The sequence below is a fragment of the Pseudanabaena sp. lw0831 genome (assembly GCF_016584665.1).
GTDB lineage: Bacteria > Cyanobacteriota > Cyanobacteriia > Pseudanabaenales > Pseudanabaenaceae > Pseudanabaena.
Genome location: NZ_BBJB01000016.1, coordinates 1 through 115,343, shown reverse-complemented (window position 1 = coordinate 115,343; position 115,343 = coordinate 1). Strand labels below are relative to the sequence as shown.

Below are 115,343 nucleotides of genomic sequence, written 5' to 3'. Positions count from 1 at the left end.
GGTTGAGGGTATTTATGTACTTAGCAATATTAATAATGATATTGCGGCAAACCAGTTATTTAATATTCGGGAAATTAAGCGCGCTTTTCCCTTGATTAGCACAGGAATTATTGTTGCCGAGATAGTAGGTGGTTTTTCCTATCCATTTTTGGTAGCTTGGGGAGGCGGGGCGGCAAATATGACCCTTGCCACTTGCTTGATGCTAGGGATCGGTTCTTGCGTATTATTTTATCTGAGTACCCGCTATAAACAAGCTTTTCCTAACTCTGTATATAACAGTGAAGAAGATAGCGAAATTTCTACCCGTACTCTCAAAGGCAATATCCGCAAGTATGTCTGGCTCTTGTTTGGCTTCTTTATTGCTGCCCAAGTTTTATTTTTCATGATTGAGTTTCAGTATCAGTCCCAACTGGAAATTCATCTTAAAACTGAAGAAGCGATCGGCAGCTTTCTAGGGATTTTTGGCGGCATTATGGGAGTCTTCAAGCTTGCCCTTCAGCTTTTTGGCTCTAGTCGAATTATTGAACGAATTGGCGTATTTTTTGCGGTTCTGATGCCCCCGATAGGCATCATCATTACAGGCACGATCGCAGGGTTTGCGCCGTTTGGGGTGTTAACAGGCTTTGTGGTTCTGAAATTCTTTGATGAACTATTTCGTTTCACGATTGTAGCGGCGACTGCGCCGACACTTTTTCAGGCTGTGCCAGATTTGTTTCGCAGCCAGATCCAATCCTTTGTTAGAGGCATCGCCGATCCTTTAGCAACAGGTGGTGCAGGGGTTTTGATTTGGGTTGTTAGTGAAATTTTTAGGCGAAATAATATCAGTGCTGATATTTCCGCCCATTGGTTTGCGGGAGTCATTGTGATTGTCGCTATTGTTTGGGTGGTGGTTATTTGGTTGCTACGACGAGGCTATTTGGAGCTTTTGATCCAGAGTGTGGAGCGTGGGCAACTGAGCCTGTTAACTGTAGATACGCGCGAAGTACGTCGGGCGGTATCGGAGTCGATGACCAGAGCCGAAACTCAAACTGAGCAATCGGTCTGTATTGACCTGTTGACACAAATTGTGCCGCAAGCTGTGGGCGAGACCCTTGCGCCGATGCTTTCGCAGATGACACCAGATTTGCAAGCGCAAAGCATTGAAGCAATGCTAGAAAATCCTGAGCCTAGATATTTGGCTTATATTCGCGAGGTGATGCAATCACCTAATGCATCACCTCAGGTACAAGCTTTATGCTTACGCTACGTGTTGCTGGCTGATGAAAAAAATCGCGATATTGACGGATTACGGAAATATCTGGGACCAGAACAAAATCCAATTATTCGTGGTACTGCGGTGGCTTTGATGATGAGGCTAGGGGCTTCGTCACAGGTTGCAGAGGCAACTAATACTTTGCGGCATATGATCACCAGTTCATCACAACCTGAGCGAGTGCTGGGCTGTCGGGCATTAGCAGAGGCGGCTTTTATGCAGTCTTTACGTTTTTATGTGCCACAATTATTGCAAGATCCATCGATTGAGGTGCGCTGTGCATTGCTCAGAGCGATCGCGGCAACCCGCGCTAGTGAATATTTCCCTTCGATTATTCGTGGGTTACATTACAAAGCAACGCGCAAAGCTGCCCATGAGGCTCTCGTAGCTCTTGGAGATGATGCAATTCCATCATTGCTAGAGCTATCCTTTAGCGATCGCAGCCCTGACAATGTGCGGATACAGGCTTGGGATATTTTGGGGGAAATTGGCTCTCAAGCTTCAATTGCGGTACTTGCCAATAATTTAACTAAATCTTGGGGTAAACATCGACGACAAATCTTACGTACCCTGATTCGGATTCCTCAAGAGCAAGGCATTGAAGCGATCCTTGAACTAATGGGGCGAAGTGGTATTGAGAAAATGGTAATTCAAGAGTTAGGAGTGATGACTGAGGCTTGGGCAGGAGTAGTAGATATTTCTATTGATCAAGTTTCAAGTACAGAAGCTGGTCTATTGATCGATTCTTTGCAGAATGAAGCGATCAATAGCTTAGAGCGAATTTTTCTGATGATGAAATTACTTTATTCATCATCAGCAATTCAGGCGGCGGCTTTTAATATTCTGTCTGACTCTAAGAGCAGTCTTGCTCGTGGCATGGAAATTTTAGACAATACAGTTGACTTGAGTGTTAAGCAAATTATTTTGTCAGTGGTTGATAATCGCTCGATCGCGGACAAATTAAGTATCCTCGCCAACATTCATACTTATGAGCCTCTGTCACCATCTAGTCGATTACAACAACTTGTAGATTTGCGCTATTGCTTATCAGATTGGACTTTAGCTTGCTGCTTTCATGTGGGGCGTATAGAGCACTGGAGATTGCCTGCGGATGCGATGTTGAAATGTCTAGAACATCCCACAGGTTTCGTCAGGGAGGCAGTGATCTCTTATTTGCAAGTTGCTTCGCCGCGATCGCTGATCAAGGTTTTGCCGCATTTACTCAAGGATCGCGATTCTTTGGTACTTGCTCAAGCAAGGGCTATTTCCTATTACTTTCAAAATAATGGCAAAAACATCCTAAATCTAAGTGATAATTTGCATGACAGTCAAGATTTAGATACTGAAATAAGAGCCAGAATGGGCGGCAAACCAAATAGGGATGGGGAGTCTTAGGCGATGCTAACCAGTATTGATCGATTACTATTAGTGCGCGGAGTTCCGATTTTCAAGGAATTGCGCGATGACTTTTTGGTTCGCCTTGCTTCGATCATGAACGAGGTTTCCTATCCATCTGGCAAAATAATTTTTTCACAAGGTCAGGAAGGGCGATCGCTATATATTGTGGTTGCAGGTCGGGTACGGGTGCATTTGGGGGATAAAGATCTTGCCATTTTAGACAAAGGTAGTTGCTTTGGTGAAATGTCACTATTTGATGCGGAACCGAGATCGGCTTCGGTAACGGCTATTGCTGGTTGTGATTGTTTAGTGCTAACGCAGCAACAATTATATGAAGCGATCGATGAGACTCCTGATATTGCTGTAAATATTATTCGTTTGCTATCTCGTCGCATTCGGAGCCAAAACATAAAACTCAATGAGTTAGAAGCTTCTGTTACCATGCCAGCCAAGAATTAGTGGCGTGGATCTTTGCCCCATATCACTAATTCTTGATAGCTATCCATATGGGCGTGGATAGGGTTTTAACATTGGTGAAGCGCGATAGACTGGAAAAATTTGGACTGCTTGACCTCCTCTTTTAATAGGAATATCAGCAATTTTTTCTAAGGATTGAAAGTAACCTTTGTACTTATCGAGGGGTTGTGGATACCTCTCATCCTTCATAAATTGTTCTGACGTAATGTACAAAGAACTCTTGCCAACGAAATCTTCAGCTTTGCTCCAGTAGGCAAATCCGCGCAGATCTTCATCAAAACAAGTAATTTTTTTGCCCAATGGCTGAATCGCCATAGCGACTTGTCCTGCAACAAAGAAATTATTGCTAAACACAAAATCCGATTTTTGTAATTCGGCAGTCAATATTGGCGAATCTATAAAGGCTTGGCGCAACTGCTCTATATCAATCATTTGTGTGGAAGGATCATCCTTTGCTTCCCAAAAACCACCCGCGATCGCTGCGTCTCCACCTTTTTGAGCAATCCCTAGATGCACATGGAGCAAGCCAATTAGCATCAGTGACAAAATCACCACACCCGATCCCCAGAGCCAATTGCGAATAAATTTGGGTCGTTTTAATTGTACTTGGGCAGCTCTCTCACCGAGTAAAAGGGTCGCGCCAAAAAATCCTGGCATGTGCCATGATGGCAAAATTTGAATGAATCCACCCATAAATGTAAAACCAAAGAAAATGGGCATTGATACACAAAGAATGAGTAATTGCTTGTTGCGAAGACGATCTTCAGCGATCGCTAATTCATAATTCTGCTCATGGCTATTTTCATCTCTCTTACCTTGTCTTGCAGCAGCTTTAACTAATCCCCCCACCGTGCGAAAACTCGTCCACCATAAAGGAATCCCAAACGTGGGAAACAAATAGCCGAGCGCTAGTAGAATCGTTACCAACAATCGCTCTAGGTTATAGCCTTGGGATGGCACAGCTCGCGCACTCTGAAAGCGAAAAGAGGCAAATTCATGCTGAGCATTCCACAACAGCACAGGCGAAATGGCGATCGCAAATAGCGCGATCGCTGCTAACGTCCAGACTGAAAACAGGGCGCTTCGATGACGACTACTTAGCAAGCAAAATAGCACCAGTCCTCCACCTAAGAGTAAGCCATGATATTTACCTAAAAATGCTAGCCCAACGCATAAACCGATCATGGCAAGGCGATAGGTCGGTTGATATTTGTCAGTCTGATCGGATGGAAAAAATTCTTCGGCAGCAACCCACAAACAAGCCGCCCAGAAAAACATCAAGGCATTATCAGGCAGAGTGAGAATCCCAAAGGCAATCTGAAAAATAGGAATTGTCGTCAAAATCGCCAGAGTTAAAGTCGCTGTGCGATCGCCAAAAAGCTTTTTACTAGCTAGATAAGAGAAAATCAATGTCCCCGTATAAAGTAAAACGCCACCAATCCTAATCGTAAAAGGCGTAACTGCACCCGTTAGCCAGATCCCAATCCCCGCCGTAAGTGCCACTAATGGAGGATGATCGAAATAGCTTAAGTTGAGATTTTGGGTGTAGAGGTAATAGTAAGCTTCATCAAAGCCAATGTTGAGATAGATGGCACATACAGCCCTAAACAGGAAACCCCACAATAATATGGCGATCGCCCACTTATGAATTTTCACTCTAAATTCCTTTGTTTAATGTACAAATAGATTTTAAAACCCTACCGTTATATTTCCAGCTTGGCTAGAGATTGCTTTGTCTTATCCACGCTCTCACCCTCCTTGCCCAACTCGTCTCACCCATACTCGCCGCCTCCTTCAGCAAAACCTGCACCGCCGTCGCTGTCACCAATGGCAAGGCGATCGAAGTTTCGCGGGAAACATACACACCATCCACCAACACCCAAAACGTCATTACTTTAAAGTCATAACGCCATACCTCAGGCACACCCAGCGCCGCATAAATTCCCATCCGATCCAGCGAACTGCTTGTACTGTCCACCTCGATAGCCAAATCTGGCGGCGGATCGACTGACAAAGTTATCGTTTCTTTACCACGCACCGCCGCCTCATTTTGGATGTAATAGCACTCATCAGGTTCCAAACCCTTCCGTAAATCCTCTCGGCTCCAAGTACAAGACCCCAAACTAGCGATCTCAATCCCTAACTCCTCTGTGATAATTTCTACCAACCGCCCTAACCATTTTTTGTAACGCTCATGAGGTGGTAGCGGCATTCTAATCTCCAAAACTCCATTGTCATAGGTCAAACGTTTATTAGGCTGTGCTTCTAAATCCCGCACCAAGGATTGATAGGTTTCCCAATGGATACCCTTTAAAATTATCTGTTGCCTTGGGGGATTCATTAATGCGGTCATAACCTAACTCCCTTATCTCTACAGTTATTAACTAGTCTATTACCGAGTTGCAGTGCGATCACAAATTCTTGACAATCACGCCAGCAATTCTCATTATAAAAATCGGTTTTTTGAAAGCCCGCCTACAGCGGGCTTTCAAAAAACCGATTTTGGTGTTTCCAGCGCCAATGGCGCTGGAAACACCAAAATCGGTTTCATAACGAGAATTGCTGCAATCACGCATGGAAATAAGAGGTAAAGGATAATTCATGAATTTCCACTACTGAGATTTGCTATATAATTCAGCTTGATTACGTGAAATTTAGACGGAGTAGATCGAGATGCCGAGAGAACCCAGAAAGCCAAACGAATACATCGTGCATTTAAAACTAGAAGGTGGGCAGGAAGTTACTACAAAATTTACAACCATCGAAGAAGTCAAAACTTGGTACGCATCGCAATTTAAAGCCAAGGCAAGTGATGATGATCTGATGCCTATTCCTGTAAGAGCCGAACTAAATGAAATTTTGCTAGTCCGCCCTAAGCGAGTAATTGCTATTCATGTGGAGCCAATTTATTCCTCTAGTGTCGAGATGTTTGCCTAAAATCAAGAGGGGGCGCATTGCGCCCTTCTTAATTTTATGAGATCAAATTTCAATGCCCTCTTCGATACGTTTACATCAAGTTTCTGGGCGATCTCGTTTAGGTCTAGCTCTATCGTTACTTACGGTTTTGTTATGGGGATTTTTAGCGATCGCCCTCAAGATCGTCCTCCAAGAGCTAGATCCATTTACAGTTACTTGGTTTCGCTTTACTGTTTCAGGTGTTTTGCTGGGAGGATACCTAGCGCTACGCCAACAACTACCAACATGGCAACAATTGCAGAAAATTTCTGTGCCATTGTTTTTAGTAGCCGTTGGAGGACTGTCGCTCAACTATATTTTATTTTTAATCGGTGTAGGCAAGACCTCAGCCAATAATGCTCAAGTAATTACCCAAATCGCGCCTGTGATGATGGGAATGGCTTCATTGGTCGTATTTAAAGAGAAATATAACTATCGGCAATGGGGTGGTGTTGCAATTCTCGTTTGTGGACTGTTTCTGTTTTCCCATGACCAAGTGCGATCGCTAGTTACCAGCTTTGACACCTATATGTGGGGCAATATGCTTCTAGTCCTTGGAGCGATCGTTTGGGCTTTTTATGGGCTTGCCCAAAAGCAACTATTACTAAATCTACCTTCGACTTCCATATTGTTATGCTTATATCTCAGCGCCGCAACTCTATTTGCACCAATGGCTCATCCGAATAGACTCTTTACTCTATCTGGATTACCCTTAATTGCCCTGATCTTTTGCGCTTTTAATACTTTGATTGCTTACGGGGCATTTGCGGCGGCTCTTGAACATTGGGAAGCCTCGCGTGTCAGTGCAGTGATTACTCTTGCACCTCTCGTTACCTTAGCCGCCTCGGCGATCTTGCCAAGTTTTGTGCCGCAATTTTTAACGCCATCACCCCTAAGTTTGTTGGGCTATATGGGCGCGATCGCAGTAGTGATTGGCTCCATGATCATTTCTTTGGGAAGTTCTAGAAATTAAAGAGACGCAAAGCGTCTCTTTAATTTACTCTTTAATTTTAAAAGAGTTGATGAAGCGATCGACATCAGTATTCGAGAATTTGGTCGCAGGAGCTAACACAAACATTTGATAGAAACGACGATTGTCATTCAGGCAAATGCGACCTTTGAATAATGCATCAATAGCCTGTATTTTTCCAGTAGCTTCAAAATCACGACATGAAGCTTTACCAAGCTTGGATTCCTTTGAAGATGTGACCTTACCTTTCAAACCACCGACAATGCCTTTCATGGCTTCATTCAAGCGTGGCTCGATCTCGTCATCAGGAAATTTTTCTGGAAAGTCAGCATAACTAGCAAAATAGGCTGATTGATTAAACTCAGAAATCGCTACGTTCATCTTGACTGTAGCAATATCAGTTTTTCGCGCCTCAGATTTCTCCTGTGGCTTGTTTGGCATTAGCACCGTAAATTTTCCAGCCTCAGAACTGTATTCATACCAAGAGCTTGCATTCGTTGCTATTGGTTTGGTGGGACTTGCCGTTTCACTACTTGGTGTAGATGGGGTGCAAGCGCTTACAGTCAATAAAACTAAGCCAACAGCAAAAGAGGCTGATCTTTTCATACTTAAACCAATGTTTAACTTTAGTAATACTGATGAAAGCATATGCTGACTGATTGCACAACACTGCGATTTTAGTGTATGTACTCTTTAGGGAATTGGCACTAGAAATTTCAAGATCTATAGCTACTCACTTCCCAGCCAAGAATTGGTAGTGCGGGGCTTTGCCCCACACTACCAATTCTTGGCTTTGTAACGTCTATTTTTTGGGCAGGAAGGGAATATAAAAAAACTTTAAAAAAAGGTTGCGCGATCGCGGCACTTATACGCTATAGTTGTTAACGCTGAAGTCATTGACACAGCGAAACAGCTACATTCCTCAGTAGCTCAGTGGTAGAGCAATCGGCTGTTAACCGATCGGTCGCAGGTTCGAATCCCGCCTGGGGAGTTATTCAAAACAAGAAGGTATGCAATGCATACCTTCTTGTTTTATGAAATCGCGCTAAAATTGTGCAACAAGCTGTATGTATTTATGCCGCAGTCACAAGAAATCTTCAAAGAGCGCTATCAATTGCAAAGTCAGTTAGGGCTTAACTCTGGACGGCAAACTTGGCTGGCAAAAGATTTAGAAGCAAATGGTGAATTTGTTGTCGTCAAATTACTCACTTTTGGCGGTGACGTGCAGTGGGAAGACTTAAAGCTATTCGAGCGTGAGGCTCAAGTCCTGAAGCAGCTAAATCATCCCCGTATTCCTAAATATCGCGATTATTTTACGATCGATGACCGATCGCTTTGGTTTGGGCTAGTCCAAGAACATATCCAAGGAGCCTCCCTCAAGGAGTTATTAGTGCAAGGACAAAAATTTACCGAACTACAGGTCGAAGATATTGTCATTGATACTCTAGAGATTCTGATTTATTTACATGGATTGAATCCACCTGTACTACATCGCGATATCAAGCCAAGTAATTTGATCTGGAGCGATCGCCAAGAAATTTATTTGGTTGATTTTGGGGCAGTCCAAGACAAAGCATCTGCTGAAGGCAAAACTTTTACAGTCGTCGGAACCTATGGCTATGCGCCGATGGAGCAGTATGGGGGAAGATCGGTACCTGCTTCGGATTTATATGGTTTGGGGGCAACTGCTATCCATTTACTGACAGGGATTTCGCCTGCGGAGTTACCCCAAGATGATGATTTAAATATTCAATTTCGCGATCGCTCTGGCGCTAGTCCTCAACTTTTAGATTGGGTGCAAAAAATGACAGCTCCATCCGTCAAGCGGCGGTTTGCCTCAGCAAGAGAAGCGATCGATGCGCTGTATCAAGATCCAGAGCAAGTTACTAAACCCAAAGCTAGTAGCCGTCAAATTAAAATTCCTCAACCATTTAATAGCAGAGTTGAAATTTGGCGATTTCCAACAAAGTTAGTAGTCACCATTCCCAGCGCCCTATTTGGTGGAAAATTTGTTTCGGTGTTACTTGCATTATCAGCATTATTTGGAATGGTTCCACTTGCATTTGTTGTGGCAAAAGCAAATATTTTGACAGCAATCATGATAATTCTATTTGTAATTTATCTTGCTTATTTTCAAGTCATTAAAAGCTTCACAACAATATTTTTCTCGGTCGATCTGTCCGAGCGTACTTGCAGACTCAGTAAGAAAGCATTTGGATGGCAACATTATCTTCAAAAGTTTGCAATAAATCAGCTTGAGTACATCTACACAAGTATGTCAAATAAAACTAAAGGCTCAGTAGCTATTCAAATACAAAATAACAGGTTTATGCTTGGCGATAATAAACTAACCGAGTTAGAAACTGCATGGCTCGCCCAAGAAATTCAAGACTGGTTTCAAAATCATCAGTCAATTGATCCCTAAAAAGGCAAATGGCGATGCTTCACGCCACCATTCGCTTTTTTAGGGATCAATTGAGGTACGTGGCTTTGCCACACACCACTAACTATTAAATGGGAAGGGAATAAGTTGTTGATTGAATCCATTGAGTTGCTTTTTCGCTATCTAACGGATGCGAAATAAAGTAACCTTGTACTTCAATACTACTGCCACCTAACGTTTCAAAATAATCTAACTCTTGAGATGTTTCCACGCCCTCAATGACAATTCCCATGCCAAGATTGTTAGCTAAGCGCAAAATTGACTGCACAATTCTTTGACTTTTAATGTCAGTAGAGACTCTATTCGTGAAACTACGATCAATTTTTAAAACATCAATTGGTAAGGTTTGTAGGTAGCTAAAGGAAGAATAACCAGTACCAAAGTCATCGATATAAACTTGTACACCAATTCCTCGAAGTTGCTCCAATTTTTGCGAAGAAATTTCGATATTATCCATCAGCATTGTTTCGGTAATTTCCAACTTAATCAAACTAGGCAAAATTTGATATTCTGAAATTATTGATTGAATTCTTTCAACAAATTCGGGTTGGATTACTTGGATCGTAGAAACATTAATTGCTATGGTAATTGGTGGAATATTAGGGAATTCTTGTTGCCATTGATGTAACTGTCTACAAGCTGTTTCTAAAACCCAATAACCGATCTGAACAATCTCTCCAGTTTCTTCCGCGATCGCTAAAAATTCCATCGGAGAAATCAGCCCTTGTAATGGATGCATCCAACGTAGTAAAACTTCAAATCCTGATAAATCATGTTGATGTAATGAAACTATAGGCTGATAGACCAAATAAAATTCCTGACGTGCGATCGCTTGGCGCAAGTCAGACTCTAGTTGCCAACGAACCTTTGCGCCTTGATTCATGCTAGTTGTAAATAATGCTTGTTTACCCCTGCCAAGACTGCGTGAATGGTGCATCGCAAGATTGGCATCTCGTAAAATCTCGTTTGCACAAACATATTCAAGATCGCTAATAGCTATGCCAATACTAACAGAGGTAAGAATTTGATAATCATTAATAAGAAATGGCTCCCCAATACTTTCTAGGATTTGACCAGCTAATTGTGTGAGACAACTTTCTCTCTCAAGATTATCTGTGCCGATATTTTCAACTAAGAGTACAAATTCATCGCTATCAATTCTTGCCATAGTTATATTATTGTTGCGATATATAGCTATGCGCTTACTAATTTCCTGCAATAATTGATTACCAATTGCAGTTCCAAAACTATCATTAATTGATTTGAAGCGATCGCAATCGATAAATAAGACCGCAAAGTTACGCTCATTATCAGTTTGTAATTTTGTAAATGCTAGATCCAGAGACTCCATAAATGAGTCTCGATTGGGCAGATCTGTCAATGAGTCATGAAGCTGGTTATAAAGTAATCTGGCAATGATTTGATCTCGTTCGATTCTTATATCGTCAGACTTAACCAGTAATTTCATTTGATGAATTGAAATTGCTAATTGAATTCCTATCTTTTCAAGAAGTTCAATTTCCCAATTTCGCCAATCGCATGGAATATTATATTGATGTAATATTAATAGCCCCCATAATTTTTTACCGCTAGGAATAGCAATAGCGATCGCTGAATGGATGCCTAATGGCATGAGCGAACTAGAAATTAGAGGATCAGAATCAGCATCGGCAACATCATTAATAACCTGACTAATGGATGTTTGAAATTTTTCTAGCCATTGTAGATCGGTATAAATTGATGGCGCAGCCTGCCCTAGAAGCGAGTATCTAGAATCATTAACAACCTCGTATTGAATTGTTTGTATATCTTGATCTGCTAATTGATAAACAATTACTTGATCGCTTTGTAGTAACTGGTGAACCTCTAAAGCAACGTTACCTAGTAATTCATCAATATTAATTGATTGTCTAAGACGAGCAAAAATCAATGCTATCAAAGTATAGGTTTCATTTTCATTATCAAATTCTAAGCTTGGATTGGATCGATCAAGTCTTTTAATTCTTTGTTTGAGAATATTTATCTCTCTTTCTGCATTATCAAAGCAGATTGCTAGCGTTTCCCCAAAAGATTTTATGCTTTGTAAATCATCTTGTTGTTGTTTAGTTAATGCTTCTGATTCACTAATGCGATTTGCACAGTCAAACAATGCTAACAAAGTCTCAGAGAAAAGCTTTTTCACAATTATTTTTATAGTTCTTTAAGGATAATTGATAAAATTAAACCATATCTTTACTGAAAATAGATTAAAGAATAAAAACTAAAATCCAAAAAGACAAATCGCCCGCGTAGCGGGCGATTTGTCTTTTTGGATTCTTAAGCTTTCTTTTGCCTAGCTACTTAATTCAGCAAATTTATCAGTGAAAATATCTACTTCTATATTGGGATCATTGCGTAAGTTTAACGATCGCTTGACTCGACCTAGATATAGCGGCTTAGATACGCCTTCGCGAGGATGCACAACTGTGCGGGCATAAATAGTCAACTGCGATTCACCTTGGGCATTACGACCAGACGAAAATAGGTTACTACTAGCTTGTTTTAAAGTTGCTTCAAGTTGTTCAGGAGTAATTGTCGGAGCGACAGCGATCGTGGCATTTGGACCAAAGCGATCGTAAACAAGCTTAAATGGGACAGAGCCTTGAATGGATGAGCGCGTAATTGGCTCAAAGCTAAGGGAGAAAAGCCCAACAACCAAAACAACCGAAAATAGGGTTGCGCCCACCATTCGATAGCGCCAACTCCACTTAAATGTTACAGCTAATCCTGTAATTAAGGCACAGACCAATACAAATATGCCCATTGCTTGTGCGAGTTGACCAAATAAAGCAGGCGTTAGCGACATAAATTAATTTATTGTAAATTTTTAGATAACTACTCAATCCATTTTATAGCCCTTTGCTCTGCAAACCAAATAAAACCCATAAAGTACAAACGGTGCTTCTTGCAGTCTCTACTTTATGGGTTTTGTCTTTTCCTAATTTATTTGAGACAAACATATTTGTAAAAAATTGTAGAAAGTTAGGAGACTTTAAGCTACATCAGCTATATTTACCTTGTCTTTCAGAAAAGAGCTAGCATTTTAATGAACTCACGAAACAAGAATCATGGCAAGAAGGTGATGTTGCTATTGACGATCTTCATAGCGACATTATCAACAATATCGACACCCGCTTTGGCAGGAGAAGTTGCTCCTCATTGGCGCTACGGAGGAGCAGAAAATCCAACTCAATGGGGTAGCCTTAGCAAAGATTTTGCACTATGTGAGTCAGGTCGAGATCAATCTCCTATCAATATCAAAAATACTGTAGAAAGCACTCCTTCAAAAATCAGCTTTGACTATAAAGCTTCTCCCTTAGTGGTTATCAATAATGGTCACACAATTCAAGTGAACTATGCTGAAGGTAGCACTGTTACTATTGATGGAGAGAAGTATGCACTTATTCAGTTCCATTTTCATACTCCTAGTGAACATGAAATCAATGACAAGGCTGCTGCAATGGAACTACATTTAGTTCATCGCAATGAAACTGGTAAACTTGCCGTAGTGGGAGTTATGCTTACTAAAGGCAAGGCAAATCCTCTAATTGAAGAAGTCTGGAAAAATATTCCTGCTACTGGCAAAACCAATACTGTCAGTAATATCACGATCAATGCTGTGAAGCTCTTGCCGATTAGTAAAGCTTACTATAGTTACGCAGGTTCTTTAACTACTCCACCATGTAGCGAAGGCGTTAAATGGAATGTTTTTGTGGAGCCTATGACTATCTCTGAGGAGCAAATCGAAGCTTTTGAAAAGCTTTATCAAGTCGATGCTCGTCCAATTCAACCTATCAATGGTAGATCTGTGCAGTTGCATCGTTAAACTCATTAGTTCAAAAAGCAGAAGAAGTTGCCTATCGGGCAACTTCTTCTGCTTTTTGGGTTAGGATCGAGACTATTGACGCTTGATTATTTTTAAGACTCTAAATCAATGAACGCAAATCAATGGCAATGGCGAGACGGCGTACTAACTTGCGATTTACTTGCTGACTGGCAACATGGATTTTTTACACGATCGCACGCTCCCAAATTACCAATCGATCTGCATAATCATCTCGTAGAAACGGGAAAATCCTATCGAGCCAAACAAGTACATGGGAATCGCTTGATCCATGCTGATGAAATCGAAATTGCTCCAAACGCTAACTTACCTGAAGCTGATGGAGTCTGGGCAACACGCAACGGAAATAATCGGTCGGTGTGGGTTTGTACTGCTGACTGTGTGCCTGTTTTAATTGGCGATCGCAAGCTAGGTTCAGTGGCGGCTGTCCATGCAGGTTGGCGCGGCACTGCTGCGGGGATTGTGACTAAGGCGATCGCAACATTATGCGATCGAGGCAGTGAGTTACAAGATTTGCGAGTGGCGCTTGGGCCAGCAATTTCGGGAAGGGCTTATCAAGTGTCACAAGATGTTGCACAACAGGTAACAGCAACGATTAATCAAACAGTTGGGTTGCAGCCTGATGAGCATCCAGAACGAGTCAAACTCGATTTGCGTCAAGTCCAATTGCAACAGCTTCAAGAGTTAGGAATGTCAGTAGAAAATGTGGCGATCGCCCCCTACTGCACGCTACAACATGAGGAGATATTCTTTTCCTATCGACGTTATTTTCTGAACAACCCTAATCCACACCCCAGAGCGCCGCAAGTTCAATGGTCAGGCATTGCGATCGCTTAAATCATCAGTATCAGGATTTTTGGGTTTTCCATCTAAAAGCGCCTCAAGGTCAGCAAACTCATCAATCTCAGGATTAGGATTTGAGATATTTTCTGTAGTTTGCTCAATAGCAGCTTTGTTAGCTTTGTCTACATTCAGTTCTTCTATTCTGGCTAAAAACTTGTCAACGAGAAGTTCTTGAACCAAATATTCAGGATCTTGGGGTGCTTGCTCATTATTAGAGAGCACTTCAGCAATGTCAGCAGAAACTTGAGTTTCTACATCTGGGAGATTTTCAGTAAAAGCTTCCACACTTTCTTTAGCGATCGCGATCGCTTCAATAGTTGGATCAAAGACTATTGATGGATCAACTTGCTCAGGAATTTCCTCATCCGAAGATTCTGCATTTTTAGATTCTTCGTCTTTTTCTTCTAGGTATTCTCGTAGAATATTCTCAACATAGGCATTAAATGCAATAAGCTCATCTAATTCATCATCAAAATTTTGAGCTTTGATTTCTGACGCTTCTAAATCTTCCTCAATGGGTGTTGCGATCGCCTCAAGATCGAACTCTTTATCAAATTTTTGAATCATCTCTGGCTCTGAGATGGGATCTGGGAATCCCAAATCCGACTCAATATCTGACTCAATTTCGATTGTAGGATCAGCGATCGCCTCTGGTATCGCCTCTGGTTCTGTTGCTTTTGCAGACTCAGGCTCTATAATTTCTGGGCTTGAGACAACATCACGTTTTATAGATTTGCCAAATCCTTGTTTTTTTTGCGATCCTCCAGTTTTACGTGACTTTTTCAAAAAATCAAGACTCCTTCTATCATCACTTGTTAGAATTGTATTTGAAGTCTCCTCAACTTCATAATCTTCAATATTCTCAAGAGATTCTAATTCCTCATCTTCCTCTGTAAACTCCTCATCTTGAACAGTGATTGCAAGTTCTAAGTTAGCCTCATCTTGTTCAGTCTCTTCAAATTTTGCCTCTGGACTAGCATCTGGAATTTCTAAAAACGTCAATTCAGGCTCTTCAGGTGTCTCAAAAGCCTCTAGTTCATCACCTTCTTCAGCAATCACTTCATCCAGATTAGCCTCACCTTCAGTAGAATCTAAAGCTGCTCCAATATCAGACTTTTCATCTTCAACAAGCTCAAACGGATTTAATTCTTCATTTTCTTGGACAATTTCTTGATTTAAAGTTACCTCAATCCGAGGTTCTTCAATAAATTGCTCAATTTCAGGCTCAGAAATTGTCTCTATTAACGATTCTTCAGCAATGATTTCACTAATCTCTAGTTCTTCACCTTCATCAACAAACTGCTCATCTAAGCTAACATCAGCTACTTCTAAAACAGCCGCATTCTCAGATGTTGCAGATTCCTCAATCTCAGGTTCTGATGTAGGATCTGTAATATCCCCAAAAAGCTCAACCTCTATTTCCTCAACAATCTCAGCAGGTTCAAGTTCCACAGCCTGAGAAGTTTCGATATCTAAACTTGATTCGGTCTGGATTTCTTCGATAAACTGTCCAGCTTCAGTTTCAGAAATCATCTCTATTACTAATTCTTCAGCACCGATCGCACCGATCTCTAATTCTGCAACGTCTTCAACAAAATCATTGTCTAGACTAACATCTGCAACCTCTGTATCCGTCTCAGGTTCAAACTCTGGCTCTGAAGAAGTATCTATAATATCTAAATCCTCAAGTTTCGGAGCCGCAAAAAATTCAATAGGCTCTAATTCTTCGGTTTCTTGGAAAATTCCTTCATGTGGAATTGTTTCTATCTCAGGTTGTGAAATAGTGTCAGTAGAGTCCAAGGATTCTATATCTTCAGAATCTTCAACAAACTCAACAGGATCTGCAATCAACTCTTCTACCTTGTCTGCGATCGCCTCAGTCTCAAACAACGTATCTTCAACAAGAGCATTGATTTCTGGCACTGCCTCAGGCGCGACTTCAGCAATAAAATTACTAGGCTCTATTGCCTCAGCATCTGGAGCTTCTTTTGGTTCATTTATATCTAAAGGCTGCTCAGCAACTTCGCCTTGAGGCGCTTCATCTGATACTTGAGCGATCGCTGTATCTTCTTCAAAAAACTTTAATAGCTGAGGCGATGGCAAGCCAATACTTGTAAAGCTACTTTTAATTTTTTCAGGATTAAATGGCTTCAATCCGTTTAACTCTGACTCCGCAGTTAACTTAATACGCAAAGCTGAAACCCCAGCTTGCAGCAAAACATTACTTAATAAAAAGAAAATCTCAGCCCATAGGATACCAAACAATCGCAAACCAGCAGGAAATGGGGCGATCGCCTGAGCTAATGGTGCAGATATATAAATCTTGCAAAATATAGCACTCATGACTATGGCAACAGCAGTAGCAATCCAACCCGTCACATACCAACCATTACTATGTTGCTTAACGAGAGTCAAAATCTGACGCTCTCGATCGCTTAGGCTCTCACTTGGCTTCGAGACAATCCATAAACTAAATGGCGAGATCGGCTGTTGCCACTGTACCCAAGCCACCAATGAGATCGCAGGAAATCCCAATAGAAAAATCTCAAACCACTCAGGAAAGACTGGATCGCCCACCGCTAAGCCAGCCATACTCAGCGCCAATAACCAAGGCACACCTGCAAGTAAAGCGATATTTCCCCAGATAAAAGGATTATGACCCAGAGAGATATTGCTAGTTGGATTAGGGGGATGTGGTGATGTCATATGAGTCTTCAGGAATGATTGCGAGATCTTTAAAGGTCATGAGAGTCGCTCCTTGTAAGCGCAACTCGCATAACTAGGCTTTTTATCCTAAACCTGTGGTTAAGCGCGTCCAGAATCCTTCATATATTTGGAGGATTTCAGGATCGAGCTTGGTAATGCGATCGCTTTTGGCAGTAATTGCTTGCGATGGTTCCAAAGCCTTAATCGCTTTCAGATCGTCAGGAATCATCGATTTTGCCAATTTATTAGTTGTACCAAAACTATTCGCATCACTAATTTTAGCGGCAACTTCAGGTCGCATTACATAATTTATCCATGCATGAGCACCTTCAATGTTTGACGCACCTCTAGGTATTGCCATGGTATCAGTCCAAATCGATGTACCGTTATTGGGCAGCACATATTTGATATTCGGATCTTGCCTTGCCAAACTGATCGCATCACCTGAAAATGCCATGCAGATCATTAAATCCCCTGAAGCAAGAGGCTCACGCCATGCATCGGTGGTAAAGTTGGCGATCGCAGGTGTCAATTCCTGCAATTTTTGGAAAGCTTTCTCAATCTTTACAATTTCTTTGGTGTTGTAAGAATGCCCCAGAATATGTAAAGCCATTCCGATCACTTCACGCGGATCATTAACTAGGGTAATTCGCAGTTTTTCTTTGTTATCCCATAGGTAGCGCCAATCCAGTGGCTCTTCCCCAATAATTGACTTAACTGCCTCAACATTATAGGCAAACCCAGTTGTCCCCAAACTTACAGGAATACTGAATATAGCGCCGCGATCGTGAGGTAGATCTAAATAATTGGGCTCAATATTTTTGATATTGGGTAATAACTTTTTATTAAGCGGTGCTAACAGTTTTAAATCCCGCATCTGCGTCACCATATAGTCACTGGGATAAATGATGCTATAGCCCGATCTTCCGCCCGAAGCCTCTAGCTTTGCCAACATGACTTCATTAGAGTCATAGGTATCACCAACAACTTTAATTCCAGTTTCTTTCGTGAAATTATCTAAAACTTCTTGATTGTTAACGTAGGTAGCCCAACCATAAATATATAAAGTGCTTTTGTCTTGAGTAACTGGTCGCTCTACTTCATCTCCGCCAGCCTTCGTTTCTTGGGGACTCTTCTCAAAAATGCCACAAGCAGCGAGAGTTGATGCACTAGCGATCGCCGATGTGACATAGGCAGTTTGTCTAAGAAATTTGCGCCGAGAGATTTGCATAATAGAAAATTTAGGAGAATTTAGGTCGCAACTGTAGTTTTGGGAAGAGCCACACAATCTTCAGGCACCCATGAAACATAAACCTGACTATCAAAGGGAGGAGTCTTCTCGCCTTGGTGATTAGAACGTACTAGTATGACTCTGACAGGTGGAACATTTTCGCTAGCATGAATATCCACCACAAACTGGGAGTGATCGCCCAGATAAAGGACATTATTGAGAATACCGCGATAGGTATTGTAGGGCTGGTTCGGATATTCGGTAGAGAGCTTTATTTTTTCTGGACGCACACTGACTACGGCTTCAGGAATCGGCAGCCAATGTCTAGGCTTTGCAGCGACGATCGCTAAACCAGTGGATGATCGTAGCTCCACAAACGCACCATCTTGCTCAATCACCCGACATTCAAACAAGTTTGTTTCGCCCACAAAGTCTGCTACAAAGGCTGAAGACGGGCGATCGTAAACTTCTGATGGTGTGCCGATTTGCTCAATGCGTCCTTGATTCATCACCGCAATTCTTGAAGAAATCGCCAGAGCCTCACTTTGATCGTGGGTAACCATAATGAAGGAAATACCCAGCTCATACTGTAAGTTGGACAGTTCTACTTGCAGTTCTTTGCGGAGTTTAAAATCAAGCGCCGCTAATGGCTCATCTAGCAAAATTACTTTAGGGCGGTTAACAAGGGCGCGAGCGAGGGCAACCCGTTGCTGCTGACCACCAGATATTTGACTAGGATAGCGATCGCTCATGTGGTCAAGCCTTACTAGTTTTAGCGCATCCTTCGCCCGTTGCTGAATTTCTGGCTTAGCAACTCCTTTCACTGATAAGCCAAAGGCAACATTATCAAAAATGGTCATATGCCCGAAAAGAGCATAGCTTTGGAAAACTGTATTTACAGGTCGCTGATAGGCGGGTATATAGGTCATCGGTTTGCCTTGGATCAGCACTTCACCTGCTGATGGCTCCTCGAAACCTGCAACCAGACGTAGTAGAGTCGTTTTGCCACAACCCGATGGACCTAATATGCTAAAAAGCTCACCTCTCTGCACTTGCAGATCGACACCTTGGACAACGCTATTTGCCCCGAACATTTTAAATACTCGCTGTAGCTCTACATCGGGGACTGTCCCCGTAGAGGAGATGATCTCTTTAGCAGTGGTTGACTGTGCCATGTTGTGATGCTCAAACGTCTACTAATCTTTAAAAATCAGAATTTTAGCTTTTCTCTAACTGCGCCGCCGCCAAACTAAAATCAGAGTCATTAAGTCTCTCGCATTTTAGCGCGTTGGAGCTGATAAATTAGTTGTAATGTCAGCGCAATTATTACAGAAATTTGCCCAGCGAATGCCAAGATAATATCGGAAAGTTGGATGTTTGACACAACTAACCAAGGATATCCAAAAAATAGCCACAAACCAGCATAGCGATCGGGGCTAATCGATAGGCTCAGCATAATCAAAACTGGTAAAAAAATTAACGCAGAAATTATCCCTGTTACCCATGCTGAAGGGTTTCTTGTCTTCAGAAATAAAACTAGTTGGGAAATAAGGGCAATCAAAAGTATCGAGATTGTAAAGGACGCTAACACTACCATGGCTCTGCCTCGCATACTTGAATCACCCCAAGAGTTTACCCAGATCAAAATTGGCACTTGGGTAAATACAAGATTGAGGACGATCGCGATCGGGGCAGGGCTTTTGTCTGACCAAATCAGATCGCGTAAAATATAGCCAAATCCAGATGGATGATCTTCTATAGTCGATAATGCTCCAAATTTCACCCAGTCCAATAATGCTTGTCTTTGCGGGGTTAAAGCCGCGATCGCAGCTAAAAACAAGAATAAATTAGCAATGTAAATCAGCAGTAATAAAATTAATTGTATTTCTAAAGAGTTTGTAGATTTTGCAATGGTAAAACTCGACTGCATACAAAAGCCCAACATCAGAATCTGCAAATATGTAGTTACGACATAGCTTTGACCTTTACTGACTAAAGTGGCATTGGGATTATGAAAGCGCCTTTCTAAAATGCGCCAGATCGCTAAACTCAAAATCACCAAATTCGCAATTGTGAAAATATGTGAAGTCCAGACATTGGATGTAATTGATAAATACCACCATTCCGCTTGAATAGGATTGATCCGTCCGCCTACCAAGAATTTACCGTACGGACTCCATGTGGTGAAAATGTTCCACCACATGAAAGCAGGAGCAAACCAGATAAAGGTAACAAATGAAAATAACAAAGCGCCTGCGGATACCTGTCCGCCAAACTTGGCTTGCCAGCCACTCAGTAAAGCTAGCAATAGTGAGGCGCTAAATAATAGAAATGCAGTGCCGATCATCAATACATAAAAACTGCATAAAAATGCGATCGGCACACCTGCGCCGATCGCCGCCGTCAGGTGATAAGGGATCGATAGTCCAATACAGATGTAAACCAGCAATGGCACACCCATAATCTTTCCCATCAGAATATTGATACTCGAACGCGGACTAATGCGAATAAAGTTGAGAGTGCCTTTATAGTCTTCCAGCGAGAGATCCGCAACTAGGCTATACACACCTATCAAGAACAAAATAAATGGCTCAGCCCAAGTAATAAACCGAAACTGCTCTAACCACCAAACTTGCCAAGAGACCGTGCAGCCAAACCCGCGTATTTGGGCATAGCAATCTTCATTGGGTATGCGTTGACTGTAGAACAAAAGTAGCAGGATCTGGAATAGCAAAGATAAGCCGATCCCAACGATCAGATTTCGCAATTTTAGTTTGCCGCGAATCTCCCGCAATAGTTGCGGATTCCAGTTGCCAATGCGATCAAGCCAAGATATTGCTTCTGGGGAAATTGATGGAGAATGATTCATAAGTTATTTTATTGCGATCGCCAGTGGATACACCCAAACCCGTAAAGTTGTGCCCTGCAGGGGCACAACTTTACGGGTTTGGGTGATTTACAGATTTTCTGAACATCTCAATCAAAGGTTTAGTCAACCAGTGTGTTCCTATCTTCCATTGATGCTGAGAAGTTGGCATCCTTAGTAAATAGGCTAGCCGCCTCATCACATGGGCTGGCAGTCCATCAATACTGAACTTACCAAAAATCGAAGCAGTTGCTCCGTCAATCCCTAAGCTAATAAATTCGCCGAGGGGAATATAACTAAAGGGAACCAGTGTTTTTTGATTAAGGCTAGCCCAAACATTCCAAGCACAATACTGGGACTGCTGGAAGGCGACCTGAGCGGTAGCGGGGACAAGACTAGAATTAGAGTCAAAACAACTTGCTAAGTCACCGATCGCAAATACATCGGCATATCCCTTAACTTGTAAGGTTGTCTCCGTGGCGATCGCCCCTTGCCGACTATGTTCAACTGGGAGATTTTGGAGCATTTTAGAAAAGGTGCTACCCACTGTCCATAAAATGATGTCAACGGGTAAGGTATCACTTCCATCGGTGTAGTCAAGCGTAACTTCACCATCATTTACTTGTGAGACTCTGGTATTTAGATCAGTCCAGACCCCACGTTTTGAGAGGGCAAGTTCAGCGATTTTGCGATTTGCATCTGTAGAGTTGCTTAAAATTTTATCATTGCGATCGACTAGGCGGACTCGACCGCGATCCTTGAGGCGATCGGCAATTTTGCAGGCGAGTTCTACGCCGCTGCTGCCACCACCCGCGATACAGACTCGAATCTTGTCACGATTAGATGCTTCTAATAGTTCCAATTTGCTGTTAAGGCGATAGAAGTCATGCAGATTACGAAATGGAATTGCATATTCTAAAGCCCCATCGACAAGATTCATCGGCGTTTCACCACCGATCGCTAAAACAAGGCGATCGTATGCCAATGTTGTCCTTTGTCCAATATTTACTTCTACTTGTTTTGACTTAAAATCGATATTGGTGATTAGACCTTGGAGAAACTGAATACCAGTATCAGCGAGTAATTCGGCAAATGTTGGCGCAATCTCCCACTCTTGCATTTCTCCCGTGACTAGTTCGTAGAGAAATGGCGTAAATAAGAAGCGATCGCTTTTATCGATCAGGATTATTTCAGGCATGACCGCCCAAGGTAGACGCGAGAGATTGAGCGCAGTATACAAACCGCCAAAACCACCACCAAGGATACAAATTCGTGTCATGTGAAAATCCAATTCGTTTTTTCCATCTTATCGCAAAGGTTAGAAAACCAGAGCTAAAAACTGTACCGCCCGCTACGCGGGCGGTACAGTTTTTGTTTTTTTTATACTTAATTGTGCCTAGCTACTTATTAACTTTTGGTTAACCCTAGGTTATCTATTTCCCCTTGCAAACACACATATCACCATCCGATAATGGATATTCATTATTATTTATATTCTTGGGGGCTGCATGGTCAAATCAGTTTTGCTGGCTCAGCTATCAGCAGAGGAATCCCTGATGTGGCACAATGCCCTGTCATCACATCATCTAGAGGTATGGGCAGCTTCTGAAACCGAAGATTTACTTAAACTGCTCGATCAAAAACGGCAGTCGAAACAAAGCTTACCACAACTAATTATTTCCGATATCGGCATTCGATATGGTGGTGGCACTTCGTTACTTGCTACTGAGCTTTGCAAATGGTGTGCCGATCATGCGCCTGAGTTAAAAGTTTTATTGGTTAATCCTCGCCAAACTCAAATCAAGGAAGTGGAGAAGCGCTGGGCAATCCGTCGTGGTGCGATCGATTTATTACCAAAGATATCTCTAGAAAATTTAAATTCTGCTTTTAAGGTGGCTGCCCAAGCATTAGACATAGAGGTTAAACCAGAAGCATTAAACACTGCAATTAGCAATCTCAAGTTGCAGCAGTATCAACCAGACAAAGGCGCAGTTAAGGGCAAGAACATCAGGCAAACAGCTACTCAAGAGTTAGCCCGCAAGATGGCAATGATTCCTTTAATGGTGATGGCAAGTGAGCCTGTAAATGATACAAGCAATGATTTATCACCAAAAAGTACAAAGCGTCAATTAGCTCTAGACTCTACAATTTCTGAATTGAATTTGTCCAATACCAAAGTTGATTTATCCCAAACAGGAGAATTTACTCGACAGATTTTTAAAGATGATCCCTTGCTGCCTGCAATCATTGTTTTTGAGCAAGACAAATATGTGGGTATGTTGTCTCGTCGCAGGTTCTTAGAATGCCTGAGTCGCCCCTACGCTCTTGAGTTGTTTACCAAAAGACCATTGAGAGTTCTCTATGAGCAAGTTCCTGTAGAAACCTTAGAATTACATGGCAATACCTCGATTGTGATGGCATCTCAGTTAGCTCTGGGACGACCTAACGATGAAATTTATGAGCCTGTGATTGTTCGTCTAGAGGCAGATACTTACTCTGTGCTTGATGTTCACGATCTACTACTAGAGCAGTCTCACATTCATGAACTAGCCACCAAGCTACTGCGTGAGCAGACGCAAACGACTATGTTCCAAACTGAGAAAATGGCAAGTCTGGGGCAAATCGTGGCTGAGGTGTCTCACGATATTCGGAATCCTGTATCAGCGATTTATGGCAATACAGAATGTCTCTTAACTTACATCGAAGGGGTGATGAAGATTTTGAGAGCATATGAGAAAGAATATGGAACTTCCGCAACAACAATTAGTGAAACCCTTGAAGAAGTAGATTGGGATTTTGTGCGTTCTGACTTGCCGCAGGTTGTGAAGAGTATCCAATCGGGTGCAAGGTATCTGCGCCGACTGGTTGACACTTTGCAATCTCTATCACATATGGAAGATCATGCAAATCCAGAGGCGATTAGTTTGATTGACTGCGTAGAGAGTAGTTTAACGATTCTTAGTGGCAGAATTAGAAATGTCCAAATCGTCAAAAACTATATCGAACTGCCCAAAATCAATGGCTACAGCGATCGCCTCATCCAAGTGTTTATGAATCTGATCAGTAATTCTCTTGATGCATTGGTTGATTTAAAATCTCATCCTGATTTAATCAGGCAACGTGAAGATCTTATCCCCAAAGAAAATGCTCACTCTGAGCATAGTAATGTCAAAGTTGATACAGAAATCACATGGCAACCCTTGATGATGATCACGTCCACGATCGCTGAAATCGATAATCGTAAATGGATATCGGTTAAAGTTGCGGATAATGGGATGGGAATTCCCAAAGAAATCCAAAATCGTATTTTTGATAATTTCTTTACTACCAAAGGGCAAGGACATGGTACTGGTTTGGGCTTAGCAATTTGCCATCAAATCATTACTCAGCAGCATCAAGGTAAAATTGTGTTGCGATCGCCCTATCTAAATAACAATGGTGATGTCACGATTGGGACTGAATTTGAAGTGTTGCTACCAATAAATTACTTTTAGAAGTATTTTGAATTTTTCGTTAGGCATATAACTAACCCAGTAAGATTTTCTGATTCTCAAAATTGCAAAGCCATTTTGAGAATTGGTATTAGCCTGTTAAGCAAGCTGAGTGCTAAGCTATAGCTAAAGTCATGCCTGCTGTCATAAACCTATGTTTACTGAAGTTCAAATCGAGAACTACAAGTCCATCCAAAGTCTCAAGATCGGTTTGGGGCGGGTTAATGTGTTTATTGGTGAAAATGGCTGTGGTAAAAGCAATATTTTAGAAGCGATCGCATTAGCTGGCGCGGCGGCTGGTAACAAGTTAGACAATGAGTTTTTGGCTCCTAGAGGGATTAGAGTTACTGAGCCAGAATTTATGCGATCGGCTTTTGATAAGGAGAATATCACTAAAGAGATTAAAATAAACCTACAAAAAGGCGATAAATTTGGATTAAGCTTTGCAATACAAAATAGGAATAAAGATTATTCTCCTTGGGAATATATTTTGCGTGAAGTACCTGATCTTAATAAAGTTCAGGAAGATATTGATATCGTCAATCTAATTCCTGATAAAATTTCTCCTGATGAAATTTCATTTCGGGTAAATCAAATATTTAATATGTTATCTGCTCGGACAAAAGAAAGAATGAAATTCATAAAAGATTTTGTTATTTTCCTTCCTGAAAATTCCGCTTTACGTACTTTTAAAGAAGAAGGGCAAGTTCAACCATTGGGTACAAAGGGAGAAGGATTACTGAAGCTGTTAAGAGTTTTAAGTAATACTCCAGAAAGAATCAATGAGATTAAACAAAGACTTGAATTTATTGATTGGTTTGATGATTTCAAAATACATCAAGATTCAGATATAGAAAGAACTATTCAAATTAAAGATCGTTACTTAGATAAAGAGTTACCTTACTTTAATCAAATAAGTTCTAATGAAGGCTTTCTATTTTTGATGTTCTACTTTGCTCTATTTGTCAGTGACGATACACCTAATTTTTTTGCAATTGACAACATCGAAAATGCTCTAAATCCTAAACTATGTACAAGGCTAATCCAAGAATTAGTAGAACTAGCCAAAAAATATGATAAACAAGTTATATTTACCACTCATAATCCTGCAATTCTAGATGGACTAGATCTGACTGACGATGAGCAAAGACTTTTCACTATTTATCGAAATATTTATGGTCATACAAAAGCAGAACGTATATTTGCACCACAACCATTAGAAGATGAAGATCCTGTACCATTATCAGAAGCTTTTATGAATGGTTACATTGGGGGCTTACCAGATAATTTCTAATATGAGAAAACGTACTTTTGCAGGAATAGTTGAAGGGGCAAATGACAAGAGAGTTATTACTAATATCTTGGCTGGATATTTCAATAACCCAGATATCAAACCTACATGGCTTCAGCCTAGGGATTCTATACCTAATACAAAAGAACCTCCAGCAGGTTGGACAAGAGTTATTAAATATTGTCAGTCAAGACAATTTAAACAAGCTTTTCAAGAAAATGAATATGTCATTATTCATATAGATACTGATATATCTTCAGAGCCTAAACTTAATATTCCTCATTATGATGAAAATGGAGAATTACTAACACCTGAACAATTAATAGCAAAAGTAGTAAACAAATTTAGAGAGTTAATTGGGGAAGATTTCTATAACCAGTATGCAGACAAGATCATTTTTGCGATCGCAGTTCACTCCATAGAATGCTGGCTACTTCCTTTATGCATTCCAGATAAAAAAGAAGAAATTGATGATTGCCTCAATATCCTAAAGCGAGGGTTGCCAAATTTTAAGCCGAAAGATCATAGGTATTACCAAAGGATTTCTATGGAATATGCTAATCAAAATTCCTTATTAAAACTTTATCCAGAAAATCCTAGCTTGAAAATCTTTATAGAAGAACTTGCAAAGCGAAATATTGAAATCCCTGAAGAATCATGATTTAAAGATTGTTATTCAGTCAGTTCATTAACCACAGATCCTGCTTGTGAAAACAGCGAAGAAACTGCATCTACTAACTGTCCAATTGTGGCAATAACAATTTGTCCAAAATCTACTAGGCTTTGCCAAATATCCACCCCAACATAAACCTTTAAGTAAATTGCTACTAATACAAGTGATATAGTTGCGATCGCAAATTTACCGACCAACTTAGCCAAAAGTTCTAAAATTGCAGAAGTTGCCCAGATAGCTGCACCAAGTGCGATCGCCCCAAGGATTAAGCTAAGAGTTTGGTTTGTTTCCATATGAAAATAATCTCCTGTTTAGACAAGTATAGCGTTCTTGAATTTATCTTCGACATAGGCAAAAAAGCCGTATCTAAAGAAACATAGAAAATAAATAAACTGTTCTATTCCCATGTAAAAATTTGTATAGATATTGAATCTTTGTTCAGTATAAATAGAATTGCATTCCTGCTATGTCGATATAATTATGTCGCTGAAATTGGCAAGACATAATAAGTGTGAGGTAAAAATTATGCAAATTTTCTGGACAATCAATCAAATCCCAGAGTTACAAGATCTATAACCAGAACAGACAAAAGAGGCATGGCAATTTTGCTACAAAAAATATGCTTTCAAACATTGGCAAAGTTGGGTAAGTCTATTTGCGTTAGGAATTCTGGCTGCTTCGGGTTCAAAATTTGGAATAATTGGCGCAGCAATTGGTGGTGGTCTAGGAGGGGGGATTTTTGGTTTCACCGCCACAAATGTACTTCGCCCACATTTACAAGATTATGTAAGTACTCACTTTAAAAATACTAGCTCTTCAACAGACCAATCTTCTGATAATCCATCAAATCCCGATCAATCAAGTAATGATTTCTAGTTCGCTTTTCAGGCAGAAGTTTGTTTCCTCGCCGAAGGCGAGGAAACAAACCCACTAGTAATACCAAAACACAAAGTGGCGCAGCCATTTTGTGTTTTTAAAAACCTTACAGGGTTTGGTTTTTAATTCACAGAAGTGTTGTCACCCTTTTGTGAATTGGTATAACATCGCAAAGTTTCACCCAGAGAAAAAGAAGAAACCGCAATGCGCTTTCTTCTTTTTAATAATTACTAGCCGTTTTGCGGTGGTGAATTGCCGTTAAGCCATTAGATTGCAATAGCTTGCCATTCTCCACGATCGCATAGACAATCCAGTGATCGCCACATTCCATCCGTTGTGCAACACAACATTGCAAATATGCCAATCCATCTGGCAAAATTAGACCACCTTCTGTTTCTTCAATTTGTACATCTGTAAAACGATCTTCCCCAGGTGCAAATTTTTTCATAAAGTGTTTGCGAAGTTGTTTGCCTTGTTCAAGAATATTCAAAACAAAGCGATCGCCTTCAAATAAATAAGTCTCGATCGCACGATCCTTGGCAACTGCGATCGTTAAGCCTGGAGGATTAAACGAAGCTTGCGATACCCAAGATGCAAGCATCGCCGTTGAGATTTCACCATGTTTGACTGTTAGTACACATAGAGAACCAACAATTCGCCCTACAGCTTGCTCCACGGTACTTCCGGGATTGAGTGTTGTCCGAACTTTTTTGGCTTTCTTCAACGCTTGGGCAAAATCAGTTCCTGTCTCTTCACAAACTTGTAAAGTTGCTTCGGTAGGCGTGAACTTAATCCGAATCGGCTCAAAGGCAAGAGTATAGCCAGCATCCTTTAGCTTTCCAGAAATAAGATCTACAGCTTCGCCACTCCATCCATAGGAGCCAAATACACCTGCTTGATAGCTCTTAGTCGCCGTAGACAAAACTATGCCCAAAGCCGTTTGCACCTGTGTTGGTAAATGTCCACCCAAGGTTGGCGAACCAATTAAGAAACCAGACGATTTTTCGATCGCAATTTTGATCTCTTCTGGTTCGGCGGTTTCACAATTAATTAACTCGACAGAAACTCCTGCTTTAGTGATACCTCTTGCCAAAGCATTAGCGATCGTCGTCGTATTGCCATAAGCCGAAGCAAAGAGCAATGCTACAGAAATATTTTGCTGTTTCTGCGCTTCACTCCATTGACGATAGAGATTGACCAACTCATGCAACCCATAGCGCAACATCGGCCCATGTCCAGGAGCATAAAACACCGCAGGCAGATCGGTTAGCTTATCGAGGGCTGCCTCAACTTGGCGGACTTGGTTAGCCATTGTGCTATCGAAATAATAACGGCGATCGCCTAATAGATGACTCCAACCCTCGTCAAAGACCTGATCGCCACAGATATGTGCCCCAAAAAATTTATCTGTATATAAAATCTGTGTTTTCGAGTCGTATGTGCAAAGCTCGTCAGGATGACGAGGTGTAGAAGTGGGAATAAATTTGAGAATGTGACCTTTACCAAGATCGAGGGTTTCTTCACCACGTACAACTTGAATTTTGAGATTTTCCCCGAATGTTTCCTCTAGGCTTTGACGTAAAGCGATCGCCCCTGGATTAGTACAAATAAAGGTGATGCGACTATTAATTTTGAGCAAAGCCTTTAATGTCTCAATGCGGTTCTGGTTAACATGACCAAGAATCACATAGCTGATATCGCCAATGTTAATGCGCTTACGCAATTCATCTAAATAAATTGCTGTAAAAGTCTCTCCAGGAGGATCGATCAGCGCTAGCAAGGTTCCTTGAATTAAGAATGAATTTGCAGTTGTCCCTTTTTCGAGAGCATATTCAATTTCAAACCGCAAGCGATTCCAACTACGCGATCGCAGAGCAAAGGTTTCGTCAGCTATATAAATTGCTTGTACATCACGGGGCTTAGTGTTAGTCACGATCGCATTCTCTCAACTGTTACAAAAGGCTCATTCTTAATCATAGCGACCAAGCGATCACCGCTACTACATAATTTGATTCATGGTTCTTATCAGGCAAATGAGAAATATTGAACAATGTCAATCTTTGCAAAGCTTGATGAACAAATGTATTACCGATCAAATTTGGTGCTTTCACAATAGATATAATTAGGACATGTCAGGGGTCTCAAGGTATTTATACCAATGTATAAAGCTTTGATCTTAGGCATTAACCAATGAGTCAGTTGTTAGGTTCTTAATTAGTATTTCAGGCTTTACCCTTGACCCATCTTGATTCTTGAATTGATCTAATCACTAATGTGGTTAGGGAGTTAAATCATTATGACTAGCTCAACTTTTGCCTCAGAACTATCCAGAACTGTTCCCAAAGAACAAGCATTAATACTTTGGTTTGAAGAAGTGGGAATTGCTGATATTCCCCTTGTGGGTGGGAAAAATGCTTCTCTAGGGGAAATGATTCGCCAGCTTCAACCCAAGGGAGTAAGTGTTCCTAATGGATTTGCCATCACTGCCTATGCCTTCCGTTATTTCATTGAGAAGGCTGGCTTGGAAGCAAAATTGCGCGAACTATTTGCCGATCTTGATATTGAGGATATGAATAACCTGCGCGATCGCGGTCGTATGGCTCGTGCTTTGGTTCTCAGTACACCATTTCCTGAAGATCTGCAAATAGCGATCGCCATGTCCTACCAGAAACTATGCGACTGCGAATTGTCCTGTGGTAAAGAAGCTGATGTTGCCGTGCGTTCTAGTGCCACAGCCGAAGATTTACCCGATGCCAGTTTCGCTGGACAACAGGAAACCTATCTCAATGTCTATGGCGCTAACGAAGTTGTAGATGCTTGCCATCGCTGCTTTGCCTCGCTATTCACCGATCGCGCGATTTCCTATCGCACCATCAATGGCTTTGACCATTTCGATATTGCGCTCTCCGTCGGTGTGCAAAAAATGGTGCGTTCCGATCTCGCCTCTTCTGGGGTGATGTTCTCCATTGACACCGAAACAGGCTTTAAAAATGCAGCACTGATTACTGCCGCCTATGGCTTAGGTGAAAACGTGGTGCAGGGCGCTGTCAATCCCGATGAGTATTTTGTATTCAAACCCACACTCAAACAAGGTTTTCGCCCGATTCTCGAAAAGCGTCTCGGCACAAAGGAAATCAAGATGGTCTATGACATTGGCGGCGGTAAGCTAACCAAGAACATTCCTGTCCCAGTTTCCGAGCGCGTCAAGTTTGCAATTACCGACGATGAGATTCTCAAACTCGCAGAATGGGCTTGCATCATCGAAGATCACTATTCGGAAGTACGTGGTAAGTTGTCACCAATGGATATTGAATGGGCGAAGGATGGCAGAACTGGCGAATTATTTATCGTCCAAGCCCGCCCTGAAACGGTGCAATCGCAAAAATCTGGCAACATTCTCAAGAATTACAAACTGAATGGCTCTAGCAATATTCTGATTACTGGTCGTGCTGTCGGTGAGATGATTGGTCAAGGCAAGGCTAATGTGATTCTAGAAGTGCATCACATTGAAGATTTCCAAGCGGGGCAAGTGCTAGTTACGAACAAGACCGATCCTGACTGGGAACCAATCATGAAAAAGGCTAGTGCGATCGTCACCAACCAAGGTGGGCGTACCTGCCATGCGGCGATTATTGCGCGAGAAATGGGTATTCCTGCGATCGTTGGTTGCGGTAATGCCACAGGTGTGATCAAGACGGGGCAAGAAGTGACGATTTCCTGTGCCGAAGGCGAAGAAGGCAAGGTTTATGAAGGTCTAGTTCCCTTTGAAGTTGTCGAGACTTCTCTCGATAATTTGCCCAAGCTTTCCACCAAGATCCTGATGAATGTGGGCAATCCTGAAGAAGCTTTTGGTTTATCCTCGATTCCCTGCGATGGCGTGGGCTTGGCGAGAATGGAATTTATCATTGCCAATCACATCAAGGCGCATCCTCTAGCATTGATTAATTTTGACACCCTTGAAGACAAGGCTGCGAAATGGGAAATTTCGCAATTGACTGCAAGGTATGAGAACAAAGCTGATTTCTTTGTTGATAAACTTGCCCACGGCATTGGCACGATCGCAGCCGCTTTTTATCCCAAACCTGTCGTAGTGAGGATGTCTGACTTCAAGAGCAATGAATATGCTAATCTGCTCGGCGGTCGAGCCTTTGAACCTGTGGAAGAAAATCCGATGATCGGATGGCGCGGTGCATCGCGCTACTACGATCCGAAATATCGCGAAGCCTATGGCTTGGAATGCCAAGCCCTGAAGCGTGTCCGTGATGATATGGGCTTAACCAATGTGATTCCGATGATTCCTTTCTGTCGCACGCCTGAGGAAGGGCGCAAGGTGATTGCCGAGATGGCAAAGCATGGCTTGAAACGTGGAGAGAATGGTCTCGAAGTCTATGTGATGTGCGAAATCCCCAGTAATGTGATCTTGGCGGATGAGTTCTCGCAGGTATTCGATGGCTTCTCGATTGGCTCTAATGATCTCACGCAGTTGACGCTCGGCTTAGATCGGGACTCGTCTCTAGTCGCGCATATCTTCGATGAGCGTAACGAAGCTGTGAAATCAATGATTCGCACGATCATTCAAAGAGCTAAGGCAAACCATCGCAAGATCGGTATCTGTGGTCAAGCGCCCAGTGATTATCCTGAATTTGCGAAGTTCCTTGTCGAGCAAGGCATTGATTCAATCAGTCTCAACCCTGATTCTGTGCTGAAGACAATGCTAGCGATCGCATAATTATTGCTAAACCCCAAAAGATGAGAGGCGGCGCAAAGCGCCGCCTCTCATCTTTTGGGCAACAAAAAAGCCGTCACCAGTTGGTGACGGCTTTTTTGTTCCCAAAAATTACCAGCTAGATTTAACTACGCCTGGCAATAAGCCTTGGTGAGCCATTTCACGCAAAACGTTACGGCACAAGCCGAAATCTTTGTAATAGCCACGGGGTCTACCAGTTGCCCAGCAGCGATTGCGGTGGCGAGTAGGGTTGGCATTACGAGGAATTTGTTGGATTTCACGGTGGACAGCAACTTTTTGTTGTTGTGTCAGTTCAGGACTGGCAAACTTTTCTTTAAGTGCTTCGAGTTTAGCTGCATACTTTTCAGCTAATTTGGTGCGCTTTTTCTCGCGCTCGATCATGCTTTTCTTAGCCATTGCTGTTCTATCAGGTGATGTAGAGGTAAAAGTCTAAAAATTTAATACAATTCGCGACAGTTACCGATCATAACCTAAATAGCTAACTTATAGAGCATAATTTTTCATTTCATAATTTTTTTAGGCGATCGCCCCGACATGAGCAATTTTTTGAGATCGCGCGATCGTTCTACTTTATGCAACTTGTAAAATTGGAATTTCTTGAAACTTTTGGCGCTTGGGCAATGTTTCACCTTTTTCTAAGGCAGTTTCTACTAGCAGTTCAATCACTTCTTGAGCATTTTGGACTGCTTCTAAGGGACTTCCACAAAATAATTGACTTCAAAAATGTTGTGGTGGGCGAAAAGCCCGCCGCAACATTTTTGGGGTTTGTAATGTGGGCTATACCCCTTTGAATCCCGCTTCCATATCAATAGCGATCGCAGAATGAGTTTGGGTTCCCTTCGCTTTTTTATCCTGCATCCATGCGCCTACATCCCCAAGCATGATTCCTAGAAGAATGAATCCACCACCAATATATTGAGCGGCATTGGGAGACTGTCCAACAATAAAGTAGGAGCATAAGATTCCCGCAATTGCACTAAAAGCACTAGCTAAAGTAATATCGATAGAAGTAGATTTTTTTAAGCCGATTATCCAGCATAACTGCCCGCCAATAACAATTACAAAGCTATAAATCAGAATCCATTGCCATAAAAAAGGTGAAAAAACATCGGTAAAATGCTCAAAGCCAAATAGCGCGATTACGATTGTGCCAAAGACTAAAGTGCCAATTAACGTCCTAAAAACCCTAAAAAAGCCTAGAGGAATATTGACCAGATAAACATCACTAATTGTAGAAGCGATCGCCAAAATAATTGCACCAATGACAGTTAAAACCTCGCCACTGTAAAATACTAAGCTACTACCTGACTGAAGCAGAATAACTAAAGCAACGCCAATAACGGTCGCGATCGCGCCCGCGATATTCCAAGAATTTATTTTGGCTTTGAGAATTAAAAACGATAAAGCTAAAACTAGAACTGGCTCAATTCTGCTAACTAAAATCACATTGTTGATTGCAGTTCTGTCTAGGGCGGTAAAGATCAAGGCTGGAGCCAATGCACCACTTAGAATGGCAACAATGGTTAGGAAAAGCCAACCTTTTAATTTGATTTTCCTAATCTCTTTCAAGTTCCATTCTCGATGGTATAAGAAGATTAAGATGCCTAATTCGCAGATATTTCCAACAAATAGACTATTACAAAAGGAAATCGGATTTCTGCCATCAATCAGGTGTGCATCACCTAGATCGTGCAATTTCGTGGCAATCGCATTAGAAGCGCCAAATATGAGAGTGGCGATCGCGAGGAACCACCGACCAACGTTACGATTTTGAGAATTAGAAATTCCAGAAAATTCTTGAGTCATTGCATGTCTATATATTGGAATGGAGCAATGAAGGCTAATCTCTCCATTATATCTCTACTAAATTATTTAAACCAATGTTTTAAACCAATCTTTAAATAATTTTTTGCTGAGGATAGCCCTATTGAAATCCCCAAAACATCTAAGTAATCTTTTATTGTAAGTAAAGGTATCGATCAACTAAATTTGTTAGGGTGAGTTAAGATCTAGTAAAAGCATATAAATAATGAGCATCAATTTTGGGAGAGAGATTTGTGGCGATCGCACTAAGTCAGAAGAATATGAATGGCTAGTGACTAATGGCATCGGTGGCTATGCGTCTGGCACGATCTCAGGAATGCTGACCCGTCGCTATCATGGCTTGTTGGTAGGTGCACTCAAACCTCCATTAGAGCGATCGCTCTTGCTCTCAAAATTAGATGAAACTGTAAGATATAGGGATCGGCATTATCCTCTTCATACTAATCGTTGGGCAGATGGAACTGTTAAGCCATCTGGTTATCAAAATATTGAAAGTTTCGCATTAGAGGAAAGCATACCCAAGTGGAGCTTTGCTTGTGCTGATGCGCTACTGCAAAAAAGGATATGGATGCAGTATGGACAAAATACTACCTATATTCAATATGCTCTAGAGAGAGGTAGTTCTCCTATGATGCTCTCAATTAAAGCGTTAGTTAACTATCGTGACTACCATGGCAGTACCATCGGTGACAATTGGCAAATGCAGGTAGATCGCATGGAGAAAGGAGTTTGTATTAAGGCTTTCTCAACGGCAACTCCATTCTATTTGCTTAGCGATCGCGCTAATTTCGCCCTTGCTCACGATTGGTATAAGGGATTCGATCTAGCGATAGAAAGCGAACGCGGATTAAGCGATCGCGAAGATCATCTTCATGTTGTTACTTTTGATGTAAAACTAGAGGTGGGTGAGACTTTAACTATTATTGCGAGCACAGAGGCAGACGCTTCCTTAGATGGCAAATTTGCTTTGCAAATAGAACGCGATCGCGAGACGAAGCTTTTAGAGACTTGGCACTCTTTTTATTCCTTAAACTATCCCTTCAAAATCTCAACCCAGTCAGCGCCAGATTGGATCAAGCAGTTAGTGCTAGCCGCCGATCAGTTTATCGTGGATCGTCCAGAGCAAGATAATGGCAAAACGATTATCGCAGGATATCACTGGTTCTCTGACTGGGGAAGAGATACGATGATTAGTCTCACAGGATTAACATTGGCAACGGGGCGCCCTGAAATTGCGCGTTCTATTTTACTTACCTTTGCCCAATATCTCGATCGAGGAATGCTTCCTAATCGTTTTCCTGATGTCGGAGAAAATCCTGAATACAACACAGTCGATGCAACACTTTGGTACTTTGAAGCCATCCGTGCTTACCATGCGGCAACTGGTGACGATCACTTATTACATCATCTCTTTCCTGCTCTCGAAGAAGTTATCGATTGGCATTGCAAAGGTACTCGCTACAACATCCATCTCGATAGCGACGGCTTGCTCTATGCAGGTGAATCGGGAGTGCAACTCACTTGGATGGATGCCAAGATTGGTGACTGGGTAGTCACGCCTCGCATTGGCAAGCCCGTAGAAATTAATGCACTTTGGTATTGTGCCCTTGCGACGATGTCCGCGATCGCGCAAAAGATTGGCAAGCCCCATGATCACTATGAGAAACTCGCAGAGCGAGCCAGAATTGGATTTCAGCAGTTTTGGAATCCATCAACTGGCCATTGCTATGATGTTCTAAATTCAGACGGCAAAGCGTTTAACGATGATACTCTGCGCCCCAATCAAATCTTTGCCGTATCTCTGCCCATCTCGCCACTATTAACTGAAGTTCAACAAAAAAGTATTGTGGATGCATGTGGTCGATCGCTACTTACTTCCTACGGATTGCGATCGCTATCCCCTGAACATCCTGACTATTGCGGACATTACGGAGGTGACTCATATCAACGAGACAGTGTTTATCATCAAGGAACAGTATGGGGCTGGTTGCTTGGTGCATTTGTGCGGAGTCATCTGCGGGTCTATCAAAATCCCGAACAGGCTCACGCAATGCTCCAGCCAATGTCTCATCACCTGCAAGCTAGTGGTTTAGGCAGTCTGAGTGAAATCTTTGATGGTGATGCCCCCATGCGAGCGCGTGGCTGTATAGCTCAAGCTTGGACTGTTGCCGAGGTTCTACAAACTTGGATATTCATCGAGAACCTCAAAAGATGAGAGGAGGCGCTTCGCTCCTCCTCTCATCTTTTGGGCAAAGTGCCTGCTTAGCAGGCGCTTTGCCCTTTTTTGGGTTTAGTTTTTACAGAGTTTTATCGATCGCTAAAAGCGTATGTAACAAAACATTTGCGCCCTGAGCGCATTGCTCAGGTGAAGTATATTCATCCTGTGAATGACTAATACCATTGAGACTGGGTACAAAAATCATGCCCATATCCGTAAAACGTCCAATCTCTTGAGCGTCATGCCCTGCACGACTAGGTAAGTAGTCGTAACTAAGTTTGAGTTCTTGACAGACATTAGCGATCGCTTCCATTAGTTCGGGTTTGGCTGGAGTTGGCAGCACATGCAACTTCTGCTCAATGGTAAATTCTGTACCTGTACTTTGAGCGATCTCCTCACATTCTTTCTCAATCTGCGAGATTAAATATTGTAGGTTCTCTTCGGAGAGGTCGCGCAAATCGATGCTCATATCTACACGGGCTGGCACAACATTAGTTGCGTTAGGCGAAACTGTCATATGTCCTACAGTAGCTACTTGTTCACCCTTCGTTTCTACACCAAGGCGATTGATTGCTAATACCAGTTGAGAAGCTGCAACGAGGGCATCTTTTCGCATATGCATTGGCGTTGTCCCAGCATGATTAGGACGACCGACAATAGTCACCATAAAGCGATATTGGCCGACGATACCTGTAACCACGCCGATTTGTTTATCTAACGCTTCAAGTACGCCGCCCTGCTCGACATGAAGTTCGATAAACGCCGCAATTTCATGGCGATCGCGTTTGGCAGTATGGAGCTTATCCCAATCACCACCAACAATTTTTAAGCAATCTTGAATTGATGTGCCATCTTTACGTCGATATCGTTCGGGATCGGTGGGGGCATTGCCTGCGATCGCTTTACAGCCAATCACACTATTTTCTTCATCGGAAAAAACTATTACTTCAAAGGGATGACGCAGCCGTATCTGGCTTTCTTGAAATACCTTCGCCACTTCGATTCCCGCCAAAACGCCGAGACAGCCATCGAACTGTCCTCCGACTGGTACGGTATCAATATGCGATCCTGTCGCCAAAGCTGCTGTTCCTGATTCTGTTCCTGCATAAGTACCGATGATATTGCCTACCGCGTCACTCCGTACTGACATTCCTGCTTCTAGCATCCAAGTTTTGACCAATTTACGAGCCTGCATGTCTTCTTCAGAAAAAGCAAGCCTGCATACTCCACCGTTGGGCAGCTTGCCAATTGTGGCAAGTTCAGCAAGACTGCGCTCAAGGCGATCGGAATTGATCGCTAATTTGGGGAGTATCGCTATCATGGCTCAGATTATTCCTTAAAGATATGTTAAACGCTAGATTGTGAATACAATATACTGTATACACATATTTATGATTAATATGGTATCGTTATTTGATTTTCAGGCAAGCTAAATTCATGAATTTAGCTTGCCTGAAAATCAAGAAACAATTGGATTAAAATTCTTGTCAGTTAAACAATGACTGTTACGATCATACAAACTTTAAGAAAAACAGAATAAAATTCTCGTAATTTCATCTGACCTGACTTTATGGTCAAAATCGCAGAGAATTATTCATCCAGATTTTAGGAGATTTCTGATTGTTGCTCTCATCACCTCGTCCCATCCAGCGTTCGCAATCGTTACGTGAGCAAACCTATCAGGTTTTGCGCTCAGCTATTTTGTCAGGGGAATTTTTAGCTGGCTCACGTTTAGTAGAGACCCAAATTGCCGAGAAATTACAAGTTAGCCGCACACCAATCCGTGAGGCTCTACAGCAGCTACAACAAGAGCAGCTTGTTACAACCGATGAAAATGGCAATCTGCGGGTGGTCAGCTTCTCGACTGCTGATGCTAAACATCTCTATCGTTGTCGTCTGGTACTAGAGCAAGAATCAGTATTAGAAGCATGTAAAAATGCCACTGCTGAGCAGTTAGCAAAAATCGAGTTGGCAATTCAACAAGCAGAAAAAGCGATCGCCCAGCAGCCAAATCAACTGACAAGCTACCAGCTACTGCATATTGACTATCAATTTCATCGAGCGATCGCTGAATGTTCGGGCAATCATTGGTTAGCGTTGCTCCTCGATCAGCTATTCGATAAAATGGCATTATTGCGAATGCAGACAGTGCAGCAAAATCTCAAGGTTTTAGAGATCCGCTCAGAGCATCGCCAAATTTATGAAGCGATCGTGCAACGAGATTACGAAGCTGCTTTCAAAGCTCTTAGCAATCATTTAATGTCCAGCCAAGCTAGAGTTATCCGCGAAATAGAGCAATTGCAAAACCAACAGATTCAATAAGAGCTGCTGTGCTTTGCACAGCAGCTCTTTATAACGGTTTACAATATTTTTATAGTCAGCCAAGCCTAATAGCTATGACCCAAACCTTATCCTCAAGAACAATTCTTCCTGTTACAACCTTCGAGGCATTTATCGATTGGCTACCTGAAAATTCTGGAGTCCGTTACGAATTACATAATGGAAATATCACTGAAATGCCTCAACCAGTGGGAGATCACGAAGAATCTAAAGGGTTTTTGAACATTGAAATTTCCTTTGAAATCAAAAGTATTGGCTTGCCTTACAGTATTCCTAACCAAGCTATTGTTAGACCTGATGGCAAAGATTCGGGCTATTTGCCAGATATTTTGGTACTAAATCGCACCAATCTGGTTAACGAAAAGCGCTGGAAAAAAGAATCAATTCTTAGTGACGGTGCATCCATACCCCTAGCAATTGAGGTTGTCTCGACAAATTGGCGTGATGACTACTACTTAAAATTTGCTGATTATGAGGAAATGGGGATTCCTGAATACTGGATTGTTGATTATGCGGCTTTAGGTGGACGTAACTTTATAGGTAATCCTAAACTACCGACTATTTCTGTTTGTAATTTGGTAGATGGAGAATATCAGATTATTAAGTTTCGTGATGATGAACGTATTATTTCCCAAGCTTTCCCCGAATTAAAGCTCACTGCAAATCAGATTTTTCAAGCTGGAGTAGCGATTTGAAAAGCTGGAACCTAAATAAATTTGCCATTTAAGTAATTAGTACTAGAATCTTTTTATGCTTAAGTAAGTTTGAGATGATGTTCGTTACAAAATCAATGGATGGGGCAATGGACGAGTTAAGAGATGTGCTAGCGTTGGCAACCGATGAAGAGTTATCCCAAATTTCGGATATCCTCTTTCGGCGCAAGTTCAATCCCCTTGATTATTTTGCGACTCCGCCCGTTAAAGAATTACAAAGATGGGATCGCGATGAACTGATTGAGGCGGTCGCTAAGCGTTTCAAATTTCTAGCTGCTGATGGACTGACGGTTTTACGCCGCAAAACTGATAATGTCAGCTATCGAGAAGTCCTCCAAAGGGTATGTCAACATCTAAATATCAAATATTCTAAAAATCAAACCATTGAAGATATCGAATCAGAATTATTTCTGAATCTAATTAGCAATTCATGGAAAAAACTGTCACCGCAAGAACGTTCCAGCATTGATGATTCAATGCAAGCAGCGCTAACTGAGTCAGATTTACAAAAGTCTTTGCCCCTTGATGCGCAGCGCAATCCTATGAGCCTATTGGTCAAAGGCGGCAGTGCGATCGCGGTGAGTACGGTGATCCGTTCAGCAGTACTCACCGCGATCGCTAGACAAATGGCATGGCACTTTGCATCCTATCAAGTTGGTTATGAGGTGCTCAAAGCTGGTGGGACAGCGATCGCAACTCGTTTAAATGCTTATGTGTCTACCTATCTTGCGAAACGGGGAATGGCTGTGGCGGCTACTCAATATACGGCAGCGCGGACTGTGTTTTCGGTGATTACACCTGCGCTCTGGGGTTTGTTTTTTGCTGATCTAGGTTGGAGAGCGATCGCCACTAATTATGGACGGATTATTCCTGCTATTTTCATTGTTGCCCAAATAAGGTTACTGAGAATGTCTTGATTATCAAAAGAGAGTTGCAAACAAAAAGAAACTCACTACGTGAGTTTCTTTTTGTTTGGACTACAATAAAAGATATGTTACGGATTGTTAAGATAAATCCTGTATGAAACTTTCACCTTCGCCAAGCACATCCACTCCTGCAAATCCGTCAATCAATAGAGGAATCATCTCAGCATGGAATCGCATCGAAGAACCGATGTGGCAAGGTAGCGAAGCCGACATTCACAAAGGGTTGCCATTTAACCTACTATCTCCAACTTGGCAAATGTTCTTGATGGGTGATGGCGCACCGACTCGACATTTACAGCTACTGACTCAATCGGAAATCTCCGTAGATGTGGTTGCCATGACTCCAATTGGTGATAGGGATGACAATGCACCATCGGATATTACCGCGATCGCTGCACCTCGAATTCGCCGTCAGATCTTTTTGCGATCGCAACAAACGGGAGAGATATTTTCCCATGCGACCTCATGGTGGTCTGAGGCGACGATGCAAAAATATCTCAAAGATCCATCACTGCCAATTTGGGTCAGTCTCAACCAAAAATACACTGAGCTTTACCGTGATCTCAAAGGTATTTATAAAGGACATTGTCCAAATTTAGCTGATGCTTTTGGCTATCCTGAGATTGACACCTATTGGGGCAGACATTATTTACTGTGGCATGGCGGCGAACCGATTACGATGATTTATGAAATCTATTCGCCGGCGATCGGGAAATATCTTGGTTCAAGCAGCCTTTAAAAATCAAATCCATCAGAACTTTCAAAAGTACTGCTTCGCAGTACTTTTGAAAGTTCTGATGGGTTTTAAGTCAGCGCAAGGCGCTGTATAATCGCAGCCTGTAGCTAGTCGGTGACTGCATTGATTGCCATTTATCCAGGTAGTTTCGATCCCATTACCCTAGGACATCTCGATATTATTAAGCGCGGTAGTCATCTGTTCGATCGCGTGATCGTCGCTGTTTTACGTAATCCTAACAAAAATCCTCTATTTACGATGGAGGAAAGAATGATCCAGATTCGTCAAGCAACGCAACATCTAGATAATGTTGATGTTGATACCTTTACAGGGCTAACTGTCACCTATGCCCATCTCAAGCAAGCACAGGTTTTAATTCGAGGATTAAGAGCCGTTTCAGATTTTGAATTGGAATTACAGATGGCCCATACCAATAAAACCTTGGCTAATGATATCGAGACGGTTTTTCTATCTACTTCCAATGAATATAGTTTTTTGAGTAGTAGTGTGGTTCGTGAAATTGCACGTTTTGGTGGTGAGATTGGTCATTTAGTCACGCCCGAAGTAGTAACTGCCCTAAGACAAAAATTTCAACAGTCTTAATCTTTCCATTGCTAAGTTACTTAAGTACTTGTACAAAATAAATTCCCAAATTTGTAAGGTTGCGCCCCTGTAGGGCGCAACCTTACAAATTTGGGTTAGTAATTAGGACTTCTGACTGACACCTTTTTGGGCTTTAAGCTGCTATAAAATAGATTAAGGAGCTAATCGCGTTTGTTTGCGTCAAGAGTATTATGCAAACTTAATCAACGATGAGGAGCGAAATTATGAAAATTCCAGTTTTAACCAAAAGTACTTGGTTTGGGCTAGTGGCGGCAGCGGTTGTCGGCGGCTCTGGTGCGGCGGTGCTTGTGCATGGCACTTTTAATAATCAGCCTAATCCCCAATCATCAGCACCAGCGACTGTCAACCAAGTAACCCAATCACCACCACCTGCAACCAGAGCCGTAGATGGTCAGTTGGCAGTTTATTGGATCGAGTCTAGTAAAAATAAACTGATCGCCGTGCCGATCGCGGTTAAAGCCAAAAGTAATGATGAGGCAATCGGCTCTGCGATCAAAATGTTGATTGCTGAAAAACCTCCTGAATCTGAACTTTACAGTGCCATTCCTGAAAACACGAAAGTCTTGAACGCGACAACAAAAAACAAGGAAATTCGGATTAATTTATCTAAGGATTTTACCAAAGGTGGTGGTTCAGCTTCAATGCAGGGAAGGATTATTCAGGTTTTATATACAGCAACGACTTTAGAACCCGATGCAAAAGTCTTTTTGTCCGTTGAAGGTAAACCGTTAAAATATATTGGCGGTGAAGGGTTAGAAGTCCCTCAACCAATGACCCGCAAAGATTTTGCGCTAGAGTTTTAGTAAAGTGTGGCGCTTCGCGCCACACTTTACTGCCCATGATAGTTTGTCGTTAATTATGTCGCCAATCAAATTGCCTGATATTGATAGTCTTAGCCTCATTGAGCAAGTTTCTCAAATGGTGGTGGTTCGCACTTGTGGGATGCTTTATGATCATCAAATTGAGTATCCACAGTGGGAATTACCTAATGCGAAATTACAAACTCTGATCAGTGAATATGGGGTTGGCGGTGTAATTTTGTTAGGTGGTAGTGCGCCTGAGATTGCTTTGAAAACACAGCAAATGCAATCATGGGCAAAAGTACCATTGTTGATTGCCGCAGATATTGAAGAAGGTGTGGGACAGCGCTTTAGTGGTGCAACATGGTTTCCGCCACCGATGGCTTTGCAAGCAGTTTCCATGAAGTATGCCGAGGCAATGGGGAAAATCACGGCGGAGGAAGCTTTAGCGATCGGCATCAATTGGTTACTTGCGCCGATTGTTGATGTCAACAATAATCCCGAAAATCCTGTAATTAATGTGCGAGCTTTTGGGATTACTGCTGGTGAGGTGATGGGATCGACGAGGGGATTTATTGCGGGTGCAAAGCAATATCCTGTCCTGACCACAGCCAAGCATTTTCCCGGACATGGGGATACATCGGTGGATTCGCATTTACAAACACCAACGCTACTTCACGATCGCCAAAGATTTGAGAATGTTGAGTTTCCTCCTTTTGTGAATGCAATCTCGGCGGGTGTTGATGCGATTATGAGTGCACATATTTTAGTACCAGCGTTAGATCGCAAAAATATCGCTACTTTGTCGCATCATATTATTACGGGGATTTTGCGAACCGAATTAGGCTTTGAGGGACTTATTACAACTGATGCGCTGATCATGTCGGGCATTACGAACTTGGGCAGCCCTGAAGCGATCGCGGTGCAAGCAATAAAAGCTGGTGTGGATATTTTATTGATGCCCGTCGCTCCGATCGCTACAATTCATGCAATTTGCGAAGCGGTAGAATCTAAGGAAATAGATCGCGATCAAATTCGAGCATCAGTCCAAAGAATTTGGAAGGCAAAACAGAAAGTTTGCGGTATTCCCCCCAATCTAAAAAAACTAGGTAACCCGCTGAATCTAGGAATTGCTAAGTCAATCGCTACCAAATCCATTAATGTTTATTCTGCGCTCTCAAATCTACAACCTGAAAATGTTAAGGAGCATTTAGAAGCAAATTATTTGAATTTGATTATTGTTGACGATCCACTGACCTGTGAAGAGTTTCTCAATGCGCGATCACCTGCGGTGTTATTGCCTAAAAGCAATGGCTATCAGCGCATTGTGGCAGATGGATTGACATTAGCAAATCTAAAATGTGACCAATTCTCGCTAATATTTATCCAGATCTTCAGTCGAGGTAATCCATTTCGTGGCAGTACCAATTTGCATGAAAAGATTAAAAATTTAGTTGCCGAATTGGTGTTAGAACATAAATTGCAAGCTGTAGTTCTCTATGGAAGTCCCTATGCTTTGGATCGATTGTTGCCTTTATTGCCAATGCAGATGCCTTGGGGCTTTGCCTATAGCCAACAACCAGAGGCTCAGGAAGCAGTTTTACAAAAACTAGGGTTTTGATAAATCTAAATATGGCAATTTTATTTAGGTTATTTAGGTTTATCTTGATTGCTGCCATCACATCATCAACATTGTTGGCTTGCAATTCTCTTTTTACTGATAAATCGCCATCGCCAAGCAATCTATTAGAAAGTAAACCACTCCCATCACCTCCGCCCATAGCGACTAAAAACGTAGAGCCAGAGCGCATTCCCGATGCTCCGTACTTACAAACGCCGCCAGAAGTAGTACTGAAAATGCTTGAGATGGCAAAGGTAGACAAAGCTGATGTTGTTTACGATCTTGGTAGTGGCGACGGTAGGATTGTGATCGCTGCTGCCCAAAAGTTTGGCGCAAGAGCCATCGGTATCGAGATCGATCCTGAATTAATTAGGGAATCCGATCGAGAATCAAAATTAGCGATCGCCAAAACACCAGAAATTCGCGATCGCATTCAATTTATTAAACAAGATTTTTTTAAAACAGATTTGCGTAATGCAACGGTTATTACGCTATATCTTCTACCACAAGCAAATCTTCGTGTGCGCTCCGAAATTTTACCCAAATTAAAGGCGGGAACAAGAATTATTTCCTATGAATATGATTTAGGAGATTTACCTCCTAATCAAACTGAAAAAATTAAAGTTGGTAATCGTGAATATAGAATTTATCTATGGATTTTAGGTTGATAAAATATTCTGAACATTTTGTCTGCATTACGTTGTACTATTTTTTCTTGTTTTTTATGCTAACCTGATGTCACTCTTGTTTTAGTCAGTTTGTCCATTGAGAACCGCAATATTCACTAAGATCGCTTTAGTTGTGATTTCTTTAATTACGGCTATTCCTGCTTATGCAAAAAGCGATCGTCTCTGCCGCGCACAGTTACAAAATGAGGTTGAAAAAGTCGCTCAGTCACCTAAATTGCAACCGTCGCGAGTTGGTGTATTTGTGCAAACCAATGAGACTAATCCGCAAATATTAGCTAATCTTGATGGCGATCGCTACTTTATCCCATCATCCAATGCCAAATTATTCATAACTGCGATCGCGCTAAAAACATTGGGTGCAAACTATCGTTTTGCTACCCGTTTGATGTCGCACAATTTGCCAAATACCAAGGGAGAATTAGAGAATGGATTATGGCTTGTTGGCTCAGGCGATCCTAGCTTTCGCTCGACGACGGGTTTAAAATCGCTAGTAACACAACTTAAAAATAAAGGTGTAAAGCAGATCAATGGTGGGATTTGGACTTTGACATCTCGCAAAGGTGCAGAAGTTGCAAATAGTTGGGAATGGTCGGACTTACAGGAATATTATGCAGCGATCGCATCTCCCTTCACGATTAATGAAAATGCTATCAACTGGACTGTTAGTCCCGATATAAATGGCAAACCTGCAATTTTTACATGGGACACTCCCGAATTGGCTAAGGATTGGCGGGTAGAGAATCAAGCAATTACAGGTACTACAGATTCTAAGTACATCTTAAAAGTTGTCCGCCCCTATGGTCAAAAAGTCCTGATCGTCACTGGAGTGATTCCTGAAAAATCAGAACCAGAACTAGGTGGCGTGGCTATTCCCAATCCTGAAGCTAATTTTTTGGATTTATTGCGTCAAGAGTTAGCAGCACAGGGCATTACAGTTTCTCAAAATATTTCTACTGACTCCTCAAAAAGGCTTCCTCCTAACCAAGATTTAGCGATCGAGTACTCACTGCCGCTCTCGCAATTAATCATTACAACCAACAAGGACAGCAATAATCTCTACGCAGAACTGCTATTAAGAGCTTTAGGAGATCGTCTTTATGAAACTAACCCCGATGATAGTGTCCTTGGTGGCATGATCGCGATTAACAAGTATTTGCAATCAATCAATACGCCTCCTGCCCACACATTGCTAGCCGACGGTTCTGGGCTATCACGTCGCAATTTAACAACTCCCAGAGCGATCGTTCAACTTTTGCGAAGTGTGTCTAGCGATCAGAACTTTCGTAAATCTTTAGCAATCTCCAATGTCGATGGCACATTGACCAATCGATTTAAAAACACCTCGGCACAAGGGTTAATTCAAGCTAAGACGGGAACGTTAACGGGTGCAATTGCATTGTCAGGATATGCTAATCCTCAAAATCATCGCGAAGTCATTTTCAGTATCATCATTAATAATAGTAATCTTCCGTCAAGGGAGTTGCAGCAATATATCGATGCGATCGCTTTATTATTAACTCGCCTTGAACCCTGTTAATGAAAAAGTCTGCTGCTCAAAAGAAATTCCTATTCATTGTTTTTATAGCTTTGCTGATAGGAAGTATTGCCACAATGATTGCTTGGTCTATACAAGACCCATCGCAAACAACTTCTTCTGATGCCAACCCTGCTCTATGTCCAACCATGTCAGATAACTTAAGTAAATCCAAGAGTTTGAAGTTTCACCCCATCAAAGTTGTAGCCGAACCTTGGCGTGGTGAGCATCATGTGTACTCCATCTTTGCTTTGCCTTTGCAATACAAAGACATCTACTATCGTTCTCAGCTATTGGTCAAGGACACCGACACCCCTTGGGAGGTTACGCCCACCGATGGGCTTAAATATGGTGAGATAGCTCCTGAAGACTCCTTTTTAGTAATTGGATTTTTTCCTACTCGTTTGACACTGTGGTACTGGGTAAGTGGTCGGTTTGGCGAGCTGAGACAGCCCTGCAATTGGACTCTCCATCTTTTTCCAAAATAGTGCTTTACGCTCAAACGAACCAATAGACTCTATGAAAGTGTTGCTTTGCAACACTTTCATAGAGTCTATTGGTTCGGGTATAATTGCGAAGATTAAGATAAAAACAAAAAAATATTTGCCGCTTGTCAGTGGTGATGTGGGAAATCGAAAACATGGGAAATTTTGGCAGTTGGCTAATTAAGCTGGGGCAAAGTTGTTTACTGATCGGACAAATCATCACCCATGTTTTGATCTATCGCCGCTTCCATTGGCGTAACACGATCGAGCAAATGTCAATAGTTGGTACAGAGTCATTGCTGATTACATTAATTACGGCTTCCTTTGTTGGGGCTGTATTTACAATCCAAGTGGCGCGAGAATTTATTAACTTTGGTGCACAACAAGCGATCGGTGGGATTTTGGCGATCGCCTTAGCTCGTGAGCTAATTCCTGTACTGACAGCGGTAATTATTGCGGGACGCATTGGTTCAGCGTTCGCGGCAGAAATCGGCACGATGCAAGTAACTGAGCAAATCGATGCGCTCTATATGCTGCGAACAAATCCTGTGGATTATCTAGCAACCCCTCGTGCGATCGCCTGTTTATTAATGCTGCCTATCCTCACAATTTTGGGCTTTTTAACTGGTATGGCTGGCGGCTTATTTCTATCTCAAGCCATGTACGCTATTCCCTACAACATGTTTCTTAATTCCGTCCAGAATTTACTCAAGCCTTGGGATTTAATCGCGGCGCTAATCAAATCTAGTATCTTTGGTGTGTTGATAGCAGTGATCGGTACGACTTGGGGATTGACAACCACAGGTGGCGCAAAGGGTGTGGGTGAGTCCACCACCACCGCCGTTGTTACGGCTTTACTCGCTATTTTTATCAGTAATTTCTTCCTGTCATGGGTTTTCTTCCAAGGTATTGGCTCTAGCCTGACTGGTTCATAGTGCTGAAAGAGTTTGCTCAAAGTCTTGTTATGTTAGGTTTAGATTAATTAAAACAAGTCGGCAAAAAATTATGACTGCAACACTTGTCAAACCATCACTGCTAATTCATGAGATTTACGTTGAGAAGGTTGGGAATCTCAGTTTATTTAGGTTTAGCGATCGCCTACAGGATCGGATGGAGTCGCTTCTAGAGAAAAGAAAAGTGGAGCCGCTTTCTGTTGAAGAAATTCCAGAGTTAGAAACCATTAGCGAACTAGATCGGATTTTTACTCATATGAATGCAATGCTTGCTGCTCAAAATGTCAATTCCTGATTCGATAAAGCAAATTGTTCGCGAACGGGCAAAATTTGTTTGTGAATATTGCCATTCACCAGAGCGACTTAGTGCTTCTCGATTTACGCTCGATCATCTCATTCCTGTATCGCTAGGAGGCTCAGATGATGTAGATAATCTTGCGCTTGCTTGCCGCCGTTGTAATGAGAGACGCTATAACTTTGTTGAGGCGATCGATCCCCAAAGTCAGGAAGTTGTGCCAATTTTTAATCCTCGCAAGCAATACTGGTCAGAACATTTTGTTTGGACAAATAACAGTACTGAAATTAAGGGGATTACGGCAGTTGGTCGGGCGACCTGCGATCGCTTCGATCTTAACGATCTCAGATATCCTCAAGAAGACTCGATCCGCGCCACAAGATTTTTTTGGATTCAAACAGGGTTGCATCCGCCAGATGGTGATTTGTGTGAGGTTTAACTAAATTGGATTTATAAGAGGATGGTCAACTTTGCAGCATGGTGATCGAACACGCTAAAGAAAGGGTAGGTATTCCAGAGATTGATTATCAACAGATTGCTGCATAAAAATTGTTGCTATCAATCAAGACAACTGAATATAATCAAACTTTACAGACAAAAATAAATATTGAATGAATATGGAAAGTTGTAACACTTGGCAATGTGTAAATAGCTTTGCTCCTTGGATAGCTGCATTTGGTAATATAACTATCTCTGGACTTGCATATTGGTTATCTGTAAGAGATAAAGTAATTCGTGTAGATTCTAGATTAAGTATTGCTCAACTCGCAGGGAATGATCCGACAACACTTAATCGCTGGGCTTATCAGATTAGTTTTATAAATATAGGAGCAAGACCTGTAACTATTACTTATTTTGAGTGGCATCATAAATCACATCCATTTGGAAGACTTCAAAGAAAAATGACATTTCCTCATATGGATCAAAGGTTTTCTCTCTTATGTACAAAATTTCCAGCTAAGCTAACTGATGGAGAACAAGGTCAGGTATTTCATCCTATAGATTTCTTTAAAAGTATGGATAAAAGTGCTGACTTCTTATTTGCAGAGAATGCGTTTATAGCCTTTTATAGAATAAGCACATTCAATATTTTTTTAACAACAAGTGTTGGGAAAACCAAAAAAGTTAAAATTACACGGGGATTAAGGAATGAAATCTGGAAGCAATACAAGGGGATTTCTACAATTCCCGTATAGAATTCGAGTGATCTTTGAACAATTTGATTGATGAGCTGATCGCATTGCTTTAATTTTTGATGAATAGGCGATCGCAGCTTGGTGTTTTGACTGATAGTGCGATCGCATTGTTTTATTTTTGATGAATAGGCGATCGCTTTGATAGGATTTGTTATGCTCATTTTGATCAACTATTTATCTAGGGATTTGTATAAAACAATTGTGAAGTAACACATTTTTCACATTCAGTAAAAAACTGTAACCCACTTTTTCTAATCTTTTCGCGATCGCCACAGGACGGACAAATATTTTTAATCGCCGTATTTTTACTACAATCGTTACATTTGAAGAAGTAACTATGAACATATAGAAGTGACAGATCTGGGCTTTGGCAATGTGAGCAAGTGTTTGTTAAAGCTAATTTTACGGATTTGGCGACTGACTTAAGTTTAATGTCTGGCTTCTGAACTTCGCTAGGTACAACAGAAACAATCTTTTTCTGTAGAGATGCTGGTTTGACTGTTGCGATCGGTTTAGAGGTTGAAGGATTTGGGACTGGTGAACTGATAGGAGCAGAGCTTCGTGGCGTACTATTCATATCAGGCAAAGAAGACTTAACTTTTGATGGTTTATGATTTGCCAACAAAAAGCTACTAATTCTTGGTACTTCATCCATGTCAAATAGGTAAGCAGATTTTAGACTAAAGATTAATAAGCTATCAATTTTGCGATATTCAGACACAATTTCCCTAACCTTATCAGCAATTTGATCGGCTTTGCATACAGTATTTAGCTTGTCATTCTTGGGACGATTGATAATGCCAGAATCAGAAATTGCAACTAATACATCGATAGGCATTTTCGTAAAATGTGCTCGTCTTCCCAAAATTGGTTTGTTACGCAAAGTCTCAACATGAGTTTCTAAATATTCTTTGAGAAATTTTCCCTGTCTCTGAGCTTGCAAAATGGGTGAAGGCATTCCTTGCCAAGCATTATTAAACCAACGTTTCCACTCGCCGAATTCATTTACCTCAACGCGAGTTGTGACGGTTTTGCTCTCAATGATTATCATTCCATAGCGATGAAGTACTAAATGATCGATCTGACAAGCATCCCCTGCTTTTTCAAAACGCAGATTATTGAAAACTAGAAACAGTGGATCATCTTTAAATTCTCGGTTGAGATAAAAAGCTAACTGAGATTCCGCACGGTATCCCGCTTGTTCAAATTTATCAGTTGTTTCAATTCGATCAAGTTCTTTAATAATCATTACTTTCTTGAACCCCCAAAATACTTTTTAGCTTTTAACACAAAAAAGGGTGGATGCGCTTCGCGCATCCACCCTTTTTTAATATTTATTCGGCAGATGCAGCAGCAGCAGTACGTGCGGCGGCGGCTTCGTCAGGGTGAATACCCAAACGAGTTAGGTTAAAGCGTCCACGATTATCAACTTCGCGGATCTTAATCAAGACTTCATCGCCAACGGCAACTTCATCTTCCACTTTGCCCACACGACCTTCTGCCAACTGGGAAATATGAACCATTCCTTCCTTACCAGGGAGGAACTCCACAAATGCACCAATCGGAATAATGCGAGTGACCTTACCGAGATAGACATCACCCGAACCGACGCGGCGAGTCATATTTTCGATGATACGCTTAGCTTTAAGTGCGCCTTCGCCACTCATCGATGAAATCATCACTGTGCCATCGTCTTCGATGTCGATCTTGGCTCCAGTTTCCTCAGTGATGCCCTTGATGTTCTTACCACCAGGTCCAATGATCATACCGATTTGTTCAGGATCGATACGAATTGTCAGCAATCGTGGTGCATAGGGTGAAAGCTGAGGTCTAGGTGCAGAGAGCAATTCCAACATCTTGCCCATGATGTGAGCGCGACCAGTCTTGGCTTGCATTACTGCCGAGCGGACTGTATCCATGGAGATGCTAGTGATCTTCATGTCCATTTGCAGGGCGGTGATGCCTGTGTCAGTACCCGCAACCTTGAAGTCCATATCGCCAAGGAAATCTTCAATGCCTTGGATGTCAGTAAGAATGCGAACTTCATCGCCTTCCTTAATCAATCCCATCGCTACTCCGCTGACTGGCTTGGTGATCGGTACACCTGCATCCATCAGCGCAAGGGTAGAACCACAGACTGAACCCATCGAGGTAGAGCCATTGGAAGACAAGACTTCCGATACTAGACGCAGAACATAGGGGAATTCGGCTTTAGATGGCAGTACGGGCAAAAGAGCGCGTTCGGCTAAGGCTCCATGACCAATTTCGCGACGACCAGCGGATCGCATTGGTCTAGCTTCACCAACCGAGTAGGGCGGGAAATTGTAGTGGTGCATATAACGCTTTTTCGCGTCAGGATGCAAATCGTCCATTTCCTGTGCATCACCAGGTGTGCCAAGGGTTGCGATCGTCAAGACTTGGGTCAAGCCACGATTAAATAAACCGCTACCATGCACGCGAGGAATCACACCCACTTCTGTCCAGATAGGGCGCACTTCGTCAAGTTTACGACCGTCAATGCGAACGCTCTGCTCAATTACCTGCAAGCGCATCAGCTTTTTGGTGAGTTCCTTGTAAGTAGCACTAATCACTTTTTTATCAGCAACCAGCTTCACAGGATCTTCATCGGGCAAAGCTGCGATCGCAGCTAAAAGCTCAGCCTTAATAGCATCAAGGTTGGCATCGCGCACATTGCGATCTTTCTCACAACTTGCTACAACTTGAGCAACTTTATCTTTGACCGTATTGGCAATAAAGTTTTCCAAGGTGGAATCGGTTTCGGGATTGACGATTTCTGGCAGTGCAATCCCTAACTCTTGTAGCAAATCAATTTGAGCTTTGATTAGTTCGAGTACGGCTTCATAACCAAAGTCGATCGCTTCGATCATGTCGGCTTCTGGCAATTGGTTTGCGCCTGCTTCAACCATAATGATCCCTTCGGCAGTACCTGCAACTACCAGATCCAGATCCCCTGCTTCAACTTCTGCATAGGTGGGATTAATGATAAATTCATCGCCAACTAGACCAACACGAACGCCAGCCATTGGCCCCATGAATGGTAATCCCGCGATTAGTGCTGCAATCGATGCACCAGTCACTGCTAAAACGTCAGGTGGAACTTTTTCGTCGATCGCCATGGTTGTAGCGACGATCTGCACATCATCACGCAACCAATTGGGGAACAAAGGACGCATGGGGCGATCGATCAAGCGGCAAGTGAGAGTTGCTTTTTCGGGGGGACGACCTTCACGACGTAAGAAACCACCAGGAATACGCCCTGCTGCATATAGGCGTTCTTCATAATCAACAAGCAGTGGCACAAAATCAACACCGTCACGAGCAGGACCTCTGGTCGCTGTCACTAATATTGCTGTCTCTCCACACTGGACTAATACTGAGCCGCCAGCTTGGGGTGCAAACGTGCCAATTCTTAATTTAATTTCCCTGCCATAAAAAGGGATAATTTTTGTTACGGCTTCCATCTATAATCTACTTCCGTTTTGACTTTTTTCTCGTTATATATCACGCAATGTTAGCACTGATGTAGTATGGTCTGCCGTTTGTTAAGTATGATCGCTGCAAAAAATGAAGATATGCGCTTTGCAAGTACCTCTGGTTACCCTTATGTGAGATCGCAGTAAAATAAAGAACAAATTTTTTGTGACATAGGTTCGCCATGCCACAAAAAATTTGTTCTTTTAGGGTTGAACGCATGTTAAAAATTAAGAAATTTAAGGATTGTTAGGCACTTTTAATTATTAAAATAGAGTCAAGAAAACAAAAAATTCTTGAATTCGTAATCTAATATCCGAATTGCAGTGCTAGGTAGGAATTATGTTTAAAACTGTTTTATTTCCTTTAAACAGAAGTCAAGAAACCCGCCAAGCTGTGGCTGTAGCGATCGATCTGATTCAAAAATATCAAGCGCAGCTATATGTGCTATCGGTTGCTGATCCTGAGGCCACTGATAGCGATCGCGAATCTTCTCAAGAATTGATTAAAGAAATAGAGGCTTACTTTGCGGAAGTGGGCATTGTGGTTAAGACCAAAATAGCTGAGGGTAAAACTGCTTTTGTGATTTGTGATTTTGCCGATGAAATTAATGCTGACTTAATTGTGATGGGTTCAAGGGGAATGAGCCTGACCGAAGAGCATCCTGACGGTAGCAGTGTCAGCCAAAAAGTGATTAATCTTTCGCCTTGTCCTGTATTAGTCGTGCCGTAAAAATGCGACGCTTCGCGAAACCTTAAAATTAAAGTTTCGCGAAAACCCGTAGTTGCCATTCATGAATGGCAACTACGGGTTTTCGAGGCTAAGAATTTGGTGAAGTGCCAAAGATGTCCATTCAATATCAGCTTCATTGTTGGATTTGCCCAGTGTAAGGCGAATACTATTTCGGGCTTCTGTTTGCGAATAGCCCATTTCTAACAGGATCGAACTTGGCTCGATCGCCCCGCTACTACATGCCGAGCCAGAGCTGATGGCAATACCAGCAAAATTCATTTCGCGCACAAGGTGGCGACCATCGATATATCGATGATAAAAGCTGAGGTGGTTAGGTAATCTGTCGATTCCCATTATACCTGTGGGAATCAGATCGGGAATATCCGCAAGTAATGCGTATAGGCGATCGCGCAACTTGGTTAAACGTAAAGATTCTAACGGTAATTCCTTTTCGGCAAGCTCGGCAGCTAGACCGAAACCTGCGATCGCGGCGACTGCCTGAGTGCCTGAACGGTAGCCTCGTTCTTGTCCGCCGCCTTGAATTAACGGGATTAGCGATCTCTGCTTAGTCGTCAGAGGATTAATATATAGCGCCCCGATTCCTTGAGTTCCATAAAACTTATGTGCCGAAAGTGAGAGCAAATCAATTGGTAAAGTTTGCACATCCATGGGCATCTTGCCGATCGCTTGCACCGCATCGGTGTGGAATAGGACATCAGCATTACGACAAATTTGTCCTAGTTTCTCAATCGGTTGAATCGTCCCCACTTCATTTTGGGCAGTGATGATAGAGACAAGTACGGTATTAGGACGTAGCGATCGGGCGAGATCCTGCGGTTCTACCCAGCCTTGTTGATTAACAGGTAATCGCGTAATTTCCCAGCCATGTTGTTCGAGATAATGGGCTGGCAAGTGCACTGCCGAATGCTCAACCGAGGAAATAATCATATGCTGCGGTGTGCGGTATTGCCTTGCAATTCCCATGATCACCATATTGTCTGACTCTGTGCCGCCTGACGTGAAAATAATCCCTTCAGGATCTGCATTGAGCAAACTTGCTACTTGCAAGCGCGATCGCTCAATCGCCATAGTTGCACGTTCGCCCCACCAATGCAGGCTAGAAGGATTTCCCCATTGCGATCGCAACACGTCCGCCATCAAGTCGATGACTTCTGGTCGTGTAGGAGTTGTTGCAGCATGATCTAGGTAAATTTGCATAAAATAATTTTATCTTAATCACTCAAAAACAGAGGAGGCTCAAAGCACCTCCTCTGTTTTTAAGGGCATTTTTTTAGGATAGCGAAAACAGCTTAAAAGCATTGTTAGTAGTTTCTAAAGCTAGCGTCGCTAACTCCACTTCCCTTAACTTAGCAACACTCTCAGCTACATGCAGCACATAGGCTGGTTCGTTGCGCTTGCCGCGTTTCGGAACTGGCGCGAGAAATGGACAATCGGTCTCCACTAAGATGCGATCGCTTGGCACAATTTTGGCGGACTCATGCAAATCATGAGCATTCTTAAAAGTGACCACACCACTAAAGCTGATATACATCCCCAAATCAACAAACCATTGCGTCTCTTCAGGATTACCAGCCCAGCAATGCATCACGCCGCGAATAGGCTGCTGAGGTGATTCTGCATTGATTTCTTGCAAGACTTGACGGGTAGCAGCCGAGGCTTCGCGAGAATGAATAATGACTGGCAAGTTTAGAGATCGCGCCGTGCGAAGTTGTGATTTAAAAGCTTCAATCTGAGCCTTTTTATTGTCAGATTTAAAAAAATCTAAACCCGTTTCGCCGATCGCAACAACACGGCGATCGCTAGTTGCTAAAGACTTGATGCGATCGCCAATTTCAGGATTCCAACCTGTCGTATTTAAGTTTTTGTCTAGGGGATGTAAACCAACTGCAAAACTTACCTCAGGAAATTGATCGGCGATCGCTTGAATTTGCGTAAATTCATCGGGACTAACACAAGAATGCACTAGTCGAGTTACACCATTACTTAGCCAGCGATCGCGAACTGCCTCAAGATCGGGTTGAAAATCCTTGAAGTTAATATGTACATGTGTGTCTACTAGTTGCATAAAAAGAAACCCTAGAAATCAGAATCACATCGAAACTCACAGAGCATAAAAACAGCGAGAAAATCAAACACTCCCCCACAAAGCAGTATTAATCTTCTCGCTCAAATTTGCCGATCAAATCATCTGTATAGTCGAGACCTAAATATAACTTGTCGCCTAAAATTTTACTTTTGACAATTAACTTTTAATCTTGATCTTCTCTAACAGAGACTTAATATGTATATTTACTTACTCTGCCTTATCTTCCGATTGCTCATTACTCAACTGGATTAGATGAATGTGCTTGTATCCAAGCTTAATTTCAAACTCGTCACCTTCATTCAAACCCATCGATCTTGTATAGGTAGAACCAATCACGATTTGCCCATTTTTATGAACGCTAACTCGAAACGTAGGTTCGCGACCGCGTCCATCCTTATTCTGTTCAGGATTAATTGCAAATCCTCTAGCAGCAAGCACTGCTTCATAAAACTCTGTCAAATTAACGCGATCTACTCCATCTTTCCCACGAGTGAAATACCCGCATTTTTTAGCTTGCTCGCGCTTAGGCAAGTTATTTAGCTCTTTTGCTTTTTGAAGAAGCGCCTTTCCTGTTAAAGGAGAAGTTACAGTGTCTGTCATAGGATTATCAGAAATTTCAAGATTTCAAAATTGAAAATTTATCTCTAAAAATAGAAGAAAAATTAGCAAACCGTTGGATTTTAACCCACATTGAATTGCTTTCTTATTGTCGTACATTTTTAAACAGGTTGGACAAAATATTCGATGATATTTTCAAATATTTTTTAAATTCTTTATCGAATTTGAAAAAATATACTTAGTAATTTCATGGTATTTTGGCAAATATATGGAAACACGAAATAAATACCTATAAGATTTGACTTATCTATTAGCCCGAATATTTTAACAAGAATTCAGATAGCTGTTTTCAAATTAATTGCCACTCACATCTGAATCAAGATTATTTTGTCCGATCCTAGACAGTGCCATCTTTGAAAATAAGCAATGAGAGAATAGTTCTAATCGTCTTTTTCTTAAAAACTCATACTAATTAAAGTTATATTTCTTCCCCCATATAGGTGATTTATAGATTCTAAGATCTATAAATGTCATAGCCTTTCTAAGGATCGTAATTTAAATAACTTGCAATAAATAAAACCCAATATTGGGTTTTATTTAATTTGCGCTCCTAAGACAGTTGTGAGGTTTTCGATTTGTTAAGAGGTACAACATTGTCCAAAGGCTCAATAAAGCAAAATGTACATCAAATGTTTCTAATGTTTCCAAATAAAATAGACTTTGCGTTTATTGTGATTAATCATTATTAACAGAGTAAATTAAGTAACTAAGCAAAATTAAAAAATCAGAGCCAAAATCTATACTGCCCGCCACGCGGGCGGTATAGATTTTGGGGTTTTATATTTAATTTTGCTTAGCTACTTATCGTCATATATTCTGGTGTCAAGCATTAATTTGGACATTAGTTTGGGATAAGGCTTGGCTTATGCTAAGTTGTTACCCCAAACGCGAAAAGCATTTGCAATATTTTTGATGGAGTAAGGGTATGAGCGCACAGGATCGAGTCCCCGTAGGTATTATTGGCGCTTCGGGTTATGGGGGCATCCAATTGGTCAGACTGCTCCTAGAGCATCCATTGGTAAACATTACTTATATGGGTGGGAGTGGTTCTGTAGGTCAAAATTTTGCCGATCTATATCCGCATATCGCCCATGCAGTTAACTTGCCCATCGAGAACCTTGAGCCTGAGGCGATCGCAGATCGTTGCAAGATTGTTTTCTTGTCATTACCAAATGGTTTAGCCAGTAAAATCGCGCCACGCCTATTAGCTAAGGGCTGCAAAGTCCTCGACCTATCCGCAGATTATCGCTTCACTGATCTACAAGTTTATGAATCTTGGTACAAGGAGGCGCGGACTGATGCTGAGGTTAATGCCAAGGCAGTTTATGGATTGCCAGAAATTTATCGCGATCGCATTGCTACTGCTGACCTAGTTGGCTGTGCGGGTTGCTATCCAACTGCTAGTTTGTTAGCTTTACAGCCTTTGCTGAAGCAGGGTCTAGTTGATCCGAGTACGATCATCATTGATGCTAAGTCTGGGACATCGGGCGGTGGTCGTCAGCCTAAAACTAATTTATTACTAGCCGAAGCGGATGGCTCTCTTGCCGCCTATGGCATTGCTAGTCACCGACATACCCCTGAAATCGAACAGATCTGTAGTGATATGGCGGGGCAAGAGGTGCTAGTTCAATTCACACCGCATCTAATTCCGATGATTCGCGGCATTCTTTCGACTGTATATGCCAACTTACGCGACCCCGGTTTGGTGAAGGACGATATTCTTACTATCTATAAATCTTTTTACCGTAATTCAGAATGGGTGCAGGTTTTACCCAAAAATATCTTCCCGCAAACCAAATGGGCTTTAGGGACAAATCTTTGCTATCTCGGCGTAGAAGTCGATGAACGCACGGGTCGAGTAATTGTAGTTTCTGCGATCGATAATCTAATGAAAGGTCAAGCCGCCCAAGCATTGCAATGCATGAATATCATGATGGGTTGGGAAGAGTCATTGGCTCTGCCAAAGCTCACTTTCTATCCATAGTATTTGTAGTAGGGTGGGCAATGCCCACCCTGTTGTATGGCATTAAATTCTATGAGGTTTAACAATTTTGCCTACTTCCAATCAAGGCATTATGTGCGTCATGTTATGTCAATCATTGACAAGCACTTTTACTCCCATTTTTTTAGTCCGACTAGATGAGCGAACAGGCAACGTATTTATACTTGCTGGAGATAATATAGAAATAGAGATTTATCGTAATGGGCTTTGGAGGTTTTTGTGATCAAGCTTGATTTCAACACAATGACTAAGAAAGAGTTACGCGCTTATGTTATTGGTCATCCTACTGATAAAGATGCGTTCAGTATATTTGTAGATCGCTTCACGCCAAAAGCTTCCTCAGAGACATTTGCCATGCCGCAGTCGGCAACTGAGTTTCAAGAGATTGATCGTTTAATTAAGCAAAAACTAGAGAATTCTCTCTAAAGGATGTGCGGCGCGAAGAGCCGCACGTCCTTATACTACGTATAAATGACAAAAACAGTTAGAAATGTTGGTGAGCAAGGGTTGCTGAAGATATTTCGGCAATATTGCAGCGAGGTAGTTGGGGATGACGCAGCGCCCATGGGAGCAACCTTGCCCGATCGCCAAATGGTAGTAACGACAGATATGTTGATCGATGGTGTGCATTTTAGCGATCGCACCACTAGTCCTGAAGATGTTGGTTGGCGTGCTGCCGCTGTGAACTTATCTGATCTTGCCGCGATGGGGGCTAAGCCTTGGGGTTTGGTCATGTCGGTGGGATTACCCCATGATACCGAGATTGCTTGGATTGAAAGTGTATATCGTGGCTTTAGTGAATGTTTACAAACCTATGGCACAGAATTGGTGGGCGGCGATACGGTGAGATCGCCTGTACGGACTTTATCAGTAACTGCCTTTGGTCAAGTACCGAAAACTCAAGTCATTCAGAGGCATACGGCGCGAGTTGGGGATGTGATCGTGATGACGGGTTTGCATGGACTCTCAAAGGCTGGGTTGGAGCTTCTATTTAACAATGAATTAAAAGAGAAGTTATTAGCTCCGATGAAAATTGGGAATCTGATTCTGTCGGGAGAAGATTTAGTTCAAGCAATCTGTGATTACCATCAACGACCGATTCCCCGTTTTGATGCGATCGCGATTTTACATAAAATTTTCAACCAACAAAATCACCCAACTGATTTTCCTGTTTCAGGAATGGACAGTAGTGATGGATTAGCCGATGCGATCGCGCAAATTTGTCGTGCTAGTAAAGTTGGGGCAAAGCTCTATTGGCGATCGCTACCAATTCACCGAGCTGTAAGGGCTTTGGCAGGCGATCTCGCCTTAGATTGGGTGTTGTATGGCGGTGAAGATTTTGAACTGGTGTTATGTATGCCTTTGTCTTTAGCCGAGAAGTTTGTAAATCAATTATCTGGCGCAGTGATTATCGGTGAGATTATCGATGGAGATCGAATTGACGGGCTAGAAATGCGATCGGCTTTTCAACATTTCAAACCATAAGATTATTTTTGAGAATGTCGCGAAGCAACATTCTCAAAAATAATCTTATTTGGCTAACGCCTTTTCATGTTGTCCTCTTAGTTGACCACAAGCCGCATCTGCTTCAAGCCCTCTTGTGCGTCGCACACTCACCGCAACTTTATAATGTTCCAGAACCTGCACAAAAGCTTGAATTGCTCTTTCGGTTGGGCGCTTGTAATCAGCGTCACTGACAGTATTGTAGGGAATCAAATTAACATGACTTTGGAAACCACGAATTAGATATGCTAGTTCCTCAGCTTGTTCAGGTGCATCATTGACACCTGCCAGCAATGTATATTCAAAACTAATTCTCCTACCTGTGATTTCTACATATTCGCGGCAGTCATCCATCAAGGCAATCAATGGATAGCGATCGGCGGAAGGAATTACTTGGGCGCGAACTTCTTGAGTCGGCGCATGAAGACTGACAGCGAGAGTAACTTGCAGATGCTCTTCAGCAAAGCGGGGGATTTGGTTGGGAATGCCGACGGTGGAGACGGTGATATTGCGCTGACCGATGCCGATGTCTTTATTAATCACAGCGATCGCACCGACTAGATTCTCATAATTGAGCAACGGCTCGCCCATGCCCATAAATACGATATGGCTGACGCGCTGCTGCATTACTTCCTGAACAGTCAGCACTTGATCGATAATTTCATGCTTTGCCAAGTTGCGCCGAAATCCGCCTTTACCTGTGGCACAAAAATCGCAAGCCATAGGACAGCCGACTTGAGTCGAGACACACACAGTTAAGCGCTTACTGGTGGGGATGCCAACTGTTTCGACAATTTCGCCATCGGCTAACTTTAGCAGAAATTTCTCAGTACCATCGCGAGTTGTTTTGTGGAGATGGATCTGCGATCGCCCAATTTCCACAGTCGGATTCTGGGCAAATTCTTCGCGCCAGCCCTTCGGAAACACCGTAATATCTTCTAAACTTCGTGCGCCCTTGTTATATAGCCAGTCATGGAGCTGTTTACCCCGATAGCTTGGTTGCCCTTGCGATACCACCCATTCGGTCAGTTCAGATTGCGATCGCCCCAGTAGTGGTAGGACTTTAGAAGCGGAATTTGGCAGCGTATTAACAGTCATGACAAGGTAGAAAATGGGACGGGTATATTAATTTTATCAAAAAGTTAGAATCGTTGCAGCAGATCAAGCCGTAGAGGTAATTCATGAATTACCCCTACGGTTTGATCTGCTATAGAGTTTATAGATCGGGCATGGCTTACTACAGCTAATTATTAGGTTTATTGATATAGTAAATTCGCATGATATCCGCAGATAATTTATGAAACGTCGTCAACTGTTACTGACATTATTGGGTGTACCTGTAATTGGCTCGTTGATTTATGCGGCGATCGCCAAATCGAAAAACCAATACGAGCCAGTTTTAGCCAAGTCTCCAGCCAATAATCCTCCCGAAAGTAATCCTACTTTTACTGAACCCAGCGAAAAACCATTAGTGAGATTTGCCGCGATCGCAGATAACGGATTTGGTAGTCCTGACCAGATGGCTGTCGCTAAGTCTATGTGGGAAACCTATCAGCAAAAGCCTTATCCCTTCGTACTGATGGCTGGCGACAACATTTATTCCTATGGTGAAATTAGCTTAGCAAAAGCATATTTTGAAGAACCATATGCCCCATTGCTCAAAGAGAATGTGAAATTTTATGCAGTATTGGGAAATCACGACATTATCAAATCGAACAATGGACTCGATCAGATTAATTACAAGCCTTTTAATATGAGCGATCGCTATTATTCATTTACAAAAGGTGAGGTCAACATAGGAACAGTGGAGTTTTTTGCCATTGACACCAATAGCAATGCCCCTTGGGAAGCACAACTAGAATGGCTCGATCAGCAACTAGCAAAAAGCACTGCCCCTTGGAAAATTGTTTATGGGCATCATCCACTCTACTCGTCGGGTAGACATGGCAGCAACCCCGAATTAACCTCTAAGCTCGCCCCAATATTTGCCAAACATAAAGTGCCTCTATATCTTTGTGGACATGATCATGGCTATGAGCGATCTATCCCCCTTGATGGCACGACCTATATTGTCAATGGCGGCGGTGGCGCACCATTATATAGATTTGGTAAATCACCTCAAACCGCTTTTGTAAGTGCGCAGTTTAGCTTTATGACTTTTGATGTCTATCAAGATAAAATTATCACCAAAGCGATCGCCACCGATGGCAAAGTTTTTGATCGCGCCATAATCACTAAAACCATTTAATGTGAAGTGACGTTTCGCGTCACTTCACATTAAATTAGCTAAACCATTAATTACTATGAGCCTTTACCTGTACGCAATTTTGCAAGCCGATCATATTGAGCTAGTTAAAGATCTCGATCTCAAAGGCATGAATGCTCAGCCCGTGCAGTTTCACCCGCTCCCTCCTTTTGCGATCGTCTACAGTGAATCTCAACAGGAGCGATATCTCGCCAGCCGCGCTAACCTAATTACCCACGAAACTGTTTTAGAATCACTGATGAAGGCGATCGATCCACATAAAGCTGTGCCTTTGCCTTTGCAGTTTGGACTAGTGGTTGAAGAATGGGAAGAGGTAGAAAAAGATTTGCTAATTCCTTACGAGGCAAAACTTACAGAACTGATCGATAACTTAATCGGAAAACGAGAAGTCAGTGTCAAACTATTTTGGAATCAAACGGAAGAGTTAAATCTCGCTGTAGCTGAAAATAAAGGCTTGCAACAAAGGCGTGAAGCTTTAGTTGGGAAGGTGCTGAGTATGGATGAAGCGATCGCGATCGGGCAAGAACTAGAATCTGCGATCGAGCAACGTCAACAAATTATCATCGATACTTTTGTGGATACACTCAAGCCGCTATCCGATGATTACGCTGAAGGTGAATTACTCACAGAAAGTATGATTTACAACGGTTCTTTCTTAATTGATTGGGATAAGGAACCTGAATTTGCCGCCGCTGTTGAAGCTCTAGATCTCCAATTTGAGAATCGCCTCAGAATCCGCTACAACGATTTCACCGCTCCCTACAACTTTGTAAATGTAGATCGAGAATAGAGATTGTTGACCCTCCATGATTAGCAGATCACACGATGCGATCGCTTTCATTTGAGCAGTGTTGAGCACAGTCTCATCAATGTCTTCGATAGTGCGATTGGTGCGATCGCGGAATGCAAAAGCTAACCGCTAAAAGCTAATTGCTAGCAGCAATTCCACATAGACTACAATCTTATATGAATTAAGAATTAAGCATCATGTTTCAACCCCAAGCCGCAATCATCGCTGACAGCATTAACTTAACAGGCGATCGCCTGACCACCTTTGTGCTGACCTACCACCGCATGATTCACTCAGAATTCATGACCCATCGAATGCTCAGCAAAAACAGCAGCAGCAGTCGCGCCATTCCCGTCGAGAAAATGATCAAACTCGTCGAGAGTCAAGAAGTTTATCCATTACATTGGGGGAAAAATCAAAAGGGAATGTCTGCCCAAATGGAAGTAACTGAAGCTGAAATGCAAGCAGCAGCAGCAGTTTGGCAAGAAGCTAGACTTGATGCGATCCGTCATGCAAGGCGACTAGTGGATATTGGAATTCATAAACAAGTAGTCAATCGCCTTTTGGAACCATTCTCTACGATTACAGTAATTTGTTCGGGGACAGAATTTCAAAACTTTTTTGAACAGCGCTGTCATCCTGACGCTCAGCCTGAAATCCAATCTCTCGCTAATAAAATGAAGGCTGCCTATGATGCGAGCCAACCGCAGCAATTAGCCGCAGGTGAATGGCATTTACCGCTAATTAAACAAGAAGATATAGACGAAATTAGCGATATTAACGAATTGGTCAAAGTGGCGGTAGGACGCTGTGCGCGAGTCAGTTATCTCAATCATGATGGTGTGCGGAGTCTCGCCGATGATGTGAAACTACACGATCGCCTATTAACGTCTAAACCCGCTCACTTGTCACCCTTTGAGCATGTAGCAAGTGCCCTTCCTAATTCTGAGAAAAGAGCAAACTTCACAGGATTTCAAGCCTATCGATTTGATTTGGAACGGAATAAGCTGTAGGGGAAGTTCATGAATTGCCCCTACAGTAAAATGGGGCTTTCAGGGCATTTTTGCGTAACTCCTATAAATAAACTCCAAGATTCTCAATGTCCCGCACTAAACCAGCTAAGCCTAACAAACAAGGATTTGCCCGATCGCATTCTCCGATCATTTTAAGCGCTTGTTTAATTGTCAAAAACGAAGAACAACGCTTACCACAATGCTTAGAGAGCCTACGATCGCTTGCCGATGAAATCATTGTCGTCGATACAGGATCAAGAGATCGCACCGTTGCCATTGCCAAAAAATATCAGGCGCGAGTATTTCATTTTGAGTGGTGTGATGATTTTTCACAGGCGCGGAATTATGCGATCGCACAGGCAAAAGGTAAATGGATCTTGGTTATTGATGCTGATGAGGTTCTGGAACAAAGTGCGATCGCTACTTTGCAAGAGGTGATGCAACGGGATGATTGTTTAGCCGTCAATCTTTTGCGATCGGAAATAGATGCAAAGCAAGCCCCCTATTCCCTAGTACTGCGTCTATTTCGCAATCATTCTGCGATTAAATTTACAGGGCTATATCATGAATCCATCGATCAATCGGTGGTAGCTTTACAAGTGCAAGAACCTCATTGGCAAGTGCTAAATGTAGAAGTTCCAGTTTTACTGCATTACGGTTATACGGATAGCGAGATTCAACTTAAGCATAAGTATGAGTTTGCTAAACAGTTGATGCATAAGCATTTGGCAGCATTTCCTAATGATAGTTATATGCTCAACAAATTAGGTGCTTTGTACATTAGTAGTCCTCAAGATCGCGATCGCAATTTGGGGATTGAGCTATTACAAAAGGGATTAGCCTTACTTGACGATGCAGAACAACCAAATCTAATTTGCTGTGAGTTACATTACCATTTAGGGCTTGCCTATCACCAAAATGCAGATTGGGATCTAGCCAAGAATGCCTATGAGCAAGTGATTGACCTAGATGTTCCTAACCTTGTCAAACTTTCCGCTTATCTCAATTTAGGAAATATCTATCAAGAACTCCATCAAAAAGAAGCGATCGCATATTTTGAAAAGGCAACTCAAATCGCTCCTAATTTCGCCCAAGGATATTTTAATTACGGAATTGCACTCAAAACATCAGGACGTTTTACCGATGCGATCGCCGCTTACCAACAAGCAATTGCTCTCGAACCGAACTATGCCGAGGCACATCAAAATCTAGGTGTCGTGCTGATGAAAGTAGGCTATTTCCTCGAAGCGATCGCCTCCTTCACAAAAGCAATCCAACTCCATGAGCAGCAACAGAATTATGAAACTGCGGAAATATTGCGATCGGCTCTACAAGAATTTAGGTAAGGGCAATTCATGAATTGCCCTTACCTAAATTCTGCAAGTATTTGATTTGTTCGCTAAGATTTTTAGCTAACAAAGCGCGATTAGGACAAACGGATACACCTGCATTGCGTAACGCCTCAGCCGCCCATGTATTACAGTTAAATGCTGAGAAATATCTCGGCACAGCCGCATAGAAGTTGCTAACTCCATATTGTCCTTTTCCAATTGTCGCTAAGCGATCGCCTTTTTCATTAACAGCAAAAGTCAGTTTGACATAGGCTAATAAATTTTGAAATCCCGCTTCTGATAGCTCTATCGGCAATATAGGAAATTTAAAAAACTGATTAGGAGATTCGGCAAAACTTGCCACATGCATGACGCTATCCGATGGAATAAATACCGCCCTTAGCATCGAGGGAATAGACTGATCGTTGGCAAAATAAAACTGGCGATCGCCCCAACCGACTTCTACATAGGGAGCGTTTTTCCATTCTTCTGCACCGAAGGCTTCTGGCTTTTGTTGCGCCCATGCTAAGCCCGAATGCCAATCATGATGCACAAAATAAATCGTGCGTGTTTTGACATTGGATGCAGGGGGAAATAGACCCGCTGGTGGGCTAGGGCAATAGAAAAAGTAACTGGCGATCGCGATAAAAAACCCTAGTAATATCCCTAGGAAAATGCCGATCTTCTGCTTACGTGTCACGTTGAGATTGGTGTCATCATTTCTTGATTAACTTTTGTACAATAACACCAAACAAAAACCAAAAGAGAGTAGCGGCGCTTCGCGCCGCTACTCTCTTTTGGTTTTTGTTGATTTTTTGTGGCGCGGCTTCGCCGCGCCACAAAAAATTGGGTTTTGTATTGACTATTACACTAATTTAAAGTTACTATAGTGAGTTCGGAATTCCAAAACTGTAAAGCCATGCCGCTACCGATTGTTGCCGTTGTCGGTCGCCCCAATGTGGGCAAATCTACGCTCGTAAACCGTCTGTCGGGAGAGCAATATGCGATCGTCTACGATCAACCTGGTGTAACCCGCGATCGCGTTTATCGCGAATGTTTTTGGGGCGCACATGAATTTCAAGTCGTTGATACAGGTGGACTAGTATTTGACGACGAAACCGAATTTTTACCGATGATTCGCGAACAGGCGGAGATTGCCATTCGCGAATCTGCTGCTGTGATTTTTGTTGTTGATGGTATGGCCGGGATTACCGATGCTGACGAGCAACTAGGTGGCTGGTTGCGTCGGCAAAATATTCCTGTGCTATTGGCTGTGAATAAATGTGAAGGCTCCAAATTTGGACTATCACTAGCCGCAGAATTTTGGAACCTAGGCTTAGGTGAGCCTATCCCAATGTCGGGAATTCATGGAAACGGTACGGGCGAATTATTAGATGAGTTAGTTAAGCATTTACCCGTACCCGAAGAAGTAGTTAAAGAAAGCGACGAAATTAAAGTGGCGATTATCGGTCGTCCTAATGTCGGTAAATCCAGCTTGCTTAATGCTTTCATCGGCGAAAATCGCAGTATTGTTAGCCCCATATCGGGCACAACTCGCGATGCGATTGATATGTCGGTCGAGCGCGATGGGAAGAAATATCGCTTAATTGATACTGCGGGTGTGCGCCGTAAAAAGAATATTGATTATGGCATTGAATTTTTTAGCATTAACCGTGCGTTCAAAGCGATCGGACGTTCTGATGTAGTTTTGCTGATCATCGATGCTCTTGACGGCGTTACCGATCAAGATCAAAAGCTAGCAGGTCGGATTAATGACGAAGGCAAAGCTTGCGTAATCGTGGTCAATAAATGGGATGCGATCGAAAAGGATTCCTATACCATTTACGACTACACCGCCGATGTGAAAAGCCGCCTGATGTTCGTGGAATATGCACCGATTATCTTTGTCAGTGCGGTCACTGGGCAGAGAGTCGAGCAAATTCTTGAACGTGTAGATATAGCATATGAACAACATAAACGCCGCGTCCCCACGGCGATTTTAAATGAAGCTCTTAATGAAGCCGTTACATGGCACGCACCGCCCACCAGTCGCGGCGGTAAGCAGGGCAAAGTATATTACTGTACTCAAATTTCTGATAGTCCACCAACTGTAATTCTGTTTGTCAACGATCCGCATCGTTTCAACGATAACTACAAGCGTTACATCGAAAATCAGTTCCGCAAAACTCTTGGTTTTGAAGGTACACCATTACGATTCATCTGGCGCGGCAAAAAAGATCGCGAAGTCGAAAAATCGAAAAACTCAGCATTGAGATAAGCAAGGGGGGCGCGATGCGCCCCCTTTGTTTGTTTAAGCACTATGACGGTTGTTATGATGACGTTGCTACAGTTGAATAAAGTCAGTAGCATGGAGCACTCATGGAAGAGCGATCGCAAGCGCTGCTGAGCTTAGCAAAAGCAAAGCTATCACGACGGATTGCCTTTTGGATCTTTGTCAGTATTGTTGTTATCGAGGCGATTCTTCTGGTTCCGTCTTATTTTCGGCGTGAACAAGAATTGATCGATCAGGTAGAAAATGTCTCGTCTATTCAAGCAAGATTTTTTTTGCAAACCTCTAAATCGATGCAAACAGAGGCTGAATTCACAGATTTAGCAAAATCAATCAAGCGAGAAACGAATGTCGCAGGATGGACGGTAGAAAATGCCAAAGGTCAACACCTTACTCAAATGGGTGAAGTCCCAAACCTAACCTCTGCCGATGTGCGCGATCAGCCAATCGCTCGGTTTCGCAGTGCCAATGGCAATCGCTACGATGTTGCATGGAATGGCAAACAGCTTGGCAGTGAATACGTATTAATAATTCGCCACAATGTTGAGTTTATTAAGCAGGAACTAGTTAATTATGTATGGCGGATTATTGGTTTAGTTGCCATTATTTCCCTATTTGTGACGGCAAGCACCTTGGTGATTTTGGGGGCGATCGTCATTTTACCAATTTTGAAATTGCGCGAAGATTTAGAACTAGTTACCGATTCGATCAGTCAAGATCAAATGAATTTGCAATTTCATTCAATGTTGACATTGCGAACTGACGAAGTGGGCGATGTCATGACAGCTTTTAATCAGATGTATGTACGGATTATCAAAGAGATTTCAGAACGCAAACGCGCTGAAGCACTGATTCAACAGGAGAAGGATACTTCCGAGACTCTTCTGTTAAATATTCTGCCCTATGCGATCGCCGATCGCCTAAAGCTAGGAGAAAAGATTATTGCTGATGGCTTTAGCGAAGCTACAGTTTTATTTGCGGATATTGTTAGTTTTACAGAGCTATCGGCGAAGGTTCCGCCTGTTAAATTGGTGTGCTTGCTTAACGAAATCTTTTCTGAATTTGATGGTTTGGCGGAAAAATATGGTCTAGAAAAGATTAAAACCATTGGTGATGCCTATATGGTGGTGGGGGGACTACCCATGTTTCGGACTGATCATGCAGAAGCGATCGCCGATATGGCTTTAGAAATGCAAAATTTGATTGGTAAATTTACTAGCGATCTTGGTGAGCCTTTCAAAATTCGAGTTGGCATAAATACGGGGCCAGTTGTGGCTGGGGTAATCGGGATCAAGAAATTTATCTACGATTTGTGGGGTGATGCAGTGAATGTCGCTAGTAGGATGGAGTCTCACGGAATGCCTGACCATATTCAAGTCTCTGACTCAACCTACGCAATTTTAAAAAATAAATATAACTTTACTAATCGTGGCAAGATTATGATTAAAGGTAAGGGAGAAATGCAAACTTACTTTTTAATTAATAAGTTAAAGAACTAATTTTTTTGTGGCGTTGCGAAGCCGCGCCACAAAAAAATTGGTTCTTTATTAAAATGAGCGAATCAATCGCCTTAACAAATATGACAGCCTTAGAAGAAACTAAATTTGAAGCTTATACATTAGGAGCCGCAACTTTTGACTTGAGCGGGCTTCCCAAAGAATATTACACTCTTGTAGATGATAGTAAGAGCATCATTTGGGTACAGCCAATTTTCCAAGCTCTAGGACTAAAGTCATTGTTAGCAGCTTCTTTGCCTGTAGAAAATTTTACCCATGCTGTAATTCATGGAAAGGAATACACTGCGGTTGTGGTCAAACAACAAGGAAATTATTTCGCTTTATTGCTCGATCCGCAAAGCGAAATTATGAATGATAAATTTTTAAGTTGGGCGCAATGTTTTGACGCAACTTCTTTAAAAAACAATCCTAGGTTTCAAGTAATTTAATATAGTAATCTTAAATGGTTTGAGAGATTGTGCCCAAAGCGTCACAATCTCTCAAACCATTTAATACCAATTTTCAAAATGGCTCCGCCATTTTTTGTAACAGAATAAATTTGCTCTGGGGATAGACTTAGAGCATTATTTAGGAAAGATAGCGCTATTGTCCGAGGATATCCGAGGCGAAATCATGAATTCTACCTATAAAGCATTTTGGTTAGAAGATGACGATCTGGTGGTGATTGACCAGACCCAACTTCCCTTTCGTTCAGTAACTAAGACCCTGAGAACTAGTGCTGATGCTACCCTAGCGATTCAGGATATGACTGTGCGCGGTGCTGGCGTAATTGGGAATGTCGCCGCTTTTGGTGTGTATTTAGCAGCTAGAGAAAGTAAAGGCGATCGCGAAAAGATTAAGGCTCTCTCAGCCATCATCCGTCGCGCTCGTCCGACCGCAGTAAATCTGATGTGGGCAGTCGATCGCATGATTGCGGTATTAGAAAAAGCGGCTGCAAATCAGGATTTGGTAGAAATTGCCCTTAAAGAAGCGATCGCCATTGCCGATGAAGATGTAATTGGTACGCGCAATATTGGCAAATTTGGCTGCGAACTGATTGAGGCGATCGCTAAGACTAAACCCAAAGGCGAACCTGTAAATATTCTTACCCATTGCAATGCAGGATGGTTAGCGATCGTCGATCGCGGCAGTGCCTTAGCGCCAATTTATGAAGCTAGCGATCGCGGGCTGAATATCCATGTGTGGGTTGATGAAACCCGCCCACGCAATCAGGGTGCAAATTTGACAGCATGGGAACTCGGACAATCGAATATCCCACATACTTTGATTGCCGACAACACGGGCGGATTGCTAATGCAATATGGCAAAGTTGATCTTTGTATTGTGGGAACCGATCGCACTACCCGTAGCGGTGATGTTGCTAATAAGATCGGCACATATCTCAAGGCTCTCGCCGCCTTTGACAATAATGTTCCCTTTTATGTGGCTTTGCCTAGTTCAACTTTTGATATGCAAATCGCTGATGGAGTCAAAGAGATTGCGATCGAGACTCGTAGTGCGGATGAGGTGCTCTATATGCAAGGTTTACAGGATGATGGCAATATTGGCAAAGTGCGGGTCGCTCCTTTGGAAACTACAGCTTTAAATTATGGATTTGACATCACTCCTGCCAGACTCGTTACTGGTTTGATTACTGAGCGCGGTATTTGTGATGCCGCTGAAACTGCGATCGCAGGCATGTTCCTCGATCTGATTCCATAAATTACAGCGCTTTGTGCTTAACCCCGAAGCAATAAGCCATTGAAAAGTGTTGATTTGCAACACTTTTCAATAATTTATTGTGGTTCGTTGATCGAAAATTGCCCTATCTTGGAGCGCTTTGCGCTCAAATTCAAGCCAATAAATTTTTTTTTAAATTTATTGCTTTACGAGTTTCACAGGCTGATCGTCAGCCTGTAAGGTTTTTCCATCTGCTAAAAGTGTATAAGACTGAGTAGGAGGAAGTTTGGCAGGTTTTTTGCCATTTAAAGTTTCTACTTGAGACAAGACTTTTCCATTCTTGATCGAAACTCTTCCTGTTGTCCTGATGGTCTGCTTTTTGCCGCTAGTAGAAGTAGCGTCGATAATTGCTTCAAATGAGCCATTGGGTTTGATTGTCCATAGCCCTGAAATTGATGCCAAGCCTTGTTTTTTTGCATTGGCTAAAAACTCAGGCGTAAAAACAGTTTTATAGGTTCCTGCAATTTTAACAACCTTTACTTCAGCCTGCTTTTGTTTTGTGATGACACTTGTATTTTCAAAAGCTTGGACTGGTTGTAACGTCTCCCAAATACCAACCGCAGAGAGCGTCATGGCAAGTGAAGCGATCGCGCCCAAGATTGCGAAATTCAAGTTATGCGGATGTAGATTCTGATACTTGTTGCTATTTGACATTGTAACCTCGCATAAACTACTTGCAAAATTAGAATAAATGATTCTAATCGCGGTCTAACCTAATCTTTGAAAATCTTCAATTTCTAAGACATCACCGATCGCGGCCATTGTGAAAACATCATCTCGGACTTTGGCATTAACCTTAACTTTCAATCCCTCTTGCAAAATCGCTTCAGGCGCAGGTTGCCAAATCTCATATTGCTCGTCAGTATCGGTAACGATCGCCCAAGTTCCTGCACCAATATCGATATATTCTACGGTTCCGACAATTTGGATATTCATATACTTGCTATAGCCGTTTTCAAAAAGAACCAAAAGATGGGGCGCTTCGCGCCCCATCTTTTGGTTTACACGTTAGAAGTCTCTGATTTGATCGATAGATAGGCAAACCCGAAACAAAGTAGCGAGTTGACGCTGAGAAATGCGATCGCAGGGCTTCCATTACCAATCCACATCATCTGTGGCGCAAGTACCGCACTAGTTGCTAAGCAAGCGGAAGTGCCGATCGCTGAACCAATCGCAAACCATTTCCATTGTGGATGTCCGAGTAGAACCAGCAATAAGCCAAGCGGTAAAATTACACTTGCGGTAATGGGGTTCAGTGCATTTGTATTAGAAAAAGCATTTCCTAATTCAGGTAGAGAGCTTCCCGCAATACGGAAGGGAAGTTGGGTAATGTCAAATAGATAGAAACCTCGCAAAAAGAATAAACCTGCACCGCCAAAGAAAATGCCATTAGTAAATGACCAATTCCAACGGAAAGGGAACCAGCGATTGAGTAGCCATGCCAATAGATAGGAGCCAATCATCATAATCAATTTAGGAATTAAAGCGATCGCACCGCCATCAACCCAAAATCTGGGACTCAAGTAACCATTGTCCCGCGCCCAGCGCAAGAAATCGGGAATTCCCAGTTGCCCCTGTGACGCAAGATTGACGGCGGCAGCCGCATTCAAATGCCCAGCACCATAATAGTTAAGCGTATCATCGGTAACTTTGCGCGAAGACTGTTTGAGAATTTGAAACACTTTCTCAGGATCTTTCACACCCGAAGCTTCGATCAAGGCGACAACACCCGCTACGTGAGGAGATGCCATACTTGTTCCTTGAAAAGAACTAAATACGGATTGCTTCGTTTTCGGATCAATTGTATTTTGCAAAATACCACCCAAATTATCACCTTTCTCGCCGTTTTTACCCCTTGCGATCGCACCGCCTGGAGCCGCCACATCGATACCAGCACCGTAATTAGAATAGGGAGCTTTTTCGCCTGTTGAGCCTGTAGCTGATACGGCGATTACCTTGGGATAGCGGGCTGGATAAAAAGCTGCATTACGATTAGAATTACCCGCCGCCGCTACAATTACCAGACCTTTCTTATAGGCATAGTCGATCGCATCTTGCATGAGTTTGCTTTCGCCACCACCACCAAGGCTCATATTGATCACATTTGCGCCATTGTCTGCGGCAAAGATAATCGCTTCAGCAATATCGGAAACTGTGCCACCACCTGAACCTGACAGCACTTTGAGCGGCATGATGTTCGCTTCGTAGGCAATGCCAGCTACCCCAAAATTGTTATTCGTCGATTGGGCGATCGTACCAGCGACGTGAGTTCCATGCCCATTGTCATCACTCGCATCTTCGCGATCATTAACAAAGTCGTATCCTTTGACAAAATTAGTGTTTTTGAGGTCATCAACTTTGCTTACACCTGTATCGATGACAGCAACCGTGATGCCCTTACCTTTAGTTTTTTGCCAAGCCTTTTCCACTTCGATCGCTTTTAAATTCCACTGCTCCTTATACATCGGATCATTGGGAGTGGAATCACCGATAAATTCCATCGAATAGACATAATTGGCTTCGACATATTCGGTCAAGTTGCGAAGTTCTTCTGACTGTTTGAGCTTTTCGAGGACTTGAGCATCGCCTTTGACCACATATAGGTTTTCGGATTTAGAAAAGGGGCTATTAAATTTTGGCTCAATTCCATATTTTGCGGCGATCGCCTTTAGTTCGCGCTCGACTTGAGCAGGGGATAAATTATCACGAAAGTTCAATACCATTGAGTCATATTTACCTTGGACTGCCAACCCTTGATAGGTTGAGAGCGCCCAAAATAAACCCACAAAAAATAAGCATGAGAGCAGAAATTTTTTCATAACCCTAAGACATTGATCTCCAGTCCTCAATAGCTTTGCAGATATCAGGATAGGCGGCGCAAAGCGCCACCTGTCCTAAATGTTTAAATTATTATTTTAACTATTCCCATTTTGTTTGCGACAGCGATCGCTACAATATTTAACCTCATCCCAACACCTTTCCCATTTTTTGCGCCATGTAAATGGCTTACCGCATACTACACAGTCTTTGCTAGGTAAAAAAGATTTATTGCCTTTATGAGCCATATTTACAAATATCAATTCTAATGTCTCGTAGTGCAACAACTATCCACTTATTCCTTTAAGCTTTTCATAGCGTTTGAATATGTCATTAGTAATTTTGACTGCTATCTCTTTATGGCTTGCTAAACATAGAGCATACAAAGCTGAATTAGTTGAATTCCTCATTAGTACAGGCTTACTAACATGTTTAAAGAGCGATCTTAATTGTTCGGTATATTGATCAGCTAGCCACTCAGCCTTTATTGTCTCACGGCTAGATATTAGGTCTGAAGGATTATCCTCAAAAAAATCCAACTGCATTCTTTTAGGCGGTTGATAAATTTGTTTAATCCAATCTGTATTACCCATTACTTTACTCAACTGTTCTATAACTTTCGGTTCTGGATTTTGCTCTCTGGGGAGAAGTCGAGTAACACCCATAACTGAAAAATTAACAAATATATCGCAAGTTTGAGTTTCGGCTATTTTTTTGACTGTTTCCCAATCAACTTGTAAACCATATGGATCTAGGAAAACAAATGCTCGTTTATTTGATGAATATGTTATTTGAGGAAGTATCTCATCACATAGAATATTATTGCAGTCCCCCCGACAAGTGTAGATAGTATGATCTGGAAATTCATCACGTAAATTTTCCACACGTTCTACTCGCTGAGGATTAAGATCCATGAACCAATAGGCATCAAATTTAGGATCTGTCTGAAGTGCACGTAAAGGAGAGCCATCAATATAGCGCTGTTCGTCATTTTGGGCTTTAGGTCTAACAGAGCCTGCAAAAGCATCAATATAGTAATAAGCTTTTAGCCAACTTTCTTTTTGCTTATTCATGATATCGGAGTAAGCTTTAAGATATTTAGCCAGTAAATCTAGCTTCTCTTCTGACCATTGCCCAATAATGTCTTCACCTTCAGTACCAAATTTACTCATAACTGTATTTTCATCTTTAGTTAGCTGTAGCTAAACATTCCTTCTTTAAAGGATTAGACCTTTGAGACTTTGCCATTTTTAATGATTGCCATTGACTGATATGGTCGTACCAAGCTTTAGGCATTTCATCCCAAGTTCGATCATCAAGAAGCTTACCGCCAGATTTTGAGTGATGACCACCCCATTGTTTAAAGAAGAAAGCAACATCAGCTTCTCTCGTTTGACGTAAGATATCTCTAACCCATTCTGGTTTTATGGGGCGATGCTTATATCCAGATTCACCACCAACAATCACCCAATCAATACCTTCTAAATTGAGACAAAGTGAACCTAGTAAAGGTTCACAAGAAAGAAATCGAACTTTTGAAGGTACTTGTCTCAAAGCTTCTATTCTATGAACGTAGTCTTGATTTTCTACAGATACACCTACCCATATGTTATCAGCCCATTCAAGTTTTGATGAAAGCTCTAATAAATTTTGCTCACGTTTAGTCAAAATTTGATAAACATGCCAAGGAGTCTCTTTCATGACTGTAAATATTTGCTGTAAATATTCAAAAGGTACATCTTTATGAAAAAGATCACTCATAGAGTTGACAAATATTCGACTAGGAGTTCGCCATTTTCTGGGTTGATCGATCCTTTCAGGATACAACGTTAATTTGAAACCCTGAGGAAAAGTTTGGGAGAATCTCTCTGTTAAAGCTTCAGCATAGCAATAGCGACAACCTGGACTCACCTTACTACAGCCAGTAGTGGGATTCCAAGTTTTATCAGTCCATTCAATACCAGTGTTACTACTTGACATTTTTTTAGTATACATTAAAGGAATTAGGTTCTTATTCTTTTAATGAGAATCTTGGATAAATTTAGGAAGTACGACTTTGAATTAGAGTAACTTTCTGTTCGGCTTTTTCTAGATATTCACGGCAATATCGCGATCGCTTCATCCCTTCTTCATAGAGGGCAAGCATCTCATCTAGAGCAGTTTCCCCATCGTCAAGAATTTCCACAATTTCTTCTAGGCGCTGCATTTGGGCTTCAAAGGGTAGATCTTTAGGTTCTTTTGGTTTCTTTGGTGATTTAGTCTGTTCGGTCATATACTTTGTCGATTACTTTCTCAATCTTGACATGCGCTATTTCTGCGCGTCGCACGATTTCCACTTTATCAAATTCAGTGAGCGAATCATCATTGCTAAGTATGCGATCGCCTGAACGCAACAAAGCAAAACCTCTTTGTAATGGTGATAGTGGATGTAGCGATCGCAGATGGGCAGTTATACCTTCGAGCTTAGTTTTGGATTGATGCAAATGACGAACGAGAGACTTTTGCACTTCACGTTCGGCTTCATCTAACTGTTGGACACGATCATGCAGGCGATCGCTAAAATTCTGCAAAGCATAACTATTGGTAATCGTATTCAGTCGTTGATCGTAATTCTGGATTGCTAGTTGGGCAGAGCGATTTAGTCGATTTTCCCAAGCAATAATCTGTTGCCATAGGGTATCGCGATCATATTGAGATACCAGTTCTGCTGCTGCCGTTGGTGTGGCTGCGCGTAAATCAGCGACAAAATCCGCGATCGTAAAGTCAGTTTCATGTCCGACAGCGGAAATAATCGGAATTTGCGAATTATAGATTGCTTCAGCAACAGGTAAGGTATTAAACGCCCAAAGATCCTCAATCGAGCCACCACCACGACCGACGATTAGCACATCGGCATCGGTATTTTGCAAAGCTTTAATGGCTGACGCAATCTCTTCTGGGGCATTTTCTCCTTGAACAGTCGCGGGACATAGATAAATCTCGCAATGGGGCGATCGCCTATTTAATGTACTGAGAATATCCTGAATCACGGCTCCTGTCGGTGAAGTGACAACCCCAATTTTGAGCGGAAAAGCAGGAATACCACGTTTTCGTTCTGGGTCAAAATATCCCCGCTCTGCGAGTGCTTCTTTGAGTGCAGCAAAGGCAAGATAGAGATCGCCCTGCCCTGCGGCAGTCATGCGATCGCAATCGATCTGATATTTGCCACGGGGGGCATAAACCGTTAACCGACCTTGGATGACAACTTGCATTCCACTTTTTGGTCGAAATGATAAAGTGCGACTTGCCCACATCACGCAATCGATCTGGGCTGACTCATCCTTAAGGGTAAAATAGCGATGTCCAGAGGTTGCCGTCGTGAAGCCTGATATTTCTCCTGTCACGCGCACAATGCCAATTTCGTCCCGCAACAAAAGCGTAATCGCCTGCGTCAAATTAGCTACAGTGATCGCATCTTTAGAACTGTTCATAAATCCTGCTCATCCCGCAATCTCCTCATAATATGAATACTTTTTTAAATACTTTTTCTATCTCCCTGAAACATTCTATGCTGCTGCTCGCTGTCCTGCCAGTGACATTATTGCCAGCCGCGGCAGTCCAAGCTCAAGTTGCTGTCCCAGATAGACAAGGCAACTACTCCAGAAATGAAACTAACGTACAAGCGCAAAGAGCATCTAGATATGGGACTGGTTCGCTCTGGCAAGTAGTTGTTGATAGCCTCAATTGTCGTCAAGAGCCAAGTATAGATAGTCCTGTAAAACGCACTTATTTAGCCGATGATCTTTTAGAAGTACAAATCTATCGGGGCGGATCTGATGAAGTTTTAATTAATCCGCGTGATCAAAATGGTAGACCTTGGATGCCTGTTCGTGATGGCGATTCCTCAGAAGGCGTTTGTTTTGTGAGAGCTAATAGTCGATTTATCCGACCAGTATTTCAGTAAAAGAATGCTTAAAACCCAAAAAGGCAAAGCGCCCGCTACGCGGGCGCTTTGCCTTTTTGGGTTTTAAAGCATATTTGCTCTAAATTTACAGTGCCATACCGTAGTATCATAGAACGCAGTTAAGAAAAATGTCTTTAAACAAGAATTACGGTCTGTTGTGGAACTTTCTTTAAAGAGTGAATATGCAATCTTGGCTATGCTTGAGCTAGCTAATCATTTTGCGATCGATCAGCCTCTCCAGATTCGTCAAATTGCGAGCCAACAAAATATTCCCGATCGCTATTTAGAACAATTGCTAGCAACTTTAAAACGGCAGGGCTTAGTCAAAAGCCAGCGCGGCGCAAAGGGGGGATATATCCTTGCTCGTGATCCGTGGGAAATCAGTTTATTAGAAATTATTCGGGGCATTGAAGGTTACGATCCGATCGCGGAAAAAAGTAGTAAATCGGGCAATGAAAGCTCTTCTCTTTCGGTAATTCATGAAGTATGGGAAGCGGCACAAAAGGCAGCTTCTAATGTGTTAGATGGCTGTACGCTGAAGGATTTATGCGATCGGCAACGCCAACGCCAAATCGCCACAACGATGTATTACATCTAAGTCCAAAGATTATAACCATTCATATTTTTGCTGAGCATTTTTTTGCGATCGGTAATGATTTGCAATTTGTCGATCTCCAAAAGCAAGAAAAGAAAGAGCCAAATTGCTTAAGTTTTGATAAAAGGGAAATATTCGTCTACAGTCATAATTATTAGACCTTTTAGGATATAGCTTTCGCCAACCGAAAACCCAAAAAAGCGAGTAGCTATGCTTGCCACCACGCGCTTTTTTGGGTTTTTATGTCCAAATACTGTTAGAGATAGCTATATATGATTACTAGACCTGTTGCGATATAATGATTAAAATCGCCACATAGCTTGCCTAGAATACATTTTAATCAGGTTTTCCGAAAAAACTATGAAACATGTATTGCAAGAAGATTTTAAGACTTTTTGAGTTAATATCCCAACAGGTCTAAATACTGGAGTTGATGAAGTTATGCAAACGCAATATTCAACTTATCGCACATTACTTGCCCCTGTTTCGGGGCACGGACTTTCTGAAGCGGAAGCAAAGGATATCTTGCGGCAAATACTTCCTCATCTAAGCGAACTGCATGATCGCCAACAATCACATGGCTCCATCTCTCTAGATACAGTTGCCTATGATTACAACCGTATGGAGATTATACTGCTAGATTCCAATGGAACAAATAATCCAATTTACCTAGCCCCAGAAGTTCTGCAAACGCAACAAGATTCACCTACAGCCGATATTTATGCACTCGGTGTAGTAATCATAGTGTTGCTAACAGGCTTCCCCCCCCAAGCACTAAAAGCACAAAATGATACATGGAATTGGCAACAGCTTTGCACTGTGAGCGATCAGTTTATGCAAATTCTAAATATTGCTCTCTTAGCTGAACCTGACTTGCGCTATGTCAATGCAGGACAAATGCTGAAATCTCTACAGCCAATTATTAATCCTTCTGAACCTACGATCACTTCTCTAACTAGTGATTATGGCACGCTCTTATTGTCGCCTACGCTTCTTAAAGTTATCTCATCAAGACAATCTTCGTCGCCATTGCCGTTATCGCCTGAATCACCTTCTTCAAAACCATTAAATGCAGAACTAAATTATAGCCATAAAACAAAAAAACTTAAGGTAAATTTTTCCAATACCCAAATTCACAGAAAAGCAAATGCTTCTAAAAATCCATCTCAAGCAACTACCAAAGACATGACACGAAACTTAATTGCCATAATTTTAGGTATTGGAGTTACTGTTAGCAGTGCATTTGGAGCATACTTTTACATGCAGTCCAAATCTGCTGATACTGTCAAGCAAAATGTAGAACTTGCCAATGCTGCAAATCAATCAAAGGATAAAGAGATCGCGCTTACTAAAGAGATCGCGAAAGAAATCGCACTTACTGACGAGGAGAGAAAGGCTGATGATGACGTAGACAAATTAATCTCTTTAGCCAAGGAGAAATATGAAAATGCAGGTGATTTGATCGAATCAAAAACGATGTTACAAGCGATCCCTCTTGACAGTCGTATGCGCTCAAAAGCTGACCAACTCTTAGCTCAATGGGAGCAAGATATCAAGAAAAACAGCGCCCTTATCCAAAAAGCAGAGAAAGCAACGAAAGATGAAAAATGGCAAACCGCGATCGACACTGTCAAAGGGCTCTCATCGACTCCTTATTGGCAGTTACGTGGCAAGGTAATTGTAGAAGAAGCGAAACAAAAGCTGGCTAATTCTGTTGTTGCACCATCATCTCAATCTGTCGCATCTCCCTTACCGAATGTGGATACTCCCCGTAACAACGTGCCTGTTGAAACATATACCCCTCCTGTTGAAACATATACCCCTCCTGCTGAAAATACCCCTCCTGCTGAAAAGTCATCTCCACCACTACCACCAGCACCGCGCGTTGCTCAGTAGAATCTCTACAAAACTAAAACTTTAAATCAAAATTTATCTGCTCAAACAATAAAAATTATGGCTTCTCACTCTTTAATTCTTCGGTCATTAACTTATTGCTTGATTTTATCAGGTTGCACATTAGAATTTTTTTTTGGATTCACCGCTCAATCAGCTTATAGCCAAACACAGTCTTGTAATATTGGCTCAAATCCTAAGCATCCTGGTAATTACAAACTACTAGGCAGCATTTTTTTAGGCCAAAAACGATTTCAAAAAGCCCTCAATTGTTTTGAAATTGCTCTGCAAGATGAACGCGGAATTAAAGATCCAGAACTATGGAACAATCACGGTTTAGCATTGGCTGGACTTACAAAATTTGATCAGGCGATCGCTTCCTATGACCAAGCATTACGAATTAGTCCAGGTGCGATCTTTGTCGATCGCGTCGAGCCTCGGGTTAAAGCTGAAGACTACTATCTGTGGTGGTTTAATCGCGGCACAGCATTAGTTGATCTCAATCGCTATGAAGAGGCGATCGCTTCTTTAGATCAATCTATAAAGATTAAACCTAACTATGGCTTTGTCTGGTTTTTTAGAGGACTGGCGTTGTTTCGGTTAGAGCGCTATGAAGAAGCCCGATCAGCCTATCGTCGCGCTGTTTTGCTCTCTCCTAATACTCCTTATATCGCGTCTAAAGACTTACTCAGCCTTCAAGACTATTTAGTCTACTACGGTCAAGCTGAGGCAAAATCAAGACTAGGGAGTTATCAAGATACGATTCAAGCTTTTGAGCGTGGTCAAAAAATTCGGCGCAGCAACCCTCAGATAAAACTCCTTGAAGACAATAGCAGTGAAAATTTCTACGAGGCTTATATTGATGGCATTCGATTGCTCGATCAAGGCGAAAATAAAAAAGCGTTAATCGCTTTTGATCAATTGGTTGCCCAAAAGCCAAATTATACTAATGCTTGGTTTGGGAAGGCTGATGCATTAACAGCTTTGGGACTTTATCCAGAGGCGATATTAGCCTACGATCGGGTTATTTCCATTGAGCCTGATGACTATGCCTCTTGGTATAAGAAGGGAAATGTGCTTAGGAAAGTAAACCGAAAGGAAGAGGCGTTGCAAGCATACCAAACGGCTATAGATTTGTCTGGCGGCTTCTCTGAAGTCTGGCACAATCGGGGCGTGATTTTCTACGATCTAAATAAAGACGCGGAAGCGATCAGTGCTTATTCTCGCTCTCTAAAAGCAAACACTTTATGGGGAGGTATTGCAAGAATTGATACCCAATATGCTTTAGCTGCGACCTTATATCGGGCAAAGCGTTATAGTGAATCTCTTTTTGCTGTTGAGAAAATACTGAAAGAACAGCCAACATACCAAGAAGCTCTGGAACTGCGTAAGTTGATTAAAAAAATCATGGATTGCGATAGTTCTAAAACACCATCTCAATGTAGCGTAAGTAGCTAGGTACAAACCCCAAAACCTGTACCGCCCGCATAGCGGGCGGCACAGGTTTTGGGGTTTTATATTTAATTGTATCTAGCCATTTAGTTGCTGTAAACGCAGATGACATTGCTCGATCAAATCAACCTCCATGCTATTACAAATTCATTACAAAGTGTTAAGAATCAATGAAATTTATCAACTTAATTGGTATTTTTTTTGCTAGGTTATCCTCTTATGCAACTGAACACCCCAATGATTCTCGACATAATCGAATTGCCTTCCGACTCATCTCTATCCTTTGATATTTGCATTATTGGTAGTGGTGCGGCTGGTATTGCAATCTCCAGAGAATTTATAAATACAAAACAAAATGTAGTGATCCTAGAGGGTGGAGGCAAAGACTATGAGCAAATCAGTCAAGATCCCTACCAAAGTGAAGTCATCGGACTAGCTCATGGAGGTATTCACCAAGCAAGAGCGAGAATAGTAGGAGGTACAACAACCCTTTGGGCTGGGCAGGCTCTTCCATTGTGGAATATAGATTTTCATCATCGCGAATGGGTTAATTATAGTGGTTGGCCAATAGCGAAAGAACAATTGGCAGACTATTATCAAAGAGCTGAAACAGTCATGCAGATACCTCATGTTACTTATGATTTAGCAACATGGCCTCTTGAAAATCAGCCCAAATACAATCAAAATACCTTCACATCTTATTTCTCCCAATTCACAAGCACTCCAAACTTTTCTCAAAAATATTATTCCGAACTAAAAAACGCCCCAAATATAACATTGCTTACCCATGCAAATGTTTTATCGCTAGAGCCGACAGTAGATGCTACATCCATTTCTAAGGTTTTAGTTCGTTCTATGTCTGGGAAAAATATCCAGGTTAATGCGAAGTTTTTTATAATTTGTTGCGGAGGCATAGAATCAGCACGTCTGCTACTTCTATCTGATTCTGTGGAGACAGCAGGGATCGGTAATCGGTATGACAATGTTGGTCGTTTTTTCCAAGATCATCCTGGGGTAGGTATTCCCATATCTCCAATCAATCGGAATATATTTAACCCTTGGTGTAATGGATTGTTCAGAAAAAATATTAAACATGCTTTGAAAATTGTACCAAGTGAAATCTTTCAAGAGAAGCACCAAATTCTTCATGTTGGTGCAGAAGTTTACTACCCTACTGAACAAGATACTACAGTAATGGCGGCAAAAGAAATCCTGAAATCCTTACGGAGTTTCACTGACTGGAAATCTTTACCTCAAAAGACTTTTACCGTTTTTAAAAATCCTGTTAGACTAATCTCTGCTATGTATAGCTACTATGTTCTGAAGCAACCCGTCTCTATAGGAAGTACCCAGCCCTATATAGGAATGGGCGTTGAACAAGAACCAAATCCCAAGAGCCGCATTACCCTCAGCCGAGAAGTTGACTGCTTAGGAAAGAGAAGATCGGTTTTAGACTGGCAATTGACTGGGAAGGAAGACAGATCAATAGAGGTATTTGTTGATGCTCTTGCCAAAGAGTGGAAGCTTTTGAATGTTGCAAATATTGACTTAGACAACCTCCAAATTAGGGGTAGAAGTAAAGGTGAATATGGCGGATATGTTGATAGCGCTCATCATATCGGGACTACGCGCATGGGAAACGATCCTAAGACTAGTGTTGTTGATGCTGATTGTCGTGTTCACGGCTACAACAACTTATACATTGGCAGTAGCTCTGTTTTTCCAACAGGTGGCTTCTCAAATCCAACCCTCACAATAATTGCATTGTGCTTGCGTATTGCGGACAAGATTAAGCTAGCTTTATCAATATAGCGGTTTTCATTTTGCCGTAGGCAAAATGAAAACTCAAAAACCTTATTTCTCGCTGCCCCTCACTTTTTGGGGTATGGCTATAATCTAAATGATTAGGCTCACTAAGAGGTAATTATGCAAAGTAAAAAAGTCCCAATCATTGCAGGGCAGACTAAGCAATCTCAACAGCCTCAGAAATTTGATGAATCTGCGCTAATCACGATCGCAACTCAAGTATCCTTTGATGTCCTGTTGACTGTGATCCAGACTTTGCCGATCGCACAAAAATGGCAAATTTATCAAGTACTTGGTGTAGATCTTTACCCTCAACCTCCTCAAGCTAAGGCTATTGAGGAGAAAGCTGACGAAGAAGACAAATCTAAACGGCTCACCGTGGTTGAAGATGATACTCAAACTGATGAAGAGGCTTTGAATACATGGCTAACGGCGCGTGGCTACCAAAATACAGATAGATAAGGTGATAGGCAATCATTTTGGTAGGATGATGAGCATTATTTTATTTACTGCTCATAACTTTTGAGATTTTCTATGCCGCCGAATGCCAAGCTCAATTTCAAAATCAAAAAGCAAAATTTTGGCAAGAAATTTTCTTGGACTCCATATCTATTTCTGTTGCCTGCGATAGCATTTCTTTGCTTGACTTCTTTTTTACCAGTATTCCAAGCAATATATTTAAGTTTTACCAATTATGATTTTGTTGGTAGTCCTGAATTTATTGGATGGAAGAATTATCTAAATCTCTGGAAAGATCAAACTTTTTGGAAGACATTAGGCAATACTTTAACCTATCTCGTTTTTGCCGTTCCTAGTCTCGTAATTTTGCCACTTGCTTTAGCGATATTAGTGAATCAAAAATTACGTAGTATTAAATTTTTTCGAGCTGTTTATTATTTCCCTGTCATTGTCTCGGTTGTGGTTGCAGGAATTGCTTGGAAATGGGTCTATGCAGAAAATGGGCTCTTAAATTATTTTCTATCCATCATCTCTTGGCAATCCGTCAAAATCCCTTGGTTAACTGATCCTAAAACTGCCATCTTTGCAATCATTGCGGTCGTAATTTGGCGTGGCGTTGGTTACTACATGGTGATTTATCTGGCAGGTTTACAGGCGATTCCCGCAGATTTATATGAAGCGGCAGCGATCGATGGTTCTGATGGCTGGCAGAAGCATTGGGATATGACAATTCCATTAATGCAGCCCTATATTATTCTCGTAGCCGTGATTTCTTCGATTGGGGCAATGAAGGTCTTTGAAGAGGTTTATATCATGTCTCAGGGTGGCCCCGCCAATAGTACAAAAACCGTAGTTTACTATTTGTATGATAAAGGTTTTACAAGTTTAGAAATGGGATATGCTTCTGCGATCGGAGTATTTTTATTTCTAATTATTTTTGTTATTTCAGTTCTAACTTTTAAATTTATTAATCCTGCAAAAACGATTAACAATTAGTTAAAAATGTATAATTAAAATAATGATTATATTTTTTTATTCCATATAATTTATCATGTTGAATTTATCGCCTCCATTATTAGTTGCTATTTCTAGTTTAGGAATCTCAGGTATATGGTTAATACACAAATCCGAATTATTTCAAATGAATTGTGACAGTGGAAAGGATGACCTCATAAATATCGATGACAAAAAAGGCATCCTTATTCCATCACTTGTTTTTTTATGTATCCCTTTTATTACCGCAAAATTCACAGAATTTATATTGTCGTCAGTATTTCCATCTTTGCTATTGCTGCTAAATGACAAAAGTGGCAATAAAACATCACTATCATCACTTTTATCTCCAATAGTTACCCTTTTTACTTTTGTTAGTGGTCAAATTTTAGGGCAGGTATTTGCAAATCTTCAAATACAGCGGACAACTAGAAAAGAAAAAGGTAAACAAGTGAATTTGCTCGTTTTTAAAATTGGGACTGTAATAAATTATTTGTCTCATATTGAAGGTTTATTGATGTCTTCTATACAGTATCCAAATGACAATTCTGATGACAATAAAATTGGTGAAGAAGTAAAAAAATACAAGTTAGAAATAGATAGCATCTATGATAAATTCAGTTTTCAAATGGAGTATTTTGCGACTAACGATGTGTTATCTAGCCTGCTTTACTTAGACACGATCAAAAATCTTTTGGCATCACTAAATTCAAAAAATACATTACTTCCTCAAGAGAAATTGAGTGAGTTAAATTTTTTGAGATTACGGCAAATAGAGGGTTATGAAAATATAATAAATTTAAAGCAAAAACTTGATCCAGATATTCGCGCAATTGAAGGTTATGCCAAAAAACTACAGAAAGAGAGGCATAGATTTCTAGAACTAAGAGAAACTAGACAAATATGTATGAATCATCCAAATAATGCTCCAAACAACTTTCCAAATAAAGGTTATATAACAAACCCAGAAGTGGAAATTTATCGGCGTTATGACATAGATACAGAGCGTGATGCAGTTGAGAAAATTGAGGATATACTTAAACAACTAGGAATAAAAATTGATGCTTATAAAAGACCTAATCTGAATGATTTTAATTTGGGAATTCTTAATTAATCGGAATAAATAATTCAGGGATATTATATTTATTTTTATGAATAAAACAAATTGGGAAGTTCTAATATTATTCGTGTTGACAAATATTTTACAAACTATTACTTTATTTTTAATCGCACCACCCATTTTGTCGCAAAACACTCAAAATACTTCGCCCAAAACTAATCTTATATTTCAATCACAATTCTCTCGAAATCTTGCGAAAAACTTCCAAGAAGTAAAATCCGAGGGTTGTTTTGTTTTATATGATTTGAAACGCGATCGCTATATTCGCTACAACTCAAAGCACTGTCAAAAACGATTTATTCCAGCTTCTACCTTTAAAATTTTTAACTCATTGGTTGCCCTAGAAACTAAAGCGATCGCTGATGAAAATACCGTAATTCCGTGGGATGGTGTTAGTAATCAGTCCTTTCCAGCTTGGAATCAAGACCAAACCATGCGAACTGCATTTACGCGATCGGTAGTCTGGTTTTATCAAGACTTAGCGCGGCGTATTGGCAAGGAAAGAATGACCAAGTATATTCAAGCTGCTAGTTATGGCAATCAAGATATAGAAGATAAAATTGATACTTTTTGGTTGAAAGGCAAGCTAAGAATTTCACCTGAGGAGCAGATTAAGTTTTTAGTCAAACTTTATAAAGAAGATTTGCCCTTCTCTTCTACGGTGATCAAAACGGTTAAAGACATCATGATCATTGAGCGTCAAGATACTTACACACTTAGAGGGAAGACAGGCTGGGGTACTAATGTTGATGGATTACAAAATATTGGTTGGTACGTTGGTTATGTAGAAAAAGGTGACAATGTCTATTTCTATGCTTTGAATATGACAAATCAAGATCCAAAGTTTGACATGATTCCTATTCGCAAAAAGATTTTGTTTGATACGTTGAAAGATTTACAACTCTTTGATTAGAGAAGAACCGCGCAAAGCAAGGCTTTTCTCTAGAAATACTATGAAATCACATTGCCCTTAATCATGAATAAGAAAAGCCCAAAATCATCATTTAATCTCCTTAAAAATATTCCGCAATTTATGCTTTTAATTGCGATCGCAACTTTAACGGTATTTCCTTTACTCTGGCTGATCAGTACTGCTTTTAAATCGCCTAGCGAAAATATTTTCCAATCTGTACCACAGCTATTACCTGCTCAACCTACCTTTGATAACTTCATCAAAGTCTGGAAAAATTCCCGTTTCGATCTTTATCTCTGGAATAGCTTTTTTGTTTCCAGCATCACCGTCATTTTAAACTTGCTATTTTGCTCTCTCGCCGCCTTTCCCCTCGCCAGACTAGAGTTTAAAGGACGCGATCCCATATTTTGGGCGATCGTGGGTACAACGATGATTCCGTTTCAAATCACGATGATTCCCTTGTATATCTTGGCGGTGCAGCTAAATCTCAAAAATACCTACGCGGGCTTGATTTTCCCCTATGTAATTTCTGCTTTTGGCATATTTCTACTTCGTCAAGCCTTTCAAAGCGTGCCTAAGGAGATGGAAGAAGCGGCGCGAATGGATGGCTGCTCTAGCTTAGGGATTTGGTGGCACATTATGTTGCCTGCGGCACGCCCTGCCCTCACAACTCTTGCTGTATTTACCTTTGTGGCAATGTGGGGAGATTTTTTATGGCCATTGGCGATCGTTGATAAAGCGGAGCTTTACACATTACCGCGTGGGATTGCCAGTCTTGCTAGCGCTTTTTCTGAAGATTGGCGTTTAATCGCCGCAGGTTCGGCGATTTCGATGCTTCCAGTATTTATTGTGTTTGTATTTCTGCAACGCTACATCATTCCCACCGAAGCTAGTATTGGAGTCAAAGGATAAAGAAGACGCTTTGCGTCTTCTTTATCCTTTGACTTGTTGCTCTTGCCATAGTTTTGAACTTAGGGTAGTTTATGAGTCTTAAGACTTGGTTTTAAATTTAATCTAGATTTAATATTTCCTGTCACCTTGCCCACTATCCTGTTCAGCAACTTCAGCAAATTTAAGGGAAGCAATTCGTACATGAAAATGAGCATCTGTAAGACATTTCAAGGCTTTATTTTTCAAAACCTTATTTATTTGCTTCCGATCGCAATCTTTTCACAAAGTCTAGCGATCGCTACACCCGTCATCGCCCAATCACAAGAAACTCAAAGCACACAAGCGACTACCCAAACTACTATTTATGTAAATCCTCAAACAGGTAGCGATCGCGCTGATCAAGGCAGCAACATCGCACCTTTTAAGACAATTACCTATGCCATTAGCCGCGCTCAGACTGGGCAAATTATTCAGCTAGCCTATGGAACCTACAGCAGTGCTACTGGTGAGCAGTTTCCCTTACGATTGCGATCAGACGTGACTTTAAGAGGCAATGAAGCTAATAAAGGCAAAGATATCGTCATTTTGGGTGGAGGAACCGTACGGACAGGATCGGGCTTTCCGCAAAATGTGGCGATCGCAGTTAGCGATCGCGCAGAAATGCGGGGCGTGACTGTGACCAATCCTAATCCTAGAGGCTATGGACTGTGGATTGAGAATGCTAGTCCTGCGATCGCCAATAATACTTTTCTGGATAATAAACAAGATGGCGGCTTAATCACAGGCAAATCAACAGCGATCGTCTCTACAAATCAATTTTTTCGGAATGGTACAAGTGGCTTAGCGATCGAGGGTGAAGCTAGTCCAGATATTCGTGGCAATCTCTTTCAGCAAACTACTTTTGGCATGAGTATTCGTCAAGATGCTGCGCCGCAAATTACGGAAAACACTTTTACTCAAAATCAAAATGGAATCTTAATCCAAGCTAATGCTAAACCAGTTTTGCGCGGCAATGCGATCGTCAATAATCGCAATTACGGCTTAACTATTTCTGACATGGCGATGCCAGATTTGGGCAAACCTAATGATGAGGGAAACAATACTTTTCAGGGAAATGGCACGGTTGATTTGCAAAATGTCAGCCGTAATGCTGTTGCTGTGAACGGCAATCAATTGGACAGTAAAAGAGTGAAGGGAAATTTACAATTGTCGGGTGTGCGGCCGCCATCTAATCTATTTGTTAATAATCCTTCGGCAAGTGCGATAACTACAAATGCTTTGGCTGTAAGTAAAGCTTCGCCAATCAGTACACCAAAAAACGATCGCTTTGCCAACATCAACCAACAACTAGAACAACAGATTTCCACCAGTCAGTCCATGAATCTTGCGCCTAATCTTGATAATCCGCCAGCATTGGTTCGCTCGACATCTTTAGCCAATCAGGGAAATCAAGCAAATAACCCTTTCTGGTACGAGCCTGTTACTTCTGTGATCGTCAGAATTACGCCCAAGAGCTTTAGCGCACCGATTCCTGCTAATTCTGAAATTAGCACTAGTTTGCCACCTGTGCGATCGCATCCACCCAGCGGCGAACCTGTTAATCAACCGATCCAAATCGCACCTCTCGCTAATGCCAGTTTTAAGCCCCAAAACCCACCACGCTATCGTGTGGTTGTGCCTGTGTCCTCGGCAAATGCTGTTGCCCAAATACGTCAGATTGTGCCAAATTCCTTTCCGTCTAGACTTAATGGTTATTTAGTGGTGCAGATTGGAGCCTATAGCGATCGCCGTATCGCTGAAGTCCAAGTTTCTCGCCTTGCGCAACAAGGTTTATCAGCCAGAATTGAGTCCATCAATCCATAGCAGACGCAAAATCAAGATTTAGATGCGGAGCAAATCCCAAAATTGGTTTTGTTGAAAGTCCGCCTTCGGCGGACTTTCAACAAAACCAATTTTTATAATGAGAATTACTGGCGCTACATCTAAATCTTGGTTTTTACTGTAAAACCAGATAAGATGACTAAACCTTTTTTGATAATTGTCCTATGACCTTAAACAAAGTTCACCTAGTTGGACGCGCAGGACGTGATCCTGAAGTTAAATACTTTGAGTCTGGCAAAGTGGTCTGCAACTTCACGATCGCCGTTAATCGAAATACCAGCAATCGCGATGATCCACCTGATTGGTTCGACTTAGAAATGTGGGACAAAACTGCCGAAGTTGCGAAAAACTTTGTCAGAAAAGGAAGCTTAATTGGCATATCAGGATCGCTCAAATTTGATCGCTGGAACGATCGCACCACTGGTGATGAGCGCCAAAAGCCCGTAATTCGTGTTGATCGCCTAGATTTACTTGGTTCTCGCAAAGACAATGAAGCAGCTAGCAGTAGTAGCGGCAGCTATGACGACGATTTTTAAAGTTCAAGAGCCTTGAAAAGCAAGGCTCTTGAACTTTTTTATTCGGTTGAAATACGGTTTTCCTACTCAAAACTTGGCGATCACATCAGTAAGAATATATTTAGATGTTTTTAGCGAATCCAAGATTCAGAGAATCTACATATGTTTAACCTAGGCGAACTCAACTCCAGCAGCAAAAACCTTTTGCTCGATTATCTCAAAAATCAATCACCTGAAACCTTAGCCACAGTTGCTCAGTCCGTCACCCCTGAAGCGCAACAAATTATTAACCAAAATATTCAAAACTTGCTGGGTATATTGCCACCACAGCATTTCAACGTCAGCATCACCACTGATCGCGAAAACTTAGCAGGATTAATTGGCTCCGCGATGATGACAGGTTACTTCATTCGGCAAATGGAAACGAGAATGCAGCTAGATCATTCCTTAGAAACCCTATAGCTATTGCCCCAAAAGAGTAAAGGCGGCGCTAAGCGCCGCCTTTACTCTTTTGGTTTTTAAATAAAAAGGGTGGCGCTTAGCGCCACCCTTTTTATTTGTGTTTATGCCCGTGAAAACGAATACCTAAAAACACATCGTATATAAAACCAGCTAGATCTGGCATCTTGAAAATCCCTAGGGTCTGAGGTGAGCCATTGGCATCGAGCAAAGGCTTCATTTGATAATAAGCTTTCTCGTAATAATACCAAGGTACATTCGGCCAAAGATGGTGAACTAAGTGATAGTTCTGACCTAATAACAAGATATTCAAAAATCGTCCTGGATAAACTCTGGCATTTTTCCAGCGCGATCGCTCAACAAAAGGACGATGGGGCAAATAGTCAAAGAATAAGCCTAACAAAAGTCCCATAACTGCTGCTGGCACAAACCAGAAGTTCATCATGTAGCCGAGAAATCCGTAATAATAACCCACAAACAATGTGGCGACTACAATCAACCTGCTTATTGCCCATTCTAAAAGCTCGTAATTTCTCCATAGCCGACGCTGAAAAAAGAAAACTTCGTGATAGAAAAAGCGAGCTGCAATCAACCACAATGGGCCACCTGTTGAAACAAAGTGGTCTGGGTCATCTTCTTCGTCATTCACATGGGCGTGGTGCTGCATGTGGACTCGAGTAAATACGGGAAACACAAACCCTTGCAAGATTGCTGCAATATGTCCGATCGCTGCATTAACAATGCGATTGGGGTGAGCAACATTATGGCAAGCATCATGAATTACTGTCCCTAATACATAGAGCGCCGAAAAATTACAAACAAATACGAGCCAGTGCGCCCAGCCCCATATCCAATACCCTGTTGTCGATGCAGTTCCTAAAATGATCGAACCCAGTAGCAGTAGTATCGTCGGATTAAATCCCTGTGCTGCTCCCATCACACCGATTGGAACAGTTAGGGCTTTGCCCTGCTGCATTGTGTTACTCCTTACTCAAATTTCCTATTTTTATAAAATCAAATATATTTGATTGTTGCGTTTTATTACATTTTTTATTATCCCCTATGCTACCGATAATCGAGCGAGATTGCAACTTTGATTTTGAGGCGATGATTTTTCGAGCGGGGAACTTAAGGGTACTCTCTTCCAAAAACTATTTTGAATTGCTATATCTAGCAAAAATATTTACAACATCCTCAATCTGAATTGGCTTAGTAATAAAGTCGTTCATCCCTGCATCTAAGCATAATTGACGATCTTCTGGTAAAGCATTAGCAGTTAAAGCCACAATCCAAGGCTGTTGACCCCAATCTTGACGAATCTGTTTAGCAGCAGTAATTCCATCCATTTTCGGCATTTGCATATCCATAAAAATTACATCATACGTTTGACGCTTGATTGCCTCTAAAGCTTCAAAGCCATTTTGGGCGATCGTCGGACGATAACCAAGTTTTTCTAGAAATAGTTGCAGCACTCTTTGATTAACGAGATTATCTTCAGCAATAAGAACTTGTAAACTAGTTAATGGAGTAGTTTCTTGAGCTAAAGAAGATAAAATTGTTTGGATGGTTTGATTGCTGGATATTGGAGAAGTGGAAACTTCTGTCGGTGCAGTTCCTAGCATGAGAGTAAAGTAGAATACAGAGCCTTGAGGACGTGTCGTTTCAGGATTAAATTTCCAATGATCAGGAGGAGTACCACCAATTTGACCAAGACTCTCGACCCAAATAGTACCTCCCATTAACTCAACTAAACGCTTACTAATGGCAAGCCCTAGTCCTGTGCCGCCATACTGACGACTGATGGAAGAATCAGCTTGAGTAAATGGTTGAAACAACAAATTCAACTGATTAACTTTAATACCAATACCTGTATCTTCAACCGCAAAGATTAATTCGCATAATTCATCACCATTTGCGATTAACCGAGGCTCGACAGCGATCGCAACATTGCCTTGCAGAGTAAATTTAATCGCATTACCTAAGAGATTGATTAAAACTTGACGTATCCTTGCCGCATCACCTAATAAATTATGAGGGATATCAGGATGTATCGAATATTGAATACTGATACTCTTGTCGCTTGCTTGTTTACTCAACAGTTCATTGACAGACCTGATGATATCTTCCAAAACCAGCGATCGGTCTTCTATTTTTAGCATTCCTGATTCAATTTTAGAAAAATCAAGAATGTCATCAATAATTGTTAAAAGGGAATCACCACTATCATGAATGATTTGTACGTAATCTCGCTGTTCTTCTGTCAAATTAGTGGTTGACAATAAATCCGTCATTCCAATTACCCCATTCATCGGTGTACGGATTTCGTGACTCATATTGGCTAAAAAAGCACTCTTGGCCCGATTTGCTGATTCGGCAAGCTCTTTGTCATGAGCTAAAGCTATTTCCTTCAGCTCTAGTACCCTCACCTGTGCAAGAGTTTCCTCAAGTTGTTTTTGTTGTTCCCGCAAATGAGAAACAAAAGCAAATGTTCTGTCAATTGTTATTTCTAAATCCTCAAAATCAATGGGTTTAGTCACAAAATCAAAAGCTCCGCAATTCATCGCAATCCGAATATTTTGCATATCTCCATAGGCTGAAACCACTACTGCTTTTATGTTTTGATCGATTTCTATTAATTTTGAAATTAAGGATAGCCCATCCATCTTAGGCATCCTAATATCAGTAAGGATCATTGAGATATAATTTATTTCTTTCAGGATTTCTAAAGCTTCTATTCCATTTGAAGCAAATATAAAATCTAGTTCTTTAGATAGAATTCTTTTTTTAAATCGCTGCTTAAAAAGTCTTTGAATCTCAATCTCGTCATCAACTACTAACACGAAATTTGTATTTTTTTGCATAATTTAAAACTGACTGCGTTTATCAAAATCTAACACTTTTATTTGATATATAGCAATTTTAAATTAGGACAAAATCAAAAAACAAAAGAGAGTTGCGGCGTAAAGTGCCGCAACTCTCTTTTGTTTTTTTTGATCTGTCTAATATGCAAGTGTATAAGTACCTCGGCATAATTAAAAAAACAGAAACAAAATCCATACCGCCCGCTGCGCGGGCAGTATGGATTTTGGGGTTTTAGCTACTTATAGGTATACATTTCATGACGGGATTGATCGGGATCGAACCGATGACCTATCGCTTAGGAGGCGATCGCTCTATCCAACTGAGCTACAACCCCAAGAGAAAATGTACTTTGATAAGTTGCTACACAAGTAACTTAGACATTATAGCAATTGCCATTCAAAAAAATAACAAAACCCTAGAAGCCTTTGCCAGTCGCTGCGCAACTGGCAAAGGCTTCTAGGAATTAGTCTCGGCTAGTGATCGATAGCCCTTCAACGATCATGGCAGACCCATATAGCGAACCATGCCACTGCCGATCGCTACCTACCGCCACGACATGATTGAGTGCAGCATAGACATTTCCAGACAGCATCGTGTCCTTGACCCGTCCAATAATTTTGCCGTTTTTGACGCGATAGCCCAAATCGACATTAATCGAAAAATCTCCTGATACATCCGTATCGTCACCTAAGACTTGATCGACGATCAAGCCATTTTTTAAAGTTGCCGCCAGTTCCAAAATATCGCCTTGGATGGTTTGACTAGCAGAGATCGCTAAATTAAATAGCCCAGGACTAGGATAGTTGCCCAAATCTCCGCGAAAGCCGTTACCCGTAGCAGCAATTCCCAATTCCTTACAAGTTCGCATATCACCGTAAAACCCTTGTAAAACTCCATGATCAATCCAAGCAGTTTCCTGCGTTGGTGTACCTTCATCATCAAAGGGTGAACTATAAACCCCAAAATCTGGATGTTGGGTAACGGTAAAAATATCAGAAATTACGGGTTGTCCAACTTTGTCTAGCCAAGGTGTTGTTTTTTGTTGAACCTGTCTCCCACTCATCGCGATCGCAACTACACCCCACAACAAATCCGCCGCCTTGCCCGTAAAGATCACAGGCGACTTGCTCGATGGTGCAGGTGCATTTTTCTTTGCCCAATCGAGATATTGCAATACTTTTTTAGCGATCGCTTCAGGCGGTAAATTATCACGCTCCGATTGACCATACCAAACATTGAGAAAGTCGTCTCCCCGCGTTAGCTCAGCATTCAAAGAGCCATCCACCGTAATATCGGTATAGCCGCAGTCCAAACCTTTGCTATTAAGGATTCGTACTGTCTCACGCCCACAATCCCAATCTGCTCCACATACTGCCTCAGGGTAACGATCAAGAACCTGCGAGATCGCCTGTTTACCCCAATTAATCATTTTCTCAACACTAACTTCCTGCCCACAAAGTTTTGGATAGTCAGCAACCGTTGATGCTCTTAATAAAATTTCTTCAGGTTCATTCAAGGCACTCAAAGCGATCGCTTGCTGCACCAAGTCCTTAGGCTCCACCGCACCATAAGCGATCGCTAAGCCCACCCTACCATCTTTCCAAATCCGTAGCCCCACACCCTCTGAGTCAACACTCTCTAACTGCTTCAGTCGATTTGCCTCAAAAAATACTGGGCGTGAAACTGAGCTTGATGCATATACTTCAGCAGCTTCAGTCCCAGATTTGAGCGCAAGTTCTAATAATTGTTCAGGATTAATTGTCATGGCGATCGCTAAGCTTATAAAAGAAAGTGCAAGGCACTTTCTTTTATAAGCTTAACAGGACAGCTATTCCACACCTTCATATCGCCAAGCGACAGGATCGATCGCTTCACCATTCACATACAGCCCCCAATGCAAGTGTGGCCCAGTGACAGCACCCGTCGCACCAACTGCGCCAATTAATTGACCAGCTTTCACAAAATCTCCTTCTTTTACATAGATTTTGCTGAGATGCAAAAAGATACTTGCTACACCCTGACCGTGATCTAAGCCGATTGTATTGCCATGGAGAAGAAAGCCCTGCGATACATTACCCACTAAGCGGATATAGCCAGATGCTGGTGCAATCACAGGTGAACCAGTGCCGCCTGCATAGTCCACTCCACGATGGTAATAGTCATTGGCAAACTCGCCATTGTAATAGCGCTGTACCCCAAAACCTGTCGTAATCTCACCATCATTAGGTCTTAAAAAAGCGCCATTCCAGAATTTCTGAGGAGTAACTAATTTTTTAAAAGCCGAAACCTTATCCCATTCATAATCTGTCGGTTCCGACCCACTACCCGAATCATTAAGCCAAATACTTTGCGTAGGAAATTGGCGATCGCCTAATTGCATAGGCAAAGTTTGCTGTAAACCCTCGGCGCTTACCACCACCTGTCTTAGTCCAGCCTTGTCGAGTGGAGTCGTAGGAATAAATGCTCGCCAACGATTTGGGGACATCGCAAACGCAGGAAACTGCTTATTATTCATCGATACAGTTGGTGCTGTTGTCCCAGATTTATCAGTCGCGATCCAAACTGATACCGTATCACCAAGTTTTGGGGTATTGGGTCTGAGCATTGCTTGCAATGCATCGGCACGGGATACACCAAAGATTATGGATGCGATCGCCGATAGCAAACTCAGACCAATTAGTAATGGTAATTTGAGAGAGAATTTGAATGGATTTGCAACCATAACAACATTACTAAAAAATAGGGAGTAGAGATCATGCCTTATTTTAACTTTATTTCAACAAGTCCAGTAATTGAAACTGAAAAAAGAGTGATAGTGCAAAGCACTATCACTCTTTTTTCAGTTTCAATTTTGTCCTAGTATTAATTAGTTTAAAAATGGCGATACTTTTGAAGATAGAGAGGAACTATATGTGCCAGGGCTGACAGGAAATGCTACAGAAGAAAAAGCCGTAACGATTGTCGAACTAATGCCAGGGTTAGCAGCAATAAAGGCAGGATCGAGTATCACAAGAGCGCTAGCAATTCCAGGACTTTGAACTGTAACTGTCTGCGTGGTGAATGGAGTGGGAGGAGCAGCAACAATAGAGCTATCGGGAATAGTAATATTTCCACTGTTAATCTGCAAACTTACGTTTGTATTAGCAACTGGTGGAATCCCAATTACTAAAGGACCAGAAATAGATGTAACAATCGCATTAGTAACGGTTGTTGGTGCAGCAATGAAACTTGCAGTTCTACCATCATTGAATACAACGCCACCTGTTGTTGTGCCGCTCGCAGTTAAAATCGAGTTCACAACAATATTTGGAGCATTCGATGATGTAAGACTGGTTATAGTGCCAGTACTTGATGAGATAGTGCCAATGGGGCTGAGCAGCGAATAACTGTTAAGAGAAATTGCACCATTGGTAAATACAGTTCCAGATACAGTTCCAGTAAATGGAAGACTTGTAAGTTGAGCAAAAGCAGCTTCAGTGGAGATAGTCGCGATCGCAGCTGCAAGAGGCAGCCCGAAAGAAATAACACGAAAAATAGATTTCATTTTGATGATCCTCATGAATTAATAATTTAGAACGTGAACGTTGTTCGGACTACCCCAATTGTGACAGTGTCACTAGTAGCAGTGTTGCCAGGACTAAAAACAAACACAAGCCCTGGAGTAATACTAATATTTTTGGAAATAGGAAATCTGTAGAATGCTTCGACATGCGTAGTCGAAGCGGGTTGAGAACTAGGAACTCCGCCAGTACTGCTCAGAATACTAGGAAAGTTAATATTGCCACTAAGGTTACTGCTGGTGATACGTGGAGGTTGACCAACATATAGTCCTATTAGATCACCTTCTTTGAATATATCAAGAAAATTAGCAAATGTCATCCAGTTGAAAGTCTCAACCGATCCAGAAAACCCAGAATTTCGAATACTTGATGTCGTAAAGCCTACCCACCCACCAAGATTGAAGTTTCTGGTCGGCTGCCATGACACTGTTCCGCCAAAGGCATTTGTACTGAAATTTGATGCAACTGGAGCAACAACGCCAATAATTGTGTCACCAACAGCACTATTCAATGTGCCGTTGTTAGTATAGGAATTGAGGTAGTAAAGCGCAACATCAATTCGCTCAAATACATTGGCAGCCAACTGCACACCAATTGAAGTTGGACCACCAAACAAACCACCATCGCCAGATGCACTAGCGGAATTTCCTGCTGAGTAGACTCCCTGCAAGCTCACATCCTTACCAATTTTCCAGTCAAAGCCTAGTCCAGCCTGTCCCGCGTTGAGGCTAATCACGGGATTTCGCTGAGCAAACAAAGAAATAGGACCGCTTCCTGCACTTTCAACTCGATTAGGACCGCGGAAGACGTTAATCGCATTGACTCCCCTTGCGCCAACAATGATGCCAAGATTACTGCCAATCAGAAATCGATAGTTGAGATCACTGAGAGTAAAGGTATTACCCGTACTGCTTTCATACCCAAGCCGAGTAAAGTTATTGTTTAGTGCAGCAAAGCTAGTAATTGGAGCATCGGTTGATAAGTTACCTGCTTGCAAACTAGTTAGCAGAATACCTCGATCGGGAAACTGTGTAACGAGACTAAGTTGAGCTAGATAGCCAAAATTAACGTTAGTTGCAGGATCGGCAACTCTAGTCCCTAGAGTTCTAGGAATATTAGAAGTATTATTTAGTCGTCCTTGTAAACCAAATATGGCTTGACCATAAAGTTTGGTTGTTGTCGAGAATTGCTGTGCTTCTAATTTGGTCGTCTTAGCATCTAGAGCATCGACGCGACCGCGAAGGGTTGCTAGTTCCGCAGCAAATTCTTCTTGAAGTTTTTGTAAAGTAGCGAGATCTTCTTTGCTGACCTTATCGGCTAAACCTGCGGAGATGATTTCGTTGATCTTATCCAAGCAAGCGTTTAAACCAGCAGCAAATTCGTAGCGACTAGTTGCTTGTTTGCCGCGAAAAGTGCGATCGGGATAACCAGCAATACAACCATAGCGCTCTACCAGAGATTGCAAGGCGGTGAAAGCCCAGTCAGTTGGTCGTACATCACTGAGTTGGGAGACAGAGCTAACGCCTTCAGCTTTCTTAGTAGCAGGGCTAGAAACTAGCTCTTGATTAATTTGATGAATAATCGCTGATTCACCAGTCTTCGGTTGACTTACCGATTGGGATGGACTCACAACCGTCGGATCGTTGCCAATCGAATGGATCAGACTGGAATCAGATTTGGAACTTAGATTAACCTGAGTTGATTGGGTTTCTGCGTTAGCGCCGTTGCTGAGAAACGCAGAATAGGAAATAACTGTACTAAGGAGTAACAACTGACAGCTTTGCTTAGATCGACAAGATTTTACAGCCAACTTAAATAATCCTCACACCGAAAGGAAAAAACAATGAATATCCTGTTCCTCATTATTATCGTTTTTTTTCAGTGTCAAGTGTTTTTTGGCTTAGTGTAGCAATATTTTACAAAAGGAAATGGCGGGGCAAAGCACCGCCATTTCCTTGATGTGAATCTAAGGAATTAGAGGAATCGTGGCGCTACGAGTAAACTGCTCATAGGCTGAATCTAAATTAAGGGGATATATCGCTTTAAATTTGTAGTCTTTGTAAGCATCAGGGACTTTGGCAAACTTCTCAAGGACTTGCTCCTTCGTTAAAATCTGCGCTTTCCATTCCAAAGCCGTACGTTCTAACCAACTAAAATAAGCTTGTTGTGCTTGTAAGCCTGTTAAATCGGTAACATCACCATGCCCAGGGACAACCTTGGCTGTGGGATAAGTGGCAACCAAGCGATACAGACTTCCTTGCCACTGACGGATATCACTGTCTCCAGTGTAAGGAATACGCTTGTTAAATACCATATCTCCCGTAAACAAAACCTTGGCATCAGGGACATAGGCAACCAAATCAGTTCCTGCCGAATGACCATCTACGCGCTCAATTCGCACTTGGCGATCGCCTAACCAAAGATCGGTTTGACTATTAATAATCACCGTTGGCGGCGTAATGCCTCCAGTATTATTTTTGCCGCTTTGAATATATTCGCGAATCACGCCGCGCCCAAGGACAGGGATTTCACGCTTCACAAAAACTGAATTTCCACCAGTGTGATCAAAGTGATAATGCGTATTCAAGACATACTTGATCGGCTTATCTGTCAAAGACTTTACTGTGGAGATCATCAGTTCTGCTAGTTCAGGGGTTTGGAACGGATCGATCACCAACACACCATCACTACCAATCACAAAACCACCATTGCAAATCGCTACCGCAGGACTTGCAGGTGGAAAATCAGTGCTAGCAACTAGGGCATAAATTCCTTGAGCAATCTCTTGAAGTTGTAAGCCCGCATTTTGCAAGCTTACAGTTTTAATACTTGTCTCCGCGGATGGTTTTTGAGCCTGAATTTGTGGCTGATTTTGAGCATCAGCAGGACTCCAACCATGTCCGAGCACTATCGACATTACTGTAGCGATCGCCGCCAACAAGAATGCCAAAAGGTATTTAATCTTTAGCTTTTTCAGCATCTTAATTCCTTAGAGCTAGATTTTGAAGCTCCTACACTTCAAACCCAGTGTAAACCAAATCAAAACCTAAAAAGGAAATAAGACGCTTTGCGCCCCATCTCCTCAAAACCCAAAAAGGATTGCGGCGCAAAGCACCGCAATCCTTTTTGGGTTTTATATATCTTGCAACTATCAAAGTTGAACTTTAGAGCTTAACTTCGATGTCCACACCAGCAGCTAGATCAAGCTTCATAAGTGCATCGATAGTTTTTGCAGATGGTTGATAAATATCGATAATCCGACTGTGAGTGCGGGTTTCAAAATGTTCGCGTGAGTCTTTATCTACATGGGGAGATCTGAGAACGCAATAGATACGACGACGTGTTGGCAGGGGGATAGGGCCAACGGCAGCCGCGTTTGTACGATTAGCAGTTTCGACGATTTTTTCGCAGGATGAGTCTAGCAGGCGATGATCGAAAGCTTTGAGACGAATCCGAATCTTTTGTTGTTGAGGTGCCACAGTTCTTAGGGATTTATTCGGGTAAATTTTTCAGCGTTTCTCATGTTAGCACCCTAACAACCTAAAATCAAACAATTGCTTTAATGCTAGTAATTCTTATTATAAAAATCAGTTTTGAAGGAAATCCGCCGACGGCGGACTTCCTTCAAAACTGATTTTGGGGTTTTCAGCGCCGCTGGCGCGAAAAAGCTCAAAATTGGTTTCATCATGAGAATTGATGACTGCCCATACCTTTTTAGGATTGACGATTCCGATCCTGTTACAATTGCTAGATAGATACATTCACATAACTTTATCTAGAAATATGTCTTTGCTTCTTTCTGCCCCCATATTGGCTGCAATTGTCTATACCGCGATCGCAGGAGCATATTTACTGGTGATCCCCTTATTAGTGCTGTTTTATTTCAAAGCGCGTTGGTACAAAACAGGTTCATTAGAAAGAGTGTTTTTATGCTTTCTCGCCTTTTTCTTCTTCCCAGGGTTATTGTTACTCTCTCCATTCTTTAACTTTCGTCCTGAAGCGCGGCAAATTTAAACCTAAATTAAACTGAGTACGAATCGCTCAGTTTAATGAAAAATATTTTTGAGATTAAAACTATGCGCCGCATTGATGCCATAGCAATTATGGTTGCTTTTTTCGGGTTTGGTGGAGTTGCATTTTGGGTGTTTCGCGCCTCTGGTCTCGATGCCACGAATGCAGGTGTTTGGAGTCAAGTGGTTTTGATAGGGGTATTAATAGCTTGGATTTCCACCTATGTATTCCGAGCTGTGACAAAAACTATGACCTACAATCAGCAGCTAGATGATTACAAAAAAGCTGTTCTAGCCAAGAAGTTAGAAGAAATGTCACCTGAAGAGCGCGAAAGTTTATTTGCAGAAGTAGATGCAGAAAATCAACTAGCGCAAAGCTCAGCTCAAAAAGCAATCAAAGATGAATGAATCAGAGATCGCCTTACTATTCACTATTTCATCCTAAGCCACTTGCAAAGCGGATTAGTTCCTTTGGCTTCCCCAAGGATTTGGTCGATCGCTTTCAAATAGTGCAGAAATGGCTGAGTTTTGCTAGTGATGGGGAACCATCTAACCTACTTGCCGAAGCACAGTTTTTGCATGATATTTTTGTTGATATTTTGGGTTATAAATCTCCCTTTGAGAGCAACGGTGGGGCATGGGAATTAGAGTTGCATCCACACCCTGCTTTAGGTTTTTTCACAGAAACCTCAGAAAATGTGATCGCCGAAATCCGAGTTAGCACTGCGGAGGAAGGGGCGATTATTAAGCCAGAACCAGAGCATGAAACCACTGAATGGTTGATTGTCTTAGATTATCGAGAAATTTGTCTTTATCATCGCCATGTATCGAGTTTGTTCTGCCAGAGATTTGCTTGGGACTCGTTAGCGGATTTAGAACAGCTCAAAGCTTTTTATTTTTTATTGTCGCGGCGGACTTTGCTTAGAGGAATAGCGAAGAGCGAAGAGCGATCGCGCACTACTCATTTGCTGGAAGAGTCTCACCAGCTAGAATCCGAGATTCTCAAAAATTTTTATAGTCACTATTGTAAAATCCGCAGTCAGTTAATCAAGGATTTTCGCTATCGGTTGCAACTATTAGCGCATCCTGTCGAAAATGCTGAAAATCATCTCCAGATCGAAGCTGAAGATGCGATCGCGATCGCGATTTATCAAGCCCAAAAACTTCTAAACCGTATTTTGTTTGTTGCTTATTGTGAAGATCGGCAGCTATTACCTGAGAACTTAATTAAAGACGCTTACGAATTTGAAAACCCATATATTGAGCAACCGATTTGGGAAAACTATAAAGCTATATTTAGTTGGGTACAAAATGGCAATGCGAAATATCACAGTCCCATTAATGCTTATTCATATAGCCTATTTGCAAGCGATCGCATTTTAGATCAGGCTTTATTCGTTGGCGATGAGTTGTGTCGTCAGATCAAGGAAATAGCTCGGTTTGACTTTTGCGAAGATATTACGCGTCATATTCTGACTTGTCTTTTTGATGAATCAATCAGAGAGTTATCGCAATATCGTAAAGATCTAAGTAACCTTAGTAAGCGCCGTATTCCGAAATTACCTTGTAAAGCAATTTTGCAAAGTGAGTCGGTAATTCGCATATTGCAGCAGCATTTAGCTATATCAAAAAATCATCAAGACATATTGGCATACTGCCAAGAATATCAAGAGCGTCTGTTGAGAATCAAAATCTTACATCCTAAATGTGGTGCTGGTGTATTGCTCGTAACAGCTTTAGAGTTTTTACTTTCTGAACACGAGCGAATCCATTACCTGTTAACTAAATTCTCTACTGATGATGAGGCGATCGCTCACAAAACACCAACAACTGTAATAACCCATATCCTGCAACATAATTTATTTGGTTGTGATGTTGCCGAAGAATCTATTGAAATAACCCGACTCTCACTTTGTTTGAGATCTCTAGAAATTAATTCGTCTTTGCCAGACCTTGAGCGCAATATCCAACTTGGTGAATTAGCAACTTGTGATTTTGGAAAAGAGTTTAAAGCCGCAAGCAATCTTGGCGAAGTTGTAATCCTAAAATAGTAAACGACCTGTAGTTTTAAAAAGTGTACTGTAACTCAAATAGCATCATATGCATTTAACTAGACAACCCAAATATCTGCTTGAGTGCAACTTGCATCGCTATCCGACCATTGACACTGCGCCAAGGTGGAATCATGATCAGCGCTTTTATCGCTAAGACGCTCCCCCATGCTTTGTAACAAATCTCAGTAGGAAAGTTGTTTTTTGCGCTAGTAGCATCACTTTCATTTCTGCTTTTTGCTTAATCTCGGCAAACTTAAACCAATTCGTAAGCACCAAATTCTCTTGATTGAGTCGCACCAAACGAGATCGCAGATCATCACTATTCCAGGCAAAAGTCTCAAAATCCCACAGCGATCGGGCAATTATTCTTTGCCTGTGCCACATTTTGCCCCGCCCCCACATACCAAAATCTCAAATCAGTGCGATCACACTCTTTAAGCGGATAGCCCAATAAAAATTGTAATGACGCAACGAGATCATCTTTAAGCCCTGTGAATATTGACTGAATGTCTTCCGTCACTACTAGCATTATTGAAGCAATTTCCCCTAAAGCAAATTTCTTACTTAACTCGATTGACAGGCGATCGCTCTGTAATAAGTAATCCAAGGTGTCGGAATCGAACCGACATATCAACGAGTATGAGTCGATGTCTATGATTGCTGTAATTCTTACACAATAACAGATTCAGAAAAGCATATTGCTAACGATAGTCATTTGATAGTCAAAAACAGCATTATGAGTAAATTATTCAATATTTTGATTTCTTTGATCGCTTCGATATTTATGAAAATTATTAAACGTTATCTGACGGAAAAGATTGCCAAAATCCGTATCATCAGAAAGTTTTTGGTAAATATCAAAGCTGTTATCTCGTGCCACGATGTCAGCGTAGTATCGTTATTTGCAGGAAAGTTTGTAGAGTAAGACTTTTGAGCATTGTCAACTAGGTGACGGGGTAAAAATTGGGGTAATTGATTTTTCCTTACAAACAATTATGCGTTTGCAAGTCAGGAATTAATTGTGCGGTAAAGTGAAATAAAAGTAGTTGTGATGAGTTCTGATCGCCTATTCATGACATATATAAATTAAGCGATCGCATATCCTGATAAAGGCAAGTATCGGGTTTCGGCAAGCGATCCCTATGGGCAAAGGTAAATGAGGGTGAAAAAGGCTGCGATCGACATAGCCACAAACCAAGGAAATATTTGCCAGATACAATATGCCATAGTCAATAAAGCGATGATCGCAGGAATGAAAAATAACAGGCGTAGGTATCTGAGTTTTGATTTAGGTTTAGCAGATTTTATTTCCATGTTTGATGTTCTAGTGGAAGTTTGCATCAAAGTTTAATTACTTTTACTGTTTATTTGAAGCTTTAGTCCCAAACTATTTAAGTATTGTGCAAACTCATACACAGTTTGACTTTTATTATTTGCTACAAAATCTTTTACCCATTAGCGATCGCTATCACTACCTAGTGCAGCCGCGACGTGACCCAATCCTAAAGGCAATAGCGCTGGTTCAGGATCTTTATCTTCCAAAACTGCTGTTAAATAAGCGGCAGATTCTTCTCGATCTTTAAGAGAATCAATTAAAAAGTCTTCGTGAGTTGTCATAAGCTTTAGTCGTCTAGTCTTTCAACATTATAATCTTTATCCATTAATCAGATTTTCCTATTGCTGAGCCTGCCGAAGTACTAAAACTAGATGTATTACTAACTGATGTTACGTGGAACGCAGTTGATAAATCCTTTGTGGAATCGCGAAGCAGGGCAACCAAATGTCCATAGCAATGCAAGTTTTGCTTAGGGCATAAAACCCAAATAAATAGAGGCGGCGCGAAACGCCGCCTCTATTTATTTGGGTTTTAATTTGTCGTAGCTATTTCTTGTATTGCTATACGCTGGCTGAACGGAGTCGAAGCACCTCTCATAGGAGGCAACTTTCTTTTTCCTACGTTTTGTATTGAAATCAATCAATTCACTCAATTCATTCAAAGAATCAATTACCAACTTATTAAAATTACTATTTATACGGAGTTGTTAAATTCGACTCAGGTAAACAGTCCTCAAATTTAATAAGGAGAGCATCATGAGTACAGAAGTTCAAGCCGAGACAACTACTGATTCTTTCGATCCTAACATCGTTCCCGCAGAGACCAAAGCCCGTAAAGAGCGGGAAGGAGTCAATTATAAGCGTACTCCTGATAATGCAGAAGATGCTGACAGCATTCACACTGCCGATGGTTATACCGTAGATACAGAAGGGTTGATAAACAACTATGCTATCGAACCGCCGATGTATGTAGAAGATGGTGGTACAAGTCAGGCTAATCTTCCTGTAGTTGAGAAGTTCATAATAGTTGATGTTTTTTCGACAAGTATTGAATCAGAGAATGTCGCAACGGAAATTCATGAGGCAGGGATAGGTAGAAACAAGATTTCTGTGCTGGGCAAAAATTATCATGATGCTGCTCATGGCTATGGATCGCTAAACTGGCAGGATATCGAAGCAGATGGTGGGTTGACTAAAGTTTTGAAAAGTGCGGGAATTGTTGAGTCGGAAGCCCGTAAATATGAGGCAGAAATCGCCGCAGGAAAATTTTTGGTAGTGGTAATTGGTGAAAATGCGGATGTGATTACAACTAAAGAGATTTTGATTAATACTGGTCATCGCATCAACGCTCTCCAAGAAAAAGTCTAACTTTTTATCTCTTGCATGTATAACTAGCTGTAGCTAATCCAAAAGATGAGAGGCGGCGCTTCGCGCCGCCTCTCATCTTTTGGATTGGCTATAACTACTTTCCCAAATTATCGATATTGCCGATGAACTAATTGCTTTTCATGTCAATGGCACTGAGGGGACGCAAGAAACCATTGACAAGGCTAGACGTAAAGAAGTTGAGGTTAAGCTTTTTAGCTATTCAATCGATCTCGATCGCACCCAACCTTAACCCTAGCTTGCTAGAATAAGATTTTCGTACAGATATCAAAGATGTTTGCTCTAGTTGACTGTAATTGCTTCTACGTTAGCTGTGAGCGTGTGTTCGACCCATCGCTTGAGGGTAAGCCTGTGGTCGTGCTATCTAACAATGATGGCTGTATCGTGGCGCGATCGCCAGAGGCAAAAGCGCTAGGGATTCCGATGGGTGCGCCTTACCACAAACACAAACAGCAACTTCACAATGCTGGAGCGATCGCCCTGTCATCAAACTACGAACTCTACGGAGATCTAAGTCATCGTGTTTACGATGTTCTTTTTGCATCTGTACCAGAAGTCGAGATTTATTCGATTGATGAATGCTTTTTAGATTTATCGGGCTTCGCGCATTTGGGAACCGATGGAATGATGGAATTTTGCGCCAAATTGCAGCAGAAAATTCTTAGGTGGACTGGTATTCCGACTGGTATTGGGATTGCCACAACCAAGGTCTTGTCCAAAGCTGCTAATCGAGTTGCTAAGAAATCAGTAAGTGGTGTTGCCGAATTACTGACTGATGATATTCGCGATCGCGTACTGAACAATCTAGAAATCGAAGATATTTGGGGAATAAATAAACTTTTAGGAGTAAGACTGCGATCGCTTGGCATTACGACAGCGGCTCAGTTAAGAGATGCGAATGAATCGCTTATAAAACAAATCATGGGCATTGTCGGTGTCAGGATTATGCACGAACTGCGCGGTTTGTCTTGTCTGCCACTGGAAGCGATCGCCCCACCGCAAAAGAACATGATATGTTCGCGATCGTTCGGACAGCCCGTAACTACGCTCAAACAAATGCAAGAAGCGATCGCCTACCATGCAGCAAGAGCGGCGGCGAAATTAAGACATAGGAAATTAAGAACTTCGGTTCTAGGGGTTTTTCTAACAACCAACCGATTCAAACCCAATGACTTGCAATATAGTAATTCGATATCTGTATCTCTGCCGACGGCAACGAATAGCTCTCAAGTATTGATTCGGTTTGCCAAGCTCTGTATGTCGAGTTTATTTCGCGAAGGATTCAGTTATAAAAAATGTGGCGTTAGTCTCAATGATATTAGCTCGGTTGATGCGGTGCAGTTGGATTTGCTAGCAGCCGCAGTCGATCCGCCCGATGAAAAGTTAATGGCAGTAATTAACTCGCTAAATAGACGCTATGGCTCTGGAACGATTCGGTTTGCCAGTGAGGGGATTAGGCAAGATTGGAAAATGAGAAGCGATTTGCGATCGCCCAGATATACGAGCCGTTGGGATGAATTGCTGGTAGTGAAAATTTAGACAGCTTGCAAAATCATTTCGTTAGGAATTGATACCCAAACACTAAACTGGTTGGCATTTGGTGCGATTAAGACTGCCATGCCCAAATCTAAATCTCTTCTACATCCTGCGATCGCTTCGTTGAGAGAGTTATATGCTTTATCGACTACAAAGGTTTTGCCTAGAAAGATAATCGCTTGTTCAGTGCCAACAATGGTGTTGATTACAATCGAGCGAACTTGGTTTAGTGAATTGAGGATCATTGCTTTTGCCCTGTGAACGTTTTTCTCTATGGGATTAGTATCGCGTTCTATCAAGGTTGGGGATGCGATCTCGAATCTATGCTCCTGTGATGTTGAGTGTGAGTAAATGCGATCTCAATCACAATTAATGCTTGAAGAGACATTGCGATCGCTGTCCTAGAGGAAGTTAATAGCGATCGCAGAAAATGTCACGTAAACTAGAGGATTTAGTTTCAGATCTCTGACCAAGATGTGATGTCGGATAGAAATATTGAATGAGAAAAAAGTCTGTTTAAAGTTTAATTAAAGCCTGTTTAAGGTTTATTTAAAGCCTGTTTAAGATTTATTTAAAGCATACTAAATTCAGCTTTTGCAATAGCGGCTTGTAAAGCGAGTAAGGCTTATATAAATGCTATTTCCATTTATATAAATTCCACTTCTAGCCATTAATGAGTACACAAAATTGTTGGATTAAAAGCAATTGACAAATCAATAAAATCGTGGTTACTTACGGTAACGATTTATTGATCTTACAGGATTACTCTTCATGAATCGAAAGTTAAAGGCGGAATTAATCAACCTATTTGGGAGATCGACTGTAGAGCGGGCGATCGAACTTTATAATGATATAAAAAAATGTATTGATAACGATATCATAATTAGGGTATCTAAGGAGATAGCAGAGATTTCAAGCCAACGCAAAAAAATTGAATATTTTCAAACTCTGGATATAGATACTAAACAAGCATTAATTTTGACTATATTATTTCCATAAATATGGAAACGAAAAAGCGCCCTTAACTAATTTGCTAAGGTGCTTAAACACTAGAAGATTTTAAAACTTTGAGTCGAGACATAAAATGCATGAGTTGTATCATCGAAACTAAAATGTTAGGTAAAGCTACTTATTCTTTATCTATTTACTAACATTTTGTTTGTAACTAGTATCGGTTTATTCTAATTTTTTGTCTGTGTTGTAGCTAACTACTTTTTGTAAGTTCGCTCTAGCAAAGGAAGGGATCGGTAAACTTTTTTGAGGTAATCAAATTTTCAGGTTTAAGCGATCGCAAAACAATCAATATCTTTCTATTTTGATTGTTATTGTCTATTTATTTTTGTTTTTTGCTGATTTTTATTCATTCTCTCTTATTTACTAGAATTTAAGCCTACAAAACACAAAAAAATCGACACTATTTTGGGGTGCGCAAACTATCTAATGTTCTGATGTGTCGTTATGCTAGGCTACGGAACCAAAAAGATCGGCATGGTCAATCGCAGGTATTTCTACTAGCGCCTAATATCTGCGATTAGCCACGCCTCAAGAAACAATAGACTTTGCTTTTTACAACTTGTTCGTTTCGCGATCGCTACTCTCACGATCTGTATTGTTGCTTCGCGTTCGGAATGTGCTTTTGCAGTGCGATCGCCTTGGTTCTAAAGACTGAGTTTCACCACTGCGATCGCACTGTAAAAGAAACACTAAAGTTGCAAAACGGCGATCGCATATCCAACAACTGAGAGGATTTTGTGAGTGCTATATTGCATAAATGACCAAGGAGACAAACCAATGACTGTCACCACAAAGCAGCAAATCATCCAAGAAGTTGAAGCCATGTCAGAAAGTGATTTGACCAAGGTTCTAAAGTTGCTGCAATCCTTTGGCTTAACTAAGCACAAGCCTCAAATCACTGATGCTAAATATCCCTTGCGTGGGTTGCCTGTGGAATATATCGATCCCCTAGAACCAGTTGCCCTCGCTGATTGGGAATTGGCATGATTGTTTTAGATACGCATATCTGGATCTGGTGGGTGCATGGCGATCCTAAGCTCAGTCAAACTGCGATCGCTGCGATCCAATCCCATGAGTCTGAATTGTATCGATCGCTAAAATATTTGACAAAGCCTCTGAGGATAGAAATTAAGCTACTAGTCTGCTAGATTTTTTTGAGGCTTTGGTAAAGGAGTATTCCGTTGAGGGATACACTAACAACATTGTCTGCTAGAGAGTTTTTGAAGATGAATCCTTTTAAGCGTGCTGTTTTCGATCCTAGTCGTAATTTGTTCCTGTTTATTGTGGTCGCACTGATCGTTTTACCGTTTATTGCAAATGGGATATTTGATTTGGTGTGGAATACAGGGGCGGACTTGATCAAGGACTCTCTGAATATTAAGGACAAAAGCACGGTTCAAATAACTGGTCTAGCATTCATCATTGTGATGATGCTTTTGATAATTTATGGTACTGATTTTGTTTTCAAAGTTAGTCAGTATTTTAGTAAGTTTTTTAGTCCTCAAGGTGGTGCGATCGCAAATGTTCGACCTGTCAAAAGGGATTATGTCGGCTTAATTGCGTTCATGAGTCCCAAAAGGGATTCTCCCGCAGAACGGGCGATTCGGTTTCATTGGGACGAAGGTAAAAATCAAATCTATCAATATTGTTGGTTGATCTGTACGGAAAAGTCGGTGGATGAGGCTGAGCTGCTGGTGGCAAGGTTAGCTCAGGAGGGATGTTTGATGACGACAAATATTTTTTTTGGTGATTATGTTATCAAGAATGAGAATGCTCCTGATGTTAGCTTGCTTGTACCTGAGCAGTTTGTGGACGATCCGAACTATATTCAGAGGTTGATTCAAAGTATTTACGTTGATGCTGAAAGCAAAGGAATTAGCGAGTCAAAAATCATTGCTGACTATACGGGTGGTACGAAGTCGATGACGGCAGGAATGGTGATTGCTTGTGCTAGTCAAAATCGATATTTGGAATATATTATTCAGTCTGATTCTTGTCCAATTATGGAGGTGGACATTTCTTATAATATGCGCCCAGTAAGGGGGTAAGGGAAGAGTGAAGGCGGAAGAGTAAAAATATTTCCGATCGCGACAATTTTAGTATTTCTATATTTTCATCTTTTCTTCATTTTTCGCCTTCCTTCTTCAGCCTTTCCTAAGAGTTTTCCTCCCCTTGCGGGGTTTTAGGCGTGAAGGATGCTTACGAAAAGAAAAACTATGGCAAAACAAATGTTTCCGCCCCTTGCGGGGTTATGGGTTTGAAACGAACCATACTCGGTCTGCTGATATTTGCGACGAGCTTTATTTCCGTCCCCTTGTGGAGTTATGGGTTTGAAAATGTCGGGGCGCTAATATTTCGTTCAAATTTAATTTAGAAACAGTTGGGTTTCCGTCCCCTTGCGGGGTTATGGGTTTGAAACTCGGTCGTAAGACTTCCGAACGGAGAGTTTTACGCTGTGACAGTTTCCGTCCCCTTGCGGGGTTATAGGCATGAAAGTTGATTCTGACGATGAATAAAGGTCAATTGATTGACACGATGTTTCCGTCCCCTTGCGGGGTTATAGGCATGAAAGACCTGTTGTTCAAATTGTTGTCGGAAAAGCTGAAGAAGGAGCATAGTTTCCGTCCCCTTGCGGGGTTGTAAGCATGAAAGCGGCAATTAAAGTTCAAGCGCAAATAGACTTTTTTGCAATGTTTCCGTCCCCTTGCGGGGTTGTAAGCATGAAAGAATCCCTGTTAACGCCCAGCAGACGATCACTCCAGAAGGGTTTCCGTCCCCTTGCGGGGTTGTAAGCATGAAAGTGGTGGGACGCTTTCACCCAATGACCTCGGCGAAAAAGCTGGGGGTTTCCGTCCCCTTGCGGGGTTGTAAGCATGAAAGCAACGCATTGCTAGAGAGGCTCTAGATATTTGCCACAAGGAGTTTCCGTCCCCTTGCGGGGTTGTAAGCATGAAAGAACACACAGAACACTCAACAAAAAATATTCCTTAGGGTTTCCGTCCCCTTGCGGGGTTGTTAAGCATGAAAGCACGAGGCTCTTAAAAACTTCATTATACTGCAAAACATGCAGTTTCCGTCCCCTTGCGGGGTTGTAAGCATGAAAGAAATGCAGAAAACTGGAATGGAAAGGTAGAATCCATGAGGAAAGTTTCCGTCCCCTTGCGGGGTTGTAAGCATGAAAGGAGTAGATTATAGAATGCTTCGGCAATCCATGGCAAAAAAGTTTCCGTCCCCTTGCGGGGTTGTAAGCATGAAAGCAATTCGTCAGATAGAACCAAAGTATCCGTTGCTGTAGATGAGTTTCCGTCCCCTTGCGGGGTTGTAAGCATGAAAGTTGGTTGTGGGGCTTGTTACGGCTACCGCAAAGTCAAGTTTCCGTCCCCTTGCGGGGTTGTAAGCATGAAAGTGCGATTACTCACAAAGGTTTAGACGTTAATGATTCATTTGTTTCCGTCCCCTTGCGGGGTTGTAAGCATGAAAGAGCCCAGCGGACGTGCAAGTTAATAATCAAACTGCATGGTTTCCGTCCCCTTGCGGGGTTGTAAGCATGAAAGCTGGAAAGATCGATTCTAGTCAAGCCAACGACATTGCAGTGTTTCCGTCCCCTTGCGGGGTTGTAAGCATGAAAGTGTCTGGGAAATCGCCACGATCATAAGTGACGGGAAAAGTATAGGTTTCCGTCCCCTTGCGGGGTTGTAAGCATGAAAGAGAAGTTGAAATTACCGTCAGTGATGATGGTAATGCACAGTTTCCGTCCCCTTGCGGGGTTGTAAGCATGAAAGAACCTTTTTGAAAAAAACGCCACTTTCATCAGAAGGTTCCAAGGTTTCCGTCCCCTTGCGGGGTTGTAAGCATGAAAGCTCCCAGTCAGATCCCGCGTATTTGACCTGTGAGTATGCTTTTAAAAAGTTTCCGTCCCCTTGCGGGGTTGTAAGCATGAAAGCTATTTGTTAAAAAGCGACTATCTGAACAAAGCAATAAAGTTTCCGTCCCCTTGCGGGGTTGTAAGCATGAAAGTCCTCACATTTTTGAGGCTTACACAGTAAAGCTTTTAGCAGGGTCGATCTCCATAGGTCATTTACATGGTCAATAAGCTTGCTAAATTCGCAATAAGACTACAACTGTAAAGGCGGAAATCCTTATGGAGAGAGCGACCTCCATAGGTCAACGTAATAATGCGGTTTTCAAGGTTCTTGCCACCTATGGAGGTGACTGCACAAACTATAATTGCTAAACCAAGTTTTTGTCTAGTTTCATAACATTAAATTATGTAAAAACTGGGTGGAGGTGCTGGCGGATTGCTGCCGACAGTTAGAGCCTTAGGCAAAGCATCCGACGGAATCCAGTACATCCGCACATTATCAGTCTCAGGCTTTACTCGTTTTTTAATTTTAACATGGAGTTTTTTCATGTCATCTAAACTTATAAAACACTCAAACACACTTTCTTGCACACGCCGCCCATGCCCCTCAAGAAAATTTGATAACTTGAGGCGACGCTTATCGTCAGCAATATCGTAAATTTATGGAACTGTTTCTAAAGCACCGATCGCTTTACGCGCAGCTTGGGCATATTTTCTGACCGTTTCATAGGGCATATCGAGATCGATCGCGATCGCTTTGAGACTTTCGCCTAGTTCATACCTTGCTAAGATCGTTGCCCAGACTGTGGCGGTGTTCTGAGCGCGATCGCCTCCTTGTCGTTTTTTTGTTTGCAGAAATAGATCGGTTAGTTCCGCAATTCTCTGCATTAAATGTTCTTGAATTGGAGTTGTTGCGATTGGTTCTTTTTCATTCTTCCCGTTTCTTATTTCATCTTTCCCAATCAGTCTAGTTTGTCCTAAGCCGAAGGTTGTTTTATGTCCTGTGCTGCAATAGGGTGCGAGTTGAATCAGTGCATACAGTAGTCTCTCAAAATCTGAGTTTTGGCTTGCTTTGCGATCGATGCCAAATTCGACATTGCCGATAAATCCCGTTACATAGCCTTGTTTAGCGACTGCAACTTTGGTGCAGGTGAGGTCGTAATTTGTGACATAGATTATTTGTTCGATCCATTGGAGAAATTCTTCTTGAGGGAAAGATTCGGGTGCAAAGTCGTTCCATCGGCGAAGGTAGCTATGGAAAATATTGGTGGGGATGGGTAATGGGAGGTGATGTTGTTTTTGGCGAAAGCTGGTGGGGCTGAGGAAGTTGAGGGTGAAGTTTGCTTGCTGGGGGAGGGGGGCTGACCAGAGTTTGTTGTAGGTGGTGGGCGATAGGGTGGTTTCTATTTGCGCGATCGCAAAGTTACCTGCATAGAGGTCGAGTGTGGAGGGTGGGCGATCGCACCATGTTTTTAGCCAATCACATACTGGTTGAGACAGGGCTGAGATTGTCCATGTGTAGGTATGGTCGGCTTTGGCAATGAGGTTTTGGTTTTTAGGTTCGAGCTTGCCGTTAAGGGGTGAGATGGCAAAGGCTTTTTCGGATTGTCCGTCGTGAAGGTAGGCGGAGAGGGATGGGTTGCTGTCGCGGACTTGATGCAGAAACCATGCGTGGAGTCCTGTGGTGTAGTTGGGTTGCAGGATAATATCGTTGCGTGGTTTTAGGGTCAGGGTGATGCCGACGAGTTCGGTGTTGTTTGACCATTGGGAGTTCATAGGCAAAGGCGGAAGTAGGGAATTTAAAGGCAGAAGAGGGAAGATCGAAGAACGAACTTATGCATTTAATTGTATTGGATTACTACAATTTTTTCTTTCTTAGCATTTTCTTTACTCTTCGATCTTCATTCTTCTCTCTTTCCCTTACGTTTCCGTCCCCTTGCGGGGTGTTTGGGGTGAAAGTTACTTCTGTTTTTTCAGAGATTTTAATGTAATCAAATACGAAGGTTTCCGTCCCCTTGCGGGGTGTTTGGCATGAAAGACGACGCTGGGATCGATGTTGGCGTGCGGTTTTTTTGGTTTCCGTCCCCTTGCGGGGTGTTTGGCATGAAAGCTGGCATTGGAGGGCACAAGCTTGTTCGTGGCTAGAGTTTCCGTCCCCTTGCGGGGTGTTTGGCATGAAAGACAAAAACTCGCTCAATTGATTGATTTCCTCAACTCTTGTTTCCGTCCCCTTACGGGGTGTTTGGGGTGAAAGGAGGGCTTACTGAAGCCATCCCGCTCGGATTCCACTTGTCAGTTTCCGTCCCCTTGCGGGGTGTTTGGGGTGAAAGTCTACTGTTGTTTCTACGCTTTGTTTTGCGTTTCTTCGTTTCCGTCCCCTTGCGGGGTGTTTGGGGTGAAAGTCCTGAATGCCAAGTGCCTTTGGGATGCGTTCTGTACGTTTCCGTCCCCTTGCGGGGTGTTTGGGGTGAAAGGCTTTGGACAACAAGATCTCGTTGGAAACTGCTAACGATATGTTTCCGTCCCCTTGCGGGGTGTTTGGGGTGAAAGGTCTAAAGATACGCTCACTTCCACGACAGTCTTGCTGCTAAAGTGTTTCCGTCCCCTTGCGGGGTGTTTGGGGTGAAAGGTTACAAAGTCACAAAATTATGAAGAATCCAAATTCTACTGTTTCCGTCCCCTTGCGGGGTGTTTGGGGTGAAAGCCCTCATATTTTTGAGGCTTACACAGTAAAGCTTTTAATAGGGTCGATCTCCATAGGTCATTTACATAGTCAATAAGCTTGCTAAATTCGCAATAAGACTATAACTGTAAAGGCGGAAATCCTTATGGAGAGCGCGACCTCCAGAGGTCAACGTAATAATGCGGTTTTCAAGGTTCTTGCCACCTATGGAGGTGGCTGCAAAAACTATAATTGCTAAACCAAGTTTTTGTCTAGTTTAATAATATTAAATTATGTAAAAACTAGATGGTGACGTTTATCATCAGCAATATAAGTAGTTAAGCAAAATTAATTACATATTTTGAACCAAACTCTCGAAGAACTTTTTCAACATATGAGACTAAACTTTCCCAAGATTCATATGCATTTAGTTCAATCCACTCATATTTCATAAACCGCCATAAAATTTCAATCAAGTTTAACTGGGGACTATAAGGAGGCAACAGAAAAATCTCGACTTGCTGACTTTTCCACTCCTCCAGTTTTTCATTAATCATTTGACTGGTGTGAATAGAGGCTTTATCCATAACAATCACAGTAGGCTTGGTAGATTGGCGAGCAAAGTCATCAATACAAGCGAGAATGACTGCACTGGTGATACTACGTTCAAAAACATAAGCAGATAAGTCATTGTTTCGATTCATCAACCCCACGACATTTAACCGCTTACTACGTTGACTGGGTAGGCTTAAACCCAGTCCTTTCTCTTGCCAAGCATAGGGAATCGGTGGAGTCAAAGAAAAGCCACTTTCATCAAGATATCGCAAATCGATTTTGCCCTGCATTTCCTGTTCAAGCAATTCGGTGAGTTGTTGCTGTTTCTCTCTAT

At 41.8% G+C, this 115,343-nt stretch carries 108 protein-coding genes, 2 tRNA genes, 1 pseudogene and 2 CRISPR repeat arrays (1 of these 113 running past the window's edge); of the genes and pseudogenes, 64 read left to right on the top strand and 47 right to left on the bottom strand.

Going from position 1 to position 115,343, the window contains the following annotated elements:
* On the top strand, positions 1–2,647 hold the 3' portion of the coding sequence (locus tag APA_RS03620; protein ID WP_236579393.1) for an MFS transporter. Its footprint begins 461 nt before the window's first position; only the last 2,647 of its 3,108 coding nucleotides appear in the window; its start codon lies beyond the left edge, outside the window; it ends in the stop codon at positions 2,645–2,647.
* A gap of 3 nt (positions 2,648–2,650) precedes the next feature.
* Positions 2,651–3,109, top strand: coding sequence for a Crp/Fnr family transcriptional regulator (locus APA_RS03615; protein WP_201320947.1), 459 nt, complete (start codon positions 2,651–2,653; stop codon positions 3,107–3,109).
* 39 nt (positions 3,110–3,148) lie between these two features.
* On the opposite strand, the gene APA_RS03610 is transcribed toward APA_RS03615, so the two are convergent.
* From APA_RS03610 to APA_RS03600, 3 genes are all read right to left on the bottom strand, one after another.
* Positions 3,149–4,783, bottom strand: coding sequence for a glycosyltransferase family 39 protein (locus tag APA_RS03610; protein ID WP_201320946.1), 1,635 nt, complete (start codon positions 4,781–4,783; stop codon positions 3,149–3,151).
* 64 nt (positions 4,784–4,847) lie between these two features.
* Positions 4,848–5,480 carry a Uma2 family endonuclease gene (locus tag APA_RS03605; protein ID WP_201320945.1) on the bottom strand — a complete coding sequence of 211 codons (633 nt, stop codon included), beginning with the start codon at positions 5,478–5,480 and terminating at the stop codon, positions 4,848–4,850.
* 58 nt (positions 5,481–5,538) lie between these two features.
* On the bottom strand, positions 5,539–5,730 hold the full coding sequence (locus tag APA_RS03600) for a hypothetical protein (protein ID WP_201320944.1): 192 nt from the start codon (positions 5,728–5,730) through the stop codon (positions 5,539–5,541).
* A gap of 70 nt (positions 5,731–5,800) precedes the next feature.
* On the opposite strand from APA_RS03600, the gene APA_RS03595 reads away from it, so the two are divergent.
* Positions 5,801–6,064 carry a hypothetical protein gene (locus APA_RS03595; RefSeq protein ID WP_201320943.1) on the top strand — a complete coding sequence of 88 codons (264 nt, stop codon included), beginning with the start codon at positions 5,801–5,803 and terminating at the stop codon, positions 6,062–6,064.
* 52 nt (positions 6,065–6,116) lie between these two features.
* Positions 6,117–7,055, top strand: a complete 939-nt coding sequence (locus tag APA_RS03590; RefSeq protein ID WP_236579392.1) for a DMT family transporter — start codon at positions 6,117–6,119, stop codon at positions 7,053–7,055.
* A gap of 24 nt (positions 7,056–7,079) precedes the next feature.
* Here APA_RS03590 and APA_RS03585 read toward each other — a convergent pair whose 3' ends face one another.
* Positions 7,080–7,658: a hypothetical protein gene (locus APA_RS03585; protein WP_201320942.1), complete on the bottom strand. Its 579-nt coding sequence runs from the start codon at positions 7,656–7,658 to the stop codon at positions 7,080–7,082.
* A gap of 313 nt (positions 7,659–7,971) precedes the next feature.
* On the opposite strand from APA_RS03585, the gene APA_RS03580 reads away from it, so the two are divergent.
* Positions 7,972–8,043 (top strand) — tRNA-Asn (locus tag APA_RS03580).
* 84 nt (positions 8,044–8,127) lie between these two features.
* A complete protein-coding gene (locus tag APA_RS03575) occupies positions 8,128–9,477 on the top strand; it encodes a serine/threonine-protein kinase (protein WP_201320941.1) in 1,350 nt (449 codons plus the stop codon).
* An 85-nt stretch (positions 9,478–9,562) separates the two neighbouring features.
* Here the strand turns inward: APA_RS03575 and APA_RS03570 are convergent, their stop codons facing one another.
* Complete coding sequence (locus tag APA_RS03570; protein ID WP_201320940.1) at positions 9,563–11,677, bottom strand: bifunctional diguanylate cyclase/phosphodiesterase; 2,115 nt, start codon at positions 11,675–11,677, stop codon at positions 9,563–9,565.
* Between the two features lie 150 nt (positions 11,678–11,827).
* Positions 11,828–12,340 carry a Ycf51 family protein gene (locus APA_RS03565; RefSeq protein ID WP_201320939.1) on the bottom strand — a complete coding sequence of 171 codons (513 nt, stop codon included), beginning with the start codon at positions 12,338–12,340 and terminating at the stop codon, positions 11,828–11,830.
* A 240-nt stretch (positions 12,341–12,580) separates the two neighbouring features.
* Between APA_RS03565 and APA_RS03560 the strand changes: the two genes are divergently transcribed.
* Together APA_RS03560 and pgeF are read left to right on the top strand one after the other, a co-directional pair.
* Positions 12,581–13,360: a carbonic anhydrase gene (locus APA_RS03560; protein WP_236579391.1), complete on the top strand. Its 780-nt coding sequence runs from the start codon at positions 12,581–12,583 to the stop codon at positions 13,358–13,360.
* Positions 13,361–13,468: 108 nt separating this feature from the next.
* On the top strand, positions 13,469–14,215 hold the full coding sequence (gene pgeF / locus APA_RS03555) for a peptidoglycan editing factor PgeF (RefSeq protein ID WP_201320938.1): 747 nt from the start codon (positions 13,469–13,471) through the stop codon (positions 14,213–14,215).
* On the opposite strand, the gene APA_RS03550 is transcribed toward pgeF, so the two are convergent.
* The 5 genes from APA_RS03550 to APA_RS03530 form a co-directional block, all read right to left on the bottom strand.
* Positions 14,195–16,927: a low-complexity tail membrane protein gene (locus APA_RS03550; RefSeq protein ID WP_201320937.1), complete on the bottom strand. Its 2,733-nt coding sequence runs from the start codon at positions 16,925–16,927 to the stop codon at positions 14,195–14,197. The two genes, pgeF and APA_RS03550, sit on opposite strands and share 21 nt — an antisense overlap.
* Positions 16,928–17,009: 82 nt before the next feature.
* Complete coding sequence (locus APA_RS03545; RefSeq protein WP_201320936.1) at positions 17,010–18,158, bottom strand: PotD/PotF family extracellular solute-binding protein; 1,149 nt, start codon at positions 18,156–18,158, stop codon at positions 17,010–17,012.
* Positions 18,159–18,178: 20 nt separating this feature from the next.
* The gene (locus APA_RS03540) at positions 18,179–19,333 is read right to left on the bottom strand and encodes an ABC transporter ATP-binding protein (RefSeq protein ID WP_201320935.1); all 1,155 of its coding nucleotides are present in this window, start codon (positions 19,331–19,333) and stop codon (positions 18,179–18,181) included.
* A gap of 89 nt (positions 19,334–19,422) precedes the next feature.
* On the bottom strand, positions 19,423–21,027 hold the full coding sequence (locus APA_RS03535) for a hypothetical protein (RefSeq protein WP_201320934.1): 1,605 nt from the start codon (positions 21,025–21,027) through the stop codon (positions 19,423–19,425).
* 70 nt (positions 21,028–21,097) lie between these two features.
* The gene (locus APA_RS03530) at positions 21,098–22,303 is read right to left on the bottom strand and encodes an NAD(P)/FAD-dependent oxidoreductase (RefSeq protein WP_201320933.1); all 1,206 of its coding nucleotides are present in this window, start codon (positions 22,301–22,303) and stop codon (positions 21,098–21,100) included.
* Positions 22,304–22,532: 229 nt separating this feature from the next.
* Here APA_RS03530 and APA_RS03525 point away from each other — a divergent pair, with 229 nt between their 5' ends.
* From APA_RS03525 to APA_RS03515, 3 genes are all read left to right on the top strand, one after another.
* The gene (locus APA_RS03525; RefSeq protein ID WP_201320932.1) at positions 22,533–24,518 is read left to right on the top strand and encodes a HAMP domain-containing sensor histidine kinase; all 1,986 of its coding nucleotides are present in this window, start codon (positions 22,533–22,535) and stop codon (positions 24,516–24,518) included.
* 151 nt (positions 24,519–24,669) lie between these two features.
* On the top strand, positions 24,670–25,809 hold the full coding sequence (locus APA_RS03520) for an AAA family ATPase (protein ID WP_236579390.1): 1,140 nt from the start codon (positions 24,670–24,672) through the stop codon (positions 25,807–25,809).
* Between the two features lies 1 nt (position 25,810).
* On the top strand, positions 25,811–26,467 hold the full coding sequence (locus APA_RS03515) for a phage tail protein (RefSeq protein WP_201320930.1): 657 nt from the start codon (positions 25,811–25,813) through the stop codon (positions 26,465–26,467).
* Between the two features lie 11 nt (positions 26,468–26,478).
* On the opposite strand, the gene APA_RS03510 is transcribed toward APA_RS03515, so the two are convergent.
* Together APA_RS03510 and APA_RS03505 are read right to left on the bottom strand one after the other, a co-directional pair.
* Positions 26,479–26,772 (bottom strand): hypothetical protein, encoded by a 294-nt coding sequence (locus APA_RS03510; protein ID WP_103666579.1) that lies wholly within the window; start codon positions 26,770–26,772, stop codon positions 26,479–26,481.
* Between the two features lie 803 nt (positions 26,773–27,575).
* Positions 27,576–29,288, bottom strand: a complete 1,713-nt coding sequence (locus tag APA_RS03505) for a diflavin flavoprotein (RefSeq protein ID WP_201320929.1) — start codon at positions 29,286–29,288, stop codon at positions 27,576–27,578.
* 363 nt (positions 29,289–29,651) lie between these two features.
* Between APA_RS03505 and ppsA the strand changes: the two genes are divergently transcribed.
* Positions 29,652–32,084 carry a phosphoenolpyruvate synthase gene (ppsA, locus tag APA_RS03500; RefSeq protein ID WP_201320928.1) on the top strand — a complete coding sequence of 811 codons (2,433 nt, stop codon included), beginning with the start codon at positions 29,652–29,654 and terminating at the stop codon, positions 32,082–32,084.
* Positions 32,085–32,192: 108 nt separating this feature from the next.
* Here ppsA and rpsN read toward each other — a convergent pair whose 3' ends face one another.
* Both rpsN and APA_RS03490 read right to left on the bottom strand, forming a co-directional pair.
* On the bottom strand, positions 32,193–32,498 hold the full coding sequence (gene rpsN / locus APA_RS03495) for a 30S ribosomal protein S14 (protein ID WP_103666575.1): 306 nt from the start codon (positions 32,496–32,498) through the stop codon (positions 32,193–32,195).
* Positions 32,499–32,879: 381 nt separating this feature from the next.
* Positions 32,880–33,908: a DMT family transporter gene (locus APA_RS03490; protein ID WP_201320927.1), complete on the bottom strand. Its 1,029-nt coding sequence runs from the start codon at positions 33,906–33,908 to the stop codon at positions 32,880–32,882.
* A gap of 223 nt (positions 33,909–34,131) precedes the next feature.
* Between APA_RS03490 and APA_RS03485 the strand changes: the two genes are divergently transcribed.
* Positions 34,132–36,141, top strand: a complete 2,010-nt coding sequence (locus tag APA_RS03485) for an amylo-alpha-1,6-glucosidase (protein ID WP_201320926.1) — start codon at positions 34,132–34,134, stop codon at positions 36,139–36,141.
* Between the two features lie 82 nt (positions 36,142–36,223).
* Here the strand turns inward: APA_RS03485 and APA_RS03480 are convergent, their stop codons facing one another.
* A complete protein-coding gene (locus APA_RS03480; RefSeq protein ID WP_201320925.1) occupies positions 36,224–37,465 on the bottom strand; it encodes a Zn-dependent hydrolase in 1,242 nt (413 codons plus the stop codon).
* A gap of 299 nt (positions 37,466–37,764) precedes the next feature.
* On the opposite strand from APA_RS03480, the gene APA_RS03475 reads away from it, so the two are divergent.
* The 14 genes and pseudogenes from APA_RS03475 to APA_RS03410 all read left to right on the top strand — a co-directional run bounded on the left by APA_RS03475 (position 37,765) and on the right by APA_RS03410 (position 49,056).
* The gene (locus tag APA_RS03475) at positions 37,765–38,466 is read left to right on the top strand and encodes a GntR family transcriptional regulator (protein WP_201320924.1); all 702 of its coding nucleotides are present in this window, start codon (positions 37,765–37,767) and stop codon (positions 38,464–38,466) included.
* A gap of 74 nt (positions 38,467–38,540) precedes the next feature.
* Entirely contained in the window at positions 38,541–39,179 is a 639-nt protein-coding gene (locus APA_RS03470) for a Uma2 family endonuclease (protein WP_201320923.1), read from the top strand.
* Positions 39,180–39,253: 74 nt separating this feature from the next.
* Complete coding sequence (locus tag APA_RS03465) at positions 39,254–40,114, top strand: YaaW family protein (RefSeq protein ID WP_374101340.1); 861 nt, start codon at positions 39,254–39,256, stop codon at positions 40,112–40,114.
* Between the two features lie 103 nt (positions 40,115–40,217).
* On the top strand, positions 40,218–40,862 hold the full coding sequence (locus APA_RS03460) for a chorismate lyase (protein WP_201320921.1): 645 nt from the start codon (positions 40,218–40,220) through the stop codon (positions 40,860–40,862).
* 120 nt (positions 40,863–40,982) lie between these two features.
* Positions 40,983–41,459: pseudogene (coaD, locus tag APA_RS03455) on the top strand (pantetheine-phosphate adenylyltransferase); the annotation flags it as partial.
* A 227-nt stretch (positions 41,460–41,686) separates the two neighbouring features.
* Positions 41,687–42,286, top strand: a complete 600-nt coding sequence (locus APA_RS03450; protein ID WP_201320920.1) for a GerMN domain-containing protein — start codon at positions 41,687–41,689, stop codon at positions 42,284–42,286.
* A gap of 55 nt (positions 42,287–42,341) precedes the next feature.
* Positions 42,342–43,904: a glycoside hydrolase family 3 N-terminal domain-containing protein gene (locus APA_RS03445; protein WP_201320919.1), complete on the top strand. Its 1,563-nt coding sequence runs from the start codon at positions 42,342–42,344 to the stop codon at positions 43,902–43,904.
* A gap of 11 nt (positions 43,905–43,915) precedes the next feature.
* A complete protein-coding gene (locus APA_RS03440; RefSeq protein WP_201320918.1) occupies positions 43,916–44,572 on the top strand; it encodes a methyltransferase domain-containing protein in 657 nt (218 codons plus the stop codon).
* Between the two features lie 97 nt (positions 44,573–44,669).
* A complete protein-coding gene (dacB, locus tag APA_RS03435; RefSeq protein WP_201320917.1) occupies positions 44,670–46,130 on the top strand; it encodes a D-alanyl-D-alanine carboxypeptidase/D-alanyl-D-alanine-endopeptidase in 1,461 nt (486 codons plus the stop codon).
* Positions 46,130–46,615, top strand: a complete 486-nt coding sequence (locus APA_RS03430; protein ID WP_201320916.1) for a hypothetical protein — start codon at positions 46,130–46,132, stop codon at positions 46,613–46,615. The genes dacB and APA_RS03430 overlap by 1 nt, the downstream gene beginning before the upstream one ends.
* A gap of 152 nt (positions 46,616–46,767) precedes the next feature.
* Positions 46,768–47,547, top strand: a complete 780-nt coding sequence (locus APA_RS03425) for an MlaE family lipid ABC transporter permease subunit (protein ID WP_103668873.1) — start codon at positions 46,768–46,770, stop codon at positions 47,545–47,547.
* A 70-nt stretch (positions 47,548–47,617) separates the two neighbouring features.
* On the top strand, positions 47,618–47,860 hold the full coding sequence (locus tag APA_RS03420; RefSeq protein ID WP_201320915.1) for a hypothetical protein: 243 nt from the start codon (positions 47,618–47,620) through the stop codon (positions 47,858–47,860).
* The gene (locus APA_RS03415) at positions 47,847–48,299 is read left to right on the top strand and encodes an HNH endonuclease (RefSeq protein WP_201320914.1); all 453 of its coding nucleotides are present in this window, start codon (positions 47,847–47,849) and stop codon (positions 48,297–48,299) included. The genes APA_RS03420 and APA_RS03415 overlap by 14 nt, the downstream gene beginning before the upstream one ends.
* A 172-nt stretch (positions 48,300–48,471) precedes the next feature.
* Positions 48,472–49,056 carry a hypothetical protein gene (locus APA_RS03410; protein WP_201320913.1) on the top strand — a complete coding sequence of 195 codons (585 nt, stop codon included), beginning with the start codon at positions 48,472–48,474 and terminating at the stop codon, positions 49,054–49,056.
* Between the two features lie 178 nt (positions 49,057–49,234).
* Here the strand turns inward: APA_RS03410 and APA_RS03405 are convergent, their stop codons facing one another.
* Both APA_RS03405 and pnp read right to left on the bottom strand, forming a co-directional pair.
* Positions 49,235–50,305: a nuclease-related domain-containing protein gene (locus APA_RS03405; RefSeq protein ID WP_201320912.1), complete on the bottom strand. Its 1,071-nt coding sequence runs from the start codon at positions 50,303–50,305 to the stop codon at positions 49,235–49,237.
* A gap of 85 nt (positions 50,306–50,390) precedes the next feature.
* Positions 50,391–52,538, bottom strand: a complete 2,148-nt coding sequence (gene pnp / locus APA_RS03400; RefSeq protein WP_201320911.1) for a polyribonucleotide nucleotidyltransferase — start codon at positions 52,536–52,538, stop codon at positions 50,391–50,393.
* A 352-nt stretch (positions 52,539–52,890) separates the two neighbouring features.
* Here pnp and APA_RS03395 point away from each other — a divergent pair, with 352 nt between their 5' ends.
* On the top strand, positions 52,891–53,280 hold the full coding sequence (locus tag APA_RS03395; RefSeq protein WP_201320910.1) for a universal stress protein: 390 nt from the start codon (positions 52,891–52,893) through the stop codon (positions 53,278–53,280).
* Between the two features lie 72 nt (positions 53,281–53,352).
* Here the strand turns inward: APA_RS03395 and APA_RS03390 are convergent, their stop codons facing one another.
* The 3 genes from APA_RS03390 to APA_RS03380 form a co-directional block, all read right to left on the bottom strand.
* On the bottom strand, positions 53,353–54,498 hold the full coding sequence (locus APA_RS03390) for a cysteine desulfurase family protein (RefSeq protein WP_201320909.1): 1,146 nt from the start codon (positions 54,496–54,498) through the stop codon (positions 53,353–53,355).
* A 73-nt stretch (positions 54,499–54,571) separates the two neighbouring features.
* On the bottom strand, positions 54,572–55,366 hold the full coding sequence (locus APA_RS03385) for a TatD family hydrolase (RefSeq protein WP_201320908.1): 795 nt from the start codon (positions 55,364–55,366) through the stop codon (positions 54,572–54,574).
* 228 nt (positions 55,367–55,594) lie between these two features.
* On the bottom strand, positions 55,595–55,987 hold the full coding sequence (locus tag APA_RS03380; protein ID WP_201320907.1) for an AbrB family transcriptional regulator: 393 nt from the start codon (positions 55,985–55,987) through the stop codon (positions 55,595–55,597).
* Positions 55,988–56,930: 943 nt separating this feature from the next.
* Between APA_RS03380 and argC the strand changes: the two genes are divergently transcribed.
* From argC to thiL, 4 genes are all read left to right on the top strand, one after another.
* Positions 56,931–57,989: an N-acetyl-gamma-glutamyl-phosphate reductase gene (argC, locus tag APA_RS03375; protein WP_201320906.1), complete on the top strand. Its 1,059-nt coding sequence runs from the start codon at positions 56,931–56,933 to the stop codon at positions 57,987–57,989.
* 67 nt (positions 57,990–58,056) lie between these two features.
* Entirely contained in the window at positions 58,057–58,230 is a 174-nt protein-coding gene (locus APA_RS25675; protein WP_374101339.1) for a hypothetical protein, read from the top strand.
* A complete protein-coding gene (locus APA_RS03370) occupies positions 58,227–58,433 on the top strand; it encodes a hypothetical protein (RefSeq protein ID WP_374101338.1) in 207 nt (68 codons plus the stop codon). Before APA_RS25675 ends, APA_RS03370 begins: the two co-directional genes overlap by 4 nt.
* Before the next feature lie 45 nt (positions 58,434–58,478).
* Positions 58,479–59,492 carry a thiamine-phosphate kinase gene (gene thiL / locus APA_RS03365; protein ID WP_201320905.1) on the top strand — a complete coding sequence of 338 codons (1,014 nt, stop codon included), beginning with the start codon at positions 58,479–58,481 and terminating at the stop codon, positions 59,490–59,492.
* A gap of 45 nt (positions 59,493–59,537) precedes the next feature.
* Here the strand turns inward: thiL and rlmN are convergent, their stop codons facing one another.
* Positions 59,538–60,608 carry a 23S rRNA (adenine(2503)-C(2))-methyltransferase RlmN gene (rlmN, locus tag APA_RS03360; protein ID WP_201320904.1) on the bottom strand — a complete coding sequence of 357 codons (1,071 nt, stop codon included), beginning with the start codon at positions 60,606–60,608 and terminating at the stop codon, positions 59,538–59,540.
* A 199-nt stretch (positions 60,609–60,807) separates the two neighbouring features.
* On the opposite strand from rlmN, the gene APA_RS03355 reads away from it, so the two are divergent.
* From APA_RS03355 to APA_RS03340, 4 genes are all read left to right on the top strand, one after another.
* Positions 60,808–61,758, top strand: a complete 951-nt coding sequence (locus APA_RS03355; protein ID WP_201320903.1) for a metallophosphoesterase — start codon at positions 60,808–60,810, stop codon at positions 61,756–61,758.
* 55 nt (positions 61,759–61,813) lie between these two features.
* The gene (locus tag APA_RS03350; protein ID WP_201320902.1) at positions 61,814–62,566 is read left to right on the top strand and encodes a GvpL/GvpF family gas vesicle protein; all 753 of its coding nucleotides are present in this window, start codon (positions 61,814–61,816) and stop codon (positions 62,564–62,566) included.
* Positions 62,567–62,763: 197 nt separating this feature from the next.
* On the top strand, positions 62,764–63,579 hold the full coding sequence (locus APA_RS03345; protein ID WP_201320901.1) for an FAD-dependent thymidylate synthase: 816 nt from the start codon (positions 62,764–62,766) through the stop codon (positions 63,577–63,579).
* Positions 63,580–63,665: 86 nt separating this feature from the next.
* Complete coding sequence (locus APA_RS03340) at positions 63,666–64,925, top strand: glycosyltransferase (RefSeq protein WP_201320900.1); 1,260 nt, start codon at positions 63,666–63,668, stop codon at positions 64,923–64,925.
* A gap of 7 nt (positions 64,926–64,932) precedes the next feature.
* Here APA_RS03340 and APA_RS03335 read toward each other — a convergent pair whose 3' ends face one another.
* Positions 64,933–65,610: a DUF2459 domain-containing protein gene (locus APA_RS03335; protein ID WP_201320899.1), complete on the bottom strand. Its 678-nt coding sequence runs from the start codon at positions 65,608–65,610 to the stop codon at positions 64,933–64,935.
* Between the two features lie 219 nt (positions 65,611–65,829).
* Here APA_RS03335 and der point away from each other — a divergent pair, with 219 nt between their 5' ends.
* The 4 genes from der to mtnA all read left to right on the top strand — a co-directional run bounded on the left by der (position 65,830) and on the right by mtnA (position 70,418).
* Positions 65,830–67,188, top strand: a complete 1,359-nt coding sequence (gene der, locus APA_RS03330) for a ribosome biogenesis GTPase Der (RefSeq protein WP_201321017.1) — start codon at positions 65,830–65,832, stop codon at positions 67,186–67,188.
* A 101-nt stretch (positions 67,189–67,289) separates the two neighbouring features.
* Positions 67,290–68,699, top strand: a complete 1,410-nt coding sequence (locus tag APA_RS03325) for an adenylate/guanylate cyclase domain-containing protein (protein ID WP_201320898.1) — start codon at positions 67,290–67,292, stop codon at positions 68,697–68,699.
* 53 nt (positions 68,700–68,752) lie between these two features.
* A complete protein-coding gene (locus tag APA_RS03320; RefSeq protein WP_201320897.1) occupies positions 68,753–69,145 on the top strand; it encodes a hypothetical protein in 393 nt (130 codons plus the stop codon).
* A 184-nt stretch (positions 69,146–69,329) separates the two neighbouring features.
* A complete protein-coding gene (gene mtnA / locus APA_RS03315) occupies positions 69,330–70,418 on the top strand; it encodes an S-methyl-5-thioribose-1-phosphate isomerase (protein ID WP_201320896.1) in 1,089 nt (362 codons plus the stop codon).
* Positions 70,419–70,574: 156 nt separating this feature from the next.
* Here the strand turns inward: mtnA and APA_RS03310 are convergent, their stop codons facing one another.
* The 8 genes from APA_RS03310 to xseA form a co-directional block, all read right to left on the bottom strand.
* Positions 70,575–71,090 carry a hypothetical protein gene (locus APA_RS03310; protein ID WP_201320895.1) on the bottom strand — a complete coding sequence of 172 codons (516 nt, stop codon included), beginning with the start codon at positions 71,088–71,090 and terminating at the stop codon, positions 70,575–70,577.
* A 54-nt stretch (positions 71,091–71,144) separates the two neighbouring features.
* Positions 71,145–71,372: a hypothetical protein gene (locus APA_RS03305; protein WP_201320894.1), complete on the bottom strand. Its 228-nt coding sequence runs from the start codon at positions 71,370–71,372 to the stop codon at positions 71,145–71,147.
* A gap of 65 nt (positions 71,373–71,437) precedes the next feature.
* Entirely contained in the window at positions 71,438–73,255 is a 1,818-nt protein-coding gene (locus APA_RS03300; RefSeq protein WP_201320893.1) for a S8 family peptidase, read from the bottom strand.
* Between the two features lie 96 nt (positions 73,256–73,351).
* Positions 73,352–73,501: a DUF2256 domain-containing protein gene (locus tag APA_RS03295; RefSeq protein WP_103667624.1), complete on the bottom strand. Its 150-nt coding sequence runs from the start codon at positions 73,499–73,501 to the stop codon at positions 73,352–73,354.
* A 39-nt stretch (positions 73,502–73,540) separates the two neighbouring features.
* Positions 73,541–74,425: a three-Cys-motif partner protein TcmP gene (locus APA_RS03290; protein ID WP_201320892.1), complete on the bottom strand. Its 885-nt coding sequence runs from the start codon at positions 74,423–74,425 to the stop codon at positions 73,541–73,543.
* A gap of 16 nt (positions 74,426–74,441) precedes the next feature.
* Complete coding sequence (locus tag APA_RS03285) at positions 74,442–75,233, bottom strand: DUF5131 family protein (RefSeq protein WP_201320891.1); 792 nt, start codon at positions 75,231–75,233, stop codon at positions 74,442–74,444.
* 61 nt (positions 75,234–75,294) lie between these two features.
* A complete protein-coding gene (gene xseB, locus APA_RS03280; protein WP_201320890.1) occupies positions 75,295–75,525 on the bottom strand; it encodes an exodeoxyribonuclease VII small subunit in 231 nt (76 codons plus the stop codon).
* Positions 75,509–76,723, bottom strand: a complete 1,215-nt coding sequence (gene xseA / locus APA_RS03275) for an exodeoxyribonuclease VII large subunit (protein WP_201320889.1) — start codon at positions 76,721–76,723, stop codon at positions 75,509–75,511. Before xseA ends, xseB begins: the two co-directional genes overlap by 17 nt.
* A gap of 77 nt (positions 76,724–76,800) precedes the next feature.
* Here xseA and APA_RS03270 point away from each other — a divergent pair, with 77 nt between their 5' ends.
* From APA_RS03270 to APA_RS03210, 13 genes are all read left to right on the top strand, one after another.
* Complete coding sequence (locus APA_RS03270; protein ID WP_201320888.1) at positions 76,801–77,196, top strand: hypothetical protein; 396 nt, start codon at positions 76,801–76,803, stop codon at positions 77,194–77,196.
* Between the two features lie 157 nt (positions 77,197–77,353).
* The gene (locus tag APA_RS03265) at positions 77,354–77,794 is read left to right on the top strand and encodes an Rrf2 family transcriptional regulator (protein WP_201320887.1); all 441 of its coding nucleotides are present in this window, start codon (positions 77,354–77,356) and stop codon (positions 77,792–77,794) included.
* A 438-nt stretch (positions 77,795–78,232) separates the two neighbouring features.
* Complete coding sequence (locus APA_RS03260; RefSeq protein ID WP_201320886.1) at positions 78,233–79,687, top strand: serine/threonine-protein kinase; 1,455 nt, start codon at positions 78,233–78,235, stop codon at positions 79,685–79,687.
* A 57-nt stretch (positions 79,688–79,744) separates the two neighbouring features.
* Positions 79,745–81,142 carry a tetratricopeptide repeat protein gene (locus APA_RS03255; RefSeq protein WP_201320885.1) on the top strand — a complete coding sequence of 466 codons (1,398 nt, stop codon included), beginning with the start codon at positions 79,745–79,747 and terminating at the stop codon, positions 81,140–81,142.
* A 213-nt stretch (positions 81,143–81,355) separates the two neighbouring features.
* Positions 81,356–82,948: a GMC oxidoreductase gene (locus APA_RS03250; RefSeq protein ID WP_201320884.1), complete on the top strand. Its 1,593-nt coding sequence runs from the start codon at positions 81,356–81,358 to the stop codon at positions 82,946–82,948.
* A gap of 114 nt (positions 82,949–83,062) precedes the next feature.
* Positions 83,063–83,404, top strand: a complete 342-nt coding sequence (locus tag APA_RS03245; RefSeq protein ID WP_201320883.1) for a hypothetical protein — start codon at positions 83,063–83,065, stop codon at positions 83,402–83,404.
* A gap of 72 nt (positions 83,405–83,476) precedes the next feature.
* Positions 83,477–84,397, top strand: coding sequence for a carbohydrate ABC transporter permease (locus tag APA_RS03240; protein WP_201320882.1), 921 nt, complete (start codon positions 83,477–83,479; stop codon positions 84,395–84,397).
* A 55-nt stretch (positions 84,398–84,452) separates the two neighbouring features.
* A complete protein-coding gene (locus tag APA_RS03235) occupies positions 84,453–85,508 on the top strand; it encodes a hypothetical protein (RefSeq protein ID WP_201320881.1) in 1,056 nt (351 codons plus the stop codon).
* 37 nt (positions 85,509–85,545) lie between these two features.
* A complete protein-coding gene (gene blaOXA, locus APA_RS03230; RefSeq protein ID WP_201320880.1) occupies positions 85,546–86,427 on the top strand; it encodes a class D beta-lactamase in 882 nt (293 codons plus the stop codon).
* A gap of 63 nt (positions 86,428–86,490) precedes the next feature.
* Positions 86,491–87,339: a carbohydrate ABC transporter permease gene (locus APA_RS03225; protein WP_201320879.1), complete on the top strand. Its 849-nt coding sequence runs from the start codon at positions 86,491–86,493 to the stop codon at positions 87,337–87,339.
* 180 nt (positions 87,340–87,519) lie between these two features.
* Positions 87,520–89,181, top strand: a complete 1,662-nt coding sequence (locus tag APA_RS03220) for a DUF1565 domain-containing protein (RefSeq protein ID WP_201320878.1) — start codon at positions 87,520–87,522, stop codon at positions 89,179–89,181.
* Positions 89,182–89,363: 182 nt separating this feature from the next.
* Positions 89,364–89,735 (top strand): single-stranded DNA-binding protein, encoded by a 372-nt coding sequence (locus tag APA_RS03215; RefSeq protein ID WP_103667681.1) that lies wholly within the window; start codon positions 89,364–89,366, stop codon positions 89,733–89,735.
* Between the two features lie 141 nt (positions 89,736–89,876).
* Positions 89,877–90,176 (top strand): DUF760 domain-containing protein, encoded by a 300-nt coding sequence (locus APA_RS03210; protein ID WP_201320877.1) that lies wholly within the window; start codon positions 89,877–89,879, stop codon positions 90,174–90,176.
* A gap of 91 nt (positions 90,177–90,267) precedes the next feature.
* Here APA_RS03210 and crtR read toward each other — a convergent pair whose 3' ends face one another.
* From crtR to rpsJ, 9 genes are all read right to left on the bottom strand, one after another.
* On the bottom strand, positions 90,268–91,149 hold the full coding sequence (crtR, locus tag APA_RS03205; protein ID WP_201320876.1) for a beta-carotene hydroxylase: 882 nt from the start codon (positions 91,147–91,149) through the stop codon (positions 90,268–90,270).
* A 175-nt stretch (positions 91,150–91,324) separates the two neighbouring features.
* Positions 91,325–93,034 carry a response regulator gene (locus tag APA_RS03200; RefSeq protein WP_201320875.1) on the bottom strand — a complete coding sequence of 570 codons (1,710 nt, stop codon included), beginning with the start codon at positions 93,032–93,034 and terminating at the stop codon, positions 91,325–91,327.
* Between the two features lie 261 nt (positions 93,035–93,295).
* Positions 93,296–93,369: transfer RNA gene (locus APA_RS03195), tRNA-Arg, on the bottom strand.
* A gap of 129 nt (positions 93,370–93,498) precedes the next feature.
* Positions 93,499–94,800, bottom strand: a complete 1,302-nt coding sequence (locus tag APA_RS03190; protein ID WP_201320874.1) for a TldD/PmbA family protein — start codon at positions 94,798–94,800, stop codon at positions 93,499–93,501.
* Positions 94,801–94,863: 63 nt separating this feature from the next.
* Entirely contained in the window at positions 94,864–95,757 is an 894-nt protein-coding gene (locus APA_RS03185) for a M23 family metallopeptidase (protein ID WP_201320873.1), read from the bottom strand.
* A gap of 144 nt (positions 95,758–95,901) precedes the next feature.
* Positions 95,902–96,579 (bottom strand): hypothetical protein, encoded by a 678-nt coding sequence (locus APA_RS03180; protein WP_201320872.1) that lies wholly within the window; start codon positions 96,577–96,579, stop codon positions 95,902–95,904.
* Positions 96,580–96,605: 26 nt separating this feature from the next.
* Positions 96,606–98,405: an iron uptake porin gene (locus tag APA_RS03175; RefSeq protein WP_201320871.1), complete on the bottom strand. Its 1,800-nt coding sequence runs from the start codon at positions 98,403–98,405 to the stop codon at positions 96,606–96,608.
* Between the two features lie 156 nt (positions 98,406–98,561).
* Positions 98,562–99,575, bottom strand: coding sequence for an MBL fold metallo-hydrolase (locus tag APA_RS03170; protein ID WP_201320870.1), 1,014 nt, complete (start codon positions 99,573–99,575; stop codon positions 98,562–98,564).
* Positions 99,576–99,759: 184 nt separating this feature from the next.
* A complete protein-coding gene (gene rpsJ, locus APA_RS03165; protein WP_009625825.1) occupies positions 99,760–100,074 on the bottom strand; it encodes a 30S ribosomal protein S10 in 315 nt (104 codons plus the stop codon).
* Positions 100,075–100,378: 304 nt separating this feature from the next.
* Here rpsJ and ndhL point away from each other — a divergent pair, with 304 nt between their 5' ends.
* The 3 genes from ndhL to APA_RS03150 all read left to right on the top strand — a co-directional run bounded on the left by ndhL (position 100,379) and on the right by APA_RS03150 (position 102,656).
* Positions 100,379–100,609: an NAD(P)H-quinone oxidoreductase subunit L gene (gene ndhL, locus APA_RS03160; RefSeq protein ID WP_201320869.1), complete on the top strand. Its 231-nt coding sequence runs from the start codon at positions 100,379–100,381 to the stop codon at positions 100,607–100,609.
* 62 nt (positions 100,610–100,671) lie between these two features.
* Positions 100,672–101,013: a DUF3007 family protein gene (locus APA_RS03155; protein WP_201321016.1), complete on the top strand. Its 342-nt coding sequence runs from the start codon at positions 100,672–100,674 to the stop codon at positions 101,011–101,013.
* Positions 101,010–102,656, top strand: a complete 1,647-nt coding sequence (locus tag APA_RS03150) for a hypothetical protein (protein ID WP_201320868.1) — start codon at positions 101,010–101,012, stop codon at positions 102,654–102,656. Before APA_RS03155 ends, APA_RS03150 begins: the two co-directional genes overlap by 4 nt.
* A 340-nt stretch (positions 102,657–102,996) precedes the next feature.
* On the opposite strand, the gene APA_RS03145 is transcribed toward APA_RS03150, so the two are convergent.
* Entirely contained in the window at positions 102,997–103,266 is a 270-nt protein-coding gene (locus APA_RS03145; protein WP_201320867.1) for a hypothetical protein, read from the bottom strand.
* 129 nt (positions 103,267–103,395) lie between these two features.
* Here APA_RS03145 and APA_RS03140 point away from each other — a divergent pair, with 129 nt between their 5' ends.
* Both APA_RS03140 and APA_RS03135 read left to right on the top strand, forming a co-directional pair.
* A complete protein-coding gene (locus tag APA_RS03140) occupies positions 103,396–103,584 on the top strand; it encodes a hypothetical protein (RefSeq protein ID WP_201320866.1) in 189 nt (62 codons plus the stop codon).
* 231 nt (positions 103,585–103,815) lie between these two features.
* Positions 103,816–104,010, top strand: coding sequence for a hypothetical protein (locus APA_RS03135; RefSeq protein WP_201320865.1), 195 nt, complete (start codon positions 103,816–103,818; stop codon positions 104,008–104,010).
* 104 nt (positions 104,011–104,114) lie between these two features.
* Here APA_RS03135 and APA_RS03130 read toward each other — a convergent pair whose 3' ends face one another.
* Positions 104,115–104,276 carry a hypothetical protein gene (locus APA_RS03130; RefSeq protein WP_201320864.1) on the bottom strand — a complete coding sequence of 54 codons (162 nt, stop codon included), beginning with the start codon at positions 104,274–104,276 and terminating at the stop codon, positions 104,115–104,117.
* 474 nt (positions 104,277–104,750) lie between these two features.
* On the opposite strand from APA_RS03130, the gene APA_RS03125 reads away from it, so the two are divergent.
* Both APA_RS03125 and APA_RS03120 read left to right on the top strand, forming a co-directional pair.
* Positions 104,751–105,362, top strand: a complete 612-nt coding sequence (locus APA_RS03125; protein WP_201320863.1) for a hypothetical protein — start codon at positions 104,751–104,753, stop codon at positions 105,360–105,362.
* Positions 105,363–105,653: 291 nt separating this feature from the next.
* Positions 105,654–106,919: a Y-family DNA polymerase gene (locus APA_RS03120; RefSeq protein ID WP_201320862.1), complete on the top strand. Its 1,266-nt coding sequence runs from the start codon at positions 105,654–105,656 to the stop codon at positions 106,917–106,919.
* Here the strand turns inward: APA_RS03120 and APA_RS03115 are convergent.
* Positions 106,916–107,161: a hypothetical protein gene (locus tag APA_RS03115; RefSeq protein ID WP_201320861.1), complete on the bottom strand. Its 246-nt coding sequence runs from the start codon at positions 107,159–107,161 to the stop codon at positions 106,916–106,918. The genes APA_RS03120 and APA_RS03115 overlap by 4 nt on opposite strands.
* Before the next feature lie 526 nt (positions 107,162–107,687).
* Between APA_RS03115 and APA_RS03110 the strand changes: the two genes are divergently transcribed.
* On the top strand, positions 107,688–107,915 hold the full coding sequence (locus tag APA_RS03110) for a hypothetical protein (protein ID WP_201320860.1): 228 nt from the start codon (positions 107,688–107,690) through the stop codon (positions 107,913–107,915).
* A 567-nt stretch (positions 107,916–108,482) separates the two neighbouring features.
* On the opposite strand, the gene APA_RS03105 is transcribed toward APA_RS03110, so the two are convergent.
* Positions 108,483–108,620 carry a hypothetical protein gene (locus APA_RS03105; protein WP_201320859.1) on the bottom strand — a complete coding sequence of 46 codons (138 nt, stop codon included), beginning with the start codon at positions 108,618–108,620 and terminating at the stop codon, positions 108,483–108,485.
* Positions 108,621–108,707: 87 nt separating this feature from the next.
* Here APA_RS03105 and APA_RS03100 point away from each other — a divergent pair, with 87 nt between their 5' ends.
* The 3 genes from APA_RS03100 (at position 108,708) to APA_RS03090 (ending at position 109,978) form a co-directional block, all read left to right on the top strand.
* On the top strand, positions 108,708–108,917 hold the full coding sequence (locus tag APA_RS03100; protein ID WP_201320858.1) for a hypothetical protein: 210 nt from the start codon (positions 108,708–108,710) through the stop codon (positions 108,915–108,917).
* Positions 108,914–109,078, top strand: coding sequence for a hypothetical protein (locus APA_RS03095; RefSeq protein WP_201320857.1), 165 nt, complete (start codon positions 108,914–108,916; stop codon positions 109,076–109,078). Before APA_RS03100 ends, APA_RS03095 begins: the two co-directional genes overlap by 4 nt.
* 78 nt (positions 109,079–109,156) lie before the next feature.
* Positions 109,157–109,978, top strand: a complete 822-nt coding sequence (locus tag APA_RS03090; RefSeq protein WP_201320856.1) for a hypothetical protein — start codon at positions 109,157–109,159, stop codon at positions 109,976–109,978.
* A gap of 112 nt (positions 109,979–110,090) precedes the next feature.
* Positions 110,091–111,947: direct repeats of the CRISPR family, unit length 35 nt; unit sequence GTTTCCGTCCCCTTGCGGGGTTGTAAGCATGAAAG.
* A 244-nt stretch (positions 111,948–112,191) separates the two neighbouring features.
* Here the strand turns inward: APA_RS03090 and cas2 are convergent.
* From cas2 to APA_RS03075, 3 genes are all read right to left on the bottom strand, one after another.
* Positions 112,192–112,452: a CRISPR-associated endonuclease Cas2 gene (cas2, locus tag APA_RS03085; RefSeq protein WP_201321015.1), complete on the bottom strand. Its 261-nt coding sequence runs from the start codon at positions 112,450–112,452 to the stop codon at positions 112,192–112,194.
* A complete protein-coding gene (gene cas6 / locus APA_RS03080; RefSeq protein ID WP_201320855.1) occupies positions 112,453–113,568 on the bottom strand; it encodes a CRISPR-associated endoribonuclease Cas6 in 1,116 nt (371 codons plus the stop codon).
* Positions 113,569–113,716: 148 nt separating this feature from the next.
* Positions 113,717–114,496: a CRISPR direct-repeat array (repeat unit 27 nt; unit sequence GTTTCCGTCCCCTTGCGGGGTGTTTGG).
* A gap of 296 nt (positions 114,497–114,792) precedes the next feature.
* The coding region (locus APA_RS03075; protein WP_201320743.1) for an IS630 family transposase at positions 114,793–115,343 on the bottom strand (551 nt) is incomplete at its 5' end.

What these genes read in the sequence shown, in the direction of transcription:
- APA_RS03490 (WP_201320927.1), bottom strand. Translation starts at nt 33,908, where the DNA reads ATGACTCAAGAATTTTCTGGAATTTCTAATTCTCAAAATCGTAACGTT.
- APA_RS03255 (WP_201320885.1), top strand. Translation starts at nt 79,745, where the DNA reads ATGGCTTCTCACTCTTTAATTCTTCGGTCATTAACTTATTGCTTGATT.
- thiL (WP_201320905.1), top strand. Translation starts at nt 58,479, where the DNA reads ATGACAAAAACAGTTAGAAATGTTGGTGAGCAAGGGTTGCTGAAGATA.
- APA_RS03510 (WP_103666579.1), bottom strand. Translation starts at nt 26,772, where the DNA reads ATGGAAACAAACCAAACTCTTAGCTTAATCCTTGGGGCGATCGCACTT.
- APA_RS03245 (WP_201320883.1), top strand. Translation starts at nt 83,063, where the DNA reads ATGCAAAGTAAAAAAGTCCCAATCATTGCAGGGCAGACTAAGCAATCT.
- APA_RS03110 (WP_201320860.1), top strand. Translation starts at nt 107,688, where the DNA reads ATGAATCGAAAGTTAAAGGCGGAATTAATCAACCTATTTGGGAGATCG.
- APA_RS03285 (WP_201320891.1), bottom strand. Translation starts at nt 75,233, where the DNA reads ATGTCAAGTAGTAACACTGGTATTGAATGGACTGATAAAACTTGGAAT.
- APA_RS03150 (WP_201320868.1), top strand. Translation starts at nt 101,010, where the DNA reads ATGAATCAGAGATCGCCTTACTATTCACTATTTCATCCTAAGCCACTT.
- APA_RS03225 (WP_201320879.1), top strand. Translation starts at nt 86,491, where the DNA reads ATGAATAAGAAAAGCCCAAAATCATCATTTAATCTCCTTAAAAATATT.
- APA_RS03135 (WP_201320865.1), top strand. Translation starts at nt 103,816, where the DNA reads ATGAGGGTGAAAAAGGCTGCGATCGACATAGCCACAAACCAAGGAAAT.
- APA_RS03305 (WP_201320894.1), bottom strand. Translation starts at nt 71,372, where the DNA reads ATGAATATCCAAATTGTCGGAACCGTAGAATATATCGATATTGGTGCA.
- APA_RS03130 (WP_201320864.1), bottom strand. Translation starts at nt 104,276, where the DNA reads ATGACAACTCACGAAGACTTTTTAATTGATTCTCTTAAAGATCGAGAA.
- ndhL (WP_201320869.1), top strand. Translation starts at nt 100,379, where the DNA reads ATGTCTTTGCTTCTTTCTGCCCCCATATTGGCTGCAATTGTCTATACC.
- xseB (WP_201320890.1), bottom strand. Translation starts at nt 75,525, where the DNA reads ATGACCGAACAGACTAAATCACCAAAGAAACCAAAAGAACCTAAAGAT.
- APA_RS03565 (WP_201320939.1), bottom strand. Translation starts at nt 12,340, where the DNA reads ATGTCGCTAACGCCTGCTTTATTTGGTCAACTCGCACAAGCAATGGGC.
- APA_RS03125 (WP_201320863.1), top strand. Translation starts at nt 104,751, where the DNA reads ATGAGTACAGAAGTTCAAGCCGAGACAACTACTGATTCTTTCGATCCT.
- APA_RS03615 (WP_201320947.1), top strand. Translation starts at nt 2,651, where the DNA reads ATGCTAACCAGTATTGATCGATTACTATTAGTGCGCGGAGTTCCGATT.
- APA_RS03560 (WP_236579391.1), top strand. Translation starts at nt 12,581, where the DNA reads ATGAACTCACGAAACAAGAATCATGGCAAGAAGGTGATGTTGCTATTG.
- APA_RS03300 (WP_201320893.1), bottom strand. Translation starts at nt 73,255, where the DNA reads ATGAAAAAATTTCTGCTCTCATGCTTATTTTTTGTGGGTTTATTTTGG.
- APA_RS03180 (WP_201320872.1), bottom strand. Translation starts at nt 96,579, where the DNA reads ATGAAATCTATTTTTCGTGTTATTTCTTTCGGGCTGCCTCTTGCAGCT.
- APA_RS03310 (WP_201320895.1), bottom strand. Translation starts at nt 71,090, where the DNA reads ATGTCAAATAGCAACAAGTATCAGAATCTACATCCGCATAACTTGAAT.
- APA_RS03340 (WP_201320900.1), top strand. Translation starts at nt 63,666, where the DNA reads ATGTCCCGCACTAAACCAGCTAAGCCTAACAAACAAGGATTTGCCCGA.
- pgeF (WP_201320938.1), top strand. Translation starts at nt 13,469, where the DNA reads ATGAACGCAAATCAATGGCAATGGCGAGACGGCGTACTAACTTGCGAT.
- APA_RS03515 (WP_201320930.1), top strand. Translation starts at nt 25,811, where the DNA reads ATGAGAAAACGTACTTTTGCAGGAATAGTTGAAGGGGCAAATGACAAG.
- APA_RS03415 (WP_201320914.1), top strand. Translation starts at nt 47,847, where the DNA reads ATGTCAATTCCTGATTCGATAAAGCAAATTGTTCGCGAACGGGCAAAA.
- APA_RS03270 (WP_201320888.1), top strand. Translation starts at nt 76,801, where the DNA reads ATGCTGCTGCTCGCTGTCCTGCCAGTGACATTATTGCCAGCCGCGGCA.
- APA_RS03120 (WP_201320862.1), top strand. Translation starts at nt 105,654, where the DNA reads ATGTTTGCTCTAGTTGACTGTAATTGCTTCTACGTTAGCTGTGAGCGT.
- APA_RS03355 (WP_201320903.1), top strand. Translation starts at nt 60,808, where the DNA reads ATGAAACGTCGTCAACTGTTACTGACATTATTGGGTGTACCTGTAATT.
- APA_RS03585 (WP_201320942.1), bottom strand. Translation starts at nt 7,658, where the DNA reads ATGAAAAGATCAGCCTCTTTTGCTGTTGGCTTAGTTTTATTGACTGTA.
- APA_RS03590 (WP_236579392.1), top strand. Translation starts at nt 6,117, where the DNA reads ATGCCCTCTTCGATACGTTTACATCAAGTTTCTGGGCGATCTCGTTTA.
- APA_RS03185 (WP_201320873.1), bottom strand. Translation starts at nt 95,757, where the DNA reads ATGGTTGCAAATCCATTCAAATTCTCTCTCAAATTACCATTACTAATT.
- APA_RS03215 (WP_103667681.1), top strand. Translation starts at nt 89,364, where the DNA reads ATGACCTTAAACAAAGTTCACCTAGTTGGACGCGCAGGACGTGATCCT.
- rlmN (WP_201320904.1), bottom strand. Translation starts at nt 60,608, where the DNA reads ATGACTGTTAATACGCTGCCAAATTCCGCTTCTAAAGTCCTACCACTA.
- APA_RS03575 (WP_201320941.1), top strand. Translation starts at nt 8,128, where the DNA reads ATGCCGCAGTCACAAGAAATCTTCAAAGAGCGCTATCAATTGCAAAGT.
- pnp (WP_201320911.1), bottom strand. Translation starts at nt 52,538, where the DNA reads ATGGAAGCCGTAACAAAAATTATCCCTTTTTATGGCAGGGAAATTAAA.
- mtnA (WP_201320896.1), top strand. Translation starts at nt 69,330, where the DNA reads ATGAATTCTACCTATAAAGCATTTTGGTTAGAAGATGACGATCTGGTG.
- APA_RS03540 (WP_201320935.1), bottom strand. Translation starts at nt 19,333, where the DNA reads ATGGCACAGTCAACCACTGCTAAAGAGATCATCTCCTCTACGGGGACA.
- APA_RS03200 (WP_201320875.1), bottom strand. Translation starts at nt 93,034, where the DNA reads ATGCAAAAAAATACAAATTTCGTGTTAGTAGTTGATGACGAGATTGAG.
- APA_RS03295 (WP_103667624.1), bottom strand. Translation starts at nt 73,501, where the DNA reads ATGGCTCATAAAGGCAATAAATCTTTTTTACCTAGCAAAGACTGTGTA.
- argC (WP_201320906.1), top strand. Translation starts at nt 56,931, where the DNA reads ATGAGCGCACAGGATCGAGTCCCCGTAGGTATTATTGGCGCTTCGGGT.
- APA_RS03465 (WP_374101340.1), top strand. Translation starts at nt 39,254, where the DNA reads ATGATGTTCGTTACAAAATCAATGGATGGGGCAATGGACGAGTTAAGA.
- APA_RS03320 (WP_201320897.1), top strand. Translation starts at nt 68,753, where the DNA reads ATGAGCGAATCAATCGCCTTAACAAATATGACAGCCTTAGAAGAAACT.
- APA_RS03240 (WP_201320882.1), top strand. Translation starts at nt 83,477, where the DNA reads ATGCCGCCGAATGCCAAGCTCAATTTCAAAATCAAAAAGCAAAATTTT.
- APA_RS03605 (WP_201320945.1), bottom strand. Translation starts at nt 5,480, where the DNA reads ATGACCGCATTAATGAATCCCCCAAGGCAACAGATAATTTTAAAGGGT.
- APA_RS03155 (WP_201321016.1), top strand. Translation starts at nt 100,672, where the DNA reads ATGCGCCGCATTGATGCCATAGCAATTATGGTTGCTTTTTTCGGGTTT.
- APA_RS03480 (WP_201320925.1), bottom strand. Translation starts at nt 37,465, where the DNA reads ATGATAGCGATACTCCCCAAATTAGCGATCAATTCCGATCGCCTTGAG.
- APA_RS03260 (WP_201320886.1), top strand. Translation starts at nt 78,233, where the DNA reads ATGCAAACGCAATATTCAACTTATCGCACATTACTTGCCCCTGTTTCG.
- APA_RS03550 (WP_201320937.1), bottom strand. Translation starts at nt 16,927, where the DNA reads ATGACATCACCACATCCCCCTAATCCAACTAGCAATATCTCTCTGGGT.
- APA_RS03405 (WP_201320912.1), bottom strand. Translation starts at nt 50,305, where the DNA reads ATGATTATTAAAGAACTTGATCGAATTGAAACAACTGATAAATTTGAA.
- APA_RS03420 (WP_201320915.1), top strand. Translation starts at nt 47,618, where the DNA reads ATGACTGCAACACTTGTCAAACCATCACTGCTAATTCATGAGATTTAC.
- APA_RS03090 (WP_201320856.1), top strand. Translation starts at nt 109,157, where the DNA reads ATGAATCCTTTTAAGCGTGCTGTTTTCGATCCTAGTCGTAATTTGTTC.
- APA_RS03445 (WP_201320919.1), top strand. Translation starts at nt 42,342, where the DNA reads ATGTCGCCAATCAAATTGCCTGATATTGATAGTCTTAGCCTCATTGAG.
- crtR (WP_201320876.1), bottom strand. Translation starts at nt 91,149, where the DNA reads ATGCAGCAGGGCAAAGCCCTAACTGTTCCAATCGGTGTGATGGGAGCA.
- APA_RS03220 (WP_201320878.1), top strand. Translation starts at nt 87,520, where the DNA reads ATGAAAATGAGCATCTGTAAGACATTTCAAGGCTTTATTTTTCAAAAC.
- APA_RS03235 (WP_201320881.1), top strand. Translation starts at nt 84,453, where the DNA reads ATGTTGAATTTATCGCCTCCATTATTAGTTGCTATTTCTAGTTTAGGA.
- rpsN (WP_103666575.1), bottom strand. Translation starts at nt 32,498, where the DNA reads ATGGCTAAGAAAAGCATGATCGAGCGCGAGAAAAAGCGCACCAAATTA.
- APA_RS03290 (WP_201320892.1), bottom strand. Translation starts at nt 74,425, where the DNA reads ATGAGTAAATTTGGTACTGAAGGTGAAGACATTATTGGGCAATGGTCA.
- APA_RS03440 (WP_201320918.1), top strand. Translation starts at nt 43,916, where the DNA reads ATGGCAATTTTATTTAGGTTATTTAGGTTTATCTTGATTGCTGCCATC.
- APA_RS03525 (WP_201320932.1), top strand. Translation starts at nt 22,533, where the DNA reads ATGGTCAAATCAGTTTTGCTGGCTCAGCTATCAGCAGAGGAATCCCTG.
- xseA (WP_201320889.1), bottom strand. Translation starts at nt 76,723, where the DNA reads ATGAACAGTTCTAAAGATGCGATCACTGTAGCTAATTTGACGCAGGCG.
- APA_RS03170 (WP_201320870.1), bottom strand. Translation starts at nt 99,575, where the DNA reads ATGCTGAAAAAGCTAAAGATTAAATACCTTTTGGCATTCTTGTTGGCG.
- APA_RS03425 (WP_103668873.1), top strand. Translation starts at nt 46,768, where the DNA reads ATGGGAAATTTTGGCAGTTGGCTAATTAAGCTGGGGCAAAGTTGTTTA.
- APA_RS03350 (WP_201320902.1), top strand. Translation starts at nt 61,814, where the DNA reads ATGAGCCTTTACCTGTACGCAATTTTGCAAGCCGATCATATTGAGCTA.
- APA_RS03140 (WP_201320866.1), top strand. Translation starts at nt 103,396, where the DNA reads ATGAGTAAATTATTCAATATTTTGATTTCTTTGATCGCTTCGATATTT.
- APA_RS03430 (WP_201320916.1), top strand. Translation starts at nt 46,130, where the DNA reads ATGAAAAAGTCTGCTGCTCAAAAGAAATTCCTATTCATTGTTTTTATA.
- blaOXA (WP_201320880.1), top strand. Translation starts at nt 85,546, where the DNA reads ATGAATAAAACAAATTGGGAAGTTCTAATATTATTCGTGTTGACAAAT.
- APA_RS03485 (WP_201320926.1), top strand. Translation starts at nt 34,132, where the DNA reads ATGAGCATCAATTTTGGGAGAGAGATTTGTGGCGATCGCACTAAGTCA.
- APA_RS03190 (WP_201320874.1), bottom strand. Translation starts at nt 94,800, where the DNA reads ATGACAATTAATCCTGAACAATTATTAGAACTTGCGCTCAAATCTGGG.
- APA_RS03115 (WP_201320861.1), bottom strand. Translation starts at nt 107,161, where the DNA reads ATGATCCTCAATTCACTAAACCAAGTTCGCTCGATTGTAATCAACACC.
- APA_RS03595 (WP_201320943.1), top strand. Translation starts at nt 5,801, where the DNA reads ATGCCGAGAGAACCCAGAAAGCCAAACGAATACATCGTGCATTTAAAA.
- APA_RS03535 (WP_201320934.1), bottom strand. Translation starts at nt 21,027, where the DNA reads ATGAATCATTCTCCATCAATTTCCCCAGAAGCAATATCTTGGCTTGAT.
- APA_RS03460 (WP_201320921.1), top strand. Translation starts at nt 40,218, where the DNA reads ATGAAACTTTCACCTTCGCCAAGCACATCCACTCCTGCAAATCCGTCA.
- der (WP_201321017.1), top strand. Translation starts at nt 65,830, where the DNA reads ATGCCGCTACCGATTGTTGCCGTTGTCGGTCGCCCCAATGTGGGCAAA.
- APA_RS03395 (WP_201320910.1), top strand. Translation starts at nt 52,891, where the DNA reads ATGTTTAAAACTGTTTTATTTCCTTTAAACAGAAGTCAAGAAACCCGC.
- APA_RS03100 (WP_201320858.1), top strand. Translation starts at nt 108,708, where the DNA reads ATGACTGTCACCACAAAGCAGCAAATCATCCAAGAAGTTGAAGCCATG.
- APA_RS03095 (WP_201320857.1), top strand. Translation starts at nt 108,914, where the DNA reads ATGATTGTTTTAGATACGCATATCTGGATCTGGTGGGTGCATGGCGAT.
- APA_RS03545 (WP_201320936.1), bottom strand. Translation starts at nt 18,158, where the DNA reads ATGCAAATCTCTCGGCGCAAATTTCTTAGACAAACTGCCTATGTCACA.
- APA_RS03210 (WP_201320877.1), top strand. Translation starts at nt 89,877, where the DNA reads ATGTTTAACCTAGGCGAACTCAACTCCAGCAGCAAAAACCTTTTGCTC.
- APA_RS03345 (WP_201320901.1), top strand. Translation starts at nt 62,764, where the DNA reads ATGTTTCAACCCCAAGCCGCAATCATCGCTGACAGCATTAACTTAACA.
- APA_RS03410 (WP_201320913.1), top strand. Translation starts at nt 48,472, where the DNA reads ATGAATATGGAAAGTTGTAACACTTGGCAATGTGTAAATAGCTTTGCT.
- APA_RS03450 (WP_201320920.1), top strand. Translation starts at nt 41,687, where the DNA reads ATGAAAATTCCAGTTTTAACCAAAAGTACTTGGTTTGGGCTAGTGGCG.
- APA_RS03520 (WP_236579390.1), top strand. Translation starts at nt 24,670, where the DNA reads ATGTTTACTGAAGTTCAAATCGAGAACTACAAGTCCATCCAAAGTCTC.
- cas6 (WP_201320855.1), bottom strand. Translation starts at nt 113,568, where the DNA reads ATGAACTCCCAATGGTCAAACAACACCGAACTCGTCGGCATCACCCTG.
- APA_RS03530 (WP_201320933.1), bottom strand. Translation starts at nt 22,303, where the DNA reads ATGACACGAATTTGTATCCTTGGTGGTGGTTTTGGCGGTTTGTATACT.
- APA_RS03385 (WP_201320908.1), bottom strand. Translation starts at nt 55,366, where the DNA reads ATGCAACTAGTAGACACACATGTACATATTAACTTCAAGGATTTTCAA.
- APA_RS03470 (WP_201320923.1), top strand. Translation starts at nt 38,541, where the DNA reads ATGACCCAAACCTTATCCTCAAGAACAATTCTTCCTGTTACAACCTTC.
- APA_RS03250 (WP_201320884.1), top strand. Translation starts at nt 81,356, where the DNA reads ATGCAACTGAACACCCCAATGATTCTCGACATAATCGAATTGCCTTCC.
- APA_RS03600 (WP_201320944.1), bottom strand. Translation starts at nt 5,730, where the DNA reads ATGAATTATCCTTTACCTCTTATTTCCATGCGTGATTGCAGCAATTCT.
- APA_RS03390 (WP_201320909.1), bottom strand. Translation starts at nt 54,498, where the DNA reads ATGCAAATTTACCTAGATCATGCTGCAACAACTCCTACACGACCAGAA.
- APA_RS03380 (WP_201320907.1), bottom strand. Translation starts at nt 55,987, where the DNA reads ATGACAGACACTGTAACTTCTCCTTTAACAGGAAAGGCGCTTCTTCAA.
- APA_RS03325 (WP_201320898.1), top strand. Translation starts at nt 67,290, where the DNA reads ATGGAAGAGCGATCGCAAGCGCTGCTGAGCTTAGCAAAAGCAAAGCTA.
- ppsA (WP_201320928.1), top strand. Translation starts at nt 29,652, where the DNA reads ATGACTAGCTCAACTTTTGCCTCAGAACTATCCAGAACTGTTCCCAAA.